At 42.0% G+C, this 115,343-nt stretch carries 84 protein-coding genes, 2 tRNA genes and 2 pseudogenes (1 of these 88 running past the window's edge); 55 read left to right on the top strand and 33 right to left on the bottom strand.

Annotated elements, in window-relative coordinates; genetic code table 11:
- The first annotated feature begins 76 nt into the window (after positions 1 to 76).
- Both gabT and Q0895_RS02340 read left to right on the top strand, forming a co-directional pair.
- Entirely contained in the window at positions 77 to 1,339 is a 1,263-nt protein-coding gene (gabT, locus tag Q0895_RS02345; RefSeq protein ID WP_058369700.1) for a 4-aminobutyrate--2-oxoglutarate transaminase, read from the top strand.
- Positions 1,340 to 1,687: 348 nt separating this feature from the next.
- The gene (locus tag Q0895_RS02340) at positions 1,688 to 3,130 is read left to right on the top strand and encodes an APC family permease (protein ID WP_299185202.1); all 1,443 of its coding nucleotides are present in this window, start codon (positions 1,688 to 1,690) and stop codon (positions 3,128 to 3,130) included.
- A 79-nt stretch (positions 3,131 to 3,209) separates the two neighbouring features.
- Here the strand turns inward: Q0895_RS02340 and Q0895_RS02335 are convergent, their stop codons facing one another.
- From Q0895_RS02335 to Q0895_RS02310, 6 genes are all read right to left on the bottom strand, one after another.
- The gene (locus tag Q0895_RS02335) at positions 3,210 to 4,583 is read right to left on the bottom strand and encodes an NAD-dependent succinate-semialdehyde dehydrogenase (protein WP_299185200.1); all 1,374 of its coding nucleotides are present in this window, start codon (positions 4,581 to 4,583) and stop codon (positions 3,210 to 3,212) included.
- A gap of 168 nt (positions 4,584 to 4,751) precedes the next feature.
- Complete coding sequence (aguA, locus tag Q0895_RS02330) at positions 4,752 to 5,855, bottom strand: agmatine deiminase (protein ID WP_299185198.1); 1,104 nt, start codon at positions 5,853 to 5,855, stop codon at positions 4,752 to 4,754.
- A gap of 83 nt (positions 5,856 to 5,938) precedes the next feature.
- Positions 5,939 to 6,811: an N-carbamoylputrescine amidase gene (gene aguB, locus Q0895_RS02325; protein ID WP_299185349.1), complete on the bottom strand. Its 873-nt coding sequence runs from the start codon at positions 6,809 to 6,811 to the stop codon at positions 5,939 to 5,941.
- Positions 6,812 to 6,940: 129 nt separating this feature from the next.
- Positions 6,941 to 8,434: a Na+/H+ antiporter NhaC family protein gene (locus tag Q0895_RS02320; RefSeq protein ID WP_299185196.1), complete on the bottom strand. Its 1,494-nt coding sequence runs from the start codon at positions 8,432 to 8,434 to the stop codon at positions 6,941 to 6,943.
- 190 nt (positions 8,435 to 8,624) lie between these two features.
- Entirely contained in the window at positions 8,625 to 9,995 is a 1,371-nt protein-coding gene (locus Q0895_RS02315; RefSeq protein WP_299185194.1) for an FAD-binding oxidoreductase, read from the bottom strand.
- Position 9,996: 1 nt separating this feature from the next.
- Positions 9,997 to 11,340 (bottom strand): glutamine synthetase family protein, encoded by a 1,344-nt coding sequence (locus Q0895_RS02310; RefSeq protein ID WP_299185193.1) that lies wholly within the window; start codon positions 11,338 to 11,340, stop codon positions 9,997 to 9,999.
- Between the two features lie 482 nt (positions 11,341 to 11,822).
- On the opposite strand from Q0895_RS02310, the gene Q0895_RS02305 reads away from it, so the two are divergent.
- Complete coding sequence (locus Q0895_RS02305; RefSeq protein WP_299185192.1) at positions 11,823 to 12,563, top strand: gamma-glutamyl-gamma-aminobutyrate hydrolase family protein; 741 nt, start codon at positions 11,823 to 11,825, stop codon at positions 12,561 to 12,563.
- Positions 12,538 to 13,194, top strand: a complete 657-nt coding sequence (locus Q0895_RS02300; protein WP_299185191.1) for a cupin domain-containing protein — start codon at positions 12,538 to 12,540, stop codon at positions 13,192 to 13,194. Before Q0895_RS02305 ends, Q0895_RS02300 begins: the two co-directional genes overlap by 26 nt.
- Before the next feature lie 60 nt (positions 13,195 to 13,254).
- Here the strand turns inward: Q0895_RS02300 and Q0895_RS02295 are convergent, their stop codons facing one another.
- The 7 genes from Q0895_RS02295 to carA all read right to left on the bottom strand — a co-directional run bounded on the left by Q0895_RS02295 (position 13,255) and on the right by carA (position 23,746).
- Positions 13,255 to 14,631: a glycosyltransferase gene (locus Q0895_RS02295; protein ID WP_299185189.1), complete on the bottom strand. Its 1,377-nt coding sequence runs from the start codon at positions 14,629 to 14,631 to the stop codon at positions 13,255 to 13,257.
- A 139-nt stretch (positions 14,632 to 14,770) separates the two neighbouring features.
- Positions 14,771 to 15,643 (bottom strand): TIGR03915 family putative DNA repair protein, encoded by an 873-nt coding sequence (locus Q0895_RS02290; RefSeq protein ID WP_299185187.1) that lies wholly within the window; start codon positions 15,641 to 15,643, stop codon positions 14,771 to 14,773.
- 11 nt (positions 15,644 to 15,654) lie between these two features.
- The gene (locus Q0895_RS02285; protein WP_299185186.1) at positions 15,655 to 16,923 is read right to left on the bottom strand and encodes a putative DNA modification/repair radical SAM protein; all 1,269 of its coding nucleotides are present in this window, start codon (positions 16,921 to 16,923) and stop codon (positions 15,655 to 15,657) included.
- A 194-nt stretch (positions 16,924 to 17,117) separates the two neighbouring features.
- The gene (locus Q0895_RS02280; RefSeq protein WP_299185185.1) at positions 17,118 to 18,050 is read right to left on the bottom strand and encodes a hypothetical protein; all 933 of its coding nucleotides are present in this window, start codon (positions 18,048 to 18,050) and stop codon (positions 17,118 to 17,120) included.
- 302 nt (positions 18,051 to 18,352) lie between these two features.
- A complete protein-coding gene (greA, locus tag Q0895_RS02275; protein ID WP_299185184.1) occupies positions 18,353 to 18,829 on the bottom strand; it encodes a transcription elongation factor GreA in 477 nt (158 codons plus the stop codon).
- Between the two features lie 245 nt (positions 18,830 to 19,074).
- The gene (carB, locus tag Q0895_RS02270) at positions 19,075 to 22,338 is read right to left on the bottom strand and encodes a carbamoyl-phosphate synthase large subunit (RefSeq protein WP_299185182.1); all 3,264 of its coding nucleotides are present in this window, start codon (positions 22,336 to 22,338) and stop codon (positions 19,075 to 19,077) included.
- A 166-nt stretch (positions 22,339 to 22,504) separates the two neighbouring features.
- Positions 22,505 to 23,746, bottom strand: coding sequence for a glutamine-hydrolyzing carbamoyl-phosphate synthase small subunit (gene carA, locus Q0895_RS02265; protein ID WP_299185181.1), 1,242 nt, complete (start codon positions 23,744 to 23,746; stop codon positions 22,505 to 22,507).
- 496 nt (positions 23,747 to 24,242) lie between these two features.
- Here carA and Q0895_RS02260 point away from each other — a divergent pair, with 496 nt between their 5' ends.
- From Q0895_RS02260 to Q0895_RS02200, 13 genes and pseudogenes are all read left to right on the top strand, one after another.
- A complete protein-coding gene (locus tag Q0895_RS02260; RefSeq protein ID WP_299185179.1) occupies positions 24,243 to 24,779 on the top strand; it encodes a gamma carbonic anhydrase family protein in 537 nt (178 codons plus the stop codon).
- A 108-nt stretch (positions 24,780 to 24,887) separates the two neighbouring features.
- The gene (locus tag Q0895_RS02255; protein ID WP_299185177.1) at positions 24,888 to 25,595 is read left to right on the top strand and encodes an HAD family hydrolase; all 708 of its coding nucleotides are present in this window, start codon (positions 24,888 to 24,890) and stop codon (positions 25,593 to 25,595) included.
- Between the two features lie 178 nt (positions 25,596 to 25,773).
- Positions 25,774 to 26,869 (top strand): peptide chain release factor 2 gene (gene prfB / locus Q0895_RS02250; RefSeq protein ID WP_299185175.1). Its coding sequence is split into 2 segments (ribosomal slippage): positions 25,774 to 25,845 and positions 25,847 to 26,869, totalling 1,095 coding nucleotides; the frame shifts between segments, so codons are not numbered across the junction.
- A 108-nt stretch (positions 26,870 to 26,977) separates the two neighbouring features.
- The gene (locus Q0895_RS02245) at positions 26,978 to 27,262 is read left to right on the top strand and encodes a pyrimidine/purine nucleoside phosphorylase (RefSeq protein ID WP_299185174.1); all 285 of its coding nucleotides are present in this window, start codon (positions 26,978 to 26,980) and stop codon (positions 27,260 to 27,262) included.
- Between the two features lie 180 nt (positions 27,263 to 27,442).
- The gene (locus Q0895_RS02240; RefSeq protein WP_299185172.1) at positions 27,443 to 28,561 is read left to right on the top strand and encodes a DNA topoisomerase IB; all 1,119 of its coding nucleotides are present in this window, start codon (positions 27,443 to 27,445) and stop codon (positions 28,559 to 28,561) included.
- 218 nt (positions 28,562 to 28,779) lie between these two features.
- Positions 28,780 to 30,507: an AMP-binding protein gene (locus Q0895_RS02235; RefSeq protein ID WP_299185170.1), complete on the top strand. Its 1,728-nt coding sequence runs from the start codon at positions 28,780 to 28,782 to the stop codon at positions 30,505 to 30,507.
- A 107-nt stretch (positions 30,508 to 30,614) separates the two neighbouring features.
- Positions 30,615 to 31,406: an SDR family NAD(P)-dependent oxidoreductase gene (locus Q0895_RS02230; protein ID WP_299185169.1), complete on the top strand. Its 792-nt coding sequence runs from the start codon at positions 30,615 to 30,617 to the stop codon at positions 31,404 to 31,406.
- A gap of 631 nt (positions 31,407 to 32,037) precedes the next feature.
- Positions 32,038 to 34,011: an acyltransferase family protein gene (locus Q0895_RS02225; protein ID WP_299185167.1), complete on the top strand. Its 1,974-nt coding sequence runs from the start codon at positions 32,038 to 32,040 to the stop codon at positions 34,009 to 34,011.
- Positions 34,012 to 34,407: 396 nt separating this feature from the next.
- Positions 34,408 to 37,005 (top strand): ATP-dependent chaperone ClpB, encoded by a 2,598-nt coding sequence (clpB, locus tag Q0895_RS02220; protein ID WP_299185166.1) that lies wholly within the window; start codon positions 34,408 to 34,410, stop codon positions 37,003 to 37,005.
- A 140-nt stretch (positions 37,006 to 37,145) separates the two neighbouring features.
- Positions 37,146 to 38,384: a PQQ-dependent sugar dehydrogenase gene (locus tag Q0895_RS02215; RefSeq protein WP_299185164.1), complete on the top strand. Its 1,239-nt coding sequence runs from the start codon at positions 37,146 to 37,148 to the stop codon at positions 38,382 to 38,384.
- 281 nt (positions 38,385 to 38,665) lie between these two features.
- Positions 38,666 to 40,318: pseudogene (locus tag Q0895_RS02210) on the top strand (BCCT family transporter).
- Between the two features lie 157 nt (positions 40,319 to 40,475).
- Positions 40,476 to 42,104, top strand: a complete 1,629-nt coding sequence (locus Q0895_RS02205; protein WP_299185162.1) for a BCCT family transporter — start codon at positions 40,476 to 40,478, stop codon at positions 42,102 to 42,104.
- Positions 42,105 to 42,349: 245 nt separating this feature from the next.
- Positions 42,350 to 44,002, top strand: coding sequence for a BCCT family transporter (locus tag Q0895_RS02200; RefSeq protein ID WP_299185161.1), 1,653 nt, complete (start codon positions 42,350 to 42,352; stop codon positions 44,000 to 44,002).
- A gap of 105 nt (positions 44,003 to 44,107) precedes the next feature.
- On the opposite strand, the gene Q0895_RS02195 is transcribed toward Q0895_RS02200, so the two are convergent.
- The 8 genes from Q0895_RS02195 to dnaQ all read right to left on the bottom strand — a co-directional run bounded on the left by Q0895_RS02195 (position 44,108) and on the right by dnaQ (position 52,872).
- Positions 44,108 to 44,449, bottom strand: a complete 342-nt coding sequence (locus Q0895_RS02195; protein WP_299185159.1) for a hypothetical protein — start codon at positions 44,447 to 44,449, stop codon at positions 44,108 to 44,110.
- Between the two features lie 265 nt (positions 44,450 to 44,714).
- Positions 44,715 to 45,032, bottom strand: coding sequence for a DUF3144 domain-containing protein (locus Q0895_RS02190; RefSeq protein WP_299185347.1), 318 nt, complete (start codon positions 45,030 to 45,032; stop codon positions 44,715 to 44,717).
- A gap of 97 nt (positions 45,033 to 45,129) precedes the next feature.
- Positions 45,130 to 46,296 carry a methionine adenosyltransferase gene (gene metK, locus Q0895_RS02185; protein ID WP_058369724.1) on the bottom strand — a complete coding sequence of 389 codons (1,167 nt, stop codon included), beginning with the start codon at positions 46,294 to 46,296 and terminating at the stop codon, positions 45,130 to 45,132.
- Between the two features lie 252 nt (positions 46,297 to 46,548).
- The gene (gene nth, locus Q0895_RS02180; RefSeq protein ID WP_299185156.1) at positions 46,549 to 47,244 is read right to left on the bottom strand and encodes an endonuclease III; all 696 of its coding nucleotides are present in this window, start codon (positions 47,242 to 47,244) and stop codon (positions 46,549 to 46,551) included.
- A gap of 111 nt (positions 47,245 to 47,355) precedes the next feature.
- Positions 47,356 to 48,234 carry an RnfABCDGE type electron transport complex subunit B gene (locus Q0895_RS02175; RefSeq protein WP_299185155.1) on the bottom strand — a complete coding sequence of 293 codons (879 nt, stop codon included), beginning with the start codon at positions 48,232 to 48,234 and terminating at the stop codon, positions 47,356 to 47,358.
- Positions 48,235 to 48,376: 142 nt separating this feature from the next.
- Complete coding sequence (gene nudC, locus Q0895_RS02170; protein ID WP_299185153.1) at positions 48,377 to 49,372, bottom strand: NAD(+) diphosphatase; 996 nt, start codon at positions 49,370 to 49,372, stop codon at positions 48,377 to 48,379.
- 61 nt (positions 49,373 to 49,433) lie between these two features.
- Positions 49,434 to 51,113: a hypothetical protein gene (locus Q0895_RS02165; protein WP_299185151.1), complete on the bottom strand. Its 1,680-nt coding sequence runs from the start codon at positions 51,111 to 51,113 to the stop codon at positions 49,434 to 49,436.
- A gap of 130 nt (positions 51,114 to 51,243) precedes the next feature.
- On the bottom strand, positions 51,244 to 52,872 hold the full coding sequence (dnaQ, locus tag Q0895_RS02160) for a DNA polymerase III subunit epsilon (protein WP_299185149.1): 1,629 nt from the start codon (positions 52,870 to 52,872) through the stop codon (positions 51,244 to 51,246).
- Positions 52,873 to 53,200: 328 nt separating this feature from the next.
- Between dnaQ and Q0895_RS02155 the strand changes: the two genes are divergently transcribed.
- Both Q0895_RS02155 and Q0895_RS02150 read left to right on the top strand, forming a co-directional pair.
- Positions 53,201 to 53,764, top strand: a complete 564-nt coding sequence (locus tag Q0895_RS02155; protein ID WP_299185148.1) for a hypothetical protein — start codon at positions 53,201 to 53,203, stop codon at positions 53,762 to 53,764.
- 81 nt (positions 53,765 to 53,845) lie between these two features.
- The gene (locus Q0895_RS02150) at positions 53,846 to 54,151 is read left to right on the top strand and encodes a hypothetical protein (protein WP_299185147.1); all 306 of its coding nucleotides are present in this window, start codon (positions 53,846 to 53,848) and stop codon (positions 54,149 to 54,151) included.
- A gap of 127 nt (positions 54,152 to 54,278) precedes the next feature.
- Here Q0895_RS02150 and Q0895_RS02145 read toward each other — a convergent pair whose 3' ends face one another.
- The gene (locus tag Q0895_RS02145; protein WP_299185146.1) at positions 54,279 to 54,734 is read right to left on the bottom strand and encodes a YkvA family protein; all 456 of its coding nucleotides are present in this window, start codon (positions 54,732 to 54,734) and stop codon (positions 54,279 to 54,281) included.
- Between the two features lie 293 nt (positions 54,735 to 55,027).
- On the opposite strand from Q0895_RS02145, the gene Q0895_RS02140 reads away from it, so the two are divergent.
- A complete protein-coding gene (locus tag Q0895_RS02140; protein ID WP_299185345.1) occupies positions 55,028 to 56,263 on the top strand; it encodes an LD-carboxypeptidase in 1,236 nt (411 codons plus the stop codon).
- 577 nt (positions 56,264 to 56,840) lie between these two features.
- Positions 56,841 to 57,182, top strand: a complete 342-nt coding sequence (locus Q0895_RS02135; RefSeq protein WP_299185145.1) for a hypothetical protein — start codon at positions 56,841 to 56,843, stop codon at positions 57,180 to 57,182.
- Positions 57,183 to 57,631: 449 nt separating this feature from the next.
- Here Q0895_RS02135 and Q0895_RS02130 read toward each other — a convergent pair whose 3' ends face one another.
- The gene (locus Q0895_RS02130; protein ID WP_299185143.1) at positions 57,632 to 59,017 is read right to left on the bottom strand and encodes a hypothetical protein; all 1,386 of its coding nucleotides are present in this window, start codon (positions 59,015 to 59,017) and stop codon (positions 57,632 to 57,634) included.
- 535 nt (positions 59,018 to 59,552) lie between these two features.
- Here Q0895_RS02130 and Q0895_RS02125 point away from each other — a divergent pair.
- From Q0895_RS02125 to Q0895_RS13445, 12 genes and pseudogenes are all read left to right on the top strand, one after another.
- Positions 59,553 to 60,467 (top strand): inovirus-type Gp2 protein, encoded by a 915-nt coding sequence (locus Q0895_RS02125; RefSeq protein ID WP_299185142.1) that lies wholly within the window; start codon positions 59,553 to 59,555, stop codon positions 60,465 to 60,467.
- 118 nt (positions 60,468 to 60,585) lie between these two features.
- The gene (locus tag Q0895_RS02120; protein WP_299185141.1) at positions 60,586 to 60,867 is read left to right on the top strand and encodes a hypothetical protein; all 282 of its coding nucleotides are present in this window, start codon (positions 60,586 to 60,588) and stop codon (positions 60,865 to 60,867) included.
- Positions 60,868 to 60,923: 56 nt separating this feature from the next.
- Positions 60,924 to 61,916 carry a DUF932 domain-containing protein gene (locus Q0895_RS02115; protein ID WP_299185140.1) on the top strand — a complete coding sequence of 331 codons (993 nt, stop codon included), beginning with the start codon at positions 60,924 to 60,926 and terminating at the stop codon, positions 61,914 to 61,916.
- A 211-nt stretch (positions 61,917 to 62,127) separates the two neighbouring features.
- Positions 62,128 to 63,165: a lambda-exonuclease family protein gene (locus tag Q0895_RS02110; RefSeq protein WP_299185344.1), complete on the top strand. Its 1,038-nt coding sequence runs from the start codon at positions 62,128 to 62,130 to the stop codon at positions 63,163 to 63,165.
- Positions 63,166 to 63,289: 124 nt separating this feature from the next.
- Positions 63,290 to 64,207, top strand: coding sequence for a hydrolase or metal-binding protein (locus Q0895_RS02105; RefSeq protein WP_299185138.1), 918 nt, complete (start codon positions 63,290 to 63,292; stop codon positions 64,205 to 64,207).
- A gap of 159 nt (positions 64,208 to 64,366) precedes the next feature.
- A complete protein-coding gene (locus Q0895_RS02100) occupies positions 64,367 to 64,618 on the top strand; it encodes an AlpA family transcriptional regulator (RefSeq protein ID WP_299185136.1) in 252 nt (83 codons plus the stop codon).
- Positions 64,619 to 65,098: 480 nt separating this feature from the next.
- Positions 65,099 to 66,157, top strand: coding sequence for an ATP-binding protein (locus Q0895_RS02095; protein ID WP_299185135.1), 1,059 nt, complete (start codon positions 65,099 to 65,101; stop codon positions 66,155 to 66,157).
- A 44-nt stretch (positions 66,158 to 66,201) separates the two neighbouring features.
- Positions 66,202 to 67,494, top strand: a complete 1,293-nt coding sequence (locus Q0895_RS02090; RefSeq protein WP_299185133.1) for a hypothetical protein — start codon at positions 66,202 to 66,204, stop codon at positions 67,492 to 67,494.
- The gene (locus Q0895_RS02085) at positions 67,494 to 69,266 is read left to right on the top strand and encodes a hypothetical protein (protein WP_299185131.1); all 1,773 of its coding nucleotides are present in this window, start codon (positions 67,494 to 67,496) and stop codon (positions 69,264 to 69,266) included. The genes Q0895_RS02090 and Q0895_RS02085 overlap by 1 nt, the downstream gene beginning before the upstream one ends.
- A gap of 12 nt (positions 69,267 to 69,278) precedes the next feature.
- The gene (locus Q0895_RS02080; protein ID WP_299185130.1) at positions 69,279 to 69,923 is read left to right on the top strand and encodes an OmpA family protein; all 645 of its coding nucleotides are present in this window, start codon (positions 69,279 to 69,281) and stop codon (positions 69,921 to 69,923) included.
- A 271-nt stretch (positions 69,924 to 70,194) separates the two neighbouring features.
- On the top strand, positions 70,195 to 70,539 hold the full coding sequence (locus tag Q0895_RS02075) for a transposase (protein WP_299185128.1): 345 nt from the start codon (positions 70,195 to 70,197) through the stop codon (positions 70,537 to 70,539).
- 26 nt (positions 70,540 to 70,565) lie between these two features.
- A pseudogene (locus Q0895_RS13445) lies at positions 70,566 to 71,210 on the top strand (IS256 family transposase).
- 96 nt (positions 71,211 to 71,306) lie between these two features.
- Here the strand turns inward: Q0895_RS13445 and Q0895_RS02060 are convergent.
- Positions 71,307 to 72,188 carry an HNH endonuclease signature motif containing protein gene (locus Q0895_RS02060; RefSeq protein ID WP_299185126.1) on the bottom strand — a complete coding sequence of 294 codons (882 nt, stop codon included), beginning with the start codon at positions 72,186 to 72,188 and terminating at the stop codon, positions 71,307 to 71,309.
- A 286-nt stretch (positions 72,189 to 72,474) separates the two neighbouring features.
- Between Q0895_RS02060 and Q0895_RS02055 the strand changes: the two genes are divergently transcribed.
- The 5 genes from Q0895_RS02055 to Q0895_RS02035 are packed head-to-tail and all read left to right on the top strand — an operon-like array spanning position 72,475 to position 81,929.
- Entirely contained in the window at positions 72,475 to 73,080 is a 606-nt protein-coding gene (locus Q0895_RS02055) for a restriction endonuclease subunit S (protein WP_299185125.1), read from the top strand.
- A gap of 9 nt (positions 73,081 to 73,089) precedes the next feature.
- Positions 73,090 to 75,366 (top strand): class I SAM-dependent DNA methyltransferase, encoded by a 2,277-nt coding sequence (locus tag Q0895_RS02050; protein WP_299185124.1) that lies wholly within the window; start codon positions 73,090 to 73,092, stop codon positions 75,364 to 75,366.
- Positions 75,363 to 76,727, top strand: coding sequence for a restriction endonuclease subunit S (locus Q0895_RS02045; protein WP_299185123.1), 1,365 nt, complete (start codon positions 75,363 to 75,365; stop codon positions 76,725 to 76,727). Before Q0895_RS02050 ends, Q0895_RS02045 begins: the two co-directional genes overlap by 4 nt.
- 9 nt (positions 76,728 to 76,736) lie before the next feature.
- Entirely contained in the window at positions 76,737 to 79,793 is a 3,057-nt protein-coding gene (locus tag Q0895_RS02040) for a DEAD/DEAH box helicase family protein (protein ID WP_299185122.1), read from the top strand.
- Between the two features lie 36 nt (positions 79,794 to 79,829).
- Positions 79,830 to 81,929, top strand: coding sequence for a DUF262 domain-containing protein (locus tag Q0895_RS02035; protein WP_299185121.1), 2,100 nt, complete (start codon positions 79,830 to 79,832; stop codon positions 81,927 to 81,929).
- A gap of 141 nt (positions 81,930 to 82,070) precedes the next feature.
- Here the strand turns inward: Q0895_RS02035 and Q0895_RS02030 are convergent, their stop codons facing one another.
- The 5 genes from Q0895_RS02030 to Q0895_RS02010 form a co-directional block, all read right to left on the bottom strand.
- Entirely contained in the window at positions 82,071 to 83,435 is a 1,365-nt protein-coding gene (locus Q0895_RS02030) for an integrase arm-type DNA-binding domain-containing protein (RefSeq protein WP_299185119.1), read from the bottom strand.
- Positions 83,436 to 83,598: 163 nt separating this feature from the next.
- Positions 83,599 to 83,685, bottom strand: a tRNA-Leu gene (locus Q0895_RS02025).
- Between the two features lie 124 nt (positions 83,686 to 83,809).
- Positions 83,810 to 83,883 (bottom strand) — tRNA-Cys (locus Q0895_RS02020).
- A gap of 211 nt (positions 83,884 to 84,094) precedes the next feature.
- The gene (locus Q0895_RS02015) at positions 84,095 to 84,229 is read right to left on the bottom strand and encodes a putative transporter small subunit (RefSeq protein WP_218612946.1); all 135 of its coding nucleotides are present in this window, start codon (positions 84,227 to 84,229) and stop codon (positions 84,095 to 84,097) included.
- 99 nt (positions 84,230 to 84,328) lie between these two features.
- On the bottom strand, positions 84,329 to 86,002 hold the full coding sequence (locus tag Q0895_RS02010) for a sodium:solute symporter family protein (RefSeq protein WP_299185117.1): 1,674 nt from the start codon (positions 86,000 to 86,002) through the stop codon (positions 84,329 to 84,331).
- A gap of 1,017 nt (positions 86,003 to 87,019) precedes the next feature.
- Here Q0895_RS02010 and folD point away from each other — a divergent pair.
- Complete coding sequence (gene folD, locus Q0895_RS02005; protein ID WP_299185340.1) at positions 87,020 to 87,889, top strand: bifunctional methylenetetrahydrofolate dehydrogenase/methenyltetrahydrofolate cyclohydrolase FolD; 870 nt, start codon at positions 87,020 to 87,022, stop codon at positions 87,887 to 87,889.
- Between the two features lie 205 nt (positions 87,890 to 88,094).
- Here folD and corA read toward each other — a convergent pair whose 3' ends face one another.
- Positions 88,095 to 89,309, bottom strand: coding sequence for a magnesium/cobalt transporter CorA (corA, locus tag Q0895_RS02000; RefSeq protein ID WP_299185116.1), 1,215 nt, complete (start codon positions 89,307 to 89,309; stop codon positions 88,095 to 88,097).
- Between the two features lie 104 nt (positions 89,310 to 89,413).
- The gene (locus Q0895_RS01995) at positions 89,414 to 89,803 is read right to left on the bottom strand and encodes a DUF2237 domain-containing protein (protein WP_058368385.1); all 390 of its coding nucleotides are present in this window, start codon (positions 89,801 to 89,803) and stop codon (positions 89,414 to 89,416) included.
- A gap of 661 nt (positions 89,804 to 90,464) precedes the next feature.
- Between Q0895_RS01995 and Q0895_RS01990 the strand changes: the two genes are divergently transcribed.
- The 12 genes from Q0895_RS01990 to Q0895_RS01935 all read left to right on the top strand — a co-directional run bounded on the left by Q0895_RS01990 (position 90,465) and on the right by Q0895_RS01935 (position 106,411).
- Positions 90,465 to 91,790 (top strand): ATP phosphoribosyltransferase regulatory subunit, encoded by a 1,326-nt coding sequence (locus Q0895_RS01990; RefSeq protein ID WP_299185115.1) that lies wholly within the window; start codon positions 90,465 to 90,467, stop codon positions 91,788 to 91,790.
- 155 nt (positions 91,791 to 91,945) lie between these two features.
- Positions 91,946 to 93,235 carry an adenylosuccinate synthase gene (locus Q0895_RS01985; RefSeq protein ID WP_075103018.1) on the top strand — a complete coding sequence of 430 codons (1,290 nt, stop codon included), beginning with the start codon at positions 91,946 to 91,948 and terminating at the stop codon, positions 93,233 to 93,235.
- 342 nt (positions 93,236 to 93,577) lie between these two features.
- Entirely contained in the window at positions 93,578 to 94,009 is a 432-nt protein-coding gene (gene ndk, locus Q0895_RS01980; protein WP_299185113.1) for a nucleoside-diphosphate kinase, read from the top strand.
- A gap of 367 nt (positions 94,010 to 94,376) precedes the next feature.
- Positions 94,377 to 95,624, top strand: coding sequence for a 23S rRNA (adenine(2503)-C(2))-methyltransferase RlmN (gene rlmN / locus Q0895_RS01975; protein WP_299185111.1), 1,248 nt, complete (start codon positions 94,377 to 94,379; stop codon positions 95,622 to 95,624).
- A 228-nt stretch (positions 95,625 to 95,852) separates the two neighbouring features.
- The gene (gene pilW / locus Q0895_RS01970) at positions 95,853 to 96,824 is read left to right on the top strand and encodes a type IV pilus biogenesis/stability protein PilW (RefSeq protein ID WP_299185109.1); all 972 of its coding nucleotides are present in this window, start codon (positions 95,853 to 95,855) and stop codon (positions 96,822 to 96,824) included.
- Complete coding sequence (locus Q0895_RS01965; RefSeq protein WP_299185107.1) at positions 96,821 to 97,651, top strand: RodZ domain-containing protein; 831 nt, start codon at positions 96,821 to 96,823, stop codon at positions 97,649 to 97,651. The genes pilW and Q0895_RS01965 overlap by 4 nt, the downstream gene beginning before the upstream one ends.
- 101 nt (positions 97,652 to 97,752) lie before the next feature.
- Positions 97,753 to 98,868: a flavodoxin-dependent (E)-4-hydroxy-3-methylbut-2-enyl-diphosphate synthase gene (ispG, locus tag Q0895_RS01960; RefSeq protein WP_299185106.1), complete on the top strand. Its 1,116-nt coding sequence runs from the start codon at positions 97,753 to 97,755 to the stop codon at positions 98,866 to 98,868.
- 131 nt (positions 98,869 to 98,999) lie between these two features.
- Complete coding sequence (hisS, locus tag Q0895_RS01955; RefSeq protein ID WP_299185104.1) at positions 99,000 to 100,289, top strand: histidine--tRNA ligase; 1,290 nt, start codon at positions 99,000 to 99,002, stop codon at positions 100,287 to 100,289.
- Between the two features lie 93 nt (positions 100,290 to 100,382).
- Positions 100,383 to 101,204, top strand: coding sequence for a tetratricopeptide repeat protein (locus Q0895_RS01950; protein WP_299185102.1), 822 nt, complete (start codon positions 100,383 to 100,385; stop codon positions 101,202 to 101,204).
- Positions 101,205 to 101,322: 118 nt separating this feature from the next.
- Complete coding sequence (gene bamB, locus Q0895_RS01945) at positions 101,323 to 102,531, top strand: outer membrane protein assembly factor BamB (protein WP_299185101.1); 1,209 nt, start codon at positions 101,323 to 101,325, stop codon at positions 102,529 to 102,531.
- A 334-nt stretch (positions 102,532 to 102,865) separates the two neighbouring features.
- Complete coding sequence (gene der / locus Q0895_RS01940) at positions 102,866 to 104,296, top strand: ribosome biogenesis GTPase Der (protein WP_299185099.1); 1,431 nt, start codon at positions 102,866 to 102,868, stop codon at positions 104,294 to 104,296.
- A 168-nt stretch (positions 104,297 to 104,464) separates the two neighbouring features.
- Entirely contained in the window at positions 104,465 to 106,411 is a 1,947-nt protein-coding gene (locus Q0895_RS01935; RefSeq protein WP_299185098.1) for a HAMP domain-containing sensor histidine kinase, read from the top strand.
- Positions 106,412 to 106,605: 194 nt separating this feature from the next.
- On the opposite strand, the gene Q0895_RS01930 is transcribed toward Q0895_RS01935, so the two are convergent.
- Both Q0895_RS01930 and Q0895_RS01925 read right to left on the bottom strand, forming a co-directional pair.
- Positions 106,606 to 107,772 carry a D-alanyl-D-alanine carboxypeptidase family protein gene (locus Q0895_RS01930; RefSeq protein ID WP_299185096.1) on the bottom strand — a complete coding sequence of 389 codons (1,167 nt, stop codon included), beginning with the start codon at positions 107,770 to 107,772 and terminating at the stop codon, positions 106,606 to 106,608.
- Positions 107,773 to 108,228: 456 nt separating this feature from the next.
- Positions 108,229 to 108,675 carry a hypothetical protein gene (locus Q0895_RS01925; protein WP_299185094.1) on the bottom strand — a complete coding sequence of 149 codons (447 nt, stop codon included), beginning with the start codon at positions 108,673 to 108,675 and terminating at the stop codon, positions 108,229 to 108,231.
- Positions 108,676 to 109,359: 684 nt separating this feature from the next.
- Between Q0895_RS01925 and surE the strand changes: the two genes are divergently transcribed.
- The 4 genes from surE to Q0895_RS01905 form a co-directional block, all read left to right on the top strand.
- Complete coding sequence (surE, locus tag Q0895_RS01920; RefSeq protein WP_299185093.1) at positions 109,360 to 110,253, top strand: 5'/3'-nucleotidase SurE; 894 nt, start codon at positions 109,360 to 109,362, stop codon at positions 110,251 to 110,253.
- A gap of 209 nt (positions 110,254 to 110,462) precedes the next feature.
- Complete coding sequence (locus Q0895_RS01915; RefSeq protein WP_299185091.1) at positions 110,463 to 111,260, top strand: peptidoglycan DD-metalloendopeptidase family protein; 798 nt, start codon at positions 110,463 to 110,465, stop codon at positions 111,258 to 111,260.
- Between the two features lie 241 nt (positions 111,261 to 111,501).
- Positions 111,502 to 113,685 (top strand): ATP-dependent helicase, encoded by a 2,184-nt coding sequence (locus Q0895_RS01910; RefSeq protein ID WP_299185089.1) that lies wholly within the window; start codon positions 111,502 to 111,504, stop codon positions 113,683 to 113,685.
- Positions 113,686 to 113,854: 169 nt separating this feature from the next.
- A protein-coding gene (locus Q0895_RS01905) for a contractile injection system protein, VgrG/Pvc8 family (protein WP_299185087.1) crosses the window boundary here: on the top strand, positions 113,855 to 115,343 show its 5' end (the start). Its footprint extends 1,493 nt past the window's final position; only the first 1,489 of its 2,982 coding nucleotides appear in the window; the start codon lies at positions 113,855 to 113,857; its stop codon lies beyond the right edge, outside the window.

The raw sequence follows: 115,343 nt of genomic DNA, 5'->3' as shown, positions 1-115,343 counted from the left end.
ATTAGATAGATCGTTACTCAAGAACCGCCACTTAATAACTGGCACTTATGTTAAAAATAAAGAAAAGGACATTCCTATGACTACTACCAATCAATCATTGTTTGAGCGTCGTAAAGCTGTGTTGCCAAAAGGGCTTGGTATTGCGTTTCCTGTTTTTGCAGAAAAAGCAAAAAATTCTGAAGTTTGGGACGTTGAAGGTAATCGTTATATCGACTTTGTAGGCGGTATCTCAGTACTCAATACTGGTCACAGCCATCCAAAAATTACCCAGCGTGTCCATGAGCAACTAGACAAGTTTACGCATACAGCCGCGCAGATAATGAACTACGAGTGTTATGTTGATCTTGCCGAAAAGCTATGTGAGAAGGCGCCTATCAGCGGTGATAAAAAGGCCTTGTTTTTAACCACTGGTGCAGAAGCGGTCGAAAACTGCGTCAAGATTGCTCGTTCCAAAACAGGACGCCCAGGTATCATCTCTTTTGTCGGTGGCTGGCATGGCCGCACATCCATGTGTATGAGCTTGACGGGTAAAGTCCTACCATACAAAAAGAGCTTTGGCCCGATGCCAGGCCCTGTTTTTCATGCGTTATTTCCAGCAGAAGAGCTGAACGTCACCGAAGCACAAGCGCTGCATAGCCTTGAGATGATTTTCCAAGCGGATATCGATCCTAGCGAAGTGGCAGCGATGATTATCGAGCCAGTACAAGGCGAGGGCGGTTTTCACCAAGTGACGCCATCGTTTGCCAAAGCACTGCGCGAGATTTGTGATGAGCATGGCATTGTTCTTATCTTTGATGAAGTACAGTGCGGTTTTGCGCGCACGGGCACTTTATTCGCATGCGAGCAGCTAGGTGTCGAGCCTGACTTGATGACTAGCGCGAAGAGCTTAGCCGGTGGCTATCCTATCTCTGCTGTGATTGGCCGTGCCGATATCATGGATGCGCCTCAAGTAGGCGGCTTGGGCGGTACGTATTCTGGTAACCCGCTTGCTTGCGTGGCTGCTTTGGCAGTGATAGAGGTCATCGAAGAAGAAAATCTACTTGAGCGTAGTGTTGAGATTGGCGATAAAATCGCAAATTTCCTAAAAGACTTGAATCTAAGCAGTATCGGTCATATCCGCTATAAAGGCGCGATGCTAGCGTTTGAACTGATTGATAGTGATGGCAAGCCTGATACGGATGCAACAGCTAACCTAAAAGCAAAAGCTTTTGAACAAGGACTACTATTAGCGTCTTGTGGTATGCATGGTAACGCCATTCGTATCATGGTACCGCTAACTGTCGAAGATGAGGTACTACAAGAAGGTCTTGATATTATCAAAGGTATCTTAACCGCTTAATTACTATACAGTTTTAGCGACTTTGTGCTAAAACATATCGTAACGACTGTATCGTTTTTAACTAAATTTTTAGTTTGGTTAAAAGGTAAGGTATAGATATAAAAGCAGGGACGCTTTTGGAGTATTAATTCTGAATATAAGCTCTATAACGGCGTCTTGTAAATCAAGACGCCGTTGTTGTTTTTGTCAGTTTATATTTTAAGTTACAGTAATGAGAAGCCATTGCTTGCGCTAATACCAAACAAGTAATGTGAGTATTAGGGTCTAAGCGGTAGGTTTTAGATATCAAATCAAGCCAGCTTAACCGTAAAAGGTTGACACGGATGATACACGGACAAGGAGCAAGTTATGTCTGCAATGAAAAAATCGTTAGGGGTAGTCGATATTATCGCCTTAGCATTCGGTGCTATGGTAGGTTGGGGCTGGGTCGTTTTGGCTAGTGGCTGGGTCGTCTCAGCAGGGACGTGGGGCGCTATCACCGCGTTCTTAGTCGGTGGACTTGCGGTCGTTATGATCGGTGTGACCTATGCTGAGCTGACCTCGTCTATGCCGATTACAGGGGGTGAGCACACTTATACTCATCGCGCATTGGGGGTCAATGTCTCCTTTATATGCTCTTGGAGTATGCTCTTTGGTTATTTATCGGTTGTGGCTTTTGAAGCCGTTGCTCTACCTACCGTAGTAGAGTATTTGATACCGAATTATAATCAAGGGTATCTATGGAATGTAGCAGGTTGGGATGTCTATGCGACATGGGCAGGCGTCGGTATGGCAGGCTCTATCTTAGTGACTTGGCTGAACACTCGTGGTATGGAAGTCAGTGCTTGGTTTCAAAAAACCGCAGTGGCTGGTATTTTAATCGTTGGTGTTCTATTGTTTATAGGGGCACTGCTCTTTAATCCTGAAACGACAAACACTGAGTTGTCGCCTGCGTTCATTGGTGGTATTGGCGGTATTATGGCCGTTATCGTCATGGTTCCCTTTATGTTTGTGGGTTTTGATGTTATCCCGCAGGCAGCAGAAGAGATGAACTTAACCCGTCCAAATATCGGTAAATTTTTAATTGTCTCGTTAATTGTCGCGGTAGTTTGGTACATCGCTGTCATTTGGAGTGTAGGCGTGACGCTACCGTTGGCGCTAGCTGAAACCTCCTCTTTAGGTACTGCTGATGCAATGGAAACCGCATGGCAGGGTAAATGGGCAGGTGTCTTACTGGTCATCGGTGGTGTACTCGGTATCATGTCAAGCTGGAATGCCTTCTTAATTGGTGGTAGCCGTCTACTTTATGCGATGTCTAAAGCTCACATGTTGCCAGCTTTTTTAGGTAAATTACATCCTAAACATAAGACGCCGATTAATGCAATTTTACTTATCGGTGGCCTTGCGACGCTTGCGCCATTATTTGGTCGTAAAATGCTAGTGTGGATCGTCACAGCGGGTGGTTTTGGCGTCGTTATTGCTTATACTTTGGTAGCAGTATCATTTTTAGTATTGCGTTATCGCGAGCCTGATATGGTACGTCCGTTTAAGATTCCAGCAGGCAAAGTTGTTGGTATGATTACCATTATTCTCAGTCTTGGCTTGTTTGTATTATATCTACCCGGTATGCCATCGGCACTCTCTGGAATTGAATGGTCGATATTTCTTGGTTGGACCATATTGGGTATCATCTTCTTTGCTTATGAGTCGATGAAAAATCCAGGTAAAAGCAAAGTGGTCATGGCAGAGGAGCTAGAAGAGTTAAAGGTTGTCAATCAGCAATGGTTACAAGACAATCCTTACAAAAAATAAATTCGTTATAGTCCTAATCACAAAAAAGCCTAACATCAAATGTTAGGCTTTTTGTTTGTATAAAGAATGACTTTATTAATTACGATTTATCACGAATCAATTTGTAGTTCAAAAACTCAGTGATACCAAGGGTACCAAGCTCACGACCAAACCCTGAGCGTTTAACACCGCCAAATGGGGTATTGGCTTCAGAGCCAGACGGTGAATTAATCGTCACCATACCCACTTCTAACTCCTCAGCAATCTGTGCTGCTAAAGCTGAATCTTGGGTCTGGATTGAGGCGCCAAGACCAAACGGAACATCATTGGCAATTTTGATAGCATGAGCGATATCACGAGCCTTATAGATGACCGCGACAGGACCAAATAGCTCCTCGCGATAGACATCCATTGAATCATCAACGTCTGTCAGTACCGCCGGGGCGAACCACGCGCCAGGCTTGTCTTTAACCATGCCACCCTCAACAAGTACGGTTGCGCCCGCTTCAATAGCACTGTCTAACTGCGCTTGTAGATTCTCCGCTGCACTCTTCGATGACATCGGTCCAATAAAAGTCTTTTCATTGTGGGGATCCGCTAGGCTCATTCCACGTACCGCATCGGTAAAGCCTTTGACAAACTGATCGTATACGCTATCGACGATGATTAAGCGTTTGGCCGCATTACAAGCTTGTCCGGTGTTGCCAAAACGTCCTTCGATAGCGCCTTGAACGGCTTGCTCAATATCAGCATCTGCTGCAACAATAAAGGCATCAGAACCACCAAGCTCTAATACAACTTTTTTGAGCGCGCCGCCCGCTATTTTTGCAACCGCTTGTCCTGCGCGCTCAGAGCCTGTTAATGAGACACCTTGTACTCTACTGTCTTCGATAATAGTCGCAGCTTGCTCATTGGTAGCAAAGACATTGTTATACACGCCATCAGGCAGGCCTGCATCTTTTAAGATATCGACAATGACTTCTGCGGTATTGGGGCACTGAGGTGCATGCTTTAAAATAATGGTATTGCCTGCCATTACATTTGGCGCAACAAAACGTGCGACCTGATAATGTGGGTAGTTCCACGGCATAATGCCAAACAATGCACCAACTGGCAACTTCTCTACGGACGCTGAACCTTGGTCAACATCGATCGTATTTGGTGCCAATAGCTGCTCAGCATTGTCTGCATAGTAGCGATAAATCTCAGCAACTAAGCCAATCTCACCTTTGGCCTGCCCAACAGGTTTACCCATCTCGTTTGCAACGATACGGGCCAGCTCATCTTGACGATCAATATAAATGTCAGCGACTTTATTTAGTATCGCACTACGCTCGCTAAGAGATGTTTTTTGCCAATCTTGATAAGCGTTGTCTGCTTGCGCGATAGCGTGCTGAATATCTTGCTCAGTTGCTGTCGGGTAGGTGGCTTCAATTTCGCCAGTTGCAGGGTTGCTCACTTGATAGTCGCTCATAAATATTCCTTTGATTAAAATCCATTTTGGTTATCATTTAAACATTTTACGTTTATAGTATTTCTATAAAGTTTGTAAGTGTTTCTATAAATGGTAAAGCTTATTACAGTAAAATACTAAATCGTATGAATAGCTAACATCTCTAGCAAATTTACTGTCGTTTGAGTGTTATTGCTTAGTAGCGGGTTGCTGCTGGGTAATACAATGAATGTTACCGCCCCCAAAAACAATCTCTTTTGTCCTTACTCCCACTACTTGATGATGAGGGAAGACTTTTTCAAGCTGTGCAATGGCTAAACTGTCGTTGATATCATCATATTGCGGGACGATGATAGCCTCATTGCAGATTAAAAAGTTGGCATACGAGGCAATACAGACATCACCTGTATGACGCGCTTTAGCATCATCAGACTGTACTATGTCATAGTTCTTGGGCAAAGTAACTGGCTTTTGGGTACAGCAAAGCTTATGGACTTTCAAACGTCTGCCTTTAGCATCTGTCATGTTTGAGAGTTGTTCATAGGCTTTTTGAGTGGCCTCAAAAAACGGATGTTTAGGGTCATCGGTAAATAAGCAAACCACCTCACCAGGGCGTGCAAAACAAGCGATGTCGTCAATATGGCCTGTGGTTTCTTCAGGATCGATACCGTCATCAATCCATAGTACCTTTTGGGCATTAAGATAAGATTTTAGCTTGTCCTCAATTTGAGACTCGCTAAGATGCGGATTACGTCCAGGACTGAGCAGACACATACGTGTGGTTAATACCGTGCCTTCACCATCAACATGAAACGCGCCGCCTTCCATCACAAAGTTTTCGGTACGGTAGCGTTTAATGTCTAAATAATCACATAGACGCGCTGCTAACTTATCATCGTCATCCCAAGGTGCATAAAGGCCATCGTAGTCTCCGCCCCACGCATTAAACGTCCAATCACAGCCGCGTAGCTCACCTACATCATTGATTAAAAATGTCGGTACGATGTCCCGCGCCCACGCATCATTGCTCGGCATGGAGATGACGTCAATATCAGCTGGCAAACTATCACGGCAAGCTTGGTAGTCATCAGGGTTGACTAAAACTGCAACCTTACAATAGGGCTTAATAGCCATTGCTACCGCTTTGTAAGCTGCTTTGGCAGGGACCGCCTTTTGACGCCAGTTGTCTTCTCGATAAGGCCAGATCATCCACACTTTTTGTAAGGGCTCAAACTCGGCTGGCATATAAAAACCGTCGTCTATTGGAGTTGAGTCTTGAATGAGTTCAGACATATAAGTCACCTTGTTAGCAGTAATCTTTTAAGAAACAATTTTTGTATGACCTATCTCAGTCACAGTTTGACATTACGTGCAGCTTAGCCATGAGTAAGTAAAGTGCCATACATAGAAGGACGACGATCACGGAAAACGCCCCATTCTTGACGTTCACGAGCAAGTTTGTCTAAGTCAAAAGTGGCACTGAGGACTTCATTTTTATCTGCCGATGCTTCTTGGATTATCTCGCCTCGGCCATCAGTGATGAATGAGCCACCATAAAACGACATAACGCTATCAACGCCTTTTTGTGTGACGGTCTCAGAGCCAATACGATTAGACGCCACCACTGGCATTAGATTGGCTGCTGCATGTCCTTGCATACAGCGCTGCCAATGCCCCTTTGATTCGATATCTAGTGTTGGCTCATCACCAATAGCAGTTGGGTAAAATAATATTTCAGCACCCATCAATGCCATGCTACGCGCGCACTCAGGGAACCATTGATCCCAGCAAATTCCGACCCCAATTTTGGCGTACTTGGTTTGCCACACCTTAAAGCCAGTATCGCCTGGGGTAAAATAAAACTTTTCAGCATAAGGAATGCCATCTGGTATATGCGTCTTACGATAAGTGCCAAGTATCTCGCCATCGGCATCGATTATGGTGATACTATTAAAAAACGTATTGCCTGACTTTTCATAAAAGCTAATCGGTAAAACTACTTCTAGCTCTTTGGCCAATTTTTTGAAATGGGTAATGGCCGTATTCTCTGCAACGGAGGTAGCAAGTTTAAAATAATCGAAGTCATGAACTTGGCAGAAGTAGGGCGTTTCAAACAATTCTTGCAGTAAGATAATATTGGCTCCATCCTTTGCCGCTTTGGTAACCAAGTCGGTCGCAGTATCAATATTTTGTTGTTTATCCCAACCACAAGCCATTTGGGTGGTAGCTACGGTTACATTACGCATAATCTAATTCCTTTTATCTATTGACGAATAACTAAGGTCGGACAAAAAACCCTATTAAAGAGTCGCTAGTGGACAACTACCAGTCGGTAATTGCCCACAGTCTAACGGTTCGGTAATAACGCTACGCTAAATCTAAGCCATCATAAACCCTAAGCCTAAAAAAGTCATGACAGATAGTACAGCACCAAACAGTGCGTAAGGGAACTGTGTAAAAGCATGCTGCATGGGTGAACAGCCAGCGCCTTGCGCGGCTAATAGTGATGAATCACTAAAGAAACAAGCATGGCTACCAAACGAAGAGGCAGATAACAAGGCACCAATCATAAGTGGCGTACTAACCCCTAGCGCCATAGAGATTGGGAAGACAATCGGCATCGCTAAGACATATAGACCCCAGCTCGATGACGTTGCAAATGTTAAGAAGGCCATAACGGCAAAAATGACAGCAGGGAAGATGATAACGGTCATATACGGCGTGATAGATTCGATAACATACATAGTCATCCCAAGCTCATCATTGATTGCTTTTAGAAAAAAGCCACCAATCACAGTTGAGAGTGGATATAACATGACTTTAAAGCCTTTAAAGATCGCTTCAACTTGGGTCTCAAAACTCAAAATACCTTGCATCCAATATATCAGAACCGTCACAAAACACGTCAATAACGCGCCTCTTAATAAATCAATTTCAAAGTAGATGGTTGAGACGATCAATAAGATCATAGGAAAAGCAAAGTTTAAGATATTGGCTTTAAATGACAACTTGCGTTTGGCTTTGACGTTTGAGATTAATTGCTCTTCTACAAAGGCTTCAGGGACAGGGTTGCCAGCTTGGGCACGTTTCTCAGCCTTTTTCATTGGACCCCAGTTGCCAAATACACCAGTTGCAACTAAGAATACAATAAGCAGGGCAAACCAAGCATATGCCATATAAGGAATAGCACTGATATAAAGCCCTAAACCAGCGCCATCTCCTGCGACGTTATTTTCTTCTAACAAACCTGCAAAATATACAGCCCAAGTAGAAATAGGAACAATCACACACATGGGCGCCGCTGTAGAGTCAACGATATAAGCCAGTTTTTCACGTGATACGCCATAAGCATCTGTTAGTTTTTTGACAGAAGTTGATACGGCCAGACAGTTTAGATAGTCATCAATAAAAACCACAATACCCAAAGCAAAAGTAGCCAAAAGTGACTGCCGGCGCGACTTGATAATTTTTTGTAGCCATTCACTAAAACCATCGAGACAGCCACTGATCTCGAGCAGTTGAATAAGACCACCCATAAGACCACAGACCAAAACGATCCAGATAATCGTCTCATTACCCAAAACCATAGAGATATTGTCGGCAAAAGGTGAGACCAGATCGAAAGGATTGAGCATCACTAGACCAGCGACGCAGCCTGCTATCATCGATTCAAACGGACGTCTTGAGATAACCGCAGTGATGAGAACTAGTAGCGTTGGTAACAGTGATAATGCACCCCAAGATTCCGATGCATCTCGGGTGCTTGAAAGCCAAACAAAGGCAAGGTAGATGGCTATGCCCGCTACTACCGTTAAAAACACTCGTTTGTTATGAAACAGTCCTTCAACAGCATCATCGAACTTCATATTCATAGTTACACTCCTTGTAAAACCTCATTTTTTATAGAACATAATGTGCTCTATAACTCATCTTAATAGCAGTCATGAATTAACTGGCTATTGAGCCCATCACAACACTCCTTTGCTATGATGGTGTAATGTAACAACGATCCTCAGAAAAATTAAAAAACTAAACTATTATCTATCAATTTATTTTATTGGTCTACATGCCAGTACGATCTTTTAAGGCATACCACCATGAACCCATCATAGAATAAGGTACTCTTAATGCACGGCCGCCTGGGAAAGGTATCCATGGTATCTTAGTAAAAGTATCAAACTCTGCAGTCTTACCATTGATAGCATCGGCGAGTATCTGTCCAAATAGGTGCGAACCTGTCACGCCATGACCACTATAGCCGTGCGCGAAAAACACGCGATCATGTAACTTACCTAACTGCGGTACACGAGAAAAAGACAAGGCAAAGTTGCCACTCCACGCGTAGTCTATTTTGACATCGCGTAATTCTGGAAATATCTTGTTCATATTGGGTCTGATTTTGGCTGTAATGTCAGACGGGTCTTGACCACCATAGACTGTACCACCACCGAATAACATACGTTTGTCAGCAGAAAGACGGTAGTAATCAAGAATATAGCGCACATCTTCAACGCAGACATCGGTTGGAAGCAGTTGATCTGCCAAATCACCCAAAGGTTCGGTCGCGATGATTTGTGTTGATACTGGCATCACGCGGTCAGTCAGTTCTGGAATGACTTTATTTAAATAAGCATTGCCGCAAATAACAGCCTGCTTACAAGTAACTGTGCCAAATTCGGTAATGATTTTGATAGAGTCATCAGAGTATTCAATATCGACGACTAACGTATTTTCATAAATGATACCGCCGCCTTGTTCGACAGCAACCGCTTCACCGAGTGCTAGATTCAACGGATGAAAGTGCCCTCCTGAGTGGTCAATGACGCCGCCTACATAGGCATCTGTTTTTATGTGCTCTTGAATGCCAGACTTGTCTAACATTTCTCGATCATGCATGCCGTGGCTCTCCCACAGTGCATGTGTTTCTTGCAAGTCTCTTAGCTGTCCATTGTTTAGAGCTGCAAAGATGTTTTTCTCTTTTAAATCACAGTCAATGTTGTAGTCAGCGATAAAACGACGAATGATTTTGCCACCGCGAGTCACAAGCTTACCGACGAAGTCTGCGTTTTGTTGGCCATAAGATTTTTTGATCTTTTGTAGGCTGGCGTTGAGACCGTTGACGATCTGACCGCCGTTACGTCCTGACGCACCCCAGCCAATCTGAGCGCCTTCAAGAACGACGACTTCATGATCGGTCTCGATTAAATGTAGTGCGGCTGATAAACCACTATAACCACCGCCAACCACACAAATCTCTGTTTGAATGTCATCCTTTAGAGTCGGTCTGTCAGGCTTAGGATTACGGCTGGCAGCGTAATAGCTATCAGGATATTGCCCTTTGTCTGAATAATGCGGAATATTGCGTTTGTTATTGGACGGCTTATTTGGCTGAGTGTTTTGATCCATAGACGGTGTAGTATTGCTATTTGACATATTAGACATCCTGTAAATAGGTGAGGTATTCAAGGTTAGTAACTTGCTGAGCAAAGCGCTTGGCTTCTTGTTTTTTGACAGCGATCAACAGCTCAATCATCTCGCTTGGAAATAATGAGTCAATCAAATCACTACTTTCAAACTTACGAATGGCTGATAACCAATCCAAGGGCAAAGTTTTAAGCTCAGTATCGTCATAAGTAATACTGTTGATGGGTTCTGGGACTTCAAGCTTGTTTTCGATGCCATATAGCATGCCTGCTAGGACTGCACTACAGACCAAATATGGGTTGGCATCTGCACCAGATACACGATGCTCAATTCGGCGTGCTTTAGAATCGCCGCCTGGGATACGCACAGCTGCCGTACGGTTCTCGTACCCCCATGAGATGTTGTTTGGCGCAAGTGTACCTGGAGTGAACCTCCGATAAGAGTTGACATGCGGTGCAAATAATATGGTGCAATCTGACATGGTTTTTAACAGACCGGCTACCGCATGACGTAGCATATCTGATCCAGCTTCTGAGTCATCATCAAAGACATTATTGCCATCTTTATCAAGCAGACTACAGTGGACATGAAAGCCGTTGCCTGATTGTAAGCCAAAAGGCTTCGCCATAAATGTGGCGGTTAGTTTACGACGGGCAGCGACAGCTTTGACAACCTGTTTAAACAAGATAGCATCGTCTGCAGCTTTTAATGGATCATCGACGTGTAATAGATTAATTTCAAATTGCCCACAACCATTCTCAGCCAGCGCTGCATCAACTGGAATATCGAGTTTTTTACACTGAGCATATATTTCATCTAAGAAATCATCGAATTGTAATAAATCATTGATACTTAAAATCGAGGTTTTATTCAGGCGCAGCCCGCTCTTTGGGCGAATAGGTGGTTTTGGGGTTTCTCCTTCTGTGTAATCAAGCAGATAAAACTCAAGCTCAGTTGCCATGACTGGTGTCAAGCCCAGTGCCTTAAATTTTTTACTGATGTAGTCCAATACATGTCGAGCATCACCATAATATGGCTCGTTGTCTTCGGTATAGAGCCAAACAGGTAGTAATGAAGATGGTGCGTTGGTATTGATAAGTGGATAGGCAGCTCGTCCAGTTGGGCGGGCAATAGCATCGATGTCTCCATTTGATTGCGAGGATTCAATGACATCAGCGCCCCAAATGTCGACGCCTAAGATTGACAACGGCAAACGGATACTACCGTTCTGAGCTTTTTCCATTTGGTTAAAAGGGATACGCTTACCACGAAGCAAACCATTAATATCACCTGCAGCCACATAGACATATTCAGTGTTGTTTGCAGATTCGACCATTCCATTGGTTGTCGTCATGTCTCTAATTCCTATTCATTTTCAAGATTTTTTGGGGTGTTGCTATTAAGTCTTTAATAGCTGTCATGTATAACTTTTTTATAAAAGTCATAAAAGATTTCAAATAAAACAGTGACTACAAGTGATGCTATGGATAAAAATTGCTGACTTTCTATAAGTGCCTAATAGGCACGTTTTGTCAGTTTTTATCAATAATATTAATAACTTAACTTCTATCTATATCACTCTTCATCAATGTATTTAATGTATAGAATGTGTCTTTTGTTTTACTGATATCCTCCAATATATGATTGAAATTTATATATGTCAATTTTTATTTAAAACTATTCATAAGGAACTTATTATATTCATTATTATTCTTCAAGATTAATAATGAAGTTTATAGTTTACATTTTGCGAGAGAGTATGTTAAATTTTAATCCATTATAAGTTCATCCAATCTGGGTTTTTAGATTCAGATGTTACATTCAAGGAAGATTGTCATGCATACTTTTAGACCTGTTATCGCTATTGTTTCTTGTTACAAGATGGTTGATGGTCAGCCGTCACAGTCGGTTTATCAAAAATATATCGATGCTGTGAATTTTTATGGCGGCAATCCTATATTGCTACCAAACACAGCTGCTGAGAGTGCAAACTTCGATGGATTATTAGAAATTTTTGATGGTATTTTATTGACGGGTAGCTACAGTAACGTTGCGCCAACCCGTTATGGCGCAACGCATCTTGAAGAAAAACAAGATTTGGGTCGTGATGATCTGAGCTTTAAGTTACTGGCTCATGCAGATAAGACAGGTACGCCTTTATTAGCGGTATGCCGTGGTCTACAAGAGATGAATGTTCATTTTGAGGGTACGCTACATCCGGACTGGCGCGAAGTGGAAGGGTTTTATGAGCAGCATCTAGAAGACAGTACGGCGCCTCTTGAGGTGCAGTATCAGCCTGTACACGATGTTTTAATTCAACCAGAAGGAAGGTTGGCGGAGTTTGGTAAAGAATGGCATGTCAACTCCTTGCACAAACAAGCCATCGATAAAGTGGGAGAGCGCTTATTTGTGGAAGCTTTAGCACCTGATGGTTTAGTAGAAGCAATAAGCTTAGTACAACATCCTTTTATGATTGGTGTACAATGGCATCCTGAGTTAAATTATGCGCAAGATAACTTGTCCAAATTTTTGTTCACGGAATTTATTCAACATGCCAGCAAAAAACTCTCTAGATAATGTTTCAGATAAAACCAACTTAGATGATACAGTCGTCTCCGAAAAACCTCAGACAGCCAGTGAAGCGGATGAACGACCAGAAGAAGATATTGGTAAAAAAATCAATCAACTGCGCCTTGCTAAAGGTTATTCACAGCGTAAACTTGCAAGGCTTGCAGGACTGACCAATACCTCGATCAGCGCCATTGAGCGCAATAAGGTGAGTCCAGCCGTCAATACACTAAAAGCGATCTTATCAGTGCTAGGCTCTGATTTGACGACTTTTTTTAGTGACGAGTGGAAAGAACCTAAAGCAAGAGTAGTAGTGACTCCCAAAGACTTGATTGAGCTTAGTGAACCGAATAGCAGAGTGTCGCTTAAACAGGTATATAACTGCAGCACAACAAAAAATTTGGGTTTTTTGATTGAGACTTATCAGCCCAACAGCTCAACAGAAGAAAAAATCGCTCATGAAGGAGAAGAGATTGGTACGGTCATCGAAGGCAAGATTCTTATTCGCATCGAGGAGACCACGTACTTGCTAAATAAAGGAGACAGTTATGTGATTGATACCATGAAGCCGCATACCTTTATTAATCCTAGTGATACGGTGACTCATATAGTAAGTGCGCATACGCCAACGACTTATTAGGCAAAACGATTAAATAAGGCCGCTGCCATACTAAGATATGACGCTATTCGTTCTTAGCTGTTATTTGTAATGGTTATTGTCTGTTTTACTTTTATCTGTTTTACTTTTATTAGTAGCGCCAGCTTTATCACTACTAGTCTGTTCTTTATTCGCCGTAAAGTCGTCCATCGCTTTTGGCGACTTTTTTAATAGATCAATTTTTGTATTTGTTAACCTTTTATCATTAGCATCGATAAAAGGGGGACTGGCAGCCTTTAAATGCTTTTTGGATCTTTGTAAAGAGTGAGCATCTAATAACGCTTTTTGTTCTTTTTGCAATGCTTCATACAAGCCTTGATAAACTTCAATAGTCTCTTTGATCATCTGACGCATGGTAAATTTATCTGTCATTTCAGGACGAGTGACACTTTCCAACTGACTTTTAACGACTTTGCATAGAGCTTGAGCGTTGTATTTTTTGACCAATCCTTGCGGGTACAACGGTTGCAAAATCTCACTAAAAGCCGCCTGATCCCAACCGACCACTGGTGTACCTAGATGAATCGCCTGTAGCGCATTGATACCGATAGATTCAGGCTGATTAGCAAGCGCCATAACGATATTGGCCGCTGACAGCCACTCGCGCATGTCGTTACGTTTACGACCGACATAAGTGATACGTTCGGCCAAACCTAGCGTGTTAGTACGTTGACGAAAGTCTTCATGCGCCACGTCACCATCTCTATGGTCTTCATCCATAATAATAACGTGGATATTAGGAAATTGTTCTTGTAGGTTTCCCAAAATGTCAATCAGCCATTCTTGTCCATATTCATTACCGATAATAGTGGGGAAAACCAGCCATTTTTTATGCTCAAGCTCAGGATATTCTGCAAAAGTACGGCGCAACCAGTATACAGACGGATTATGCCGATATGGATAACGGCGCGTATCAACGCCGCGGTAGATACGCTTGATGGATTTTGGGTCGATTTCTTCGCGCTGTAGTCCTTTTCTCAAATAATTTGTCACACTATCCGATACGGTGATAATAGTATCGACATCCAGTAGTGCTTGTGAATATTTATTAATTGAATAAAAACCATACATGGTTGAGACTAGCTTTGGCCGATGCTTTACGCGTGCCCGGCGCAAGGCCAAATGCAATATCCAAGCAGGCGTACGTGAATGCACATGAATAATATCAGGATTGTATTGTTCGATAAGATGACGTAAGGGAGCAACTTGTAGTATCGATAACCATGACTTTTTATACATATGCAGCTGATGGTATATATTGCCATCTCGCTCTAAACGTTTGACCAAATCGTTATCATCATCAGCACTAGAGACAATAATAGAGGTATGTCCGTTTTTGGCCAAAGCGCGTCCAAGATGAAAAATACCACGTTCGGATTCATCATGCTTTAAGGACGACAGTAAGCGCATAACTTTCATAATAGCGTGAGCCACCAGTTAGGATATCAAGCTGCTATTGTCAGTTAAAAATACTGAAAACTCAACCATGAAGACCGATTAGAGGTTACAAATCGTCTTATTAGCGCGGGTTTTTACAGTCATAAGAATTAATAAATGGCTAACGACGCTTTTGCAGGTGTTCAGCATTGGGCAATATTTGCTTCTCGCTTAAGTATTTCCAATAGCGCTGCGGTAAATACTGTTTGTGCAAACGAGGGTTTTTGCGCTCTTTAATATTGACATTGGTAAAGTAGCCTTGCCAAAATTTTTGATAGCGCAGTTCATCCTCACTATGTATGCTGGCAGGGTTGCGTAAGACAGCATCATCAAGCTCAGTGATGGTTTGCAATTCGGCAGGATGCGACGGTGTGCTTTGGCTTTTATCATAATAGATGCCATAACCGCGCGCTAAGTCGTATATCGCCCAGTGCTGATCCTGATAACGCTGCCGAAAGTGCTCCCCAATTAGCGGCAAGACGTTAAAATCAGGCTCAACGCGTGCAAAATAGATGTCACTGGTTGTATGCTCAAAACGCACAAAGGCTTCCATACGGTGTTTTTCACGGTCAACAGATTTGACCGTCTGCACCAGCTCCAGTACATGCAAGTTGCCTAAGTCCTGCATAATATGGCGGCTAGGGTAGTCAATAGCGTACTTGACGATCCAAAACAACGTCGTGCCGATATGGTCTTTTTCGGATAAAAATCCCCAAAGTAAATTGCGCATGCCAGAGCGCCCCAATAGTTGGTTTAATTTTACCAATACACGTTCAGCATTTTCTTCATTAGACACAACGCTGGTTGCTTGAGCAATCAATGAAGGCACATAACAATCTTGAGCGATTAATTGTAATGCTTCGTCGTTTTGTAGCTTATTGGCATAAACATAAAACACCGCGCTCAGCCAACCTTCAAAACTTGGCTCATAAAGCACAATACTGGGTGTCAATTGACCAACAGAGTACGCGGTGTTTGGGGCCAGCTCTAGCATATACGCTCCTTTTAAAACAGTGCCAGTTGCCCACTGCGTTGATCCTTGTACTTAGTCTGCGTCTGCGCCAGTACATATTGACGAAAGTTGTCACGTGTTAAATGCGCAAGATGCTCGTTTTTACCTGTAGTAGCAATAAAGTATTTGGCACGATTGACCGCAGCGCCCATTTTTTTGAGATGGTAAAGCGTCAACTGATTAAACTTACGCGCTTTGACTATTTTTTTTGCCGTCTTAGTACCAATACCTGGAATGCGTACAATCATCTCGTAGCTTGCTGTTTGAATATTGACAGGGAAATGCTCGCGATGACGGATAGCCCAAGCGAGTTTTGGATCACAGTCTAAATCCAAAAATGGCGACTCAGGCTCAACGATTTCGTGTGCGCCAAAACCATAAAAACGCATTAGCCAATCGGCTTGATACAGACGGTTTTCACGCACCATCGGCACAGGCGTGCCTATCGCTGGCAAGCGGTTATCAGAGAGCATCGGCACGTACCCTGAGTAGTAAACGCGCTTGAGATCATAAGTCTGATAAAAATGGCTCGATAACTGAATCACTTGCAGATCGGTCTCGTTACTAGCGCCAACTATCATTTGACTGGTCTGGCCCGCTGGGGTGAATTTGGGCGCTTTTTTATGGGTCTTTCGGCTCTCTCTGATTGTGATGATTTCTTCTTTTACCGTTTCCATCGGTGCTTTTAGCTCGTCGTGCGATTTTTCTGGTGCGAGCAAAGCCAGCCCCGATTTGGTTGGAATCTCGATATTGACGCTCAAGCGATCTGCATAGAGTCCTGCTTCTAACAATAGCTCTTTTGAAGCGCCGGGGATAGTTTTGAGATGGATATAACCATTAAAGCGCTCACGAGTACGCAATATCTTGGCGACCTCGACCAAGCGCTCCATCGTGTAATCGCCACTTTTAAAGATACCTGAACTGAGAAACAGCCCTTCGATATAATTACGGCGATAAAACTGCATAGTGAGATCGACCACTTCCTCAACCGTGAATGCCGCACGCGGGGTGTCGTTGCTTTTACGTGAGGTGCAGTACGCGCAGTCATAGATACAGTGATTGGTCAGTAAGATTTTAAGCAAACTCACGCAGCGACCGTCTTCGGTATAGCTGTGACAGATGCCTGTCGCAGAAGCGTCACCGAGTCCGCCACCTTGATTTTTACGCGTGCCACTCGATGATGAGCAAGAAACATCATACTTAGCGGCGTCGGCTAAGATGTTCAATTTACCTTGTAATCGATCGTAATTGATGGTTGCCATAAGTTATAGTGCCCATTCATTAGTAGAGTACTATTTTATCAAAATTAACGCTAAGTCATTGGATTTATAGAAGAATTAGGGATATAACACGACAGGTAGTGTCGTATAAAAAAAGGCCTTATTGACTATTAAAATAGCAGACAAGACCTTTTATCAAGTTTAACGGTTTTCAAGTTTTAAATTCCGCTACATTTTTATTGAACTTTAGCGCGTATGATCACAGTCTGTGGCGCATTTGCATCAAGATTGGCCAAGTTCCACTTAAGACCAGAATAGTTCTCTTGGATAACAACGGTATTACCAACTTGCTGAATGGTTTGATAGCTGTCACCGTCAGTAGTCGCAAGCGTGGGTAGAGGGCTATTTAGTGATACTAGCTGTACATTATTTGGCAGTGAAACCATGGCATTGATATCATTAACAGGCTGCGCGGTGATATTGTTATAAGTGGTGTGGTATTCAATGACATCGCCTGGCGCGACATGATTGGCTGGTACGGCCACTTCACGGCCGTTTTTATTTTTTAATATCTTCATGACTTTAGTCTGAGCATTGACAATGCCAGGGGTACTAAACGTTGGGGTCAACTGTAAATTATCTAAAGTCGTCGTTAACAATTGATTGCTAGCAGGTTGACCGATAACGATCTGGTCATTAGCTGACTGACTGATAGTTGTCTGAGCTATAACAGGCATCTCATTATTATGAGTGACAGGTAGCACTTGGGCCACTGTATTTACAGGAGTCGTCAAGACACCTGCTTGAGTTACTTGCTTGGTCACTGGTATGGTATTGACTGGAAGTGTCGTGATAGTTGTACTGCCTTGAGTAGTGCCATGATGAATAGTATAACGCGGGATCGTAGAGATTTTAGTGGTCGAAAATGGCACGCCATCTTGCATAGTAATACCATGCGGCGTCGCAGTAATAGTAGCTGTTTTACCGTCAGTATAATGCTCAACTACGGTAGTAGTGCCATTGTTAGGATGGCTAATAGCCACCTCGGGTGCAGCGTTCGCAGTAGAAGTAGTGAGCACAAAGCCAGTCAAGATGCTAACAAGAGTAGTGCTGATATATATCGGTTTGATGTTGTTACGTCTGTTTGTGGCGACAAGGCTAGTCGTCATAATGTGAGTCCTTTCAATGAATAATAAGTAAAACTAATATAAATGACAAAGATATAAAAACCCTTGTAAGCTGACGATATAGAGTATGTCAGCTCACAAGGGCAAGGGGCAAAAAACAACCGACAATATAATTGCCTAGCTGTCAATTTTTACAAGTCATACTAAAGTAAGTCTTAACAATTATGCACTCAAAAAGTTCTAATAATAAAGAACAATTGTGTAATCGACAAACGATAAGCAGTCATCAAAAACTATTATAACCAATAACTAAAAACCAATATCTGACGTAACTAGCGTTAGCACTAGTTATAAATGACTTCCATCACTTCATATTCAACCACACCTTTTGGTGTTTCAATACGTGCCTCATCGCCTTCAAACTTACCGATCAAGCCACGAGCAATCGGTGAGTTGACAGAGATTTTACCCGCTTTAAAATCAGCTTCGTCATCGCCGACGATCTTATAACGCTTCTCTTCTTCAGTGTCCATATTTTCGATGACAACAGTGACACCAAACACCACACGACCATCTTTTGGCAAGGTCGACGGATCGATGACCTGTGCTGCGCCAAGCTTGGCTTCGATATCGCGAATACGTGCTTCACAAAATCCTTGCTGCTCGCGTGCGGCATGGTACTCAGCATTTTCCTTCAAGTCGCCGTGCTCGCGAGCTTCAGCGATAGAAGCAGTAATACGTGGACGGTCGACACTTTTTAGCTGTTTTAATTCGGCTTCTAAAGCAGCATGTCCTTGTGGAGTCATAGGGTAACGTTGCATGTTTTTTTCCTTAAACCAATAACATCACACCACCTCATAATGAGATGGTGTCGGTGTTATCGCAATAAATGTGAAATATAAAAAAGGTGATGTTTGCGCTGTTTAATCTTAAAACGTTAATGATCTAACAATTGATATAGCATCTTACAGTAAGCTTACGTGATAAAAAGCATAGTCGCAGTTAAGCCACTATGCTTTTTAAAAGTTATACTATTAAGGTTACGAATATAGTTAATCTACTGAATTTATTCAGTCGCGTCAACTACCTTTGCTTGCTCATGCAAATCTTGTAACTTATACACGTCAAATGGCAAGTCAATGGCATAAGATTTACAAACAGCATCTGCTGCACCTAAGGTTGTGACATAAAATACTTTACCTTGTAGCGCACTGCGACGGATGGAGAACGAATCCTCTTGCGCCTGCTTGCCTTCGGTTGTGTTAATAATAAGGTCAATTTTGCCGTTTTTCAAGGCATCGACGATATGCGGACGGCCTTCGGTGACCTTATTAATTTTCTTACATTCAATACCCGCATCGCTCAGTACTTTTTGGGTACCAGTAGTAGCAACGATATCAAATCCAAAGTCTGACAATTGGCGCGCGATAGGAGCGATTTGTGCCTTGTCGCTATCACGGACTGAGATAAAGACAGTCTTGGTTTCACCCGCCGTTGGTAAACCTGGCAGGCGCTCGTTACTACCGATAATAGCCTTATAAAACGCTTCGCCAAAGGTTTTGCCCACGCCCATAACTTCACCAGTCGACTTCATTTCAGGACTCAAGATTGGGTCAACACCAGGGAATTTGGCAAATGGGAATACCGCTTCTTTTACTGCGTAGAATGCAGGGACAATCTCTTTAGTAAAGCCTTGATCCTTAAGCGAAGTGCCAGCCATACAGCGCGCTGCCACTTGTGCTAATGACGTACCAATGCATTTAGAGACAAACGGCACGGTACGAGCGGCACGTGGGTTGACCTCAAGGATATAAACGGTGTCGCCTTTTACCGCGAACTGTACGTTCATCAGGCCGACCACGCCAAGCTCTTTTGCCATCGCCACCGTTTGCGCACGCATTTGATCGCAAAGCTCATTTGATAATGAGTAAGGCGGTAATGAACATGCCGAGTCGCCAGAGTGCACGCCTGCTTGTTCGATATGCTGCATGATACCGCCAATCACGACGTCATTACCATCACAAACACAGTCGACATCGACTTCGATAGCATCATCCAAAAAGCGATCTAATAGGACTGGCGCTTCATTTGATGCTCGTACGGCAGTGCGTAAGTAGTGTCTTAGCTCGTCTTCGTTATAGACGATTTCCATCGCGCGGCCGCCCAAGACGTATGATGGACGAACGACTAACGGATAGCCGACGTCTTTGGCTTTGACCAAACCATCTTCTAAACTGGTTGCTAGAGCATTTGATGGTTGCACCAAATTTAACTGTTGAATCATATGCTGGAAGCGTTCACGATCTTCAGCGCGGTCAATTGCATCAGGACTGGTACCGATGATTTTTACGCCAGCAGACTCTAATGCGCGCGCCAGTTTCAATGGCGTCTGCCCACCAAACTGTACGATGACGCCGTCTGGGTTTTCGATACGCACGATCTCAAGCACATCTTCTAGTGTGATGGGCTCAAAGTAGAGGCGGTCTGAGGTGTCATAGTCGGTTGAGACCGTTTCTGGGTTACAGTTGACCATGATGGTTTCATAGCCGTCTTCGCGCATGGCAAGCGCTGCGTGTACACAGCAATAGTCAAACTCAATGCCTTGACCGATACGGTTAGGACCACCGCCGATCACCATGATTTTTTTCTTATCAGTTGGGTTGGCTTCGCATTCACTATCGTAGGTTGAGTACATGTAGGCGGTGCTGGTGGCAAATTCAGCCGCACAGGTATCGACGCGCTTGTAAACCGGATAAACGTTTAAATCCCAACGTTTTTTGCGTAATTGCTTTTGTGATATGCCAAGTAGTTTGGCTAAACGCAGGTCTGATAAGCCTTTACGCTTAAAGCTACGCATGTTTTGTTCAGTTAAGCCGCCAAAGCCTAAGGTTTTAACTTGTGCTTCAGTTTTGACGATATCTTCGATTTGTACCAAAAACCATGGGTCAATTTTGGTGTAGTTAAAGACGTCATCGACACTCATACCCACTCGAAACGCATCAGCAAGATAATAAATACGTTCAGGCGTTGGGATGGTTAGACGATTGACAATCTCAGAACGCGCTTTATCAGCAGGTACTGTTGCCAGATCGATTTGCTCGTCAAAACCGTCAGCGCCTGTTTCCATGCCGCGCAGGGCTTTTTGCATCGACTCTTGGAAGTTACGACCGATTGCCATGACTTCGCCGACCGACTTCATTTGTGTCGATAGGATGTTGTCCGCTTGTGGGAATTTTTCGAAGTTAAAGCGCGGAATCTTGGTGACAACATAGTCAAGCGCAGGCTCAAAGCTGGCTGGCGTTTTGCCGCCTGTGATGTCGTTTTGCAATTCATCTAGGGTATAACCAACGGCTAACTTTGCAGCGATTTTGGCAATCGGGAAACCTGTGGCTTTTGAGGCCAGTGCCGATGAGCGTGATACGCGTGGGTTCATCTCGATGACGACCATGCGGCCAGTATTTGGGTTGATACCGAACTGCACGTTTGAGCCACCAGTTTCGACGCCGATCTCACGTAGTACCGCAAGCGAGGCATTACGCATGATTTGGTATTCTTTATCGGTCAAGGTTTGAGCTGGGGCGACAGTGATTGAGTCGCCCGTGTGTACGCCCATAGGATCAAAGTTTTCAATGGCACAGATGATGATGCAGTTGTCGTTTTTGTCACGCACCACTTCCATCTCATACTCTTTCCAGCCAATTAATGACTCATCGATAAGCAATTGATGGTTGGGTGATAAATCAAAACCGCGCTCGCAGATTTCGATAAACTCATCGCGGTTATAGGCGATACCGCCGCCTGAGCCGCCCATAGTAAATGATGGACGGATGATACATGGGTAGCCCATCTTTTCTTGGGTAGCAAAGGCCTCTTCCATGGTTTCAGCAGTTTCAGCACGCGGACATTCAAGACCGATACGTTTCATAGCTTGGTCAAATAGTTCGCGGTCTTCTGCCATCTCGATAGCGTCTTTGGTGGCACCAATCAGCTCGCAGTTATATTTGGTCAACACGCCATGCTTGTCCAAGTCTAGCGCACAGTTAAGTGCGGTCTGGCCGCCCATTGTGGGCAAGATAGCGTCAGGACGCTCAGTGGCGATGATTTGCTCAACCGTCTGCCAAGTGATTGGCTCGATATAAGTTGCGTCAGCCATAACAGGGTCGGTCATGATGGTGGCAGGGTTTGAGTTGACCAAGATGACGCGGTAGCCTTCCTCGCGTAGTGCTTTACACGCCTGCGCGCCTGAGTAGTCAAACTCACACGCTTGACCGATGACGATAGGGCCTGCGCCAATGATAAGAATGCTTTTTATGTCGGTACGTTTTGGCATAGTTAGGGCTACCTTCGTTTAAATGATATTTTAGTGAATCTATACGTTTATAGGGTTTATCATGTTTTGTATGATAACGCTTTAGCCGCTATTGGTGATTCAAGCGTTATATTTATTGTTCGACAGTTGACTATCTACTGACGGTTAATGACTGTTTATCAAGACTTTAAGCTTTAGCCGTTTTAGCAGCTGCCATCATATCTGCAAATTTATCAAATAGTGGCGCAGCATCATGTGGACCAGGACTAGCTTCTGGGTGACCTTGAAAGCTAAAGACAGGCTTATTGGTCAGCTCAATCCCTTGGTTAGTGCCGTCAAATAGCGAGCGATGCGTTGATTCAACGTTGTCAGGCAGCGTGTCTTCATCAATCGCAAAACCATGGTTTTGGCTGGTAATCATAACCGTCCCAGCTGCTAAGTCCTGTACTGGATGGTTGGCACCGTGATGTCCAGTTTTCATCTTGATGGTGTTAGCACCGCTGGCAAGACCGATGAGCTGGTGACCTAGGCAAATACCAAAGGTTGGAATATCAGTCTCTTCAATGATGTGACGTACCGCGTCGATAGCGTAATCGCAAGCAGCAGGATCGCCAGGACCATTTGATAAGAAAATACCATCTGGGTTCATCGATAGCACGTCTTTGATCGGCGTTTGCGCTGGTACCACTGTCACATGACAGCCGCGGTCGACCAGCATACGCAAAATATTGGTTTTACTACCAAAGTCGTAGGCGACGACATTATATGTTGTGTCCACATGTGTACCTAACTGCTTAAAGAAGCCGCCTGTGCCGCTATCATGACTACCAGGCACATCACGGTTGAGTAAGGTGTCTGACAAATCCCAGCTGCCCGCTGTCCACTCAAACATCGTCGGCGTACAACATTCTTTGGCCAAGTCCATGCCTTCAATACCAGCAAATTCTTGCGCCAGTTTAATAGCTTGTTGTTCGTCATCAGTGCTAATCGTTGTGCCATTAGATGCGGTCATGATACAACCGTTTTGTGCGCCTTTATCACGTAATAAGCGGGTCAATTGGCGGGTATCAATGTCAGCGATGGCGACAGTGTCATGGGTTTGTAGATAATCGCTTAGTGATTGGGAGTTGCGAAAGTTGGATGTTGCCATGGTGGCATCACGAATGATCAGGCCATCTGCCCATACTTGGTGTCCATTACCAGACTCGACATCTTCAGCATTGGTACCAGTATTACCAATGTGCGGGTAGGTGAGAGTGACTAATTGACGTGCGTAGCTTGGGTCAGTCAGGATCTCTTGGTACCCTGTCATGGCTGTATTAAAGACCACTTCGCCGACACGATGACCAAGACTGCCGATACTGACACCGCGAAAAATCGTACCGTCTGCTAGTGCCAAAATTGCTTGTACTTCTGCCGATGAATTCAAGGGTTGCCTCCGCTATTATTTGTGAGTGCCATAATAATATGTTGGTTCAAATATTGGCTTATAGACGCTTTTTATACTGTTAAAACTGCCGTCAAAACCAGAATAAAAAAGGGCTAAAGTCAAAAATTTTCCACAAAAAAGCGAGAAGACATTATTGATGAAAACTACAAAACTCACTGGGTAGTGAATAGGTAACTTGCATCATGTCCGCTCGCTTAGGCACAGATTTTGCGCATTATATACAATATATGCCAATATAGCTAGCCGATTAGCGAGGTTAATAAGCACTTATCAAATAATAGTTGAACTGATCCCTCCAAAAATCAAAAATAACCTAAGCTTTAAGATATCTAACTGACTACTTAAAGTTGATATAACTATAAGCCTTCTATCAAAACGGCTGGATTTTACGACATAGCTTTGCCACAATGGACGGCACTTAATTATATCTACTAAACCATAAAGTCAACACGTACAATTAAAACAAGGATTCGTTATGATTTATCAGTATTTAGACAAAACCCCTGAGTTTGCTAGTCCATTCAACGGTTGGGTTGCAGATTCAGCACGTGTCATCGGTGACGTTTACTTAGGTCATCAAGCCAGTATTTGGTTTGGGGCGGTCATTCGCGGTGATAACGAGCGCATTCATATTGGCGATTATAGTAATGTGCAGGAGAATAGCGTTATCCATACCGATGAAGGTATTGAAGTCAAAATTGGCAATTATGTTACTATCGGTCATTTAGCTATGTTGCACGGCTGCGAAGTGGATGATAATAGTCTGATTGGCATCGGCGCTGTAGTGTTAAACAACGTCAAAATTGGCAAAAATTGCATCATTGGTGCAAAAGCTTTGGTCACTGAGGGCAAACAGATTCCAGATAACTCGTTAGTTATGGGCGCCCCAGCAAAAGTAGTGAAAACCCTGACTGATGATCAAGTAGCTATGCTAAAAGAATCTGCTATGCATTATGCAGCGCGTTGCCAGAAGTTTAAAACCGGTCTAAAAGAGATTGAACAGCCAGAATAGCCGCGCGTCATAACCTAACGTATCCATTTTACTTAGTATTGGCTATATCAACCAATTTAGCGATATCTAAACGTCCTAACCAACATCTACTTTCATGAGTTTTTTAATATGAGTACCAAAACTGACGACACCGTTCCTGTCGCACGCACCTTAGCGTTGTTCGACTTAGACCACACGTTGCTCGACGTCGATAGCGATTATTTATGGGGCGAATATATCGTCAAACATGATCTTGTCGATGAAGCCGAATATCGCACTGCCAACCAAAAGTTTTATCAAGACTATATCGAAGGTACGCTTGATGCGACAGAATATAATGAGTTTGTCGCGCAGTTTTTGAGTAGCTTGCCGATGGATAGACTGCACGAATTGCGCGAGGATTATATTAAAAGTGAAATCGAGCCTCATATCCGTCCAAAAGCGATGGAAGTGCTGTGTCAGCACATTGAGCAAGGTCATGATGTCGTGATTATTTCTGCAACCAATGACTTTGTGGTGTCTGCTATTGCCAAGCGATTTGGCATTACAGAGGCCAATGTGCTTGCCACACCGCTTGAAATCAAAGATGAGCGCTATACTGGCAAATTGACTGATAAGCCAAACTTCCAAGCAGGTAAGATTTATCATCTTGATAAATGGCTTGATAAGCAGCAAATAGCGGGTGTTAAGTTTGAAAAAACTTATGCGTACTCAGACTCCAAAAATGACATACCATTATTAGATTGGGCTGATGTGGCTATTTGCGTGTCACCTGATGATGCATTGCATGCACATGCGCTCGCTCATCGCTGGGCAGTAGAAGATTGGTCGATTTAGCTTTTCATTATTTAGCAACGTCATTGCAATGAGTAGTCTACAATATCGCTTTTAATAATTATTATTTTTGGCGTAGGCTGGGTTTTTAACCCAGCATTTTAAATTTGTAAAGTTCTGAAGCTGGGTTAAAAACCCAGCCTACAATAGACACTATTACTTAATAAACACAGGAAAACCTATGGAAATCAATCCGTATCAAGAACAAATCAAAGATCTATCTGAGCGAGGACAGGACCTTCGGAGGTATCTTTGACTTCGATGGCAAGCAAGAACGCTTAGAAGAAGTCAATTTAGAATTAGAAAACCCTGAGCTATGGAATGATCCAGAGCGTGCAACCAAGATAAATAAAGAAAAAAGCCAGCTTGATGGCATCATCGATGTTGTGGTGTCACTTGAGACTACCTTAGCAGATGCATCTGCTATGTTAGAGCTGGCGGTAGAGGCAGAAGACGAGTCATTACTTACTGATGTGCAAGCTGAGCTTAACGATGCGGAGAAGCGCATTGCAGAATTAGAGTTTCGCCGCATGTTTAGTGGCGAGATGGATCCGAATAACTGCTACTTAGATATTCAATCGGGTAGTGGCGGCACGGAAGCGCAGGATTGGGCGGAGATGCTACTGCGTATGTATACGCGCTGGGCGGAGTCGCATGGCTTTAAGGTCGATGTCATTGAAGTATCTTCTGGTAGCGTCGCTGGTATTAAATCGGCAACGATTGAGATCAAAGGCGATTATGCATTTGGCTGGCTACGTACCGAAATTGGCGTGCATCGCTTAGTCCGTAAGTCCCCATTTGATAGTAATAATGGTCGCCATACTTCATTTGCTGCCGTTTTTGTCTCGCCTGAAATTGATGATAATGTCGAGATTGATATCAACCCAGCAGACTTGCGTATCGATACTTATCGCTCATCGGGCGCGGGCGGTCAGCACGTCAACACCACGGACTCTGCGGTGCGTATTACTCATGAGCCAAGTGGAGTAGTAGTCACTTGTCAGAATGAGCGTAGCCAGCATGGTAATAAAGCCACCGCGATGAAAATGCTACGTGCCAAGCTTTATGAGCTTGAGATGCAAAAACGTATGGAAAAACAACAAGCGGTCGAAGATAATAAATCCGACGTCGGTTGGGGCAGTCAAATTCGCTCTTACGTGCTCGATGACTCGCGTATCAAAGACTTGCGTACTGGGGTTGAAACTTTTAACACCGGCGCGGTGCTTGATGGTGACCTCGATCAATTTATTGAAGCGAGTCTCAAAGCGGGATTGTAGGGGTGTTTTTAAGAATAAATTTTTACTCTTTTTGAAGTAGCCACAGCCTACAGTAGTCCATAAGGTTGATAGTTGGATAACAAAACAAAAATTACTTAAGGAAAAGTTATGCCAAGCGTTAATAATTATTTTGATGATAAAGTGACTTCTATTGCTTTTCAGACGGCGACCAAGCCAGCTACTGTCGGTGTCATGAGTGTGGGTGAATATGAGTTTGACACTAGCGAGTTTGAAACCATGAGCGTCGTTAGTGGGGCACTAACGGTCAAGCTACCTGAAAGTAACGAGTGGCAAACCTTCAATGCAGGCGAGCAGTTTACTGTTGAAGCCAATAAAAAGTTCAACGTCAAAGTTGACGTAGAAACGGCTTATTTATGTACGTATGGTAAATAGTGGTTTTTAAATTAGCATTAGAACAATAAACGCCAAGTGATTAACGCTTGGCGTTTTTTTTATGGGAGCCTGATAAGCTATATTTTACACAGCATTACACTTTATCTGTGGCAAGTAAACAGCAAAAATAGCGCCAGTTAATTATGCTAAACCCACCACTTTTAAGAGGCGTACTGTTTTATGGTAAAGGCAAGCGAGCAAGCGATTATAGAAGATACGCGTCACGATTATGAGCGTTTAGCACAGCGAGCCAATCTGCGTTATGTCAGCGATGATGAACCTGGGTTTACCCGTCGGCGTTGGGGGCGCGGATTTACTTATCGCGATGCGACTGGCAAGACTGTGAAAGACAAAGCCCTGCGCAAGCGGTTCAATGATTTGGTGATACCGCCGATGTGGACAGAGGTTTGGATATGCCAAGATGAAAAAGGCCATTTGCAGTCAACGGGACGCGATGACAAGGCACGTAAACAATACCTTTATCATCCAAAATGGAATCATATCCGTGATCAGGCTAAGTTTGATGCCATGATAGGCTTTGCCAAAGCACTACCAAACTTACGCGCACAAGTCGAAAAAGATTTGGAAGCTGAGCCATTATCCCGTGAGAATGTGCTGGCTGCTGTGGTCAAACTATTAGAGACAACTTTGATTCGTATTGGCAATAGCCGCTATGCTAAGCTTAATAAAAGCTATGGTCTGAGTACGCTGCGCAGTAAGCACGTGAGCGAAACAGACAACGGACTGGCGTTTAACTTTGTCGGTAAAAGTGCCAAAGAGCATCATATTGAGTTGCAGGACGAGCGTCTAATCGACATCGTACAGGCATGTAGTGAACTGCCTGGTTATCAGATTTTTAAGTATTTGGATGACAACGGTGATAAGCAAGTGGTCGATAGTGCAGATATCAATGACTATTTGCGCACGCATACTTGTAGTAATGAGTGTGAGAGCAAAATGTATAGCGCAAAGGACTTTCGTACATGGATGGCAAGCGTGCTGGCGGCAAGCTACCTCTATGATGAGCTGCAAACGTCAATAGGCAAAAAGATATTAACAAGTGCGCCTGAGAGCGACGAGCGCCAACAGCTCATTACGGATATGGTCAAAAATGTAGCAGATGAGCTGGGCAATACGCCTGCCGTGTGCCGAGCTTCCTACATTCATCCCATTATTATTGAGAAGTTTTTAGCGGGAGAGTTTTTTGCGTCTTATAAACAAGCACGTCTTGGACGCACCAAAGACTATCAACGCTGTGAAGAAAAAGCGTTGCTTGGATTTTTAAGCGCATTAGAATAAAAGTGTATCTATTAGAGGGTTTGCATTTAATTATAAAAATGATACGTTATGTATTGAAATAAATATATAAATACGTTACTAATAGATTGACTTAAATATTAGGATGCCAAACGGTTTATAGGATGTAACCGCTTTGCTTTTAAAACCAAACTACTAAAATCAACATTGACCAGTTTTTGTCAGTTGTTCTATATTTTCTACTGCTAAAGGATTAGCTTATGACTACCTCATCTTCAAATACCCATTCATCTCAAAACGCCGATTCAAACGCTTTAACAAGCTATGCTGATTATTATAATAATTTTGATATGGATGCGTTGTTAACAGAAATCTTTGGCGAGCATTTGGATGATCGTCTCAATGCTTATATGGCATGCTGTGGACGACATGTACGAGATGGTCGTGCTGATAACATTGCGCTGGTGCATGAAGACACTACAGGCAATGTGACACGCATGAGCTTTGGTGAATTAGATAAAGCCAGCGCGCAGGTAGCCAGTTTACTACAGTCTTATGGCGTAGAGGTTGGTGATCAAGTAGCGACCATGCTGCCGCGTACGCCTGAGTTATTAATTATTGTACTTGCGACTTGGCGACTAGGGGCGATATATCAGCCTCTATTTACCGCTTTTGGCTATGATTCAATCAAGTACCGGATGGACAAGGCCAATACTAAAGTCGTCTTTACCAATGCCGATAACCGTAGCAAGTTCGAAGACTTGGCTGAGCAGACCAAAATGGTCTTGGTTGGTAGTACCGCTGATAGTAAGGCTTGGGGTGATGATAATTATAACGAGATGATCGAAAAGGTGGCAGCGCAGGCCCAAAACCAACAGTCACAAACAGCGTCGCCAGTGTTGTTAGACACTGATGCGTCATTTTTGCAGATGTTTACTTCAGGAACCGTTGGCAAGTCAAAAGGTGTCAGTGTTCCATTAGCCGCGTTGCCAGCTTTTTATCTGTATATGCGCTATGCAATTGATCTGCGCGAGAGTGATAACTACTGGAATATGGCAGATCCAGGCTGGGCGTATGGTTTGTACTATGCAATTACCGGACCTCTACTATTAGGTATCACGACTCACTTCAATGAAGCGGGTTTTGACGCGACCAATACGCGCGACTTTATAGTGCGTCATAAGATTACTAACTTGGCTTCTTCACCAACGGCTTTTCGCATGATGAAATCCAGCGGTGTCTTTGAGGAAACTTCTGAAAACAACCCTTCAAAATTATCACTACGCTGTGCCAATTCAGCAGGCGAAACGTTAAATACTGAAGTAGTAAGCTGGATTGAGAGTTATCTAGGCTGCAAAGTCTGTGATCAGTATGGACAGACAGAGACTGGAATGACTTGCTGTGAGCACCATGCCTTAGAGCATGAATGCCCAGTCGGCTCAATGGGTATGGCACTGCCAGGACATACCCTCGTCGTATTGGATGATGACATGCAAGTATTGCCCGATGGCGAGCAAGGTCAGCTAGCAGTTGTGGTCAGTCAATCGCCAGCGTTTTATTTCCGTGGTTATAGCTGGAACGAAAAGCAGGCGTTCTTTGAGGATTATTATCTAACAGGCGATGTGGTTGAGCGTCATAGTGACGGTAGCTATTGGTTCTCAGGTCGTGACGATGACATCATTACGACGGCAGGTTATCGCGTCGGTCCAACGGATGTCGAAAACACTGTATTAGAACACGAGGCTGTTGCCGAATCAGCTGCCGTTGGTGTCCCTGATGAGGTGCGCGGACACAATATTAAGTCTTATGTGGTGCTAAAAGATGGCATCGAAGGCAGTGAAGAGATTGCCCAGCAAATTAAAGACTTGGTACGTAAGCGCTTATCAACCCACGCTTATCCACGTGAGATTGAATTTGTTGCAGCACTACCAAAGACGCCAAGCGGTAAGATTCAGCGCTTTTTATTGCGAAGTTTGACTGCTGAATAAGCTGCTAAATGAACAGACTTAGTTGTCAAAATTTTTAATAATATTAACTAAAAGCTTTCTAATATTTTAACTAAAAATACAAAATCTCAAATAAATAAGGAATAATCATGCAAATTCAACAACACAGCTTTTTGGTGACTGGTGGTGCATCAGGATTGGGCGAGTCCGTAGTTCGCGCTATCGTCGCTCAAGGCGGTAAAGCTGTCATCGCTGATTTGAATGAGTCGGTGGGACAAGCGCTGGTCGATGAGCTGGGCGAGAATGTACGTTTTGTACGCTGTGATGTTACCAGTGGTGAAGAGGTAAAAGCAGCTGTGGATATGGCTGAAAAAGAGTTTGGCGGTCTGCAGGGCTCTATCAACTGCGCAGGTATCGCTGTCGTACAAAAGCTACTTGATCGCGAAAACAATCCAGCGGACCTTGACGCTTTTAGCCGCGGGGTTAATATCAATCTTGTTGGCTCTTTTAATGTGGCGCGTTTGGTCGCAGCTTCTATTGCCAAGCGTATGGCGAATAACAGTGATACAGAAAGCGCTGCAGAAAAAAATGCTGATAATGGGGTTATTGTTAATACTGCTTCTATTGCAGCTTTTGATGGGCAAGTAGGCCAAGCAAGTTATGCGTCGTCCAAAGCGGGTGTGGTCGGTCTGACTTTACCACTCGCGCGCGAACTGGCACGTCACGGTATTCGCGTCATGACTATCGCGCCTGGAGTATTTGCGACGCCTATGATGGATACCATCCCTGAAAAAGCGCGTGAGCAGTTAGAAGCGGGCGTCCCTTATCCTAAACGTTTGGGTGCTCCTGATGAGTTTGCCAAACTGGTCCTACACATCATTGACAACGCCTACTTAAACGGGGAAGTCATCCGTTTAGATGGTGCTATTCGTATGGTTTAGGTTGTATTAATTGACGGTAATACACAGATAACTCTTTGATATAAAATTCTTATTTACAAAAACCTCATCAACCTTAGCATAGCGCTTTGCTATTTATCGTAGATTTGTGATTGGTCGATGTAGTAATATGTCTTTCCAATAAACAGCGAACAAGAGCAAGGCGCATGTCATTTCTCTATATTCTTTTCGATATAACTCGGCAAAAATCTGTCATATGTTTGAATTAGTTTAGCTACCATAGCTAATCTTGTTACCAATATAACAGCTTGTATAAATAACGCCGACTACATTAAAAACAATGATACATCATTATAAAGACCTTCTTATAATACAGCTGTAAATAAAATCCTTATGAATCAAGGATTTGTTTGCAATTCTGTGCATACCTTGCAGTTATTAACTCTTATTAAAAATTACTATCTACTATTTATCATTTTAAGGCGTCAAAAAAGCAGCCTTACATATACTTCTTCGATGATAAAAACAGCTATAGCGGTTATTGTCACGTTATTACACAACCGTATATCAACGTTATAATACCGTATATCTAAACTCCTTTATGTTACCTCTTTCTTTTTAATATTTCTGTGCTATTGTTTATAATCGCTTATATGAATATAGGGAGGAATCCGTGTTTGAAAAGTACACCCACCATGAGTATCGAAACGACATCCAAGGACTAAGGGCCATAGGTGCACTCATTATTATGGTGTTCCATATTTGGTTCAATAAGGTGTCAGGCGGGGTTGATGTATTTTTCGTCGTTTCCGGATTCTTAATGGCCTCAATTGTATTGAAAGGCTATTTTTTGAATGGCACGGTCAGCCCATTTCCTTTTTGGGGTGGCGTTATAAAGAGAGTCGCGCCATCAGCGTATATTGTACTTGCAGCGACACTCGTTGCCAGCTACTTTATCTCATCTCCAGTTCTTATATACACTGTACTACACGAGATCATCGCCAGTGCCTTGCACCTTGAAAACATCCAGTTAATTAGGCTTTCTGTCGATTATCTATCTACTGGTAGACCGCCAAGCCCGGTTCAGCAGTTTTGGGCATTGTCTATTCAAATGCAGTTTTATGTGGTTTTTCCACTGATTCTTATCCCTCTTGCCTATCTTGCGAAGAAAAGACAAACATCAGCGCCTCTGTTTTTAGGAATAATCGTTATTATATTGGCGTCCTTTGCCTACGCTACTATGCTAGTCAAAGACGATCCAGCAATGAGTTACTTCAATCCACTGTCTAGAATTTGGGAGTTTTTCTTTGGTTCACTCTCTTTTCTTTTAATCTCCAATGCCAAAAAAATAAAGTATAGACAGATTTTGGGCATTTTGGGTATTGCTCTGATCATTGGCGGTGCAATCTTCATACCCAGAGGCGCAAATTTTTCAGGCCCTGTATCCTTAATTCCTGTACTTGGTGCAGTCTTTATTATTATGTCAGGTGTCGGTGGTAAGGGCGTCGTAAACAACCTACTGTCAAATAAGTTCCTAGTGTTTTTAGGAGGGATATCCTTCACTATCTATCTATGGCATTGGCCCATCTTGATATTTTATAAAGAATACTTCGGTTATGAGTCTATCAGTCTCTTACAGGGACTAATGATAATGATCGTATCTACGATTTTGGCTTACTTTACCAGCAAAAAAATAGAATCTCCTTTTAGAAGGATACCAAGAGAAAAAGTATTGGTGAATTTTTCAATCGGAATTCTGTTTTTCTTACCTGTGGTGGTAGCGGCTTTCGCCTTTAGACACGAAGTCGTCTCTACTACTGAAAGTGCTAAGATAGAATTGGAGCAAAAATCTATTGAACCATTTACAGGCGATAAAATTTACTTAGAAGATGAAAGCTTCAAACCAGATCGCGAACGTCTGCTTACAATAAAGCAAAGAGTCCCAGCTGCCTATGCGGCGGGTTGTAATCAATCTATGGATGACGAGGAGGTGACTACTTGCGATTTTGGAGATTTGACGTCTGATCGTGAGATAGTACTAGCAGGAGGGTCTCATGCAGTGCAATGGATCACTGCACTAGACACCATCGGTAAAGATAATAACTTTAAAGTGATTAATATGACAAAGGCAGGTTGCCCGTTAGGAGTGGTAGAAAGCTCTAACGAGTCTTGCCATAAATGGAATGAAGAAGCAGTCAAAAAAATTATAGAGATAGCGCCTTATGCTGTTATCACTAACTCTACTAGAACGGTGGTAGACCAAAAGGAGTTTATCCCTCAATCTTATATCGATACTTGGAAAGTAATCTCTGATAACGAAATAGATGTGATTGGTATAAGAGACAATCCACGCTTTAGTTTTGACGTGCCAGACTGTTTACATAGAAGTAGAAATGTAGCAGATACAGACGCCTGCGTCATAGATCGGACAGATGCTTTATTGCCGACTGATCCTACTATAGAGTATCAAGACATTATTACAGGTATTGATATGTCAGATATGTTCTGTACCGCCGAAAAATGCCCAACTACTTTTTCTGGAAAAATAATGTATCGCGATGCAGAGCACATCAGTATAGAGTATGCACATTTTATAAAGGATAAATTTGAAGATAAACTAAAAGAAGCGTTATCTACGGTTAGTTAAGAACATTTAAAACTTCTAAGTTAATGCAAAAAGAGCCCAAAGCGTCGGTTTAACCAACGCTCTGGGCTTTTTTTGTTTTGATGACTTTTAAAGCAGCAGATTTTGCCATTTTTCCTTTCTTCTTATGACGTTTTACTTTTGAAGTATTCTCTTGAAATACCTACCAAGCACACCAAATAACATCTGTAATCAATACCAATACTGTGAGTAAGGTTTAGATAATAACTGGTATTTTTGCACTATTACCAATAAGTCATTAACTGATGTTGACACTATATATTTTTAGTTGAAATACAGGGCGGTATCCCGCATATATATAGCAGACAAACAGAGGGCTATCTTATAGGCCTGTTATAAAAACTGTTAAAAAAATATGAATTATAAAAGGATAACCATATGAGATTTGAGAAATTTACGCAAAAGCTGCAAGCCGCTATCCAAGAGGCTCAAAGCTTGGCATTAGGACGTGATAATACTGGCATTGATCCAGTGCATTTGCTTGCCGTTCTACTGCAGGATGAGTCCAATTTATCTATCTGTCAGCAAGCAGGGGCTTCTATTCCTGCACTAAAAAATGGCGTGGCAAAAGCATTAGATAATCAAGCCAAGATTAGCGAGCCGACAGGAGATGTAAACCTAAATCCAAACTCAGTCAAAATTCTAAATCTTGCAGATCGTCAAGCGCAAAAAGCTGGTGATGATTTTATTGCTACTGAATGGGTCATATTGGCACTGGCTGAACAAGGTGAGACCAAAAAGATATTTGAGAGTGCTGGCGTGACTGCTGATAAGTTAAAAGCAGTTATCGAGCAATTACGTGGTAATGATAAAGTAGACAATCAAAACGCTGAAGATCAGCGTGATGCGCTCAATAAGTATACGATAAATCTGACCGAGCGAGCAGAGCTTGGCAAGCTCGACCCCGTCATCGGCCGCGATGAAGAGATTCGCCGTACTATTCAGGTTCTCTCGCGCCGTACCAAAAACAACCCCGTGCTCATCGGTGAGCCAGGTGTCGGTAAGACTGCTATCGTTGAAGGCCTAGCGCAAAAAATCATTCAAAAAGATGTACCAGAAGGCTTGCGTAATAAAGAGGTGCTGTCTTTAGATCTGGGCGCATTGATAGCTGGAGCAAAATTCCGCGGTGAGTTTGAAGAACGTCTCAAAGGTGTGCTGAGTGATCTAGCCAAACAAGAAGGCAATGTCATCTTGTTTATTGATGAGCTGCATACCATGGTTGGTGCTGGTAAAACTGATGGCGCGATGGATGCAGGGAACATGCTAAAGCCTGCGTTAGCACGCGGTGAGCTGCATTGCGTTGGTGCCACTACTTTAGATGAGTATCGCCAATACATCGAAAAAGACGCGGCGCTTGAGCGTCGTTTCCAAAAAGTATTGGTTGATGAGCCGACCGTTGAAGATACCATTGCTATTTTGCGAGGTCTAAAGGAGCGTTATGAGCTGCACCATGGTGTCGATATTCAAGACAGCGCAATTATCGCAGCGGCGCGTATGAGTCATCGCTATATTACCGATCGTAAATTGCCAGATAAGGCCATTGATTTGATCGATGAGGCGGCAAGTCGCCTGCGTATGGAGATGGACAGTAAACCTGAAGCATTAGGTAAGCTCGATAGTCGTCTTATTCAGCTAAAAATGCAGCGCGAAGTGCTCAAAAACGAAGAGGATGCTGGCGCACGAGCAGAGCGTAAAGTACTTGATACGCAAATTGATGAGCTCGAAAAAGAATATGCTGATCTCAATGAAGTCTGGCAAGCAGAAAAAGCGCTGGTCAAAGGCAGTCAACAGCTCAAAGATGAGCTTGACAAAGCGCGGATTGCCTATGATAAGGCCAGCCGAGAAGGCGATTATGAGACCATGAGTAAACTGCAGTATGAGACCATTCCGCAGCTTGAGCGCCGTATTAATGAGTCTGATCTGGCTGAGCAAGAAGAGCAGATAGGTGAGCCTACAGGCGTAAAATTACTGCGTAATAAAGTCACTGATAATGAGATCGCTGAAGTGGTAGCAGCGGCGACTGGTATTCCTGTCAGTAAGATGATGCAAGGCGAGCGCGATAAAATGCTAGCGATGGAGGACAAACTCCATGAGCGCGTTATCGGTCAGGACGAAGCGGTCGAGTCAGTGGCTAATGCAGTACGTCGTAGCCGTGCAGGCTTGTCTGATCCCAACCGTCCTTCTGGTTCGTTTTTATTCCTAGGGCCAACAGGGGTTGGTAAGACTGAGCTGACTAAGTCTTTGGCAAACTTCTTATTCGATAGTGAAGATGCGATGGTGCGTATCGACATGAGTGAGTTTATGGAAAAGCACAGTGTCAGCCGCTTGGTAGGTGCGCCTCCTGGTTATGTCGGTTACGAAGAGGGTGGTACATTGACAGAAGCCGTACGCCGTAAGCCCTATAGCGTCGTTCTGTTCGATGAGGTAGAAAAAGCACATCCTGATGTGTTCAATATTTTATTACAAGTATTGGATGATGGGCGCTTGACTGATTCGCAAGGCCGCATTGTAGATTTTAAAAATACTGTCATCATTATGACCAGTAATTTGGGTTCACATAAAATCCAAGAGATGGTTGGTGAAGATTACCAAGACATCAAAGCGGCAGTGATGGATTCGGTTGGTGAGCATTTCCGTCCCGAGTTTGTAAACCGTATTGATGAAATCGTAGTGTTCCATGCGCTCGGACAAGAACAAATGGCTGGCATTGCTGATATCCAACTAGAGCGTTTGCGTCGCCGCTTACAAGATCGTGAGTTAGATATTACCTTATCTGATGAAGCGATGAGTCAGCTGGTCGCGGTGGGTTATGATCCAGTATATGGGGCACGTCCGCTAAAACGTGCAATCCAGCAAGAGATTGAAAACCCATTGTCATTAAAATTGCTGGCAGGTGACTTTGTCGCTGGTGACATTATCAAAGTCGACGTAGATGTGGATGATAAGCTGACCTTTGATAAGCTTAGAATGAGTTAATAACGCTAAAGTGTAGTACAAAATCAACCTCTTATTTGCAATAGCAGATAAGGGGTTTTTTTGTACAAAAACATAATTTGTACCTTGATAAGGTTTTCACTTGCTATATTAGATAAAAGCAGATTGATAGGGAGAGCATGATGATAACCACTACCAAGCACATAAAGATACCTTTAAGCATAGTAGCGTTACTATTTAGCGCCTCTGCTTGTTCTAACCCAACTACAGTAAATACCGATACAGCACCTACGCAAACAAAAGCGTCCGATAATGCTGTTAATGATGTCCAAAAAAGCACTATCAAACCTGAATTTACGACTAAAGAGTTTGCGACCTTTGATGAGCCATGGGCGATGACTGCGCTACCCAAAACAGCAAATGACCCCCTCAAATTACTCGTTACTCAAAAAACAGGCGAGCTCTTTATCGTTGATACTCAAACGGGTAATAAAACCCAAGTCAATGGTGTGCCAAGTGTGGCTTATGGCGGACAGGGTGGTCTTGGCGATATTATTTTAGCGCCTGATTTTGCAACGAATCAGATGGTATATATTAGTTATGTCGAAGCAGGAGACGGTTCCGACAACAATACTTTTGGTGCTAAGGTGATCAAAGCCAAACTTGTAGGGTTAGATACTGATGCGCCAAGTCTGCAGGCCATCACACCAATTTGGCAGCAGACTCCAAAAGTAAAAGGCCAAGGTCATTATAGTCATCGATTGCTATTTTCTCCTAATGGGCAGTACTTATACATCAGTTCAGGAGAGCGTCAGAAAAAAGACCCTGCACAAGACATGACCGTTAATTTGGGTAAAATAATTCGGTTAAACGCTGATGGATCTGTGCCCAAAGACAATCCATTTGCAGGTAATACTCGCAACATTGCTTCACAGTTTTGGACGATAGGTCATCGTAATGTGCTTGGTATGGCATTTGATGAGTCAGGCAGATTGTGGGCTAATGAGATGGGACCACGCGGTGGTGATGAATTTAATCTTATTAAAAAAGGCAACAACTATGGCTGGCCCGTGGTTTCTAATGGCCGTAACTATTCAGGCACTGATATTCCTGATCACGATACCCGTCCTGAGTTCGAGCCGCCTAAGATTACGTGGACACCCGTCATTTCACCCTCGTCCATCAGTATCTATACTGCTGGTAATCAAGATGATTTTCCAGAATGGCAAGGAGATGCCCTTATGAGTGGCTTATCATCTAAAGCTTTAATCGTGGTCGATATGAAAGAGACAGGGGAAGCGTCTGAGCGTTATCGCTATGATATGGGCGCCCGTATTCGTGATGTTTTAGCAGTCGATGGCGAAGTGTGGGTACTAGAAGATGGCGATAATGGTAGGTTGTTACAGCTCTTGCCAAAATAGAGATATTCACGCTTATTTTAACTATATGCTTTTACCATATAGTTGCTTTAACGATAACCAACTTTTGATGTAGCAAGGATTAAAATTGTTAGAAAATCGATAAGTTAAGAGCAAATATTAATGCTTAATGCTTACTATAATTACTGTCTTCAACTCTGTTACAAGCTGTTAATCTGAAGTATTGCAATCAGTTGCAAACTTGTAAGTACTTGAATTAGATTTGATAGTTATGAAATATCTTGTTATTGTTAGCCTCTTAAAAAATTAAGGCAAATTTACAGATGGACCATGTAAAGGTTGAGAGACTAGGACCGTTTCCGCGAGTGAGCAAACCTGTCTTTATTACGTCGAGCATTTTAATCGTTGGCTTTATTATCTTTGGCGTGCTATTTACTGAGACTGCTGGAGCACTTTTTAGTTTTTTACAAGGTTTTATTACCGACAAGTTTGGCTGGCTCTTTATTTTATTAATGAACGTAGCTTTAGCATTATGTGTTTATTTAGCCATGAGCCGTTATGGTGATATTCGTTTAGGTCTTCAAACAGAGGCACCGCAATATAGCCTATTTTCATGGATTGGCATGTTGTTTTCTGCTGGTGTCGGTATTGGACTGATTTATTGGGGTACGGCTGAGCCCTTATATCATTTCATGGCTCCACCTTTGGGTGAGCCAAGTAGTGTAGAGACTGCTAAACAAGCAATAAATCTTACCTTTTTACATTGGGGACTACATGCTTGGGCGCTATATGCGTTTGTCGCATTATCTCTTGCCTATTTCCATTATCGCCGTGGCCTCCCTCTATCAATTCGCTCAACGCTCTATCCACTACTAGGTAAAAAGATATTTGGCCGATGGGGACATGCTGTCGATATCTTAGCAGTATTTGGGACAATGTTCGGCGTTGTAACGTCTTTAGGTTTGGGCGTTATGCAAATAAACTCAGGACTTGAGAAGTTATTTGGTACGCCTAATAGTTTAACAGTACAAATTGCTTTAATTGCTTTTATAACGGTTTTGGCCGTTATTTCTGTGTTGATGGGCTTAGATAAAGGTATCAAGCGTCTTAGTGATATTAATATTGGGCTGACGGCTATCTTACTTGGCTTTATGGTCATTCTAGGGCCAACGTTATTTATCTTTGATAGTTTCCTTGAAAATGTCGGTAATTACTTATCAGTGTTTGTTCCACTCGGACTGTGGGGCGAGGCTTATGAAGGTCAAGAAAATTGGCAGTCTTCATGGACGATATTTTATTGGGCGTGATGGGTAAGTTGGGCGCCATTCGTCGGTATATTTATTGCACGTATTAGTCGCGGCCGTACCATTCGTGAGTTCGTGTTGGGGGTCATGTTAATACCAATAACGATCTTGTTTTTCTGGTTTACTACTTTTGGCGGCGTTGCTATTCATATGGAGTTGCTCGCTGCTATTGATCCCACTTTAGCTAGTCCAGGACTCGTTGAAGCGGTACAAGCAGATTTTGGTAGTGCAATTTTTAAACTGATTGAGTATTACCCATTAACCAAACCGATTACTTTTATCATTGTTATTATGATTATACTTTGGTTCGTGACATCCTCAGATTCGGCAAGCTTTGTTATTGATATGCTAACTGCAGGTGGCGATACCAATCCGCCAAAAATACAGCGTTTATTTTGGGCAAGTACCGAAGGGGTTATTGCTGCAGTTTTACTTGCAGCGGGTGGGCTAAGTGCTTTACAGGCAGCAGCTATCGTAGCGGGTCTACCATTTGCTTTGGTTGTATTTGTGATGATGTACGCACTTTTACGCGGCTTGAGTAGAGATCAATTGATACTGTACAGAGCTCAACAGTACTACATCACTGCAGAATCAGCAGATCATAATACGGCCAATGAGTTCGTTGATGAAGATTTATTAAAAGGTCCGCCCAAGATTGTCAAAGGCGACTAACTCGTATTAACTGTTAGCGTCTTTGTTGTTACAAGAATTGTCTTACATGGATAGCCCTCACATTTAGGGCTATTTTTATGTGATTATATTTATTTTTAGGTTTGATAGGTCACTTATATCCAAACATAGTGGCACAACTCTATTTTAGGAAGGTATTATGAGTGAACTCAAAATTGGTCGTTTAGGACCTTTTCCACGAGTCAATAAGCCTGTTTTTATTGCTTCGGCAGTTTTAATTGTAGGTTTTATTATATTTGGCGCTCTGTTTCACGAGCTAGCTGATACGGTATTTGCTGCAGCGCAGGGTTTTATTACTCGGCGATTTGGCTGGCTGTTCGTTATCTTGATGAACGTAGCAGTTGTTTTAAGTTTATATTTGATTTTTAGTAAGTATGGTGATATCCGCTTGGGTCATCAGACTGAAAGGCCGCAATATAGCCTGCCGTCTTGGATCGGTATGTTGTTCTCAGCAGGTATTGGTATCGGTATTATGTACTGGGGCACCGCAGAGCCTGTATATCACTTTATGGCACCACCTCTTGGCGAAGCTGAGACAGTAGAAGCGGCCAAACAAGCGATGAACATCTCGTTTTTGCATTACGGTATCCATGCTTGGGCCATTTATGCCATCGTGGCGTTATCCTTGGCATACTTTCACTTTCGCCGCGGTCTGCCACTCTCTATTCGCTCAAGTCTATATCCGTTATTGGGTAAAAGGATTTATGGCGGGTGGGGCCATGCTGTTGATACTTTAGCAGTATTTGGTACGATGTTTGGTGTCGTCACTACCTTGGGTTTTGGGGTATTACAAATCAATTCAGGGCTTGAAGGTTTGTTTGGTCTACCAAATTCGGTACCCGTACAAATTATGCTGATTGCTTTTATTACTATGCTCGCCTGTGGTTCTTTATTAATGGGACTGGATAAAGGCATTAAGCGTCTTAGTGATACCAATATTGTTTTGACCTTTGTACTGCTAGCGTTTGCTTTTATCATGGGCCCAACTCAATACATCATGGACAGCTTAGTTGAAAACGTAGGTAACTATGTACAAAATATCGTTCAGCTAGGCTTTTGGAGTGAAGCTTATAGTAAGGGTGATTGGCAGTCATCATGGACCATTTTCTATTGGGCTTGGTGGATTAGCTGGTCACCATTTGTTGGTGTGTTTATCGCTCGTATTAGCCGTGGTCGTACCATTCGTGAATTCTTATTAGGCGTATTATTTATTCCTATGGTTATACTGTTTTTCTGGTTCACAACCTTTGGCGGTGTGGCTGTAAATATGGAGCTAATTGGCAATCCTGGGTTCATTGAAGTGGTACAAAATGACTACGGTAATGCTATTTTTAAATTGATGGAGTTTTATCCATTTACGCAAGCCACAACGATGTTAATCATCATTATGATTGTCTTATGGTTTGTTACTTCATCAGACTCAGCCAGTTTTGTGATCGATATGCTAACTGCAGGTGGTGAGACCAATCCGCCTAAGATCCAACGTCTGTTTTGGGCGATAACTCAAGGTTTTGTCGCTGCTATTTTGCTGGCAGCGGGCGGCTTAGGCGCTCTACAAGCGGCTGCTATCGTGGCAGGATTTCCGTTTGCCGTTGTCGTCTTTGTCATGCTATACGCTATGATACGAGGGTTCAATCGTGACGAGCTTATATTGTACCGTGCAGAGCAGCGGTTTATCACTGAAGAGTCAGTTGAGCACAATACAGCGAACGAATTCGTTGATGAAGAGCTATTGGACGGACCGCCTGAGATTGCTAAAGGTGACTAAGTCATAGTATCAACTGAATGTCTCTAAACAAGACCCCAATCTATTCGTAGATTGGGGTCTTGTTAGTTAATATAGTCAAAAAAGCATTTAATAGAGTAAGACTACCTTCAAACTGTAATTGTCAATAAATAGAATCTTGGCGTTTATGACTTATTTCTCACTTTACAGTCAGTCGTAACGATGTTGTGTTTGATAAATGGTTAATATCTTGATAGGGTGACGCTCTTTTAAGTTTGGAAAAATCTATGGATCACGTCAAGGTTGGTCGATTGGGCCCTTTTCCAAGGGTAAGTAAACCTGTATTTCTGTCTTCAGCGATTTTAATTGTCGCATTTATCATCTTTGGTGCCTTTTTTAATGAGCTGGCAAGCGTAGTGTTTGGGCAAGCAAAAGCGTTTATTTCAATGCGTTTTGGCTGGTTCTTTATTTTGGTAGTCAACTTAGCCGTGGTCATGAGTATTTATTTAATATTCAGCCGATACGGTGACATCAGGCTTGGTCATCAGATGGAAAAGCCAGAATACAAACTCATATCTTGGATTGGTATGTTGTTTTCAGCTGGTATCGGTATTGGTTTACTCTATTGGGGTACAGCTGAGCCGTTGTACCACTTTATGGCGCCGCCACTTGGTGAAGGAGAGACGGTCGCATCTGCTAAGCTTGCGATGAACATCTCGTTTTTACATTATGGTATCCACGTGTGGGCGATTTATGGCATGGTGGCTTTAGCATTGGCTTACTTTCACTATCGCCGCGGTCTGCCACTGGCAATTCGATCAACGCTCTATCCGTTATTAGGTCAAAGAATTTACGGGCGTTGGGGTCATACTGTCGATACTTTAGCTGTATTTGGCACGATGTTTGGGGTTGTCACAACCCTAGGTCTAGGCGTGTTACAGATAAACTCTGGTCTTGAGAGTCTATTTGGTATTCCTAATAACATCACAGTACAGATTGTCTTGATTGCGGTTATTACAGCGCTTGCTGGGCTGTCTTTATTGATGGGACTGGATAAAGGTATTAAGCGTTTAAGTGATATTAATATCTTTTTGACTATCGTGTTATTAAGCTTTGTGATTATCTTAGGTCCAACGCAGTTTATATTTAATAGTTTTGTAGAGAATATCGGTAATTATCTGCATCAAGTTATTCCGCTAGCTTTATGGACAGAGTCTTATGAAGGTCAGGAAAACTGGCAATCTTCATGGACGATTTTTTATTGGGCATGGTGGATTAGCTGGTCACCGTTCGTTGGCGTATTTGTCGCTCGTATCTCTCGTGGTCGCACTATTCGTGAGTTTATATTAGGGGTATTATTAATTCCGGTTACCATATTGTTCTTATGGTTTACAGCCTTTGGTGGTTCGGCAGTACATATGGAGCTGACTGCTGCAATCAGCCCTGATATTGTCAGTCCTGGACTGGTGGAGGCAGTAAGAGCGGATACCGGTAGTGCTATCTTTAAATTAATGGAAACCTATCCCTTTACTCAAGCAGCAACTGCCTTGATTATCATAATGATCGTACTATGGTTTGTGACCTCGTCCGACTCTGCCAGTTTTGTCATCGATATGTTGACGTCAGGTGGTGATACCAATCCACCCAAGATCCAGCGTCTGTTTTGGGCAGGGACTGAAGGCGTTATCGCAGCGATATTGCTAGCAGCGGGAGGACTTGGGGCATTACAGGCCGCAGCTATTGTGTCAGGATTCCCATTTGCTATTGTCATGCTGGTAATGATGTATGCACTACTTCGCGGCTTGAGCCGAGATCGTCTGGTTTTATATCGCAATCAGCAGTGGTTTGTCACTGAAGAATCAGCAGAACACAACTCAGCGAATGAGTTTCGTGATGAACATTTGCTAAAAGGTCCTCCTAAAATTACCAAGTCTGATTAGTAAGATCGCATAAATAACATTCATAAAAAGACCCCCAGCTTATATATAAGCTGGGGTCTTTTATTATTAAGATATTTAATATTTGTGGTAAGCGCTATTAAAGTGTTAGATACATTTGCCTGGTACATAACCTATCGCTGCAGTTGTGCCACACGCTGAGCAGGCGTTGCCCGCTGTGCGATAACTGATGGTCGAGCCAACTTTCGTGGTTACGCAAACAGGGTCGTATTGCATAGTACACATGTTTTGCTCTGGGTTGTGAGGCGGGCACTTAGTAAACAAATCATCGCTAGGTGCTTGTTGATTAGTAGCAGGTGTACGGATCGGAGTGGTGATAGGCTCGGTGCCACTTGGTATATTGCTACAGCCTGCTAGTGTCATCGCTACAGATACTGTCAGTAGCGACAAGCATGAGCGCCAAGATATCAAAAAATTATTATTAAACATAATATATCCTTATTTATGAAAATCATAATCTATGAAGGTTGTAATTGATGAAATCCACAACGTCCTGTTGTAGTAGATAAGCTAATAATTGGCGTATAGCATCTGCTTTATCTGTTTTCATAAGTTAATAACGTCTTAAGCTTGAGAGGCTTATTTTTTAGTATTGATCTCATTGTAGTCAGTCACTTACTAAAAAGATAGCCAATAAAAAACCCCAGTCTATAAATAGGCTGGGGTTTTGTTTAAATATCAAATAATAAAGTAGTTACTTAGATGACTTATCATCTTGGTTAAGCTGTACATATTTGTCAAAGTTTTGCGCATAATCGGTCAAATTATCACTTAGCATCTGACGGTACTGCTTAACGTAAAACTCTACGATGTCGTCTTTTTCTTTTGCAAAGTCATCACCTTTCACAAAGCCAATAGAGGCGACCGAAGCGCTATAACGCGCTGCTGCATAAAGTAATGAAGCACCGACTTGCCCTGAATGAGCTTCAGGACCCAATTGTCTATTTGCAACCCCGATAATAGCATCGGCACGCTGATAAAACGCCTGCATTTCAGGGGTGATTTCAGTCATCGCTTCAGCATTGTCATTTAAATTTTGGTTTTGAGCGTTGTTATCAATATTGTCTTGAGACATAAGCAACTCCTATTGAGTGTCTGTAAATATGGGTTTATAAACCTGCATCTGCTTTTAGTAATTCAGCTTTGTCTGTTTTTTCCCAAGTAAAAGCAGTATCAGAGCCGACGCGACCAAAATGACCGAAAGTTGCTGTGCGTTGATACATAGGCTGGAGTAGGTTTAGCATTTGGGTAATGCCATAAGGGCGCAGGTCAAAATGTGTACGAATCAGACGAATGATTTCATCAGAGCTGATTTTACTCGTACCAAAAGTATTAACTGATATAGAAGTAGGTTCAGCAACTCCAATCGCGTAGCTGACTTGTACTTCACAGCGCTCGGCCAAACCTGCTGCGACGATATTTTTGGCGACATAACGTACTGCATAAGCGGCACTGCGATCGACTTTTGAAGGGTCTTTACCACTGAAGGCACCGCCACCGTGGCGAGCCATACCGCCGTAGGTATCGACGATGATTTTACGTCCGGTTAAGCCTGCATCACCGACAGGTCCGCCAATAACGAACTTGCCAGTTGGGTTGATGTGGTAGCGAGTACCAGCATGCAACAGGTCGGCTGGCAGTACTTGTTTGATGATAGATTCCATGACTGCTTCTTGCAGATCTTTTTGCGAAATACTTGGATCATGCTGAGTAGACAATACCACAGCATCAATTGCAGTCGGACGATTGCCATCATATTTTAAGGTAACTTGTGCTTTTGCATCTGGACGTAACCAAGGCAGGTCACCAGCACGGCGTAGCTCAGACTGACGCTCCATAAGACGATGTGCAAACTCGATAGGAGCAGGCATTAACACATCGGTTTCATTACTAGCATAACCAAACATTAAGCCTTGATCACCAGCGCCTTGCTCTTCTGGGCTGTTACGATCGACACCTTGAGCGATTTCAGGTGATTGCTTGCCAAGCATGTTGATCACTGCGCAAGTCTCACCATCAAAACCAAGATCTGAGTGATGATAACCAATACCATTGACCGTATCACGTACAATACGCTCCAAATCAATGTTGGCGGTAGTGGTCACTTCGCCTGCTAGTATCACTGCACCAGTTTTGACCAGCGTCTCGCATGCTACGCGAGCTTGGATGTCTTCACGTAAGATGGCGTCAAGGATAGCGTCTGAGATTTGGTCGGCCATTTTATCAGGATGGCCTTCGCTTACAGATTCAGATGTAAATAAGTTGTATTCACGCATAGTTAGATCGCTTAATTGCAAGGACTGTCATTACTAAATCAGTCATAATTAAATGTTAACGGAAAATAAGAGGCAAAAGTGAATCAAAAAATTAGCACATTTTACCGTGAATCGAGTGAAAACTCTAGTGTAGCTATTGTTGCTATCAATCGTAAAAATCATCAAGTTGGCTAAATTTCTGCTAATAGTTATCTGTATCGTTTTTCTTTGAGTTGGGTTATCTCTATTAGACAATACTAGCTATAAAGAATTTCAAATCTCTACAAACGTAGCTTTGTCCTTAAACATACATTCTTCATAAACCGGACAGGCTCCGCATTTAGGGGTACGCGCTTGACAGGTATAGCGCCCATGCAAGATGAGGTAGTGATGAGCGTCAACCAATAGGTCTTCTGGAATACGCTCGACCAGCTTTTTCTCTACTATTAAGACGTTCTTACCAGTAGCCAGCCCCGTGCGATTGCTAACACGGAAAATATGCGTATCGACTGCCATAGTTGGTTGTCCAAAGGCAGTATTCAAGACCACGTTAGCGGTTTTGCGCCCCACACCAGCGAGCGACTCTAAGTCTTTACGGTTATCAGGTACGGTGCTGTCAAACTTCACTATTAAATCGCGACAGGTTTTGATCACATTTTTGGCTTTGGCATTGTATAAGCCAATATTTTTGATATAAGATTTTAGGCCTTCTTCACCCAATGCCAATATAGCCTCAGGAGTATTGGCGACAGGGTATAGCTGCTGGGTTGCAATATTGACACTCACATCAGTCGCTTGTGCAGAGAGTATGACTGCGATAAGTAGCTCAAAATTATTACTGTAGTTTAATTCGGTAATGGGATCGTCAATAGTAGCAGCCAACTTCTCAAAGAACGGTCGTACGTTACGATTGGGCAATCGTCTCGATGGCGGTGTGTCTGCAGTTTTGTGTTTGACAGTTTTGCTCATAGGATATAGACAATATTTTTATAGCTGTTGATGTTAATAGTGGTTAAGGTCGATACTAAATTAGATCAAATAAGATAACAGGATACGGACAAATTATCCCTAATACTAACACTATAACTGAGATAGTTGATCTTGCAACGTAGCCAACTCGGCGCTTTTCTCTGGGTTGGGACGGACGCTTAACTGTTTTTCTAGCTTTTTGATTTTACTGCGTAGTTTGGCGGCAGCAATAGTATTCTTTGCTTGCTGCTCATTGATATCAATAGTTTGGGCACTGGCGTTATTTAGCTTGGCTTCTACCATACTGACGACAGGCCTACTATTATTACTATCGGTCAGTTGCTCAGTTACGCGTCTAAGATGCGTGTGATAACGCTGGCGTAGCTCGTTTTGCTCTTGCATACGTTCTGCTGCTGACAGTTCACGCTCAATAGGAACGAGGTCAATGCAGTCAACAGGGCAGGGTGCAATGCATAGCTCACAACCGGTGCACAAATCTGTAAAAATCGTATGCATATGTTTGCCAGTACCAACGATGGCATCGACTGGACAGGCTGGGATGCATTTTGTGCAACCGATACAATCATCTTCACGAATAACGGCCCGTACTTCATGCGGACGCTCGGTTGTAGGATCTATTGGCCACTTTGATGGTACAGCAACCAGATGTCCGTGCTCACTATTTGAGGTTTGACTCTGTGAAAAGACAGTATCCAAAGTAGCGTGATCTGCGTCTAAAATAAGGGCAATCGCATCACTAACAGGTTGACCACCAGGCACACATTTATTATGTGGCTCACCATTTACAACGATAGCGGTAGCATAAGGTAGACACCCATCAGGATGATCGCAAAGACCGCACTGCGTCTGGGGTAGACACGAATCAACATACGCAATTTGCTGTTGTGTGTCAGCTGGGAGCGTCTCTAAAGTTAACGTATCAAATAGTATGGGCAAGTTTGTTAGACGGGTATGAATATCACTGGGCATTTAATCAAAGGCCTTAAAACTGGCATAAAGAATGGGTGAGAGCTACTATACTATTGGTAGCTACTAGTATAGATAATCTATCATAAAAGAGTATTGTTCATAATGGCATGCTACTGATTACACGCTAATATATTCTATAAAGCTAAAGTATTATGCCTTGTTCGTGAGCAATTTGTGCAATTAAATCGTAAGCAATACTGCCTTTAAAAGGTATCTTTGGTAAGTTTGAGATATCAAAGAAGTCGGCGTGCGAAAGCTCATCTTCTTGTATGACTATCTCACCGCTTGTATAAGACGCTCGAAATCCTAGCATTAAGTTTGAGGGAAATGGCCATGGTTGGCTACTGACATAGTGGATGTCAGTCAAGCGAATACCTACTTCTTCTAACACCTCTCGCATTACGGCATGCTCTAGACTTTCACCTACTTCTACAAAGCCTGCAATCAAGCCATATTGAAGCTGCGTGCTTGGTCGACCATAGCGGTGATGGTGTGCCAAGAGTATCTGCATCTCACCGGTTTGTGGGTTTGGACGGGTGATGGCTGTGATGACACAAGGTTGTACTCGTGGATACTGGCGTAAGCGGCAGACTGGACAGACCATCGCACGCTCGCCAAATTTGGCTACCGTAACCGAAGCGCTGCAGCGACTACAAAACTGAGTATCTGCTTGCCAGCGCAGCAATTGAATCGCTTGGCTCAGCTGCGTCGAGAGAGCAACTGGTAGCTGGGTGATAAGCTGCCTATAAGTAATGAAGTTTATCTCTTCAGTACGGGCTAATGGCGTCTGCAATACGGTTGACTTATGAGAGTCTTTAGTTAAGTTGGGAATAGCAATGCCGTGAGTTTGCGCATAATCATAAGTAATGGCAATGGTAGCAGGTACATCATCGCCATCAATAGGCTCAGGGCTTGTATCCAATGCTAGCGACCCATTAGTCTCCCAATTGCTTGCTGCTAAGCTTGCCAATAATTCGACACGGCCAACCTGATAGAGCTCATTTGCTGACTCTGCTGCTTGGTCTTTTTTGACAATATCACTGTTAATAGCCAAAACAGAAACTTGCACAGGCCGCCAGCCTTTTGCAGTATAGCGGCACAGTACAGTCTCGTTATCAATCACAAAGGCGGTGGTCATAAATAGCTATCCAAAGCAGCGAGAGGGTTACCTAAAAGTTGCCTATGTTTATCTGCAATAGTTAAGCGGCAAGTAACTGGCTTAAGCTATCCTGGGCAACATCGAGCGATTTTTTGCTCACAGGATGGTTGTTTTCAAAACCATCTAAGCGATAGTCTACTGCCATGAGTACATCAGCTATATGAGCAAGTGTACGATCATCTATACTTTGACCATTTTCAAGACGTTTTTGCATATTGGTAGACAATTGGCTAAGCATATTTGCGGGTGTAGGCAATTGTAAGAAGCGTATTGCGCCCGCGACTTGATGTATCAAATCAGGTATGTTTTCAATGTTTAGCAGGTCACGGTTGTCATCCATTAAATAGTCGTTAATTGCTTGCTCTGTGCTTGATAGAGCTGTACGGCTCTCTTGTACCAAAGTATCATAGGCCGTATCTATTTGGTGTAATGAGATATGCTGACTATGCGTTGCCAAATGAATAGCACCTGGAGTATGTATTTTTGCCATCGCGTTCGAAGCATTCTCTGCATGCATCAGTGCTAATAATAGAGAGTCAAACTCATCAGGTGTTGGCGCCTGCCATTTTGCTACAGATGAAGCTACATTTTTGAGTGAAGTTGCCGCATCAGCTAAGCATAATAACTGCAATATTGAGCTTAGCTCTATCAGATCGGCAGCGATTGAGCTTACTTGTACCGCTGCAGGACTAAGTGTATCACCGCGGGCATAATTATCAACTTTTTCTTTAACAGTGCTGATTTGGTTTTGAATAATGTCATTTAGTGTGTCAGTAATGGCACGGTTTGGTCCAAATAAGAAGCGCTGCATCTGCTTGAGCTGTGATGAGTCAAGCTGATTGTTTATGTACTGAGCGCATAGCTTTTGCGCTTGTTGATTATCACGCTGGCAAGCAAAACTTACTAAGTCCGCAAAACGGGAGTCCATTATTGGTAAATAGCTATAAAACTGCTGCTCTAAGTAGATAAGTGTATGTTTTTGACTAGCACTTAACGGTAAGATGTCTTTTATATCTGTGACGGCAGCACTTGCCGCCTGCCAAAATAAACTGTCAGTGTGGGCGGCAATCACTGCACAAGCAGCACTCATGGCATCAAGTTTTTGCTGGGCACCCGCTGTTAGTGGCGCATGTTTGGCAAGGACTACATTTAGACCACTACGATAAGCATTGGTGAGTAAATCACTATCAAGATTTAGCTCACTTAAAGGCTTAAAGTTCTGTTTAGGGTTGGCAATAATGACGCTGCTGCTACCAAATTCAGAAAAATAATTGGCATCGATCGTATCTTGCTGACTATGAGCATAAAGTTTGTTGATAATTGGTAATAGTAGGGTTGGTTCAACTGTTTCGGTCAATAGTACAAACTCGACATAACGATCAAGTGTCATGATCGCCTCTGATAAGTCCATAATCAAAGCGGTGTCACTGTTATTATTGTTGTCATAAAGCTGTTGTAGACCTTGTGCGATGGCTGTACTTAGTAGCTGTCCGCCAGTCAATGCAATCAACTTAAAAATACAAGACAGTTGTGTTAATACGCTAATAGAGTCTAATAATAAAGAGACTTGTTCTTGATCATCGTTAAATTCACTAAGATGATTTTCAGCATCTCTTAGAATGACTGTAATCTCATTATGCAGCAGATGTAGAGAAGGCAAGTTAAAGTTAGTGATACTAAGGGCAGGGGTGGTCAACATTGTTTGCTCAGACTGGCTCATAGTTTTTTTCCATAAAGTGTTAATAGAGTCGACTCTAGCAGTAGTTATTAATAAAAGCAGGCCCTTTAGTATGTCAATAGACATCTGACTGGCTTAGCCCAACTAATTATGTTATGCGCAGTAACGCGCTCTACCACTGCGATAGCCTAGCGTTTAATTCAGGATAATCTTCTGCTAAACCTGCAAACCAGTTTTGATTGGCATGGTTATCTACAGTTGACTCTAGCAATAAAGATGCCAAATTCGCAAAATTAGCATGAGCGGTGTTGCCACCCTCCGTTTGAGTATCTTCTTCAATCGCTAGCGTTACCTGTCCACCCGTCATTGCCAAATAAACTTCAGCTAAGATCTCCGAATCTAACAAAGCGCCGTGAAAAGTACGATCCTGCTTACCGACGTTTAATCGGCGTACCAAAGCATCCAATGTGTTTTTTTGTCCAGGATACTGCTGCTTTGCCATTAACAAAGAGTCAGTGACTTGTACACGCTCGGCGAAGTCTGTCAGACCAACTTTACTAAACTCCATGCTCAAAAAGTTCATATCAAACGTGGCGTTGTGAGCGATGATTTCTGCGCCATCCATAAAGTCGTATAACGCCTTAGCAACCTGATCGAAAGTTGGCTTATCTGCCAAAAAAGCTTCGGAGATACCGTGAATACGAATGACTTCCTCATCCATACCGCGCTGCGGATTGATATAAACATGTAGCTTTTCGCCCGTAAACTTACGACCGACTATTTCGACAATGCCGACCTCAATCACGCGGTCGCCTTTGAGAGGATCAAGTCCTGTCGTCTCTGTATCCATGACAAGCTGACGATTGGGCTCGTGTCGATGGATAGGCTTTGGCAGTAGCGGACGAAAATTGGGGTTAGCACGACCAGTATCACCATCGAATTTTGGCAAGTCTACTGACATGATGGTTGTATCGCTGTTTATATTTGTCTCATCTGATGTCATGGTATCGATACTCACTGGCTGCGTAGCATTGTCTGGTTGTTGCTTGACTGATACAGGCTTTAAAACATTATTATCTGGTATTTCATCTAAAGGGTTTTCGTACGACTCTTCATCTAAATCCTCATCCATCATATTAAAGCCTAACGGATCATTATTTAACCAGTCATTAGCGCTTGTTTTAGCTTTTTTTTTAGCGGTATCATCGTTAGTAGGTTCAAAGTTATCTATAGAACGCGCTGTAGATGAGTGCTCGCTACTAGAAGTGACGCCCAGATTGGCTAGCTCATCCGCTTTTTCATTGCCAGCGTGCCCAGCATGACCTTTAACCCAGTGCCAATCAACATTACGTGCTTGACAAAGCTTATCCAACTGTTGCCACAAGTCTTGATTGGCTACAGGCTTTTTGCCTGCCGTCTTCCATCCGCGCTTTTTCCAACCTTCAATCCACTGGGTAATGCCGTTTTTGACGTAGCTGGAGTCGGTCCAAATTTCAAGCTTTAGATTTTGAGGACTGTGTTCTAAAGCTTTTATCGCACCCATCAGCTCCATACGATTATTGGTGGTTTCTTTATCGCCACCGTACAAGTCTTGCGTATGTCCATCACTAAAAATAAGGTGCGCGCCCCAGCCACCGGCGCCTGGATTGCCCTTACAAGCGCCATCTGTATAGGCAACAGTGGTATTCGCTTTTACTGCCAGCGGATTGGTCTCATTTTGCTGACTCGTGGTCGACGCATTTGCAGATGCGCTGACAGAAGTAGCAAAAGGTGATGATGATAGAGCATGGTTGTCTGACATAATGACCTAAAAGCTTAACGGACAATCAACTCACGATAAATAGAGCAATTCAGGGCTATATAAGACCCTCACTACAGAGGCGACTTAATAGTGCCCTATATTGATACTATCGTAGATTGATTGTAATTTGATTGAATGACTGCGCTCAATTATACCAAATACATGACCTATATGTGCCATCGCTCACCATAAAACTGTAAAACTAAATATCAAAACAGAAAGGGCAGTATTTTCTGTTAAAATGAGTTAGATAAGGACATGACATCGCTTGTTAGCTTAAGCGGATTTGCATATACCTCAGTCTTTTTTAACGTAGGATAATATTATCATGTTCAATTGCTCAAACGTTATATGCCATAAGTTTACGACGCTTGCCATCAGTGCTATGACCGTTAGTGCATTGTTACTGTCAGGTTGTAACGATACCAGTACGACTACAGAAACAGAGATAGCGAAGACTAAGACAGATCTATCTGTATTTGAAGGCTGCTATACCGTCAGCAATGACGAGCCTGCCCAAATCAAAGTGAGTCAGCAACAAGGCAAGTGGGTTATGCAAATGAAGGAGCCTGCAACTGCCGAACGGGTGTGGGATAATGCTGAACCTTTAGAAGTTATGGATAATAGCGAGATACCCAAATTTTTCTCCATTGATCCTGACAATGTTGATGCAGTCATCGGTCGTCCCGATAGAGTGCTGGTCATGGCACATGTCAAACCTGTCTATGCCAATATCGACCCTTTGCTTGATAGTGAGTATTTGTCTTACATTTATAAAGGGGCCAATACGATTTATCAGGTAGATTGTGATGAAGTTAATACAGATATTTTGGCCAATCCCCATGCCAATATTGTCATCGATAATGTTGGGCCAAGCACTAAAAGCCTTTAATAGCAGACAGTCTTTAATGAAAGATATAGCATAGTCGGACCAAAATATCTTGCCAGTGATTAAGCAATAGAGTTAGATAATATGAATTTTTTGAGTTATGTCGTCTTAGGTGGTTTGTCTTATGCCGCTGGTTGGGCGATACGTATATATGTACTTGGTAAACAACCTAAGCCTGCGCAGCCCTATAGTTTAAAGCATCCTGTCATCTTAGGATATCTAGGCGCGTTTTTTATTATTATGCTCGTTGTTTCGTGGCTGATTGGACGCTATCTACTCGGCCACGTTACCATTGATTTACCCTTTATTATCATTAATAGTCTCGTTGCTACTTTTGTTTGTTCTTTCGGTCTCAACCCAGAAAACGCCAATTATGACGTGCCTGATTAACTGTTAGTTGTCACTCACTAATGATGGTTTATGAGTTTTAAGCTTAATGCGCACAACAACACGGTCAGTGATGCACTCATTGACCGTGTTTTTATGATTAAGGTTACCATTAATTATATTCTAATAATTAGGGTTTTTTCTTAGCTTTGGCATTTTTGTCTTTATTTTCAGACGCTTTATTTTCGGACTTTGCACCATCTTTAGACGTTGAATCTTTAGACGTTGATTGCTCGTTTTTCCAAGTTTTATATTTGTTTAAGTCTTTTTCTATCATTCTTAAGCAAAACCCTATGACCAAAGCATCATCAACTTGACCAATAAAAGGTATAAAATCTGGAATAATATCAATAGGGTTTAAGACGTATAACAACCCAACCGCTGCTGCTGAGACAGTTTTATAAGGTATATTGCGATAATTACCTTGATAATAATCTTTTACCAAGCTCATAAGTAGCATCAAATCTTTAGCATAACGCTCAAGACCGCGATCATTGTCGACTTGATTCTTTATTCTATCTTCTTTACTTAAGATGAGTTTAATATTGTCTAAAAGCGACTTATTATCTTTTTCTTTACCAGCCATACTAGGCTCCTCTCATTATTGGTGGATGATTCATTACTATTTACTATAACAAGAGTAATGGTAAGTACCAAACATGGTTGTTTAATGATTTGTTGCAGTTGTAATAGGCAATGGTTATAGGGTTATGCAATCCTTGTCGCTATTAAAGCTGCCAAACTGCGATATTTATATAAAGTTAATGTTAAAAACGTTGATAATTAAGCCATTGTTCTAAAACCATTATTTTAAAATAAGTTTTGAGGTAACAGTTCAGTATGCGTACAGAAAATCCGACTCTTTTAAAACAAACTGATATGACCACTGCGGCTGATAAGGAGCTTAGTCGCCGCCAATTTTTATGTCGCTTAGGGGTGAGTACAGGTGCTGGTCTACTTGCAACTCAAGGTATCGCTCAAGGCTTAACGATTAAAGCTGCAGACAAAACGAGCGATAAAAATGACAGCATGCAGCTGACCAAAGATGACTTGCCAATGGTGCTGACAGACAGTAATCAGTCAATAGCGTCCAAATCGCACTGCATAGTACCTACTATTGAGACGCGTCTATTTGCCAGCTCCAACGTGGGCGGTAGTCATGAACGTAACCAATTGGCATTAGAGCGCTTGGCTTGCGCAGGTTTTGATGTACACAATCCTGCTATCACCAGACGACAATATTTGCGCTTTGCAGGAACGGACACGCAGCGAGCCACTGATCTACAAAATATTGCGACTGGCGCGATTGCTGCACCCAAACTGCTTATGGGTGTACGCGGTGGCTATGGCGCAATGCGTCTGCTGCCGATGATTGACTGGCAAACGCTGGGGCGCATTATGAGAGAGCAAGGCACAATACTGACAGGCTTTAGTGATGTCACCGCTATTCAGTGTGCACTGCTGGCGAAAGGGCAAATGAGCTCGCTTGCAGGTCCCATGCTCTATAGCGAGTTTGGCAAAACGTCTCCTGATGAGATCAGTTGTCGGCAGTTTGTAGAAGCGCTGACGAATCCTAATCTGAACATTAGTGTTCAAAATGCAGATTTGACCAGCAAGCAATTACCAGCGATTCTGGCGACTGATAAGACTCAATCACTCACGGGAACGATTTGGGGTGGTAATCTGAGCGTGGTATCAGCGCTGGCAGGTAGCGAGTACTTGCCGCGTATTGATGGTGGCATTGTATTTTTGGAAGACGTAGGCGAACAGGCTTATCGTATCGAGCGCATGCTCTATGATTTGTATTTAGCAGGGGTGTTCCAGAATCAGCAAGCAATCGTATTTGGCTCATTGTCTGGCACAGGTGAAGATAGCTACGATAAACGTTACGATGTGGCGATGGTCATACGTCAGTTGCATAAGCTGACTGGACTACCTATCTATAGTGGCATGAGCTTTGGGCATATCAGTAAAAAACATAGCTTTCCACTCGGCGCGACTTGTCAGATTACGCCAGCGACAAATAAAACTGACGGCTATACATTGAATTTTACGGATTATCCAACTATCGAGGCAAATAAGATTAATGTCGAAGGGTTATGGCAAGTTATATAGTGTGATCGGGTGGACTTTGATCAATAGATTAACATTTGCTTTACAGAAAGCATTACTTATATCTGTCAAGATTAATCATCAATTACTCTCTTATTACAAGGAATTATGATGATGTCAAACGCCAAAAAAACAAATCTTTCAGCTCCTTCTATTCATTACAACACCACTTGTAGCTGTGAAAAATGCGGATGTACCAGTCCATCAACTTGCAAAAAATGCAACATGTGCGAAAAATGCTGCCAGTGTAATTAAGCTCAATGAGCAATAGGTGGCTAAGATAGCACATTTGATTGTTACTAAAATTAATAAGCGCTCAACAAGCTTATGCAACTGCCTTAACTCCAATGAGTCAGGCGGTTTATTTTTTCTACTTAACGAAGATAACTATATAAGATGCAAAATAAGGGACAAGATCATTTAGGGCATGTAAAAACATAATAAGCATACCTAGTGGTTTTGTTAAACGATTAATCAAAACAAACAAAAATGATTGGTTAATAATAACAGTTAATATTTAAATGACATAGAAGATAGTACTTACCTTGAATTGATGGGTATTATAATAAGGAAAATTAAAATGAAAAATTCAGTATTGAATAGAACCTTTCAAAATAAGCTATGGGTGGCAGTATTAGTAAGTCTTATCGGACTGAGTGCTTGTAGTAATGAAGTAGATGAAAAGGCCGATACTAATCATACAGAGTCTAGTGAAATGACGCCAGTGCAGACAGATAGCGACACTGAAACTAATGTTAGTACTTCCACAGATGAAACAGACAGTACAGATGATGACGCAGGGGGTACAGCCTACTATTCTGGTGTAGACAGCGTGGAAAATGAGCAAAAGGCTGAAGATACAGCCACTGTGAACGAAAATAACTCGAACTTAGATAAGACAGCAGCGGAAGGATTACAGTAATATAGCTTTGTCTAGTATGTAATAAAGATAATAAGAGCGTGTTGTGTCTGATGGTTATACAAAGATATTAGCAAATAAGCAACTGTTTATTATCTTTATCGAAAGTAGACGCGACCGCTAGCTATTTATCGCATCGATTTACTGTATATTTATACATAATAATGTACATCAGATGTACGGATTAGATAGAGCAGGACAGTATAGAACGCCAGATACAGCAAAGCCCCTGATATCAGGGGCTTTAGTTATTCTATAAGATAGTATAGAACTATGTAATGGTACCCGGAGCCGGAACAGTATAACGTAAGTAAGTTATTGATTTTAAAATAAATAAATTACTTATGATAATCCTGGTGTACATATGGGTGTACATTAAGTGACAAGTTCAAACTTTAATAACATTTCACGATTATATCAAATCGGGTAGCTTTACATACTACAGCTACCTACTATTTATTAGATATTTCTTTGTATTTATCTTTAATCAACTGACTTACAACTTTTGAGGAAGAAGTAGTTCCTTCTGCTTTCTTAATAGAGTCCAGTAGATCTTGGTCTTTTTTATAAATCTTTATTTCGCTTAGATCTTCGTTCTTACTGCTTGCTGAAAACTTCGCCCAAGCATCTTTCATATTCTCTATAACTTTAGCTCTATATGATATTACTGGTATCGAATTAAAATCGATCGTATGATCATTCATATCTATGTTGTTAGTAATAGCATCATATGTGTAATCTACATTTGATAAAACGTCAAGACTAGCTAAGATTAAATTGTACTTGTCTTCCAAAGAGACGGGTATGAATATCTTCTGAAGCACAAGATAGTCTCTCTTGTCTGAGCATAGATAGTTATAAGCCCATTCAATTTGAACGCTGTCATCACCCTTAAGCCACTTTATCTCCCTGTCAGTACGATTTTTAAAATAGTGGGACTTAACTGTTTCAATTTTGCCTATCAACTGATGCTCGTTTAGATACACATCGTTTGCATAATTTGGAAAGTTGATATGGGTGTCGTTGAAATGATTGACCTCATATTTCAAGTAATTTGAAATGTAACAAACTAGCTCCTTACCTCCAACCAAAGCTTTATTATGTAAAGTATCACGGACTAGATAAGCGATGTGCAGAGCACTACGGAGATCTTCTCTTATCCATCCTAGCAAACTATCTGGTAGTTGATTATTATTTTTAAAACACATTAACTCGGTTAAGTACTGAATTGGGTATTGCTTAGATTTGAATATATTTACTAATTGTGATTTAAAAGCCAGCTCACTAATCTCAATATTAGCAGATGAATTCTGCTCATACATATTATGCGCAAATACCAAGCTCTTGCACTCATCATGATTCAAACGTTCAATCACTTTGAAAAAAGTGTCTAACTCTTCTCTATTACGTTTTTGGTAATGAATATTAGAGTCAGCATTAAACTTAAGTTGTTTAGCTAAGTGGTATATATTAGCCTCATTTACCACCTCATAAATGGGTTCAAAAATTGACTGGTCATCACTCTTGATGAAATTTGCATTACTGGAGTTCGCAGTAAGCAATTTTGCATCTGAATTTTCATTTTGTATAAGTGAAGTATTTTCTTCATAAATAGATGATTCGTAACTCTCACTATTAGTATATGTGTCATTGTCATTGTCATTGTCATTGTCATTGTCATTGTCATTGTCATTGTCATCGTCGAAGTCGTCATCGTCGAAGTCGTCATCGTCGAAGTCGTCATCGTCGAAGTCGTCATCGTCGAAGTCGTCATCATCAAAGTCGTCATCATCAAAGTCGTCATCATCAAAGTCGTCATCATCAAAGTCATCTTGCATATAAAAACCCCTATAAAAAAGCTCATAAAAAGTGGTATAAAAGTCCATATTAGTAGAAAAAAACTATGTTTTAACTACATACGAACTCCCTAATATAGGGGTGTGAGCAGTCTTACCCCCTTTTTTTAGCTTAAAATAAACTATATTCAGTCTTTCATCTTCTCGTCTTAACTATACATCGAGTTTAACCCTCGTTCTAGCAGTAAATTTAGACAGCCTCATTCCTAACATCACTACTTCGTTTAAGGGTTATCTACGTTGGCTTGTTCAGGCTATCAGACCACTAAACAAAAACACTATACGACACATTTTTTAATCCTATCCGCTAACTCCATCTCGACACAAACCTGAACCCTAGCGACAATTTACCATAAAGCTTAAATGGCAACTCCTAAGCACACGACGAAAAAAAGAACGACGCCCTCATTCTTAGTGGGTTATTTATATTATTAATAGATACTAATAATTATGAGTAATTTAATACGGACTTCATTGATGGTTATGTACACCAAACTAAAATCAATGGAGCACACTCATGTCACATTCACTCATTAACCAGTCACAACTCATCAGTAATATTGATAGACTTGTCAGAGACGTCATTTTTAGTCCTATCAATTTTGATGATATTAAAAATCGTTTGAACGCTTTATATTTGCCCTTCATGCAAATTCTAAATGCTGATTTATTTTACTCACAAACCATCAACTCATTTGTCTATAGTACCGATGCTATTGTTGGTGATTCATACCCATCCGATGTTATTTGGGACCACGGCAAAACACAGCAGTTCATTAATACCATAGCTTGCTATAAACATAACATTGAGACCGAGGATAACGCTTGGCGATATCAAGAGACTCAGAATAGGAAAAACCTTGAAAGCTATGTTAGAAACTTGCTGAACCACTACTCAAGGTTATTGTTCATTCGAGTGGACTTGATGTATCTGAAAGAAACCAGTCATATGGTGACGATCGAAGATTTCAATCTTCACATGATTAAGCTCAGAGAATTTATAGGAAATAAAAAGACATGCTTTGAGCATTTGCAAGGCAATGCATGGGCATTAGAGCATGGGCATGAGAATGGCGGTCTACATTGCCACCTACTGCTTATCTATGATGGTTCAGAACGACAAAACGATTGGTATTTGGCTGAAGAGGTAGGTAAAAGATGGCAAGAGATCACCAGTGGTATTGGCGCTTACTATAACTATCATTACACTGAGAATAAGCAGGGATTCGAGAAAAATGGCAAATTGGGTATCGGTATGATCCACCGAGATAACTTTCAGCAGTTAGAAAATGCGGTCTGTACAGCCTTGTACTTAACCAAACCTGACAAGGTGGGTCAGCACTTAAAAGTATGGCTTCCTAGCATGCGTACCTTCGGTCATGGCATCTACCGTACAAAGAGGCGTCGTGGATTACCACCCATAACAAACTAATTTCAAATACATACTACATTCATGAGATCGAGCATTAGCGTCTTAATGCTCATCCTTCTTCACTGATCAAAGGCCTGCACGTAGCAGGCCTTTTTTATGCGCGCAATAAGGAGCCCTTATGAAACCACTATGTCCACGCTGTCAGTCGTCCGCTGTTTATGTGATGACTAATAGTAATAACCAGCAGCTTGTGGATGAGCCGTTATCACCCGCTGCACTGATCGGTCTTGGTGTCAGTCTATGCAAATCATTCAAAGTCCATCCTGTGATCGGTGTGGTTGCAGGTACTGCGATCGCAGCCGTCATCGAGCTTGCAGAGCCTCATAGCGCTTTACCGTTGCTGATCAATAAGCAGCATCGCTGTGATGACTGTACGCATGTTTTCTCAACCATCAACTAATAAATCATCGCATTACTTAATGCTTATAAACAATCAAACCTAAAAGGAAATGAATCATGGCACATTTAATCGAAAATATGGCTTATGTTGGCGATACCCCTTGGCACGGTCTCGGCAGTCAGCTACCAAAGAATCAGCCTATTGAAGTCTGGGCTCGTGAGGCTGGTATGGATTGGCGTATTGAATCCTCAGACGTCAGCTACATGGCAAGCAATGAGAAAGGCCAAAGCCTGATCATGCCCTTCGACAGCAATAAGGTCCTGTACCGTAGCGATAACCTAGAACCGTTATCGGTGGTCAGTCAACGCTATCAAGAAGTACAGCCCCGTGAGATTCTAGAGTTCTATCGTGATCTTACTGAGCAGTCTGACTTTGAGCTTGAGACCGCAGGGGTGCTAAAAGGTGGTCGCAAGATGTGGGCCCTTGCCCGTACAGGTCAGTCTATGACCCTAAAGGGCGGTGATGTCAGTAACGGCTATCTACTCTTAGCAACTGCTTGTGACGGCACGCTTGCGACTACAGCACAATTTACCAATATCCGTGTGGTGTGTAATAACACGCTAGCCATTAGCCTCGCTGACGGCTCAGGTGGCGTGGTAAAAGTACCGCATAGCACCTCCTTTGATGCGGACAAGGTTAAGCAGCAATTAGGCGTTTCTGTTCAGCAGTGGAATGAGCACATGTATGAGATGAAGCAGTTAACCCAGCGCCGTGTAACCCAAGCAGAAGCCGCCAATTACCTGAACCGTGTTTTCAATGATCAAGACAACGACATCATTCTGTTTAACAGCGCTAAGAAAGAAAAAGATGCGGTGCCTAATGCCCGTGCCATGAATCAGGTGATGAACATGTTTAACGGTCAAGGTCGCGGTGCAGATTTGGATTCAGCGCGTGATACCGCTTATGGGCTGCTGTCGGCAATGACAGAGTTTGTTGACCATGAGCGCCGAGCGATGTCTAACGATCATAGGCTTGATTCCGCATGGTTCGGTGCAGGCGCTAAGCTGAAAGATAAAAGCTTAGAGGCAGCCTTTGCACTGATTGCCTAAAGACGCTTAGTACACGCAACGATTAAACCACGCTTTCGAGCGTGGTTTTTTTATGCCGTTTGTTTCTCATTAATCAGTAAACAACTAAAAACCAATAACCAATTTAACGAAGGAATTTACCATGAACATGATCGCATTAAATACCAACACTCAGCCAAGACAGGCTAAGCGTGCCATCGCTAAGATAAAAGCTAAGCACAGCATCGAAGATATGCCAACGCTTAAGGTTCAGAATAAAACCGTTAAACCTTCCGCTAGTCAAACAACCACTGCTAAGCGTTTGGTTAATACCAAAGACTTAAGCCGTGAGGACTGGCTACAAGTACGCAAGCAAGGCATTGGCAGCTCTGATGCTGCTGCCGCTTGTGGTATCCATCCGTACCTATCCATGCTTGAGCTATGGATGATTAAGACCGGACGCATGAGCTCAGACATTGATGCCAGTAATAATAACGGTATTGAAGGGTATTCGCCGCTATATTGGGGCAATACCTTGGAGCCGATGGTGGCTAAATATTATCAAGAACATACCGGCAATAAAGTCAGGCGCGTAAACGCCATCTTGCAGCACCCTGATCCTGACAAAGCCTTTATGCTCGCCAATTTAGACTACGCAATCACGGGTAGTGACGAGGTACAAATCTTAGAGTGTAAAACTGCAGGGGAACATGGGGCGAAATTATGGAAACATGGCGTACCGTTATATGTCACTTGCCAAGTACAACACCAACTGGCGGTCACAGGTAAACAGGCAGCTCATATTTGCGTGCTGCTTTGTGGACATGAGGCTAAGATATATAAGGTTAAGCGTGATGAGCGTTTGATTGCATCCATCATGGAGCATGAACGTCTGTTCTGGCAGTACGTGCAAACAGACACGCCGCCAACCCCTGATCATTCTGAATCCGCAGCTCGAGCATTAAAGCAGCTGTATCCAACGCCTAAGCCGTCAAGCAAGGTTGATCTACGAGATGACGATGGTGCCAATAAGTTGTTTGAGCAGTTGCTGAGCTACCGTGAATATATGCAAGAGCTAGGGCAGCGCCATGATCAGGTCAAGCATCAGCTGCAAAGCTTAATTCAAGATAATGAAGTAGCAGTGTTTGAAAAAGGGGCTATCTCGTGGAAACGATCCAAGGACAGCGTAAGCTTAGATACCAAGGCGGTGATCAAAGCCCATCCTGAGCTACTCACTCAGTTCAGTAAAACCCGTCAAGGCAGTCGCCGCTTTGTCGTCTTAACCGACTAAGCGCGCATCCAATCGATCAACACCTTAAAAAAATACCGAAAGTAAGCGCATAAACGCCCACCTATCACAGGTGGCCTTTTTATGTCGCTTTATTCATTTTATTAAACCTATAAGGAATACCATCATGATTAAGGGTCTCACGATAACCCCGCCTGTACTTGGTCGTATCAGCATTGGACGTGTCATTGTAAAAGACGGCAAGCGTCTGCCTGCTAAGGATGACCAATTCACTATTACCAGCCAAGTGCAAAATAAAGAAGGATGGATCAATCATCCACTAGACGAAAAACTACGTGCAAATAATGACGGTAAGCTCAGACAAATACCCGTGCGTATGCTGTTTAATGATCCGACACTAAATCTGCGAGCTGAGTACACACTGTTTGATCGGCAAACGGGCAGACCGCTATGTGTGGGTGACGGTGAGCAGTGTCAGCGCCGAACCAATAATGGCGTGGAAACACTACCATGCCCATCACCTGATCGTTGTCCACTAGCACAAGGCGGGGTTTGTAAGCCCTACGGTCGTCTGTATGTCAATCTATCTGAGGACGATGAGCTTGGCACCTTTATCTTTCGCACCACAGGCTTTAATAGTATTAGAACGCTTGCAGCACGGCTCAGCTACTTTGCTGCGGTATCAGGCAATAAGCTGTCGTGCTTGCCCCTGCAACTAACGCTAAGAGGTAAGAGTACGACGCAAAGCTATCGCACGCCGATTTACTTTGTTGATTTAACGCTACGTGATGGGGTAACGCTTAAAGATGCGGTATCTAACGCGCAAGCTATTGATACGGAGCTTAGCGAACATGGCTTTGATCAAGCAGCGCTAGAGGCAGCAGCAAAGCTTGGCTATGTGAATTCATCCTTTGAAATTGATAACGATGAGGCATTTGCAGTCGTGGAAGAGTTTTATCCCGTGGAGACAGGCGATTCTGGTCAACATCAAGGTGAGCATGAGCACTTGAACCATGGCTTAGCCAATCATGACCTGACCAGCATTGAGCAGGGATTACGGCAAAGCGTGACAGCGGTTAGTTAATCCAGCGTACCAAGCATAAAAAAGAGCTGTTACATGCAGCTCTTTTTTTATTACCTAAACCCATGCTAACTGTCGGACGGCATGGGATGTAGTAAAAAATTATAGGACTCGGTAAGTATATGAGAGGAGATGCTCTCATTTACTTATAAGGAGCAAATCATGGAAAATTTGAATACAACACAACCAGTAATAGAGCAATGTAATCATATTCCACAACTATTGAGTATTAAGGATGTCAGCCATTATACTGGTCTTAGTCGCTCTACGATTTACGAGATGATCAATGAAAACTCTGATCGCTATGATTCTACATTCCCTAAAAAGGTACAGCTCACCCAAGTGAGAGTAGTGTGGGTAGCGAGTGAGATTGCAGAGTGGATTAATACTAAGATTGCCGAGCGCTCACTTTAATATTATCGAGCCGCCTTAACTCTAAGAGGGTAAGGCGGTTTATTTTTTTGTGAATTTAGAAATTTTTAGCTCGTTTACATAACATAGCTTGCATAAATAAATGCTAGATTCTACCAATTATCGTTGGTAGGAAAAAACAAAATTTTATTTTCATAAGAAGTGTGTTGCTTATTTGTTGCATAAGGGTTACTAGTACACTACTATAGTAAGTGCTAAATAAAAAGAGTACAGCTTTTATGGCGTGCTACTGGGATGAATTTTATTGAGCCTCTGGAGTGACGAAGTCACACAGTAAGCAAAGAAAATTTATACCAGTAGCACTGTACTTATTTTATGGCGGATCGACTATATCCATAAGTTAGTCGACTTTATTAATGGTTTAGGCTTAGTTTTTTTAAATAAAACTTTATACACCGATTAGTAACAGATTTGTGACGGCTCTTCAACATTGGCTATAAGTAATAGATATTAAGGAAATTAATGCAAAACTCTAATACAGCAAAAATAAACGAAGAGATGAATCAAGGTATTAGATCTTCAAACATATTTAAAACTCCTGCCTTTGCTGACAAAAGGAACACAAAAACCGATGATAGAGATGAAAATGCTATCGTTTATAAAGCTCAAATATCTAGATATCATTTAGATACTGATGTCATTCTAACAACTCATACACGTAACGAGCTTGAAGAGAGTCTGGCAAAATTAAAATTTCATAAAGTTATCTATGAGGACTGGGGTTTTAGTGAAGTTGATAAAGTTGGTCGCAGTAGTATTTTAAATTTTTATGGAAAGCCTGGAACTGGTAAAACCTTAACTGCTGAAGCGTTCGCAGGTCGACTGGATTTACCTATCATCAAAGTGGGTATAGCTGAAATAGAAAGCAAGCTAATGGGAGAAACGTCGAAGAACATACAAAAGGTTTTTCAAGACGCTTATGATCAAAATGCAGTTTTATTTTTTGATGAAGCAGACACTTTGCTAGGTAAACGTTTGTCCTCCGTTACTCAGGGTGTAGACAACGAAATTAACGCCATGCGCTCAACCATGCTTATTGAGCTAGAGAAGTTTGACGGTGTTGTTATCTTTGCGACAAATTTTGCTAAAAACTACGATGAGGCTTTTCGCTCACGTATCACTTATCACGTTGAATTTATACTTCCTGACTTAGACACTCGCAAAAAGCTTTGGTCAAGAATGTTAGTGGAAAAAATTCCATTGGCTGATGAGAGAGATAGTCTAATTAATCAGTGTGCAGAACTATCAGAAGATTTTTCAGGACGTGAAATTAGAACTTGTATGCGCTTAGCCTTACCAAAAGCGTTAATGCAATCGGATGTGTCAATTGAAAAGGCGGTGTTAAGTTTAGATCATCTGATATCAGCTATCGAAAACGTAAGAAAATCCCAAATGGAAGTTGGTAGCAGTACAGATACTAGTAATAAACGCAAATTCGCTGCTAAAGAAGCTCTGATCGCAAAAAAACTATTGGGTACAACAGATAAATCGTTAGATAAAGAAGAACTGCTCGAACAATAAGATAATGATTATTAGATAATATATTATACATTTAGGGGACGAAAATGGGTTGGTTAAGTAATGCGTGTTCGCGGGTAGCCAGTGCAGTTAGTAGCGCTGTTTCTTACGCTTCAGAAAAGGTCAGTCAAGGTCTATCTTGGGCAAGAGAAAAAGCCGCAAAGGCTTGTGATTGGATAGCTGAAAAAGGCGAGGGTTTTATTGATAAGGTCAAAGATGTCTATAAAAAAGTGAAGCCTTTTTTAGAGAAAGTAAAACCGTGGCTTGAAAAGACAGCACTACTTGCGCCTTTTCCTTGGCTAAAAACAGGGTTAATGGTCACTGCTAAAGCAATTGATGCATTATTAGCGTTAGAAAACAGTCCAATATTACATGCATTAGAAAAAGCGGTGAGAAAGACTATTAAGTTGGCGCAACTTATTAAAGAAAGATATCTAACACCAGAAGAAGTAGAAGAAGCTAAAGAAAACCGTGATGCCTTTATGCAAGCTGAGCAACAGTATGAGTCACAATTAAGTGAAGAGCAGCAAAAAGCATTACAACTAAATGAAATGTTGAATAATTATGGAATTTTAAAAGTAGAGTTAAGAGACGTTCTAGAGATGGGCGTTGTGGACTTTCAGCATTATTTGAGACTGAGAGCTACACAAAAGCTATTAGATATGACAGAGCAAAAAATCATCGCAGTTGAAAGTATTGATGACATCACCAGTGATGACATTTATTTGATTAAAACAGCAGAAAGTCTTCTTTCTACTGCTCAGCTTTCTGATGATGAGGCTATTAGGTTAGACAGCATCATTCAAGAGCGTTTTGGTAAGTCTCTAATACCGTTCGTCTTTGAAGAGTTAATGGTAGTTTGGGTTGAGAAACAGCAGTCTTTAGAGCAAGAATGGACTGAATTGAGCAAGAAGCTATCTAAAGACAGAGTGTTGAAAACTCGTTTAGATGTTGCAAAGCGTACTTCAGAGTTAACAGAAGAAGAAACTGCGATTTATAACGAGTTGCTGACCAAAATGGGTGGAGAGCAAACCAAGCTTACTCGTTTAGATGGTGAGCGTCGATCAATGAAAAGCTATGTTTATGCTGCAGAAGGCTTTATGCAGATTCTAGAAAAAGATGATGTAACTTTGGAAGCTGAAGACAAGGATTACCTCCTAGAGGATAGTGAGGAGATTGCTAGCATTATTATGCGTGTGGCACAGAATAACGTTGCTTGGGAATCTTTGACCGATGATGAACAAAGTCTCATTACAGACTACGCCAATATTTTTGAGGCAGAAGGTAAAGCGCGTGCAGATAAACTAAAACAAGAAATTGAAGTGGGAGTAGCAGCTTAATGAGAATAGCAGAGATTGGTGCGTTCTTAAATCCATTTGGCGAAACGCTGTCTACTATATTTGTAGTGAGTCTGATTATTTTGACCATAGCTACTGTTGTATGGTTATTAGGTTCAGCTAAAGAAGCTAACTGGGAAGCCAACTGGCATGGTGGTGATTTAGATGATGAGACCAATAATTTAGCAGGCGAACATGGTTCTGTGCATGAATTAAGCGAAGCCGTTGCTACAAAAGCTGAAAAAGTGGCTGAAATTATGCCTAGTATGCTACTTATTGTAGGGCTGTTAGGTACCTTTTTGGGGCTAGGTATTGCGCTTAATAAAGCATCGACTGTACTTGCAATGGCAGATACAGCTGGAATGGATTCGGCCATGACTCAGTTAATGGGTCTAATGGACGGCTTAGGTGCTAAATTCAAAACCTCTACCTGGGGTATTCTTTGTTTCATTATCCTGAACTTACTATTCAATATATTTGGATTCCAAGAAAAACGACTTGTATGGGCAGTTAAAAAGGTTCGCCAAGAAGCTCAAGCGAAAGAAGTGGTCTTGAATAGTAAAGAATTAGAACGACATCAATTAATGATTGAGACATTAAAAAGTATTGATAATAATGCGCAGCAACACAGTCAGCTACTTGTAGACAGCATTATGTCATTACAAAAAGAAAGTGCTAAAGAGTTAAGTAATAACTTCTTAATATTCGGACAAATCAGAAATGATATCAACAATAATAAGCGTGATCTGGTTGATAGCTTAAATAAGGCACAGGAGCATAGTCTATCCAGGTATGAGGCACTGTTTGGTCAAGTGCAGAGCAGTCTTGATAATAATAATAAGATAGCTACAAAAAACGCTAAAGATAATATTACCGAACTACAGAAAATTGCCAGCTACAACAAAGCCACTCAAAAATCTATGCAAGACTTTGTTGAAAAAACAGTTGATAGCATGGCATCAATTGGAAGCTCTGCAGATAAAATGGCTGTAGCAGCGACGGCTGTCGGTAGCTCTGCAGAAGGTCTTAATGACGTGGTTGAAAACTTGCGTAACGAGCTTGAAGGTGTTATGTCAATGATCAAACAAGATCTGTCAGAAACTATCAGTAACATGGGTAATAGTTTTGAAGAAAACATGTCAACTATGTCCGAGAGTATGGGACAAGCGACTTTAGGTATATCGAAAGCTGTTGATGAGTTATCTACAAGCGTTGATGAAACCATGAAAGAGGTGACTAAGGTAATTGGTGATTCAATGGATTTACAGCGTAAGTCTGCTAATGAGTTCACCGTTACTAGTGACGCTTTAAATGGTCAGATATTTGAAATGACTGACTTAGTTAAGCAGTTATCCGGTGACATAACCAGTGGACTAAAAGCAGTTTCTGAGAGTGGACGTCGTATGAAGTCGCTTGATTCACGTTATGAAAAGTATTCAGAATTGATTGAAAGAGTTACTGAGACGAATCAGAAGCTACTGAATGATAATCAGCAAATTACAAGCTATTTACCACAGGTTATTGACGCTATACCGAATCTTAGTAGTGGTATCAATCATACCTTATCAGAATCTGTAAAAATACAACGTGACTCGACTGATATTTTTGATCAACTATCAGGCGATATCAAAAATGCGCTAACAGTTATATCTCAAAGTGCAGATAGATTAGAATTATTAAATTCGCGCTATGAGAATTATTCTATATTGGTAGACAGCATCACCCAGAGTAATCAAAAGCTACTTGCTAAAATTGATAACAAAGCTATAGCATAAGGGTGTACTTAAATGCAAAAAAAACCAAGTGAATGGATATCTATTGCAGATTTAATGTCAGGCGTCATGGCAGTAGTTATGCTACTGCTTGTCATCTCTGTACTACAAAACACATATGCGGAAATGAAGCATAAGCAAGAAATGGAAAGTAGCCAACAAAATGAACATCAGAAAATAGCAACTTTATTAGAAGATATTCAATCTTCAGTTACCGAACAAGGTGCAGGAGATTTAATTGATTTTAATTTAGAGCAAAGTAAAATTACGCTTAAAGATAATGTTTTTGCTAGAGGCAGTGCTTGCATTACCCCAGAGGCAAAAATAGCATTTAGCAATATAGAAGATAAAATCACAAGTTTTTTGCAACAGTCCTCAAACGCTAGAATATTTGTAGAAGGTCATACAGATAATATTCCCGTGTCACAGCCTGTGACAGATTACCGACGTTTTTGTACCGTATACGATGATAACTATACGTTATCAGCAGCCAGAGCTAGAGAGGCTCGTAAACTTCTAGTCGGGCAGTTAGATACTTCTATAGCAAAACGTATTATCGTGGCTGGTTATGGAGACTCTCAGCCTATCAACGGTATAGCTCCTGAGGATGATGCTAATAGACGTGTTGAAGTAAGGCTAGCGCTGTATGACGAATTGTAAGAAAGCTAACTAAGCTTTGATTAATTTGGTTAGTTATAAGCATAGCGGTAATTATCGTTTTGGAGGAAGTCTGTCCAGAAATTCGTGTAATTGTTGTTTAGATTGAACGCTTGCTAGGTTGTTATATAGACCACCTTGAATGTCGTTTGATCAGATCGGAACACTTTACGCTTATTCAGTGTTGTTCGAATGACACTGTTGAGAGACTCAATAGCGAGCCTTTCCCAAACTTTGTGTCACTGCTTATAATCCACTAACCGGAGAATAAGCAATGACGACTCAATCTGACCTTAAAAAACTAGCTGAACAAATGGCCAGTAGCATGAAAAGCTTTGATGACATCAAAGACTTCCAGAAGCAGCTCATACAATCCTTTATCGACACTGCCTTAGAGGCTGAGATGGAAGATCATCTCGGCTATCCTAAGCATGAGAAAGCCGATAAACCTAATAAGCGCAATGGGCACACTAAAAAGACCGTCCGCAGTGACACAAGCGATCTTGAGATATCTACCCCAATAGACCGCAATAGCAGCTTTGAGCCTGTGCTGGTCAGTAAGCATCAAACCCGTATTTCAGGTCTCGATGATAAAATCATATCGTCACTACAGGCATAGCCTTCCGTCTTGCGCTTCGGGCAAGTGTGCCCCACACACTTGCTTATCCTCGCTCATACGCCAAGGGTCAAATCACCACCGAGATTGTAGAGAGCATTAAAGAGCTCTACGATGTCGACATCTCAAGCAGCTTGGTTGCAAGAGTCACCGATAACATATTAGAGGACATCACCGCTTGGCAGAATTGTCCGCTGAGCAGTGTCTATCCTATCATCTATTTGGACTGCATCGTCGTGAAGATACGTTAAGACAAGCAGATCATCAACAAGGCTATCTATCTGGCTTTAGGCGTCAACCTTGAAGTCAGAAAAGAGCTGCTTGGTATGTAGCTCTCAGAGAATGAAGGCGCTAAGTTCTGGCTGGGTGTTCTTACCGAGCTTCAAAACCGCGGGGTACAAGATATCCTCATTGCCTGTGTTGACGGCTTAAAGGGCTTCCCTGATGCTATCAATACCGTTTACCCCAACGCTCAGGTTCAGCTGTGTATCGTGCATATGGTGCGTTACTCCATGAAGTTTGTGCCATGGACGGATAAGAAAGCCGTAGCGGCTGATTTAAAGGATATCTACGACGCTGATACGCTGGAGATAGCAGAGGCCAATCTTGAGCACTTTGATGAGGTGTGGGGCAAGGATTACCCGCACGTGGTCAAGTCTTGGCGTGGCTCATAAATATCGCAACCGTCGTCAGCGCTATGATCTTAGAATGAAGCTGTTTGCTGGTATCATTGATTTCGAGCTTAACCTATGACTTTTGCAAGAGGTCTATTAGCTATCTATATGAAAAATCTTATTATTGTGATGTTTCATATACTTTTGTGATTGAATAGAAAAATTGCTTAGCTTCTTAGGTATTTGATTACAGTCAAAAAATTCTTCAATATCATTTCTGGCGAACAATATATTCCCTTCGCTAGTAAATGTGATTAGCCCTTTATCAAAAAGAGCGTCAACATGACTTGCGAGCAGCAAGCCATTATGAGGATCTAGACGTTCAGTACCAACAGAATCTGACCAAGGCTTTATATGACTTGCTCGAAGCAGCTCTGGTATAGAAGTGCCCGTAAGCTGACAGCGTCTATCATGCATATTTAACAGACGTTTTCTAAATTCTGATTGTCCAACTCTTTGGCGGACAGTACCGAGTTTTTCTGTAGCTCGATTTTCTATAGACAATGAAGTGACATCAGCTGATTCAATTTCAAAAATGAAATCAGACTTTTTGATTAGATAGTCAGCAAAATCAGAAGATATATTAGCCAGGTAGCAGCCCTGATTGCCATTACCATTGTTAAGACTAATAGGTGAGTATTTAACAGGTAACATATGCCTGAACTCATATAGATCTTCCTTAAGACGAAATGGATGATTTATCCGTTCAAAATCTACATCGATTTTCCAACCAGATTGATCCCAGATCTCTGAAAATCCTACGGGCTTAGGAGCAGTATAGGCTTCTGAAGTAGCATATCCTATTGCCTTTACTTCAGTCTCAGCGAACGAGAAAACAATATCACCGGGCTTTACTTTTTTCATATTGTTATAAGACCAGTGAGATTCCCCATTACTTTTAGTTTTGGGCGACCATAGGTAACCATCGCCTAATTCATCTTTGTGAGTCTGACTATGATTTATGAAGAAATATTGCATAATTAATCCTTTTTAGTTGTACAGTAATGAGTATATAGCGTTAAGAGCAATATAAATATTATACTATAAAATTCGTACAGTAAACTAAAAATAGCATTGACTAATAATTTTCTTATAGGCATAATAAAAGCCGTACAGAGATGGACTATAAGTCGTTTACTGTACGGCTATCGAAAAGGTAAGTTTGGACACTGAGTCTTTTCGATATTAATTCCCAAACATATATAAGGAAACTAATATGCTTTATTATATCTTATCCTCCCACTCAGTAATAGGGTGGTGAGCCATGACAACGATTCTAAAACGTCTAGCCGATATTTATACTGGCTTTACCCTACGTGAGTCAGTAAGCTACTTGGCTAATGGCGATACCAAGCTTTTACAAAGTAAAGATTTGCCAAAAGACAGCTTCACTATTAATGCTACAGCATTGACACGCATTGACTGGAAGTACGACTCACAGCCGCAGTATCTAAAACATGGTTCAGTCGTTCTTCTCGCTCGAGGTGAGCCAAAAGCGTATGTTTATCATGGCACAGAAGAGGATCAGGTTATTGTCGGTCACATTTTTATTGTGATCAATTTAACAACCGATGATATCGATCCTGAATATCTGACGTGGTATATCAATAAATCGAGTATAGCAAAGCGGCATTTTGAGACCAATTCGACAGGTAGTACGTTGAATATGACCAGCATATCTACTGTCAGAGATCTGCCTATTGTTATACCAACCATACAAGAGCAGCAGCAAATACTACAAAGGCAAGAGCAGTCTAAAGTTGAAGCAGAAGTGTTTAAGTCACTATTAAAATTGCGCCAAGACTATAACCATGCTTTTGATGAACAAATTTTAGCGGACGTTCAAAGCCGACCAGCCAATCAAATTTAAGGAAAAATCATGACAGATATTCAAACAACATCAGAGCCAACTAAAGATTTAGATAAGAAAATGAGTGGTCAGCACTCAACGCTTACTCAAGTCATCTGGAACGTCGCCAACTCCCTACGTGGTACTTATCGTCCGCCGCAGTATCGTCGTGTGATGCTACCGCTGATCGTGCTTGCACGTTTTGATGCGATCTTAAGTCCTTATACCGATAAGATGAAAGCGTTTTATGAAGCCAACGAAGCAAAGCCTGATGATAAGCGTACCAAAGGTGTATTTTTCGATGCCGCGATGAGCGATCATCTAGGTCTTAATCGCAAACATCCTTTATATAACGTTAGTGGTTATAACCTAACTAAGCTACTAGCAGACTCAGAGCATATCAGTGCCAACTTGCTCAGCTATATTCAAGGATTCTCCCCCAAAGCCCGTGATATTTTTGAAAAGTTTGAGTTTGAAAATGAGATTCATAAGCTCGATGATAAAAACAAACTGTTTCAAGTGATCGAAAGCTTTGTCACCGATATTCAAAAATCAGGTATCGATTTATCGCCAGCTGGTATTAGCAATCTACAAATGGGCTATGTGTTCGAAGATTTGGTGCGCCGTTTTAATGAGCAAGCCAACGAAGAGGCAGGTGATCACTTTACCCCGCGTGAAGTGATTGAGCTGATGGTAAATATCATCTTTGAAGAAGATCAAAACGAGCTAATCAAAGCGGGTGTCTATCGTAGCATTTATGATCCAACAGCTGGGACAGGCGGTATGCTGTCAGAAGCTGAAAAGTACCTAAAAAGCTATAATGACAAAATCAATATAGCGCTATACGGTCAAGAGTATAACGCTGAGTCCTATGCTATTTGTTGTTCTGATTTGCTGATTAAAGATGAGCCTATCGATAACATTATCTATGGTGACACGCTAGGTATCAAAAACAGCAAAAATAAATCTTCAGGCTTTGTACCGCATGATGGGCATGAAGGCAAGAAGTTCCACTATATGTTTGCCAATCCGCCTTATGGCGTAGATTGGAAAACACAAAAAGACTTTATTGAAGATGAGGCTAATCTAGGCGCAAATGGACGATTTGAAGCAGGACTACCGCGTATTAACGATGGCTCATTGTTGTTTCTACAACATATGATCTCAAAGATGCATGACGCACCTGAAGATGGCGGCGATGGATCTCGTATCGCTGTAGTCTTTAACGGCTCGCCTTTATTTACAGGTGACGCGGGTAGTGGTGAGAGTAATATCCGTCGCTGGATCATCGAAAACGATTGGTTAGAGGCCATCATCGCGCTACCTGATCAGATGTTCTATAACACTGGTATTTATACTTATATCTGGATCGTCTCCAATAAAAAGCCTGCTAACAAGCAAGGTAAGGTTCAACTGATTGATGCCACAGACCACTACCAAAAAATGCGTAAGAGCTTAGGTAATAAACGCCATGAGCTGGGTGATAAGCACATCAAAGAGTTAACCAAGCTGTATGCTAACTATAAAGATGAAGCGACAAGCCAGCTGGTCAAAGACAAAAACGGTGATGCTAAGGTGTGTAGCAAGATCTTTAATAACCAAGACTTTGGCTATATCAAGATGACCGTTGAGCGTCCCCTACGTCTAAACTTCCAAGTCAGTCGTGAGCGTATAGACCGTCTGGATAATGAGGCAGGCTTCATAAACCTAGCAAAAAGTCGCAAGCTAAAAGATCCTAAACAAATTGCGGCTGAGGAAAAAGCAGGAAACGCGCAGCAGCAGGCGATCAAAGATGCATTAGCAAAGATGGATGGTGATAAGTTATACAAAGATCGTGATGCATTTTTGAAGGTGCTAAATCCTATTCTCAAAGACTTAAATTTTAAAATTGGGGCACCTCTCAAGAAATCTATTCTGCAAGCGCTATCTGAAAAAGATCCAAGCGCTGAAATATGCACTGATAGCAAAGGCAATCCAGAGCCTGATTCAGACCTACGCGATACTGAGGTCGTACCACTGCCTGATAATATTGCATTGCCATTGCCTATCCACTATGACAATGAAACGGGGCTAGGTGAGCTACTTGAACTGATTAAGCCGCATTGTGAGCAGTACATGGCGGATGAAGTTTTGCCACATGTCGATGATGCGTGGGTGGACTATACCCGTACGCGTGTCGGCTATGAGATCCCGATCAATCGTCATTTTTATGTCTATGAGCCGCCGCGTGCGCTTGAGGACATCAAGTCTGATATCGTTGAGCTTGAGCAGACCATCATCGGTATGTTAGGAGGGCTATCAGCATGAGTGAGCTAAGACGCTACCATGATTATAAAGACAGTGGCGTCCCGTGGCTGGGTGAAATTCCCAGCCATTGGGAGGCTAAACGTATGCGGTTTTTTGTTAACACTAATCCTTTAAAATCTGAATTAGGTATACAAGAAGGCTTGTTGGTCTCATTTGTACCTATGGAATCAGTAGCAGTTGATGGCGGTTTGACGTTAACAACTGATAAAGAGATAAGCGATGTATATAAAGGTTATACGTATTTTCGGAACGATGATGTAGTAATGGCAAAAATTACACCTTGCTTTGAAAATGGTAAGGCCTCCATTTGTAACAACCTGACTAACGATATCGGTTTTGGTACAACAGAGCTACACGTATTAAGGCCTAAAGAAGAAACTTCTTCAAGGTTTTTGTTCTATCTAATACGCTCAGATGTATTTATGAAAATAGGTGAATCAGAGATGTATGGGGCAGGTGGTCAAAAGCGAGTACCAGAAAGTTTTATCAAAAATTTTGTTGCACCATTACCTGATATCGATGAACAACAAGCCATCGTAAACTTTTTAGATGACAAGCTTGACCATATCGATACCTTGATTAGAAAACAGCAACAGCTAATCGAAAAACTTGCTGAGCAGCGCAGCGCGGTCATTACTCATGCGGTGACTAAAGGACTTGATCCAAATGTACCAATGAAAGATAGCGGTGTTGAGTGGTTAGGTGAGATTCCTGAGCATTGGGAACTAACTTATAACAAATACCTTTTCAATTTTTCTAGGGGATTAACTATAACGAAAGCTGATCTAATAGATGAAGGTATTCCGTGTGTTAACTATGGTGAAGTGCATTCTAAATACGGATTTGAGGTAGATCCAAATATCCATCCTTTAAAGTGCGTACCGGAAAGTTATGCCGAAAATTTTAAGTATGCTGTACTAAAAGAAGGCGATTTTGTTTTTGCAGATACATCCGAAGATTATAAAGGTTCAGGAAATTTTACGCATTTAAATAGTAAAACCTTAACTATGGCTGGCTATCATACTGTGGTAATGAAGCAAAAGCATGATCACAATCATCGTTATCTAGCTTATATGTTTGATTCAAAGGTATTTAGAACACAAATTATAAATCGGGTAAGTGGTGTGAAAGTTTTTAGCGTTACACAAGGGATTTTAAAACGCATACCTGCTTGGTTGCCACCTCTTACCGAGCAAAATAATATAGTCATTTATTTAGATGAGCAAGTTAATAGAATGGATCGATCTAGCGAAGCGGCTAAAGATATTATCGGCAAGCTTCAAGAATACCGTGCCGCCTTAATTACCCAAGCGGTAACAGGCAAAATCGATGTACGTCATCTTAACAAACAAGCCAGCTAAGGATCAGTTATGCATACCGAAATAAGTTTTGAAGACGCCATCGAAGACAGCTTAGTTGAGCAAGGTGGCTATATCAAAGGGGAGGCGACTGAATATGATAAGGCATCAGCGCTATTCCCAGCAGATGTGATCGACTTTATCAAAGCCTCACAGCCTGCTTTATATCAGCGCATCGAGCACGGGCAAAAAGGTAATACCGATAATTATATATTGACGTATCTACAGAACGCCTTAGATGTCAGTGGCTCACTGAACGTCTTGCGTCATGGCTTTAACTGCTATGGCAAGATCATTAAGATGGCGTACTTTGCGCCCAATACCAGTATCAATGCCAATACTGAGCAGCGCTATCGAGATAATATCTTAAAGATGACCCGTCAGGTGCATACTGAGTATAACGAGATACCAGATCTGGTGTTATCACTAAACGGTATTCCCATAATTACTATTGAGCTAAAAAATAAACTATCGGCGACAGGCTGGAACGTCGACGATGGTATTAATCAGTATAAGCTTGAGCGCAATCCGCACGGCAAGCTATTTGCCTTTAAGACGCGAACGCTGGTGCACTTCGCTGTAGATACCGATCAAGTCTATATGACCACGCGCTTGCAAGGTGAGGATACTTTCTTTTTACCCTTTAATCGTGGTCACAATGGCGGTGCTGGCAATCCGCCTATAGCTGGCAAAGTACGCACGTCTTATCTTTGGGAAGATATATTAACCAAAGATAGCCTCATGGATATCATCGGGCGCTTTATTCATCTCGAAGTGAGTGAAAAGAAAATCAAAACTGACTCAGGCAATCGCTACAAAACCACTGAGACGATGATATTCCCGCGCTTTCATCAGCTGGACTGTGTCCGTAAGCTGACGCACCACAGCCGTGAGCATGGCGCAGGGCATAACTATCTGATTCAGCATTCGGCAGGCTCAGGCAAGTCTAACTCTATTGCATGGCTTGCCCATCATCTTTCATCGATGCATAACGATGACGATCATAAAGTATTTAACTCGATCATCGTGGTCACTGATCGTGTCGTTTTAGACAAACAGTTACAAGACACCATTACCCAGTTTGAACACAAAGACGGTGTGGTTAAGAAAATTGATGAAAACTCGCATCAACTGGCACAAGCGATTGCCAGTGACACTCAGGTCATTATCACCACGATTCAAAAATTCCCGCATGTCATGAAGTCGATCCAAAAACAGCGTGAGGATGGCAGTCATCTGGATCTGTCTACCAAGGACAAGCGCTTTGCCATTATCGTTGATGAAGCGCATAGCTCGCAAACAGGTGAGACCGCATCAGAGCTACGCAAGGTGCTGAATCAAGATGGCATTGAATCGGCTATCGCTGCGGAATTTTTATTAGATGAAGCGCAAGGAGAAGATGAGCTAAGTCCGGATGTTAAGGCGGCGCTATATCGGGAGACGCACAAACGCCAGCGCCAACCGAATCTAAGCTTTTTTGCCTTTACCGCTACCCCAAAATGGAAGACCTTGGCACTATTTGATGAACCAGGAGCAAATGGCAAATCGCCCTTCCATAGCTATACCATGAAGCAGGCCATCGAAGAGGGTTTTATCCATGATGTATTAGCAAATTACACTACTTACAAGCATTATTTTAAGCTGCTACAAATAGCCAAAGAAGACAAAGAGCTGGCTAAAAATAAAACCAAACAGGAGCTGCTACGGTTCGTCAATTTGCATCCTAGTGTGATCAGTCAAAAGGTAGAAATCATCGTTGAGCATTTTTATGCGGTGACCCGTCATAAAATTGGCGGACACGCCAAAGCGATGGTGGTGACAGAATCAAGAGAAAGCGCCGTGCGCTATAAGATTGCTTTTGATGAGTACATAAAAGAAAAAGGCTATACCGATATCAAATCATTGGTTGCGTTCTCAGGTAAGTTATCCTTTCCAGACAAGCCGGAGAAGGTATATACCGAAGTCACTATGAATAATGGTATCAAAGAAAAAGAGCTACCTGAGAAGTTCGATACGGATGAGTATCAAGTACTGCTCGTGGCTGATAAATATCAGACAGGCTTTGATCAACCGCTACTGCATACGATGTTTGTAGATAAAAAGCTATCGGGCGTACAAGCGGTACAGACGCTATCGCGCCTAAACCGTACTGCTAACGGTAAAGATGACGTGTTCGTGCTGGACTTTGTCAATACTGATGCTGACATAAAAAAGGCATTTAAACCTTATTATGATGTGACGGCTTTAGGGGACATACCTGACGATACGAAACTTACTGAGCTTGCGCACACACTTAACGAGTGGGGCATATACTTCGCTCAAGATATAACACAGTTTTCTGAAATATGGTTCAAAGGTAAGCACAAGCTATCCAAAAAAGATCACCAACAGCTCAACAGTATTATGGATGTAGCTGTCGAACGATACAATGCTATCTCACATCAGGACGATATAGAACAAAAATTAGAGAAACAAAGACTGTTTAAATCGCAAGTACAAAGCTATCTTAATCTATATCAGCTCGTCTCTCAGATCATGCCTTATGCGGACACTATTCATGAACAGCGTTATGCCTATCTACGAATGCTGCTTAGATCATTACCCAAAGGTAGCAAGGATACGCGGATCGATATATCAAAAGACGTCACGCTACAGTTTTATCGCTTAGAAAAAGTCGGTGAGGGTAGTATCAAGCTAAATGATAGTGATGCTAAAGACTTAAAAGGTTCTACTGATGTAGGCACAGGACAGACTAAAGCCACTGATCACGTATCTAAGATGATAACTGAGCTTAATGACGCTTTTGGTACAGATTTTACGCCTGCTGATCAGATGTTCTTTGATCAAATTGTGGAGGAAGCGCTAAGCGATGAAGCTATCGTTCAATCAATGAATAGTAATAAGTTAGACAGCTTTACTGAGTATTTATCGGGCAGATTGATCGATTTATTTTTAAAGCGCATCGATAGCCACGGCGATATATGTAATACCGTCATGATGAATGAAGAGATTAAATCCAAGGTTGCTAAGCGGCTTGCTAAGCAGCTATTTGAGCAGAAAGATCGCTAGCCTAAACACAATATTGAATAAGGTATATGTACTGTCATGAAAGCAACCGAAGCCAAACTCCTTGATTTTTTAAAGAAGTCACCACAATTTATCATTCCTATATATCAACGTACCTACTCCTGGACTGAGCAGCAATGCCGTCAGTTATGGGATGACATCATGCGAGCAGGCAACAATGATGCCGTTGGCGCTCATTTTATTGGCTCTGTTGTTTACATTGAAAAGGGACTGTATCAAGTTTCTAGCCAATCACCTCTACTAGTCATTGATGGTCAGCAGCGACTAACTACGGCTATGCTTCTTTTAGAAGCTTTATCTCGGCATCTTGGGGATTCTGAACCCGTTGAAGGATTCTCAGCTAAAAAATTGCGCAACTATTATTTGCTAAATCCACTAGAAGATGGTGAGCGTGGTTATAAGCTGATTTTGACCCAAACAGATAAAGATAGTTTTTTATCACTAGTCACACAAAAATCACTTCCACAGGACTTCTCATTACGGATTAAAGAAAACTTCGATTTCTTTGATACACAGATAGCAAAACTAAATGGTAACCTAGAGCAGCTTTGTCGTGGTTTATCTAAGGTAATCATTGTTGATATAGCTCTAAGTCGAGACCAAGACAATCCACAGCTGATTTTTGAAAGCATGAACTCTACTGGTAAAGCGCTGAGCCAAGCCGATTTAATTCGCAATTTTGTGTTGATGGGATTGGAGCCAGATCATCAAGCTGATCTGTATTATGATCATTGGCGACCTATGGAGGTCGAGTTTGGACAGGAGAGCTATGGCGATTACTTTGATAGCTTTATGCGTCACTATTTAACGGTAAAAACAGGCGATATACCTAGACTTGATGGTGTATATGAAGCTTTCAAGCACCATGCTCAAAGGCTTGAAGCAAAAGGGTCAAATGTAGATCAACTGGTTGCCGACATTCACTCTTTTGCTAAGTACTTCTGTGCAATGGCATTGGGAAAAGAAACTGATAAACAACTAGCAGTGGCATTTAAAGATTTGTGCGAGCTAAAAGTTGATGTGGCTTATCCTTTCTTACTTGAGCTTTATCATGACTATAGTTTAGGACAGCTTAGCAAAGATGACTTCTTTGATGCAGTCCGCTTAATCGAATCGTATGTCTTTCGTCGTGCGGTATGTGCAATCCCTACGAACTCATTGAATAAAACCTTTGCAACTTTTCATAAAGCGCTTGATAAAGATCGTTATTTAGAGAGCATCAAAGCTCACTTGATCGGATTACGTTCTTATAAAAGATTCCCAAATGACGATGAGTTTAAACGTGAACTGATTATTCGTGACTTATATAATTTTCGTAGTCGTAGTTATTGGCTACGTCGTTTTGAGAATTTTGAGCGCAAAGAGCTTGTTTTAGTAGATGAATATACTATAGAGCATATCATGCCTCAGAATGAAAGGCTTTCAAAGCAGTGGCAAGAAGAGCTCGGCGCTGACTGGCAACAAGTGCATGCGACTTATTTGCATACGCTTGGCAACTTAACGCTAACTGGTTATAACTCTGAATACAGTGACCGCCCATTTATTGAAAAACGTGATATGACAGGTGGTTTTAAGAACAGTCCACTTATACTCAACGAAGATCTAAGAAGCTGTAGCTCATGGAATGAAAACACAATTAGTACGAGAGCTAGAAAACTTGCCAATCGCGCTATTGCAGTATGGGTGGCACCTCATTTATCAGAGAGTATATTACAGGCTTATAATGATATGCCTCCACTGCATGAAGGCTACACATTGGCTGATCACACCCATCTAGCTAAAGACGCACCAATGCATGATCTCTTTCAGCAGCTCCGTAAAGAAGTAATGGCTCTTGATCCTAGTGTTACTGAAGATATATTAAAGCTATACGTAGCATTTAAAGCAGAAACCAATTTTGTTGATGTAGTACCATTAAAAAGCAAATTGAGATTATCTATTAATTTACGTTTTCATGAGCTAAATGATCCTAAAGGCATAGCTAGAGATGTAAGTAATCTCGGTCGTTGGGGAAATGGTGATGTTGAGATTGGGCTTAGTGATATTTCTGATCTGCCCTATGTGATGGGCCTTATTAGACAAGGCCTAGAAAAGCAGATGGGTGAAAGCGTTTATTAATAGTATCGTAATAATACAAGTAATCGTTTAAATACTTAAATATCTATCACTGACCATTCTAAATGAAAAAAAGCCTTTTAATTAATAATATATGTTTCAATACTTTTAAACATCAATATCTTAAATGAATTTTAATATGAGCTATTGAGCATTGAGTTTCAATAGCTCAAGTACCTTATCTTCGCCAAGCTGATCAATCAATGCTTGCAGCTGCGCGGTAGAGTCAGCTTTGGTTTGCGCATCGGCTCTAAACTTAGCGGTATCTCTGCCTTCTCGCAATGCGTCTAAATAGTCAGCCCAGTTTTGCATCATCTCACTACGATCATCTATATACTCAAACCGTCCATAAGCAGTGCCATTAGGGTCTTTGGTTGTATGACCCAATGCCATCTCTACAAGCACGAGAGGATACTTTAATTGCTCTTGTAGGATGGTCTTTGCCGTGGCTCTGAAGCCATGAGCACAATGTATGTCTTTATAACCTAAGTCCTTTAATCGCTTATTTGCTGTCGCATCAGAGATGATCTGATGTTTTTTTGCCGTCTCACTGTAGAAGACAAATTTAGTATGACCGTTGATCTTTTGCTGCTCACGCAAAATAGCCACCGCTTGACGAGGTAGAGGCACGACCATGTCCTTGACCATGTTTACCTTGCCTTGTCCTTTGAGCGGCTTTAATGTCCACCTGCCAGCATCTAGATCGATATCAGTCCAGCGCATACGGCGTAGATCACCATTACGCACGAACAGTAACGCCAATAGCCTAAGAGAGTTGATAGTGTTTGGATCACCTTCTATAGTCTCGATATCACGTAGCAGCTTAGCTAGTGCTTTAGGCTTAGTGATCGCAGGACGATGACCATAGCTCGACTTAGCCAGTTGGCTTTTAATTAAAGCGGCTGGATTGCTACTACAGAAGCCGCGAGCTCCCGCATAGACAAATACATCACTAGCTATACCCGCGCAGCGTTCAGCCTTATCTGTGGGCTTGCCAGCTTTGTTTAATGACTTAGCTTGGATGTCTAAAAGCACTTCGAGCATTCTAGGTGAGCCAATTTCACTAATAGGTTCATTACCAATATAGGAACATATAAGCTCTAAACGTCCTTTTTTACGAATCAACGTATTACCTTTTTGAGTCTGCTCTAGTCCTTCAAAATACTTCCAAGCAAAATGATTAAAAGAGTTTTTAGTTTTACTAATAATACTATTCTTTAACTCTTCACGATGATCTTTGGGATCAATATTACGACTTAGTAGCTCTTCATAGTCACGCCAGATTTCACAGGCACGTAAAAACGATACGTTTGGATAAACACCAAGCGATATACGTTTATTTTTTGAATGAGTAGGAGACAGGTAGCGATAAACCCAAGACTTAGTGCCGTTAGGTCTGACCATGAGATACAGCATGGGATAGTTTTTGACAGAGACGAGATATTCTTTGTCACTAGCTTTATGGCTGCTAATACTACGATCAGAGCTAATAGGTTTGCGTGCTTCCATGACTGATACCCCAATGTACATTTAAAAACCAGTGTACATAGTAGTGTACATCAGATGCATGGATTGGGATAGATATAGCAGGACAGTATAAGACGTCAGATACAACAAAGCCCCTGATATCAGGGGCTTTAGCTGTTCTATAAGATAGTATAGGACTATGTAATGGTACCCGGAGCCGGACTTGAACCGGCACGCTCGTTAGAGCGAGGGATTTTAAATCCCTTGTGTCTACCAATTTCACCACCCGGGCAAAACTTGTTTTATCTAAAATGTAAGCTAGCTGATAGACCATCTAGTTACTAGATAAGTGGTCGCTATTATAAGCTGTTGTGCTAATAATGCAAGCCTAAATTAACGTAAAGTTAATAAATAATTGGAGGCTGGAGTCGGAATCGAACCGGCGTTAACGGAGTTGCAGTCCGCTGCATGACCACTCTGCCATCCAGCCAATCAAGGTGGACTATATTAGCAAAAATAATTTAAATTACAAGTCATTTTTTAGCTAAAAATAGGTTATTTACTAATGTAAGTCAATTTAATCATTATTTAAAGATATTTGAGCGGTTATTGCCTTATCAATAAATGCTCAGTTGATGATAAGACATGAACGCTGCAAAACCTTCTATGAGCTTTGCAGCTAAATTTGTCCAATAATCTGTCTATAAGATGTCTTTGTTATTGCGTTTGGCTTTTTTGACGTCACGATAAGTTGCAGTACAAATCAAAACAAGTACACCAAGTGTAATCGCAGGCCAAATTAAAATATATAAGCCATAAATAAAGACGTTGTCCATGATATCTCCTTATAGTATTTATAAATATGGTATCTAAGAGCAATCAACGGTCAGCTATCTACTGACCATCGTTGCCTAACCATCATTACCTAAGATGATCTATACTTTCGCATTTGATGCTTTTGATACTTTAGCTTTTTTATCATAATTACCAACACGCTCTTTGATCAGCTCAAAATCAAAACGTTCATTACCCATCAAGCTGACGACTACACAGACGATGGTACTAGCACCATAAGCCGTTAGTGAGGCGAGTAAGACCATATACTGACGTAAGAAGCCAGTAGCGAAGATGAGCATCAATACCAGCGTAATGGCTGCCGCTAACATACCAATTTTGCGTCCTAAGAAGCCAAATACCATTAGTCCAATCACGACTGCGGCGCCAACACTTGCTAATACTTCAAAGAATAAAGCCGTGTAACCAGTGATCGGCAAAAGCTCAAAGCGAGCTATGCAGAAAAACAGCAAACCGATAATGACAGCGGAGGTAAAGGCGGTATTGGTCACGCGACTCCAAAACACACTAGCGATCACAGGGAAGACAATCGCGCCCCATAAGGCCCCTACGAATACCAGCATTACTAAAATATCTAGTTTGAAGCTAGCAAAGATTAGACCGACTACGGTAGCAATAATCATCGTACTACGACCAACTAACATCATGGTCTTAGGTTTGACTTTACCTCTAGCGATGTTTTTACCGTATACATCTGCCATCATAATGGTCGATAATGCCGACAAATCCGAATCAGCAGTCGATGACAATGAGCCAATGACTAAGATAAAGAATAGAGCGATAAATACAGGATGCAAATAAGTACTGACCATTTGCGGGATCAAGTTGTTCATATTGCCATCAAGAGGTTCGATACCAATGGTTAAGGCCATCAAACCAATCATACCAAGACCGATGACGATACCTGCATAGCCAACTGTGGCAGTAACGAATGTGGCTTTAATCTTAGTTTTATCAATCGCAAATAAGCGCTGCGTAATGGTTTGGTTACCAATAGCATAAGCCAATACAGCAACGAAATAAGGCGCGCCTTGTTGGAAAAAGGCTTCAGACGAAAAGAAATTCTGCTGCTCAAGCGTTAAATTGGATAGACCGCTGACCATAACTTCGGGGCCACCCATCGCAAATAATACTGCTGGGATAATAACGATACCAATGGCCATAAGCGCGACTAATTGAGCAAAATCAGTAAAGACAGAGGCACGAAACCCTGAAGTTAGAGTATAGCTCAGTACCCCGACACCTGCGATCATCACACCTGTTTGGAACGATAACGGTGATAATACGGACACCAACGCCCCAGCTGCAGTGAAATTGACCATCAAGCTAATTAAGCTGCCCATAAGGTTAGATATGGCTAAAATTAATTGGCTTGATGAGCCATGGCGGGCGTGAATAAGCTCACCTAACGTATGACCATCGGGCGCAAGCTCACGAAAGCGCATACCAAAAGGGTAAATAAATAAAATCATCAGCGCACCCCAAAAGCCATAATGTATCGGCCCTGATACGCCATATTTATAGCCAGAAGTGGCTGCGGCATAAAATGATGCTGCCCAAATCCAGGTGGCAGTCATACTGGCTGCACCCATACCAAAGCCGACACCATGACCTGCGACCATAAAGCCTGACGTCGTCTCTTTGTCCTTTTTAATTAACAATGATAATAAGTACGTGCCGCCATAAAACGCTAACAATAATAAAATAATAGTCAGCGATGAAAATTGGAACAATGACTCAGTTTTCAAATTCATACCTCGCGATTGTTTTAGATAAAAAAAGTTGGTACTACGATTTATAGTCCCAACTAATTATGAATTTAGTAATCAGACTGATACTGCTATTGCCACACAAATCTGTTGTTTCGTTAACAGTCAGTCAGCAAAACATGCGATGAAGAAGCTATATACCAAGAACCAAACGTCAAACAATATGGGACACAATAAACAGTAGCCCCCATAATGACTGGCGTCTAATAATGGAGTTACCATCACGCTCATACAGTCGCATGTCATAGTAGATGTTACGGATAAGTACTTGTTAATACAGTACTAACGAACACGAAATAATAACCAATACTTCGTATCAGACATAGACAGCTAAAGTTGGCACTCATTTTTTATGCAAAATATCTTCTTAGTAACATTTAAACTTTGAACATATTAATGATGTGAGAGCCATTTAACCGCTATAAGCAAGTTGGCTAAATACAAAACTAGCCAATAGCATGTGAAAAACGTGTGAATAGCGACTGACGCTGTATAAGTCTAAAACAGACGCTCTATACTATTCACAAATAAAACTTACAAATAAAACGACATCCATGTTAAATATAAGTAACATTTACGTGCCATAAGAGTAACACTAATAAGCGTCAAATCTCAAGTTTATAGGCAATCTTATGATTCAACGACTAGTGACTGCTAAGTTTTGGTCGTAAGTGATAATTTTATCTACGTTAATATTTCTTATAAGAGTTATCAGAGAATTTACAACAGCTGAGAAGCAATACTGATTGATGACTGGGATTTTGGTCGCAAAATAGGTACAATACCTTGCTTAGTACAGTGTCTGCTTTTTAAGAGGTTTATCAGCACAATTGCTACCTCAATTGTCCTGATGATGTGCAAAATGCGGGATATATACGCTCATAGTAAGCTACTGCTCACCTATGTTTACTGAGCAAAATAATGGCCGACACTGTTTCCCTCTTATTTATTGCTTTATTTATTGGAGTTACCATGTCAAATGCCTCGTCAACTAAGACGACAATGACGTCAGATAATCAATCTGCCACATTATTAGACGGCAAAGCACTTGCTAAGCAAATAGAGCAAGAGTTGCGTACACGCGTTGATACTCTCAAAGAGAAGACTGGTCGTACGCCAAGTTTGGCAACGATATTGATTGGTGATGATCCTGCCTCTGCCACTTATGTGCGTATGAAAGGTAATGCCTGTAAGCGTGTCGGTATGGATTCAATTCGGGTTGAGATGCCAAGTACGACGACCACAGAGCAGCTCAAAGCCAAGATAGATGAACTTAATAACAATCCAGATGTCCATGGTATATTGCTACAGCATCCCGTTCCTGATCATGTTGATGAGCGTGCATGCTTTGAGCAGATTGATTTGGCAAAAGACGTCGATGGGGTCACTTGTCTTGGGTTTGGTCGTATGGCGATGCAGCAATCTGCTTATGGTTCATGTACGCCGCAAGGCATCATGCATTTATTGGATCATTATAATATCGAGCTTGCAGGTTTGGAGGCAGTGGTTGTGGGGCGTAGTGCCATCTTGGGTAAACCAATGGCGATGATGCTATTAAATGCTAACTGTACAGTAACCATGTGCCATTCAAAAACACAGGATTTGGCTGCGCATATTAAGCGTGCTGATATTGTCGTTGGAGCCGTAGGTGTACCTGAGCTGATCAAAGCAGAGTGGATCAAAAAAGGGGCGGTGGTCGTCGATGCAGGTTTCCATCCAACCGATAATGGCGGTGTCGGTGATATTGAATTACAAGGTATTGAGCATATCGCTAGTGCTTATACGCCCGTTCCAGGTGGCGTGGGTCCAATGACTATCAACACACTGATTCGTCAAACGGTGGATGCGGCTGAAAAGTCAGCGGGTTTATAAACAAGTCCAATGCGCTAGAAAATTTAGAAAGTATAAAAGAAAATTTAGAAAGTATAAAAGAAAATTTAGAAAGTATAAAAGAAAATTTAGAAAATATAAAAAAAGGCTAACATGGTTAGCCCTTTTTTATGTCTAAAATGTTTGAGCCTACCATAGCCTGCCATCTAAGTATTTGTAGGTACTTATAGGTAATTGGCAAGCCAGACTATAGCCACTTTAATCTTTTAAAATTGTAGTATAGATAACTACATAAGGCGATGATAAATCCCATGATCACAAGGTATGAGTACTTCCAATGTAACTCAGGCATGAAGTCAAAGTTCATCCCATAAATACCAGCGATGGCAGTCGGTACGGCTAAGATACCCGCCCAAGCAGCAAGCTTACGTACTACTTCGTTTTGTCCCATATTCACCATCGCCATATAAGTGTTCATCACCACACTTAGCATCTCATTCAAACCATTAATAGCGTCTAAAGAGTGGAGTAGATGGTCATTGACATCACGAAAGTAAGGTTTTGCTGCTTGCGAAAACCCAGAGACCAACTCGCTTTTTTTATGGTTGATAAAAAAGCTACAGATGTCTTGTACGGGCAAGATAATTGCTCGCATATTTACCAGTTGCGACTTGAGCTCGTATAGGTTTTTTAATGTGCTTTTGTTAAACTCATAACTAAAGACATAGCGCTCTTGCTCACGTAAATAGCTACCTAGGCGATCAGTGACTGGCATATAGTTATCGACAATAAAATCGAGAATAGCATGTAGTACAAATATGGGTCCCATGCGTAGCTTTTCAGGGCGACGGTTGCAGTGCTCACGTACGGGTGCATAGGAGTTGGAGGGTCCATTACGAATCGTAATCAGATAGTTTTTACCCATAAATATGGCAGTAGTACCATAGCGAATAATATTGTCTTCTAATTTGGCTGTACGTAGCACCACAAATACCATGTCATTATCATAGTTTTCGACTTTGGCGCGCTGATGATCGGCAAACGCATCTTCGATCGCAAGCTCATGTAAGTCAAAGGCATTTTGGACTTTAATCATGGTCTCTAAACTGGGATCATACAGTCCAAGCCAGATAAATTGACCACTGTTGCTAAGGGCGCGACTGACGTCATTGAGCGCCACTTGGCTCAGTTGCTCGCCTGTCTTGCGCGAATAAGCATAGCAGTTGACCACTTCGTCATCGCTAGACAAATCGATGTCTTCATAACGCTCAGAGTCAGGATCATACACCGTCATCGTCTCGATGGTATCTTCGGCCGTGGCATCCACATCTCCGTAGATATAGCTGTCATAACTATCTAGATAGGGATGACTGTCGCTGATATCAGAATAGATGCGACTAATATTAGAGTCAGGTGTAATGCGGGTATTTGTCTTGATTGATAGATCGTCATTGCGGTCCATACACCCTCCCTTGTTGCTTTTATAAAATCTAAATGGCTACTTTCTGTTCAAAATGGCCCAAATGAATTCAGCCTAGAAAAGCCCAACGATAAACCATGTCGTTGTTATATCGCATAGCGTTTTAAAGTTTCAATATCGACCAGTGTCAGTAAACTCTCATGGCAACCTTCTAGTTTCAATTTTGGTGCAATATCGAAATCTAATGCTTCAACCCAGCGTAGCGCACAGATACACCAATAGTCACCAGGTTTTAGACCTGGAAAATTGTATTCTGGTAAAGGCGTAATCAAATCATTACCGCGACTCGATGAAAAGTTAAGAAATTCACTGGTCATCTTGGCACAAACGGTATGCTGGCCGACATCATGATTGCCAGTATGACAAAAACCATTACGATAGTAGCCAGTAATTGGATCAAAGCAGCAGCTGGCAAGAGCAGTACCTAGCACATTGGTCTGATTAATAGCAGGGTTAGGGTGGTAGTCAGATGACATAAGGTCTCCGAAATTAAGTGGTTAGATAGAATGGGGGTTAATAAGTTTATATCGTAGTTTGTATGTTGTTAATCGTGGTTTTTGTAGGTAAACGAACTGGAATAAATTTGCTGTAATATCTGCAGTTTTAGCAAGCAAAAAATTATACCAGCTGTACGTGGCTACTAATGTATCGACTTTATTTCGAGACAATTATAGCCTGTCTACTAATAGCCTAAAACATAAGCTAGTGTAACATGGGTCTATTAAAAAGATGTGAACCAAATCATTCATCACGATTTAATAGATGATAAAAGCGATCATAAACGATAGTTTTGGCTAATAATAAATCGCAATAATGCAATAATGTATTTATGACTAGATAGAACGTATTGATATGAATTGTGACTAGGCGAACCCCAGTTGCTATGCTAAACTAAAACATAAAGTGCGCTGATCATTTACTATAATTAGTGCATAAAGATACTCGTCTTATCATCCTAACTTATACTTATTACTCACCCTTTTGCGGTTACCTAGTTTGTTTATAAATAATTGGGTCAATGGTGTTGCGTGTTGAAAATGTGTCAAAAACATACAGTAGCCATCGTTGATGTAATCATAAACAAAACCTTACTATGCCGCGTTTTTTGGTAAGCAATACGCCAAACAAGGATTTATTGTGTCTGTCAGTTCTTATTCAGCTGTACCCGTCCAATCACGTTCTAAAACCAATCCCACCTCTCAGCATGCTGATGATAGTAGTGTACCCAATCATCTGCCACATTTAAGCAATTTTCATCTCAGTAATTTTACCGCAGAAGTTGCCAATAGCTGGCTGCTACCTGATGGTGTGGTTGATGTATTGTTTGAAGATGCGCAAAAGCAAGAAGTGCTGCGACATCAGCTAACTCAGCAGCTGATCACTCACGGCTATCAGCTGGTTAACCCGCCGATGATTGAGTTTACAGAGTCATTATTAAGTGATGCATCAGAAGATCTTAAACGTCAAACCTTTAAAATCATTGATCAGCTTACAGGTCGTTTGATGGGTGTGCGTGCGGATATTACGCCGCAGATTTTGCGTATCGATGCCCATCATGGCGGGACAGGTGTTGCGCGTTATTGCTATGCAGGTGATGTCATTCACACCTTACCCTCAGGACTGTTTGGATCGCGTACGCCATTGCAGTTAGGTGCTGAGATATTTGGTTGTGCATCGCTTAGTGCAGATTTTGAACTGATAGATGTCTTATTTACGATGGTCAATGACCTAAATATGAGTGCAGCTTTGCATATTGATTTGGGTCATGTGGCGATATTTAAACGGTTGGCTTTATTGGTTGAGTTATCAGACAGTGATACCAAGCAATTGATGCATTTATACGCCAATAAAAACCTACCAGAGTTAAAGCGCGTCTGCCAAACATTACCTATGGGTAGTGATTTTTATGCTCTAGCACGCTTTGGTCATGATATGACGCAGCTATTGTCTAAGCTATCAGATACCGCTCAACAAGATACCGAAATTGTTACGGCAGTCGATGAGTTACAGCGCTTAAAAACGCATCTGCAGGAGCAATGGAATTGTGATGTCAGTATCGATGTCACGGAGCTGTCAGGCTATCACTATCACACCGGTATTGTGTTTAATGGTTATATCAATAGTGAGACCCAGCCGTTGGTACGTGGCGGACGTTTCGATGGGATGCAAAGTGGTGGTCACTTAACAGATAACCAGCCACGTGAAGCCACGGGCTTTAGTATGGACGTCAGCCGCTTATTGGCACATGTCGGATTGGCTGCTCCAATGGTAGTGGTGGTTGATTATGATGCAATCAACAATATGGATAGCGAACAAAAACAGACGCTACGCCAGCAAGTAGATAGCTTACGCCAGCAAGGTTACCGAGTCACTGTACCACTAGATATGCATGACTGTCCTCAAGACGTCACGCATCGATTAAGCATCGTTGACAACCAGTGGCAATTAACCGCTGTTAAATAAAGCTGTTTTGTCAAACAACCGTATCAAAAGATGGGTTTATCAAAAGACAGTATTGTCAAAAAGCATTATTTTTCGTTTAGTTTTAAATTGTTATCGTATGGCTGTTTGATAATGAACAGGCCATGCACCTTAATACATCATTGTAAGGATTAATCATGGGTAAGAATGTCGTAGTTTTAGGTAGCCAGTGGGGCGATGAAGGTAAGGGTAAAATCGTTGATTTACTTACCGAAAAGGCCTCAGCAGTAGCACGTTTCCAAGGTGGCCACAATGCTGGTCATACGTTAGTTGTCGATGGCAAAACCACTGTCTTGCATCTTATTCCATCAGGTATCTTACGTGAAGGTGTTACTTGTTTTATTGGCAATGGCGTCGTGCTAGCGCCTGATGCTTTGTTAAAAGAGATGAAAGCGCTTGAAGACAACAACGTACCAGTACGCGAGCGCCTACGTATCTCACCTAATTGCCCACTTATCATGCCTTATCATGTAGCCCTCGATCAAGCTCGTGAAGCCAAACGCGGTACAGGTAAAATCGGTACCACAGGTCGCGGTATCGGTCCTGCGTACGAAGACAAAGTTGCGCGCCGTGCTATTAAGCTTGCTGACTTATTCCGTGATGATTTAGAAGAAAAGCTACGTAACCTTATCGAATATCATAATTTCCAATTGACTCAATACTACAAAGTTGACGCCATCGATTTTGATGAGACGTTTAAGCTGTGCCAAGAGTGGAAAGAAGAGATTAAGGGTATGGTAACTGATGTCACTGAAGACCTTAATCAGTTGCGTCTGGCTGACAAAAACTTAATGTTTGAGGGTGCGCAAGGTACGCTACTTGATATCGATCACGGTACGTATCCGTTTGTGACCAGCTCAAGCGTCACGGCAGGCGGTGTATCGACTGGTACTGGCATCGGTCCATTATATTTAGACTATGTGCTTGGTATTACTAAAGCTTATACCACACGCGTTGGTAGCGGTCCGTTCCCAACAGAATTGTTTGATGATGTTGGTGCTCACTTAGCCAAAGTCGGCCATGAGTTTGGCGCGACCACTGGCCGCGCGCGTCGCTGTGGCTGGTTCGATGCCGAGGCATTACGCCGTGCTGTTGTACTGAACTCTATGTCAGGTATCTGCTTGACTAAGCTTGACGTATTAGATGGTTTAGAAGAGTTGCTAATCGGTGTGGGTTACGAATTACCAGAGACTGAATGTGCAGGCGCGCATGATGCCGAGTTTTATGAGTCAGTAACGCCTAAGTACGAAACGATGCAAGGTTGGAGTGAGTCTACCGTTGGTATTACCAACTATGATGACTTGCCAGAAAATGCTAAAAAATACATCAAGCGTATCGAAGCACTGATTGGCTGTCCTGTTGATATTATCTCAACGGGTCCTGACCGCGAAGAGACCATCGTATTACGTGATCCGTATGATGCGTAGATAAATAGAACAAACTATTGAATGACGAAACCCTAATGTCCAGCTTAGAACTAACATTAGGGTTTTTTATAAAGATTAATAATATTGGTAGATATACAATATATAGTATGTACCTCTTACTTTTAGTGAATGCAAAATTTACGTTTAAGTAAGCTGGTATCAGAATTACCCCTATCATTTATAGCGTCAATCATTATAATAGGCAGCAATCATGTGTTGGCGCTTATGTTTTCATATTGGTAAAACATGAGTCATTTGAATCAGTCCAAGTCAACATTGTGGTCAAAGTTTAAATCATATTTTTAATTCTTATTTAACTTACCCTTTATTAGGAGATTTTTTATGGCTAACGAACGTACTTTATCTATCATCAAACCTGACGCTGTCGCTGGCAACCACATCGGCGCTATCTATGACCGTTTTGAACAAGCTGGTCTAAAAATCGTTGCAGCCAAAATGCTACAACTTGATGATGAAAAGGCAGGCGGTTTTTACGCTGAGCACGCTGAGCGTCCATTTTACAATGACCTAAAGTCATTCATGATGTCAGGTCCAGTATTGGTATCAGTATTAGAAGGCGAAAATGCTATCGCTAAGCATCGCGAAATCATGGGTGCAACCAATCCAAAAGAAGCAGAAAAAGGCACTATCCGTGCTGATTTTGCTAGCAGCATCGATGAAAACGCGGTTCATGGTTCAGATTCAGCTGAATCAGCTAAGCGTGAAATCAGCTACTTTTTCAATGATGATGAAGTTTGTGCACGTACGCGCTAATAACAACGATTATTGATATCAGCTTATGATGTTGATTATCAGTAGTTGGTTTTGCAAGGACGGCTTATACTCTATTGAGTATAAGCCGTTTCCACTATTATTGAAAAATTTTATATTTTATTGATTATCTTTTTTTTGACAAACCATTATTAAGCTTATTGGTTGTTTTTGTTGAAATTTATTACTATGTCCCTCATTATCGGTTTTCAATCATTTAATTAGCGTTATCAACCCCTTATCAGCACTTTATCGATATGGAAATTATCTGCATTCTATATATGATAAGTTTTGCGCTCATAACGGATTGCTCAATGCAGCATTTAATTGTATTACTACGCTCATGGCTTATGCCAAAAGGTTACCTATTATGTCAACGATTCAAACACCCACTCAGCACATACCCAACAAGCGCACTGATAGCATTAAGCTGGTAGATGAAGCGCAGGCAAAAACCAACCTATTAGGTATGACACAAGCACAGCTCGCTGATTACTTTAAGAGCATCGGCGAAAAGCCATTTCGGGCGACGCAAGTGATTAAGTGGATATATCAGCATGGAGTGACCGACTTTGAGCAGATGACCAATCTAAGCAAGTCGTTACGCGATAAGCTGTCTATGCATGCATGTGTGACCCCGCCAAAAGTCATTCATCGTCAATACAGTGATGATGGCACGCGTAAATGGGTGTTTGAGGTGACGGGTGGCTCATTGGTTGAGACGGTGCTAATACCAGCAGATGACAGTAAGTCGAACGGCCGCAAAACTCTATGTATCTCATCACAAGTCGGCTGTGCACTGGATTGTAGCTTTTGCAGCACAGGTAAACAGGGCTTTGAGCGTGATTTGAGCGTCGCTGAGATTATCGGGCAGTTGTGGGTCGCCAACGCTTCTTATATGGCGGACGAAAACGACAGCTTAGAGAACGTCGATCATAGCTTATGGGAAAACAACGTGACCAACGTTGTCATGATGGGCATGGGTGAACCATTATTAAACTATAAGCCAGTGGTCAGCTCTATGGAGCTCATGCTTAGCGATCATGCTTATGGTCTATCGAAACGCCGAGTCACTTTATCGACGTCAGGTGTGGTACCCAAGATGTATCAGTTAGCAAAAGATATTGATGTAGCCTTAGCTATCTCACTGCACGCACCCAACGACGAATTACGTAATGAGCTGGTGCCAATTAATAAAAAATATCCGTTAAGCGAGCTGATCGCTGCGGCAAAAAATTACGTCTATGACGTTAATCCGCGCCACAAAAAACACGTCACGATTGAATATGTCATGTTAGATGGCGTCAATGACAGCAATGAACACGCCAAACAGTTGGTTGCATTACTTGATGGTCTCCCAAGTAAAATAAACCTGATACCGTTCAACCCGTTCCCGCATGCGCCTTATGATAAATCAAGTAACAACCGTATTCATGCGTTTAGCAATATTTTGAGCGAAGCTGGCTTTGTTTGTACCATTCGCCAAACACGCGGTGATGATATTGACGCAGCATGTGGTCAATTAGTCGGACAAGTCGCTGATCGAACCAGACGGTCAGCAGCATGGCAACAAAGCATTAAAGATCGCGATGCTAAGGGTAACGCTACTGTCCAATAAATTACAGTGAACGGCAAACAATGGCTCAGTCTAAGATAAAAAACAAATAGGATAAAAAACGAATGGGTTTACGTTCCTATTGGTTTTATTAAGTAATATTTATAACAATAAAAATGCAGTCATAGTAACTAAATTGTACTTAAGGGGACCAAATCCATTAAACTAATGGCTCATTGGAACTCTAGTATTAAACTCACAGTACTAAAACTCAGTTTTATGATGGCGGCTATGATGATGTTTGAATATTTTTGTCAATTTAAGACTCAGCGTAAAACTTCTTTAATAATGAATGAGCCCTCAGTAGCGAGTGCTTATCAAAAAACAAACTATACGATGTCTGGTAGTTCAAAGTCCGGTAGCCCAAAAAAAGGGCTGATGGCTAGTGTAATCGTTGCCTTATTACTAGCAGGTTGCCAAAGTACACCAACAGATGGCTTAACTGGAAGTACGCGTTATCAAACGTCTACCCAGCCAAGCGATATTCGTAATCTTGACAAGCAAGAGATCGCGCGCGTACGTACGTCGCTTGCCGCACAATACATTCGCAAAAATGAGCTTGATACCGCTCAGCGTCAACTCGAAAAAGCTTTTGCTGCTGATAGCCGATACGCGCCAGCCTATGATATGATGGGCGTTTTGTTGCAACAAGAGGGCAGCCGCCTCAATCTTGAAAAGGCCGATCAATACTTTAAAAAATCCATCTCGCTTGACAAAAATTTTAATCAAGTGCGTAATAACTATGGTGTCTATTTATCACAGATGAAGCGTTATAAAGAGGCGGCAGAGCAGTTTGAGATTGCAGGTGCAGCACTTGGTTACGAAGGACGTATTGGTGCACTTGAGAACCTAGGGCGCACTTACCTACAGTTGAATAATCATCCAGCGGCGGCCAAAGCATTTTTACGGGCTTTAGATGGTAATCGTAATAGCTTGATCGCTCATATTGAGCTGGTTGATTTGTTGCTTGAGCAGCAGCGTGTACAGCAAGCACAACGGCTTTATGATGAGACTTTATTGCTTGTACAAGGCCAAGGGATTAGTCCTAGATTGCTTCTGCAAGGTATTAAGCTTGCCGCCGTTCAAAATGATAGAACCACGCGTCAACGATTAGCACAACAGCTATTATCTGCTTATCCATTAAGCGATGAAGCAAAACAACTTAAGACTTGGCTTAATAACCCAGAGGCATCATGGAAATGAACAACCCATCATCAAATCATCAGTCTAACGCTCAGGGATCATTTGGTGCCACGCTGCAGCAAGCCCGTAAAAGTAAACAGATCAGTTTAAAAGAAGCTGCCAGTGAGTTATTCATCTTGGAGCGTCATTTACAAGCGCTAGAAGAAGAGGATTTTGCCGCTTTACCGCAAGTTACTTTTGCACGTGGTTTTGTCATTAATTATGCAAAATTTTTGCAGTTAGATCCCACAAAAATCGCGACAAGCTTCGATGCAGCGTATCCAGATGAGATGAGAGCGCAGTCAGTGAGTAATATTGATACGCCGCTACGTCCGATGGGAACACTACAACGTGATAGTCGTAGTCGCATCCGCTTTAACCCGTTGTTGATTCTTGCCATTATAGGTCTTATTGTGTTGGCGGTATTTTTATTCCGTATGGTAACCAATGCCAGTCAAGATAATGCTGCATCTACAACAGTCGTTGAAGACTTATCAGCGTCAGAACAAGCGCAAGGGGCAGCAGTTAGTACTCAGTATGATAGTACTGGTTTAGATGGTGTGGGCGCATCTGGTTCAGCACTCAATTTGGATAGTAGTAGTGATATCAGTGCTGTCACATTGGACGTTGAGATCACAGACGCTACTAACGTAGATATTACTGATGCGTCTGGTAACAGTCTGATGTCAGGCAGCCAAACCAGTGGTAACTATAAACTGCTTGGTAAGCCGCCATTTAACATCCAGATTGATAATATCGATAATGTAAAACTATTACTTAATCAAGACTCGGTTGCGTTAAATGAGTATGCAACCGATAAACAAGCAAGCTTTGCCTTAGCGCCATAATGATCTGTCCATTACAGGTTTAATGATCTGTCATGACGATATTATTATCGCTTTAAGACTGCTTATATTTTTTATCTTTTGTTCTGATTAAAGGATTCTTTATGTCCACGTCATCGCCTATTACTCGCCGTCCTACCAAAAAGATCTATGTCGGTGATGTCGCGATTGGCGGCGATGCACCGATTAGTGTGCAAAGCATGACCAATACAGATACTTGTGATATAGCCGCAACAGTCGCTCAAATTGAACGCTGCGTTGATGCTGGTGCTGACTTCATGCGCGTCTCGACTCCGACGATGGAGACAGTTGAAGCGTTTGGTAAGATTCGTAAACAGGTGAGTGTACCTTTGGTTGCTGATGTGCATTTTGATCATAAGATTGCACTGGCAGTTGCTGAAGCGGGAGCAGACTGTTTGCGTATTAATCCGGGCAACATCGGTAGCGATGCCAAAGTTCGTGAAGTCGTGGCCTGTGCCAAACATCATAATATTCCAATTCGTATTGGGGTGAACGCAGGCTCTTTAGAAAAGGACATTCAGCGTAAATACACTGAGCCAACGGGCGAGGCGATGCTCGAGTCTGCTATGCGTCATATCGATATACTGGAGCGTCTAAACTTCGATCAATATAAAGTGTCTGTCAAAGCGAGCAACGTGTTTTTGACTTTGGATGCGTATCGTTTAATATCGGCACAGATTGATAATCCGCTACATCTAGGGGTCACTGAAGCTGGGGTATATCGTACTGGCGCTGTCAAATCTGCGATTGCGCTTGGTGGTTTATTATTAGATGGTATCGGTGATACCATTCGTATCTCTTTGGCAGCAGAACCAGAAGAAGAAATCAAAATCGGTTTTGATATCTTGAAATCACTCAATATTCGTTCTAATGGTGTAAACTTTATCGCCTGCCCAAGTTGCTCTCGTCAAGAGTTTGATGTGATTAAGGTGATGACTGCACTAGAAGCTCGTTTAGAAGATGTGCGTGAGCCTATGAATCTATCAGTGATCGGTTGTAAGGTGAACGGTCCAGGAGAGGCAAAAGAAGCTGATGTTGGTATCGTAGGCGCAGCTCCCAAATCACTGGTATATCGCATGGGTGAAAAAAGCCATCTTATCGATACCAATAATTTGGTTGATGAGATTGAAAATATGGTACGTGCTCATGCAAGCGAGCTGGAAAAATCACGTGAAAATGAAATTATTAGAGTTAAATAGATGACGCCAAAACTATTCATCGTCCATTGTGAGTCTGTGAGTAGTAAACCATCAGTAAGCATCTAAGTGCCAGTAGTAACGATAATAACAATATAGACAGTCGTTATAATATTTGAGGATATGACCGAATCATGATCAAAGCTATTAAAGGGTTTAATGATATTCTGCCAGAACAGGCAGCGAAGTGGCTACAGCTAGAAGCTGTATTGGCAGATGTATTGGCTCGTTACGGTTACGAAAATATCCGTCTGCCAATCGTTGAGCAGACTGATTTGTTTGCTCGTGCTATTGGCGGTGCGACTGATATCGTTGAAAAAGAGATGTATAGCTTCGCTGATAAGTCTGAACCACCAACGCCTCTGACCTTGCGTCCTGAGGGTACAGCGGGAGCTGTACGTGCAGTGCTTGAACATAATTTGCTACGCGGTGACACGCCAAAGCTTTGGTATATCGGCCCTATGTTCCGTTATGAGCGCCCGCAAAAAGGACGCTACCGTCAGTTTCATCAGATAGGGGTAGAGAGCTTTGGTAGCGCGTTGCCAGATGCTGATGCTGAGCTGATTGCGATGACCCACCTGATGTGGCAGGAGCTGGGTCTCAAAGATGAGATGCGTTTGCAATTAAACAGCTTGGGCGAAATCGATGAGCGCCGTGCTTATCGAGATGCTCTAGTTGCCTACTTAACGGACAAGCAAGATCAGCTTGACGAAGACAGTAAGCGCCGCTTGACTACCAATCCGCTACGGATTTTGGATAGTAAAGAGCCAAGCACCCAAGCACTGCTTACTGATGCACCTAAGCTTGCTGATTTCTTGGGGACAGAAAGTCAGGTCCATTTTGAACAAGTTCAAGCGTATCTAACGACGCTTGGTATAGATTATGAAATCAATCCGCACTTGGTTCGCGGTCTCGATTATTATAATAAAACGGTTTTTGAATGGGTTACTGATAAGCTTGGTAGTCAAGCAACTGTCTGTGCTGGTGGGCGTTATGATGGTCTGATTGGACAGCTAAAGTCTGTAGGTGCACGCAACGACAAACCAGTTAAGTCTGAACCTGCTGTTGGTTTTGCGATGGGTCTTGAGCGCTTATTACTGCTAATTGAAGCAGTAGCTCCTATGCCAGAAATGTCAGTCTGTGATGTCTTTGTGGTTGCGCAGCCAGAAGTCTATGGTTTTGGTATCAATTATGCGCAAAAGTTACGTTATAGCCGTCCAGATTTGCGGGTTAAGATGGCAAGTGCAACCAGTATGAAAGCACAAATGAAAAAAGCGGATAAGTCTGGTGCAGCCTTGACGGTTATTATTGCACAGCAAGAGCTTGACGATAATACAATCAGTATTAAAAACATGCAGACTGGCGAACAGCAATCAGTTGCACAAGACTGGCTAGCAAGCACAAAGAATTTCACGCGTCTGTAATTACGTCAGTGGTAGCGTCTGGTAGAATGACCAGCGCTCACTTGCCGCTCAGCAATTAGATTTTAGCAACTAGATTTTATCAGGTAAACAAACATGGTTCAAAATACCCAGTCGCCAAATACAGACAACTCTATGCAAGCGCTCAAGCAGTATGGTAGCTATATCTTAACAGCTATTTTATTGGCCTTAGCCGGTTATTTTGGCTGGACATACTGGCAAGAGAATCACGCACGGGTAGATACCGTAGCCGCTGATCAATATGCTGATATCCAAAGACTTAATGAAGAAGTAAGTCTGGCAGCACAGAACCCAGATCTAGAGGCTGAAGCATCCACGGCACTTGCTGCTAGTCGTGCCCAGCTAAATAAAGACATTGATGCATTAGTCAGTACGCATGGTAAGTCGGTTTACGCCTGGCAAGCTTTAATGATCAAAGCTCGCCAACAAGTCGATAGCGATGATTTCGCGGGTGCAACTGAGACCTTAAAAAAGGCATTGGCAATAGATTTAGGAGATGCAGGTTTAAATGCGATTACGCGTTTGCGCTACGCTGAAACATTGTTGTCAGCAGGGGACATAGATGCAGCACTAGCAGAAGCTAATAACGATATGCCAAGCTCATTTGAGGCCAGCCAACAAGAGCTGCTAGGTGATATCTATTTGGCAAAAGATGACGAAGATGCTGCTATTAAAGCTTATACTAACGCTTGGAGTCTGATTGGTAAACGTCAAGAGACTAGAGCAGTACTGGCACTAAAGATGGAGAGTCTAGGGCTTATGCCTGAACCAATCGATGAGCCTGCTAGCCTGATTCAAACAGCTACCGTACCTGAGCCAGTAGCAGCTGAAAACGCCAGTGCGGCTATTCAAAATGGCGTTAACAATAGTAACGTTTCTGACCAAGCAGCGCAGTAAATCGGCATTATAATCAATAATAATGTATATTGCAGACAAGGATGGTGCTATCTATTTATAGCTTTTCAGATAATAGCCCGTTTATCGATAGTTAATTTATTCGTAATGAGAGCAGACAATGACCCTATCTATTCGCTTCAGCAAAACAATAAAAAGTAAGACCATGAAGTCGACTGTCATGAACGTAGCGGCTGTGGCGCTGATGACGACCGCTGTCGTTGGTTGTAATCGTGGTATTAAGCCAGTAGTACACGATCCCGTCGAGCTGGTACAAATTGCCCAACCTATTAGTGTGCTGCAGCCGGTATTTAGCGTTGATGTTGGTAATAAAAAGGCAAGTAAGAAAGATCCTCTCGCCTTACAAGTTGGCTACAGTAATACCCAAACTGTCGTCGCCTCACGTGGAGGTGAGTTGACAGGTTTTGATAACGCAGGTCAGCGTTTATGGTCCATAGACGTCGGTGAGCAAATCACTGGTGGCGTAACGATAGATTCATTAAGTCAGACCGCTATTGTGAGTACACGCAGTGGTTTGGTAATGGCTTTTGATAGCACAACTGGTGCTAAGCGTTGGCAAAAGCAGCTGTCAGGTTCAGTGCTGACGCCTGCGCTGGTTAGCAACAATCGAGTCGTTTTGTCTGCTAACGATGGTTTTTTACATGGCTTGTCTTTACAGACCGGTCAGTCGATTTGGCAGTTTGCGACTCAAGTGCCAGCTATTAGCGTGCGCGGTAGTGCAGCACCAGCATTGTTAGATGACAAAACTGCATTACTTGCTACTGCTGATGGTCGTCTTCATGCTATTACGATCGATAATGGCTTGCCGCAGTGGTCAAGACGTGTTGGTGTCGGTGCTGGCAGTAGTGAAGTTGAGCGTATGAGTGATGTCGATGGTATGCCTGTTGTCGATAATAATCAGCTATACGCGATCAGTTACAGCGGTCAGTTGTTAGGGATTGATTTAGCGTCGCGCCAAGTCATGTTCGTAAACGATCTGGCCAGCTTAAAATCACTTGCTGTAAACAATCAACAAGTCATTGCTACCAGCTTAGAAGGTAAAGTTGTCGCTTACGATCGTAATAATGGTAATATGTTATGGGAGAGCGAAGAGCTTGCTTATCGCGATTTGACAAATCCTGTCATGATTGGCAATTATATTGCTGTCGGTGATCTTGAAGGAGTCGTGCATCTGTTTAATCCTGCAAACGGTGATATCGTGAGCCGGGTGCAGACTAAGGGCGCATTGACTAACCTACAAGTGCAAGGCAGTCGGTTGATGACGCAAAGTACTTCTGGACAAGTAGCTATCTGGCAATTAGCACGCTAAGTAGCAAGTGATAACGCTATCTTGACTTACTTTTACATTGTTAGTGTGCTTTATTGAGCAATCGTTGTTAATAAAGATATTATGCTATAACGCTTAAACGCTGCTTTGTCAGCGTTTAATGCCTTGTATAGACAGTGCGTTTCACGTACTCTATGCGCCTTTATGATAAGTGCCATGATTTACAGTTGATGGGATGTTTTTTACTATTAGTCCATCATCTACCCCACTAAAAGACTATTATCTTTTATAATAGGTTCTTCGTCTTCATCATTCATTTAAGTTTGCGGTCATATGACACCTATTTGTTGTTATTGACCATTATTGAGAGTAACGCATGAGTATCAAGCCCGTGGTCGCGCTAATTGGTCGCCCCAATGTAGGTAAATCTACTTTATTTAATCAATTTACCAAAAGTCGCCAGGCTTTGGTTGCTGATCTATCCGGTTTGACTCGTGACCGTCAATATGGTGATGCTACCTATGAAGGCAAATCGTTTATCGTGGTAGATACTGGCGGTATCGGTGAAGCCGATGATGGCAGGGGAGACATTGATGACTATATGTCTGAGCAGTCGCATACTGCAATTCATGAAGCTGACATCATCGTATTTGTGGTTGATGCACGGGCTGGTATGATTGGGGCTGATGCAGAAATCGGTAAGTTTTTGCACACCCTAGGCAAGCCAGTATATGTTGTCGCCAACAAAGTTGATGGGACGCATGATTCTGCACCTGCAGAGTTTTATGCACTAGGATTGGGTGAGCCTTATCCAATGGCTGCCAGTCATGGTCGCGGTGTCGGTAATTTACTAGAAGTCATCACAGCTGATATGCCAGAAGATGTCGATACAGGAGAGCCGGACGGGCTTAAACTGGCTATCATTGGGCGTCCAAACGTAGGTAAGTCAACTCTTGTTAATCGTCTATTGGGTGAAGACCGAGTCGTTGTATTTGATATGCCTGGTACGACGCGTGATAGTATCTATATCCCTTATAAGCGTGATGGCAAAAACTACGTATTGATTGATACTGCTGGTGTACGTCGCCGTGGCCGTATCGATGAAAAAGTAGAAAAATTCTCTGTTATCAAAACCTTGCAAGCGATAGAAGACTCTAACGTCACCGTCATTGTAATCGATGCGCAAGAAGGCATCGTTGATCAAGATCTTCACATGATTGGTTATGCCCTCGATGCAGGTCGAGCATTAGTTGTTGCGATTAATAAATGGGATGGGCTAACTCATGAGCAAAAAGACTATATCAAGATTGAGATGGAGCGTCGTTTTAACTTTATACCCTATGTAAAAGTGCATCTGATATCTGCGTTGCATGGTACTGGCGTCGGTAATCTGTATCCTTCTATTTTACGCGCCTACCAGTCTTCGATGTTTGAGGTATCTACCAACCGCTTAACGCAAATATTGCAAGACGCAGTCATCGCAAACCCGCCGCCAACTGTTGGTGGTCGCCGTATTAAACTGCGTTACGCCCACATTGGTGGTCACAATCCGCCAGTCATTGTCGTCCATGGTAATCAAACAGGGTCATTGCCTAAAAGCTACCAGCGTTATCTTGAAAATCAGTTTCGCCAAGTATTTAAGCTCGAAGGTACGCCGCTAAACGTAGTCTTTAAGCTCAATGAAAACCCTTACGCCAATAAGAGCAACACGCCAACTAAAGCCAAAGCTCAGCAACTGCTACAGCGTCAACGTAATCGTAAGCAAAAGTACTCAAAAAGTCACAGAAAAACAGATAAAAAACGATAATTGAAACCTCTAAAGACTTCTGCAATAGAGGTCTTTAGGTCAGTTGCCTGAAAATTTACTGATAGAGTTTATTGGTTTTTTTATATTATTACCATTTATCGTAAAATAAACAAGCCATACACTTATGAGGTATTATAAGTCAAAGCCATCATAAATTGATTGATTGACATGAGTATAAGTTCTTCTAAAAACATACCCACGATTATTCGTAGTTCTGTATTACAAGCTATCGTTGTGGCCGTTTTTGCAGGCTTCTTATTGTCTTTTGTTTATACATTCGTCTATAACTATCAACAAAAACGTCTACACGTTCAGCAGTTGGGTGAAATGCTTGCAAATAGTGCATCAACTCCCGATGGCGCAAACTTAGTTGCTCGGCAAGTCAGTATATTGCTGGACAATGACCCATTCTTACAAAGTATTTTATTCTATTCAACTGATCAACCTATTGATTCATTGAGTCAAGGCAATATCGATAGTGTGAGTAATAATTGGTATAGCGCTTGGTTTGCCGATACGGTCAGCTTTAATTATCCAGTCACCAGTCGTTATCTTACAGGTAGTAGTATCCAACGCGCCAATTCCTCTCAGCGTCTCACTAACGCATCGCCTATCAATGTGAAAGATACGTCAATATCAACCACTCCGTTAGCTGCGCGTAATACGTTGGTCGGTTATATTAATATTACGTTAGACATGACGCAGCTACGTTGGTATTGGGTTCGGGTTAACCTATTGTCATGGCTTGCAACTACCATTTTAGGGGTTGTCATTATTTGGTATATTCTGCGCAAACTTAATTGGCCAACCAAAGATATTATCGAGCTTGCGAAAGTGTGTGAGATAGCAGCGAACAACCCTGAGCTTAAGCAGCTACCTACTATTCAACAGCGCTTCGAATTCGAAGAGCTTATACGTATAAAAAAATCTTTTATTATTCTATTTGAACGCCTAAGAGTAGCGCAGCAGGATTATCTCGATCTTGCAGACTTTGAGCGCCAACTTCACAATAAAGACTTGTCCCTTGATATGCAGCGCTCAAACTTTCAAAACATGATTACTCATGAGCTAAAAACTTCTCTTAATGCCATTACGGGTGGTTTGCAACTTTTAGATAATCAATATCTTAATGATGAACAAAAAGACACATTGGCTATTATTCATAAAGGCAGTCATCACTTAGAGCTCACTCTCGAGCAGATTATTCAGTTAAATAGAATAGAAAAAGGCCAACTGGTGGTAAGTTTAAGTGAATTTAATCCGCTAAAAGTGATCGCTAATCTGATAGAGAGGTTTGAGCCTGCTGCCAGACAAAAGAATCTAGAGCTTATTAGTCGTCTTCATCATGCTGAGTATACTTTAGAAGGTGATATAAGTAAGATTCAGCAAATTTTGACCACATTGATAGATAATGCAATAAAGTTTACTCATACAGGCCAGGTTATTATCGACTCTCAACTGACGCATTTTAATGAAAGTATTCGCTGGCAAGTTAAAGTTATTGATACAGGTATTGGCATTAGCACAAGTTATCTAGAAGATATATTTACTCCGTTTTTTCAAGTTGATTCGTCAGATACTCGTGAGAATGAAGGAGTGGGAATAGGGTTGTCGGTAGTCAAACAAATTGGTCAGCTTTTAGGCGCAGCAATTGAAGTAGAAAGTGAGCTTGGTGTAGGGAGTAAGTTCACCGTTACGATACCACTGCGCCATAAGAGACATACACAGCATGAAGATCTCTTAAAGGGGATTAACATAGTGTACTATCATCATGATGAAGTAAGCTCGATGGTAGATATGCTAAGAAGACTTGGTGCTAATGTCAACTCACAGCGTAATGGACAATCGATGATGGATTATATTTCAAAAGCGAAAGTAAACGTCATCATGTTTGCAGAAGAGGTGCTACCTGAACAAGTTGCTCAATTAACTAAATATATTCGCAAGCGAGAAACCACTCGTCGCGCATTGTTGGTTTATTGGTATCCGCTACATAAAGAGCGGTATGTAGAGAGCTTTGAATACGATCTAAAAGCTGCGGGTGTAGACTACTGCCACAGTACGGTGCAAGACCCTAAGCTATTGACTGTGTTATTGAAGAAGTGGCTGACATAACTTGATATCATAAAAATTCTAATGAGCAGGCTTCAGTCGTTATTAGGTGTAGAGGTTATTAGGTGTAGAGCGTCAAGTCAACATTACGACGCACGCTTTTGGCTGTATATAGAACAAAAAAGACGCTAATCATTAGCGTCTTTTTTATTTATCAGCCTACTTAAGACAATGGAGCCGCTACTATTTTAATAAGCTTAGAATAGGTTCTGCGCCCAGCGTACCACATGCTGCCACATCCGGCTCATAAAGCCTGATTGTTCGAGGTCAGTGGTGGCTACAATAGGTACTGAAGCTACTGCCTTACCATCAATAACTGCTAGCATTTTGCCAATCTTTTGTCCTTTTTTGATAGGAGCTTCTATACTTTCAGGGATATCGACGACTGTAGTAATCTTATTTTTTTGTGTTTTAGTGGTTAAGACCTGTAGGGTATCGCCTGTTGCCAGCTCTACCTCGTCTGCCTCACCAAACCATACTGGCAGCTTACTGACAAACTGATTGGACGGTGCTTTTGTCACTGTGGTGAAATGGCCGAAGCCCCAGTTAAGAAGCTCTCGCGACTGATCTGCACGTGCTTGTGGACTTTCGGTTCCCATAATCACAGATATGAGACGCATATCATCACGATTACTAGAAGCAACTAAGCAGTAGCCTGCTGCATTAGTATGTCCTGTTTTTAGACCATCTACTGTAGGGTCTGTAGCCAGTAGCGCGTTACGATTGCCTTGAGTGATACCATTATAGGTAAACTCTTTTTCAGCATAGATGTCATAGTATTCACCACTATTTTTTATAATAGCGCGAGCAAGCTTTGCCAAATCAAGTGCTGAAGCTTGGTGACCTTCATCAGGCATGCCTGTTGCATTCACAAAATGCGTATTATCCATGCCAAGCTTTTCGGCTTGCTCATTCATCAATATTGCAAATGAGCTTTCGCTACCTGCAATATGTTCAGCCATCGCTTTTGAGGCATCGTTACCTGATTGAATGATGATACCGCGTAGCATATCGATGACACTAGCAGTTTTATTTACTGGCACATACATACAAGATTGGCTACTACTACCGCGACACCATGCATTTTTGCTCATTAGCACTTGTTCATCTTCGGTCAAGTCGCCTGAGCTTAGACGTTGCTCGATGATGTAGCTGGTCATCATTTTGGTTAATGAGGCGGGAGGAAGAGGTTGGTTGGCATTTTTTTGCGCTATTATCTCACCCGTATTATAGTCCATCAATACGTAGGCGGTATTGTCCATCTCTGGAGGTTGAATAGCAGCATTAGCAATGACTGCACTCAAAGATAAGCTGACACCAACGACTAGCTGTACCAGCTGTTGTTTTACACGCTTTACTGTCATAGATTGTTACACCACATCATGAAACCCAATGTATCTATCGCCAGCCATACTTATAAAAGTATTTAAAGATGACGATTGACATAAAATTAAGGCCTTATCTTAGCAAAATGCTAACCAATGGGGAAACAATAAATACGATAAAAATGACATTGGCAACATAGAGGAGGGGAACCTAAAAAACAGCGTGTGGCAGGAGCCGTTAAGTCCATACTATAGGGTTTATCTTTTGTATAGATAATAGGTTTATTAAGGGATAGTAAGTAGTAGCTTAACGCAAAAAGCTTGCCCCTCTCACGATTAATTTTTAAAGTGAAAGGAGCAAACTTGGTTTATACAAATTATTATGCAAGGCGTATTAGCGACTGACTAACACTTTTATACTTATATAATTAAGCGCTTAGTCAGAATATTTTGCGCGCAGTTAGCAGTTAGCAGTTAGCAGTTAGCAGTTAGCAGTTAGTATTGTGCATTTGCTAAGTCTTCGCATAGGGCTTTATTGTCTTGTTTGGAGAACCCAAGCGTCCAGCTACGAATACTTTGCAAAATTTGACGATAATCTTGTTGCGTTGATAAATATTGTATAGCAGCCTTTGGATCCTCTAAAGACGGCATAAGCTCATGCAATTGTATATTATAAGATTTATAAAAACGTTGTCTTTGTCTTTTGTTTAACATCGGTGGACAAATTTCAGATAGTACTTGCATGACCGCAATTTCATGTTTAGTAATACTAACGCCAGACATATCCAGAGGAATGGTAGATACATTATCACTAGCTGCATTGGATGTTTGAGCTAACATTGAAGCAGAGGCTATTAACCCAATAATGCCAATCTTTGAAGCTGATTTTGTAACTATTCTTGTCGTTGTAGAAATTATAGATAATATCGATTGATTCTTCATTCGGTATCACACTCGCTTTACGTTATTTAATGGTGTTATGGTAATGGGAAAAAAAATAAAAGTCACATAAAATATTGACTTATGTGTAGATATATTGTGACCTAAGGCCGATTGATAGCAACATATCAGTAGCATCTGTCCCTAAGTTACATAAGCCTTAATAGATAACACTCTATTGTTGTTCGTTGTTGCCTATTGTAACGAAAAAATAGGCTAAAAAGCGACCAACTGTTGTTGATATATATGTTCGCAAAATCAAATTATGAAAGACTAAATGCATGGACAATTTTTTGCGAGTGTAGACTCAACTGTTTGATTATACTTGATTTTAAGGCAGTAAGTGAGAGGTTTGTTTATGACTATGCTCGGTTAAGGTATAATCTTTTTCCACGCCGTACAGTAACTCGATACATATAGGCTTAATTACTACAATTACTGTGATGCTGATAAGTCTATTTTAGACCATGATATGTCACTACAAGTTTTTCATTTTTCACCTTCTATATCTTTATTTATCGGTTAAGCGGTGTTACACAAAAGTCGTCTTTTAAATTAAAGTATTGATTTATGCTACTTGTTTTTAATCGCTAATATCTATGAGATAGCTGGTTATAAAACGTTAGTAATCGGTGATGATATTTAAGTCTGTCGCCAAAAAATAAGATATAACTATATTGAGCTGCCATGAAGTTTTTAATCAGTAATGATGATGGAATACACGCGCCAGGATTGTTGGCGTTATACCAAGCCCTTTGCCAAATCGGAGAAGTCATAGTCGTTGCACCCAATGAAGAGCAGAGCGGTAGTGCCAGCTCGCTTCATATCTCTCAGCCTTTGTATCCTCATGTCTTGCCATCAGGGTTTATTGCAGTTAATGGCTCACCTGCAGACTGTGTCTACCTTGCGCTACATGAGCTTTATGCTGATACTCAGTTTGATTGCGTCATCACAGGTATTAATTCAGGCGCAAACTTAGGGCAAGACGTTTTGTTTTCGGGTACTTTTGGTGCCGCGTTGACCGCTCAGCTCTTTGGCGTCCCAGCGATTGCAACTTCATTGGTGGGTCATAGGATTAAAGGTGACGGACAGGATCAAACCAGCCACTATCAAATGGCAGCAAACGAGATCGTCAAGATATTGACCAAAACGCCTGTATTAGAGGAGCTCAAGCGTTTGCCTTATCATGTGCTTAATATTAATATTCCAAACGTAGATACGGCTGAGGATATTATGGGACGCAAAATCACGCGTTTGGGACATAGTCTAATAGAGAAGCCTGTATATCATATGGTCGACCCACGTGGCCGTGATGCTTATTGGTTGTGTTTAAAAAAATGCCAGAATCTGCCGTCCAAAGAGTATGTGGACGCTTCTATTAATACGTCTATTGACCGCTCTGTGAATGACTTTGTCAGTGATAATCCTAAGCTTGAAGGTCAACCAAGAGCAGACAGTAATGACACAAGTGTTTATACAGATGATCAGGCAGTAGCAGCAGGTTATATTAGCTTATCACCCGTACGCTTGCATCATACTCCAGCGTCTACGCTTAATAAGTTTTCGGCTTTAGCCTTATAATTTATGATTATAATTAAGGTTTGCTGAAACAGAGGCTACTTTTAGCTGCTTTTATAAATAGAGTCGTATCCTATAAATAGAGTCTTATTATGAGTATAATAGCGGCGGTATAACTCTATAAACGGTAAAGATAACAACACGATAAACGTGAGCACTATACTGTAAGTACTATAAAGAACGTGAGCACTATGAAGAATAGGAAACCTTGTATGAAAAATCTTATTTCTGGGTCGCAGTTAGCGACTGCTGCCTTAGTCGGAACGCTGGCGGTTGCGATGACAGGCTGCGCTACTAAGCCGACCTATCAAAATTCTGCACGACCAGCTCCTAAAATTATTACCAATAGTCAAGGTGTCCCTAACTATCATCTTGTAAAACGTGGCGATACGGTTAGCCAGATTGCTGCACGTTATCGCTTAAATTATCGTCAAATCGGAGCGCTGAACGGCCTTGATAGTAAATATACTATCTATAGTGGTCAATGGCTTAAGCTTTGGCATGGTGAACAAAGCGCGCCTGCAAGTCCTGCACGTAATAACAACTACAATGTTGCCACTACGCCTACGACACCGCCATCGCAATACACTCCGCCGCCTACGACTGGCTCGGCACCTGTTTATGAAGTGACTGCCAATTCGACCGCTGGCTACGAGTATCCTAGCCGTAATCAAGTCCTTCGTAATTTTGATGCTGCATCTGGCAACATGGGTATGTGGTTTGCCGGTAGAGAAGGTGATCCAGTACTTGCCAGTCAAAGTGGAACGGTACTATACGCGGGCGATGGGCTAACCGAGTATGGCAATCTTATTATGATTCGTCATAGCGGTGACTACATTACCGCTTATGCGCATAATAGCCAACTACTGGTTAGAGAAGGCGAAGCAGTACAGCGTGGTCAACGTATTGCCAGTATGGGTAGTAGTGGCCAGACCAATCAAGTAGCACTACAGTTTCAAGTACGCCTAAATGGTAATCCTATTGATCCGCGTGCCGTTTTGGGACGTTAAGGCATTATTCAACTAAACTGCTGGTTAACCTAGGTATTATTTAGCCTAAGTTAGAGAGCAGCGACTTAAGAGCTACCGTATACTTATAACCTGTCACTACTTTTCATATCGTTGCAAAGCCTTATGAAAAGTGGTGATAGGTTTTTTTATAGATTGTCGAAATAATTTAGAGATAAATTGTTAATCAAGCTTGTTTTTTGTCTAGACAGCTTTTGACTGAAATTTAAGGCCATATTTTATAATGACTACTACGATTTTTGACACGCAAAGCTATAAGTATCCGCAGAATTTTGAGGAGATAAAACCCAAGCTTACGCGTCTGCAAAAAGCGATTAAAAAGCTTGAGGCAAATCTAATAGATGCTAATAACGATGCAAGTATTGAGCTGCTAAATCAAAGATTGAGTAGTGATTTGGGGTCAAAAGTGGACTATGCCAGTGAGCTAAATCCAAACCAACTGCTTGCAGCCACTACTATTGAAGGGAAGGTGTTGGTCATCGCTGGTGCTGGCTCTGGTAAAACCAAAACGTTAACCTACCGCACAAGCTATCTGCTAGAAAATGGCGTGAACCCTAAAAGTATCTTGCTACTAACCTTTACCCGCAAAGCGGCGAATGAAATAAAAAGTCGCGCCAAAGTCTTATTAACTGATACGTTATCAGACGATGACTTGGCAGAAGACAGACTACCGACCAGCAAAGCACTAAACGATATCACTAGCGGCACCTTTCATTCATTTTGCAACATGCTGTTGCGTCAGTATTCAGGGCTGCTCGGCATCAATCCACGATTTACTATCTTGGATACAGGTGATAGTGAAGACGCTATCGATTTAATTTATAAAGAAAAAAAATATCCTGCGCAAACCAAAAGCCAAGCCTTTCCGCGTAAAAAGACCTTACAAAATATCATCTCCACTTCTAGAAATAGACGCATCCATATCCGCGACTTAATCGAAAGCAATTATCCTGATATCGCTGTACATATTCATATTATTGAGCAGTTAGCCATTGATTTCCATGAGTATAAGCGCGCCAATCATCTCTACGATTTTGATGACATTATTAGCCAAGTCGTACGCCATTTAAAGACTAATAATACCTTTCGCCAAATGCTACAAAGTCAATATCGCTACATCATGGTTGATGAATATCAAGATACCAATATCCCGCAAAAGCAGCTGATAGATTTGATTTGTGAGCCTGAATCGGTGTCACTGATGGTCGTTGGCGATGACAATCAGAGTATTTATGCGTTTCGCGGCGCAAACTATGAAAATATTCTACTTTTTGGTGAGACTTATCCTAAAGCCAAGCTTATCAAGCTTGAGCAAAACTACCGCAGTACGCCTGCTGTTTTAAATTATATCAATGCACTGTCTGCACAAATCACGCTAGGCTATCAAAAGCAGCTTTATTCGAATGCGAGCATAACAGGTGACAAGCCAGTATTTAGTCGTTTGAGTGATGAAACCCGCGAGGCCAAATACATCGCTGATAAAATCATGGCGCTAAAACCAGACCATGATTACAACGATTTTGCGGTACTGTGCCGCACCTCTTTTCAATCTAACTATATACAGCTTGAATTTATGGAGCGTCACATTCCATTCATCGTGGTAGGCGGGATTAAGTTTATTGAAAGACGGCATGTCAAAGATGTCCTAGCATTTGTCAAAATCCTCTATAATCCAAATGACACCATTGCTTGGCACCGTATCTTAACCTTATTTAAAGGCGTAGGGGCAGTCACTGCAACGCGTTTGACTCAAGCGATTAATGCCGATAATAATTCATTTGAACCATTGCTCACGGCAAAGTTTGCTAAAAAAAGCGAGCAGCTTAAACCTTTATACAATACTCTTACTAAGGCGAATCAAGCAGAGTCGGTTGAGACCGTCATTGAGTATATTCTGGATTTTTATATTCCTGTTTTAAAGCTAATTGAAGAAAACTGGCGTGAGCGTAGTGAAGATTTTCGAGTGCTTAAAAACTTAGCAGCAGAACATAGTAGCCTTGATAATTTTTTAGAAAACTTAGCACTCGATCCGCCCAATGATTCAGTAGCGACGACCAGTCAGCCAGAAGAGGATAAAGATAAAGTGACGATTTCGACCATTCATAGTGCTAAAGGGCTTGAATGGCCAGTGGTCTTTGTCAATTCATTGGTCGATGGTATTACTCCGCATCACCGCTCGTTAGATGATTTTGAAGAGCTAGAAGAGGAGCGCAAATTATTTTATGTGGCCTGTAGTCGTGCCAAGATTGGCCTGTTCCTAACTGCGCCAAACTATTTTTCTAGTTATTCAGGTTACTTTGACAAGCCGTCACGTTTTATTGCTGAATTGTCTACAAATGAGGTTGAGGTTAGGCGCTCTAGGAAACTGTTGGAAACTTTGGCAAGTGATGATCCAGTATGGTGGTGAAAATCAGGGTAGTTTTGAATTATTCATTTTTACAAGAAGGATATTATCAAGTCACTAATACTTGACAATGTTTCAATAAACCCTATACTTTTCTCATTAGATATTTTATTAACTTTTGTCGATAAAATATCAGTTTTGCTCTTACTGTAGCAATGATGAGACTTCATTTATGCCTTCACAAACTGCTCGTCTGCACCAACTCAACGTCAGCGGCGACATTTTAGCGACTACCTCACTTTATCCGAACGCCTTTTTTTGGACAAGTAGCCTTAATCAAAGCTTGTTTAGTCATATACTGGTGTTCAGTTATGATTTCTTAGATGCCAATTCGTGTTTATCCTTAATCAGCAAACCTATTTGTTTAACTACGTTATCTACAGCTCGAGAGCCTACTTGTCGTTGTGGACTCATCAATGCCATCAGCTATCAGCATTCCGATGGTGCCATGCATTTTTACACCCTTGACATCATCACGCCTGACTGGCAACTCACCCAGTCTATCCATACTCGCAGCTTTACCCACCAATCCACCTTCGATATTATCTCCGCCATTCTTAGCGATTATAACTTTGATTGGCAAGTCTCAGAGCAACTATTGTCCTCAGAGCAACTGACCGCACCGCTTAGTATTCGCACCCAATCTGATGTGAGTGACTATGATTTTATTACCGGCTTGCTTGCCGATATTGGGGTCACCACATATTGGGTAGATGGTGACTCAGTGGACAAGCTTGGCTATTGGTCTTTAGTCAGTGCGCTAGATGAGAATAAGTTATCACCACTTGACTATCACTACGAGAAGTCATCAGTACAGTCAGGTCAAGACAGCGTCGATACGCTACAGATGAGTGCCAAGCAATTAGGCAGCCGTACAGTGATGGTACGCGCAGATGGTCTCGCCGCTGATACTATCTATGAAGGCGTGGCAGATGACGACTCGCCCTTAGCGTTTGATGACACCGCGGTGCTACTTGGGGCGCCCTCTCGAGTGCACAGCGATGCGTCTGCTACCCGCTTAGCTGAGCAATGGTTACGCGCCAATGGTTGCCATAGAGAATACTATACCGCCACTGGTGCCATGCGCGGCCTATATATCGGTAGCCAAGTTAGCATCAACAGCCTACCTTCTATTGGTCGTTTATCTACATACTGTACCAGCATGACCATCGTCGGTATCGAACCTAACAGTGATAGCGTCTCCTACCACAATCAAACGCTGATAAAAGACTGGCTTATGCGCAGCGTCCAGCGAGCAACGCAAACAGCACTTAGTGCCATACCCGAGCATGGCTACGACATCGCCCGAGACACTGGTATCTGGGTAACCGCCACGCTACTAGACTCCGCTATTCCTTACTGTCCTTATCCAAGCTTGCAGTCCTTTGTCAGTAGCACCTATACCGGTGTCACCCAAGCCCGTACTGGTGATCAAACTACCTCAGCGACCCCAAGCTACGCTTCACAAGTGACCGATGACGGTCTGCAGCGCACCATCACCACTCCGGTATCTGCTGGTATCAGTCCCCATGATGATGGGGTAACCCCGCCGCTTAGATCCCTACAACTGTCCTCAGGTACGACTCACGGTTGGCAGTTTACCCCAAGGCTAGGACAATCAGTGCTACTTAACCACTGGTACGGGGATAAAGACAGTCCGC

Source organism: uncultured Psychrobacter sp., assembly GCF_947495825.1.
GTDB lineage: Bacteria > Pseudomonadota > Gammaproteobacteria > Pseudomonadales > Moraxellaceae > Psychrobacter.
Note: the sequence above shows the minus strand (reverse complement) of the source record. Positions and strands in the feature narration are given on the sequence as shown.

Coding starts and splice junctions, on each gene's coding strand:
- folD (WP_299185340.1), top strand. CDS start 87,020: ATGACGTCAGATAATCAATCTGCCACATTATTAGACGGCAAAGCACTT.
- Q0895_RS02235 (WP_299185170.1), top strand. CDS start 28,780: ATGACTACCTCATCTTCAAATACCCATTCATCTCAAAACGCCGATTCA.
- Q0895_RS01915 (WP_299185091.1), top strand. CDS start 110,463: ATGAAAAATCTTATTTCTGGGTCGCAGTTAGCGACTGCTGCCTTAGTC.
- der (WP_299185099.1), top strand. CDS start 102,866: ATGAGTATCAAGCCCGTGGTCGCGCTAATTGGTCGCCCCAATGTAGGT.
- hisS (WP_299185104.1), top strand. CDS start 99,000: ATGATCAAAGCTATTAAAGGGTTTAATGATATTCTGCCAGAACAGGCA.
- Q0895_RS02145 (WP_299185146.1), bottom strand. CDS start 54,734: ATGGCTGGTAAAGAAAAAGATAATAAGTCGCTTTTAGACAATATTAAA.
- Q0895_RS02190 (WP_299185347.1), bottom strand. CDS start 45,032: ATGACTGAAATCACCCCTGAAATGCAGGCGTTTTATCAGCGTGCCGAT.
- Q0895_RS01925 (WP_299185094.1), bottom strand. CDS start 108,675: ATGAAGAATCAATCGATATTATCTATAATTTCTACAACGACAAGAATA.
- Q0895_RS02255 (WP_299185177.1), top strand. CDS start 24,888: ATGAGTACCAAAACTGACGACACCGTTCCTGTCGCACGCACCTTAGCG.
- bamB (WP_299185101.1), top strand. CDS start 101,323: ATGACCCTATCTATTCGCTTCAGCAAAACAATAAAAAGTAAGACCATG.
- Q0895_RS02310 (WP_299185193.1), bottom strand. CDS start 11,340: ATGACGACAACCAATGGAATGGTCGAATCTGCAAACAACACTGAATAT.
- metK (WP_058369724.1), bottom strand. CDS start 46,296: ATGCGTGAATACAACTTATTTACATCTGAATCTGTAAGCGAAGGCCAT.
- Q0895_RS02315 (WP_299185194.1), bottom strand. CDS start 9,995: ATGTCAAATAGCAATACTACACCGTCTATGGATCAAAACACTCAGCCA.
- Q0895_RS02045 (WP_299185123.1), top strand. CDS start 75,363: ATGAGTGAGCTAAGACGCTACCATGATTATAAAGACAGTGGCGTCCCG.
- Q0895_RS02165 (WP_299185151.1), bottom strand. CDS start 51,113: ATGAGCCAGTCTGAGCAAACAATGTTGACCACCCCTGCCCTTAGTATC.
- Q0895_RS01965 (WP_299185107.1), top strand. CDS start 96,821: ATGAACAACCCATCATCAAATCATCAGTCTAACGCTCAGGGATCATTT.
- Q0895_RS02305 (WP_299185192.1), top strand. CDS start 11,823: ATGCATACTTTTAGACCTGTTATCGCTATTGTTTCTTGTTACAAGATG.
- Q0895_RS02105 (WP_299185138.1), top strand. CDS start 63,290: ATGATTAAGGGTCTCACGATAACCCCGCCTGTACTTGGTCGTATCAGC.
- Q0895_RS02155 (WP_299185148.1), top strand. CDS start 53,201: ATGTTCAATTGCTCAAACGTTATATGCCATAAGTTTACGACGCTTGCC.
- Q0895_RS02240 (WP_299185172.1), top strand. CDS start 27,443: ATGGTAAAGGCAAGCGAGCAAGCGATTATAGAAGATACGCGTCACGAT.
- Q0895_RS02075 (WP_299185128.1), top strand. CDS start 70,195: ATGACGACTCAATCTGACCTTAAAAAACTAGCTGAACAAATGGCCAGT.
- Q0895_RS02280 (WP_299185185.1), bottom strand. CDS start 18,050: ATGACGACTAGCCTTGTCGCCACAAACAGACGTAACAACATCAAACCG.
- Q0895_RS02125 (WP_299185142.1), top strand. CDS start 59,553: ATGTCACATTCACTCATTAACCAGTCACAACTCATCAGTAATATTGAT.
- Q0895_RS02090 (WP_299185133.1), top strand. CDS start 66,202: ATGGGTTGGTTAAGTAATGCGTGTTCGCGGGTAGCCAGTGCAGTTAGT.
- Q0895_RS02140 (WP_299185345.1), top strand. CDS start 55,028: ATGACCACTGCGGCTGATAAGGAGCTTAGTCGCCGCCAATTTTTATGT.
- Q0895_RS02215 (WP_299185164.1), top strand. CDS start 37,146: ATGATAACCACTACCAAGCACATAAAGATACCTTTAAGCATAGTAGCG.
- Q0895_RS02285 (WP_299185186.1), bottom strand. CDS start 16,923: ATGGCAACCATCAATTACGATCGATTACAAGGTAAATTGAACATCTTA.
- Q0895_RS02050 (WP_299185124.1), top strand. CDS start 73,090: ATGACAGATATTCAAACAACATCAGAGCCAACTAAAGATTTAGATAAG.
- Q0895_RS02080 (WP_299185130.1), top strand. CDS start 69,279: ATGCAAAAAAAACCAAGTGAATGGATATCTATTGCAGATTTAATGTCA.
- Q0895_RS02230 (WP_299185169.1), top strand. CDS start 30,615: ATGCAAATTCAACAACACAGCTTTTTGGTGACTGGTGGTGCATCAGGA.
- Q0895_RS02150 (WP_299185147.1), top strand. CDS start 53,846: ATGAATTTTTTGAGTTATGTCGTCTTAGGTGGTTTGTCTTATGCCGCT.
- Q0895_RS02030 (WP_299185119.1), bottom strand. CDS start 83,435: ATGGAAGCACGCAAACCTATTAGCTCTGATCGTAGTATTAGCAGCCAT.
- clpB (WP_299185166.1), top strand. CDS start 34,408: ATGAGATTTGAGAAATTTACGCAAAAGCTGCAAGCCGCTATCCAAGAG.
- Q0895_RS01950 (WP_299185102.1), top strand. CDS start 100,383: ATGGTTCAAAATACCCAGTCGCCAAATACAGACAACTCTATGCAAGCG.
- Q0895_RS02015 (WP_218612946.1), bottom strand. CDS start 84,229: ATGGACAACGTCTTTATTTATGGCTTATATATTTTAATTTGGCCTGCG.
- Q0895_RS01930 (WP_299185096.1), bottom strand. CDS start 107,772: ATGACAGTAAAGCGTGTAAAACAACAGCTGGTACAGCTAGTCGTTGGT.
- Q0895_RS01995 (WP_058368385.1), bottom strand. CDS start 89,803: ATGTCATCTGACTACCACCCTAACCCTGCTATTAATCAGACCAATGTG.
- Q0895_RS02245 (WP_299185174.1), top strand. CDS start 26,978: ATGCCAAGCGTTAATAATTATTTTGATGATAAAGTGACTTCTATTGCT.
- carB (WP_299185182.1), bottom strand. CDS start 22,338: ATGCCAAAACGTACCGACATAAAAAGCATTCTTATCATTGGCGCAGGC.
- ispG (WP_299185106.1), top strand. CDS start 97,753: ATGTCCACGTCATCGCCTATTACTCGCCGTCCTACCAAAAAGATCTAT.
- Q0895_RS02135 (WP_299185145.1), top strand. CDS start 56,841: ATGAAAAATTCAGTATTGAATAGAACCTTTCAAAATAAGCTATGGGTG.
- Q0895_RS02260 (WP_299185179.1), top strand. CDS start 24,243: ATGATTTATCAGTATTTAGACAAAACCCCTGAGTTTGCTAGTCCATTC.
- corA (WP_299185116.1), bottom strand. CDS start 89,309: ATGGACCGCAATGACGATCTATCAATCAAGACAAATACCCGCATTACA.
- nth (WP_299185156.1), bottom strand. CDS start 47,244: ATGAGCAAAACTGTCAAACACAAAACTGCAGACACACCGCCATCGAGA.
- Q0895_RS02100 (WP_299185136.1), top strand. CDS start 64,367: ATGGAAAATTTGAATACAACACAACCAGTAATAGAGCAATGTAATCAT.
- Q0895_RS02115 (WP_299185140.1), top strand. CDS start 60,924: ATGGCACATTTAATCGAAAATATGGCTTATGTTGGCGATACCCCTTGG.
- dnaQ (WP_299185149.1), bottom strand. CDS start 52,872: ATGTCAGACAACCATGCTCTATCATCATCACCTTTTGCTACTTCTGTC.
- Q0895_RS01935 (WP_299185098.1), top strand. CDS start 104,465: ATGAGTATAAGTTCTTCTAAAAACATACCCACGATTATTCGTAGTTCT.
- Q0895_RS02320 (WP_299185196.1), bottom strand. CDS start 8,434: ATGAATATGAAGTTCGATGATGCTGTTGAAGGACTGTTTCATAACAAA.
- Q0895_RS02335 (WP_299185200.1), bottom strand. CDS start 4,583: ATGAGCGACTATCAAGTGAGCAACCCTGCAACTGGCGAAATTGAAGCC.
- aguA (WP_299185198.1), bottom strand. CDS start 5,855: ATGTCTGAACTCATTCAAGACTCAACTCCAATAGACGACGGTTTTTAT.
- Q0895_RS01985 (WP_075103018.1), top strand. CDS start 91,946: ATGGGTAAGAATGTCGTAGTTTTAGGTAGCCAGTGGGGCGATGAAGGT.
- Q0895_RS02130 (WP_299185143.1), bottom strand. CDS start 59,017: ATGCAAGATGACTTTGATGATGACGACTTTGATGATGACGACTTTGAT.
- Q0895_RS02290 (WP_299185187.1), bottom strand. CDS start 15,643: ATGCTAGAGCTGGCCCCAAACACCGCGTACTCTGTTGGTCAATTGACA.
- Q0895_RS02095 (WP_299185135.1), top strand. CDS start 65,099: ATGCAAAACTCTAATACAGCAAAAATAAACGAAGAGATGAATCAAGGT.
- Q0895_RS02340 (WP_299185202.1), top strand. CDS start 1,688: ATGTCTGCAATGAAAAAATCGTTAGGGGTAGTCGATATTATCGCCTTA.
- Q0895_RS02040 (WP_299185122.1), top strand. CDS start 76,737: ATGCATACCGAAATAAGTTTTGAAGACGCCATCGAAGACAGCTTAGTT.
- ndk (WP_299185113.1), top strand. CDS start 93,578: ATGGCTAACGAACGTACTTTATCTATCATCAAACCTGACGCTGTCGCT.
- rlmN (WP_299185111.1), top strand. CDS start 94,377: ATGTCAACGATTCAAACACCCACTCAGCACATACCCAACAAGCGCACT.
- nudC (WP_299185153.1), bottom strand. CDS start 49,372: ATGACCACCGCCTTTGTGATTGATAACGAGACTGTACTGTGCCGCTAT.
- pilW (WP_299185109.1), top strand. CDS start 95,853: ATGATGATGTTTGAATATTTTTGTCAATTTAAGACTCAGCGTAAAACT.
- Q0895_RS02060 (WP_299185126.1), bottom strand. CDS start 72,188: ATGCAATATTTCTTCATAAATCATAGTCAGACTCACAAAGATGAATTA.
- Q0895_RS02205 (WP_299185162.1), top strand. CDS start 40,476: ATGAGTGAACTCAAAATTGGTCGTTTAGGACCTTTTCCACGAGTCAAT.
- surE (WP_299185093.1), top strand. CDS start 109,360: ATGAAGTTTTTAATCAGTAATGATGATGGAATACACGCGCCAGGATTG.
- Q0895_RS02055 (WP_299185125.1), top strand. CDS start 72,475: ATGACAACGATTCTAAAACGTCTAGCCGATATTTATACTGGCTTTACC.
- Q0895_RS01910 (WP_299185089.1), top strand. CDS start 111,502: ATGACTACTACGATTTTTGACACGCAAAGCTATAAGTATCCGCAGAAT.
- Q0895_RS02035 (WP_299185121.1), top strand. CDS start 79,830: ATGAAAGCAACCGAAGCCAAACTCCTTGATTTTTTAAAGAAGTCACCA.
- Q0895_RS02295 (WP_299185189.1), bottom strand. CDS start 14,631: ATGAAAGTTATGCGCTTACTGTCGTCCTTAAAGCATGATGAATCCGAA.
- Q0895_RS02110 (WP_299185344.1), top strand. CDS start 62,128: ATGCCAACGCTTAAGGTTCAGAATAAAACCGTTAAACCTTCCGCTAGT.
- Q0895_RS02200 (WP_299185161.1), top strand. CDS start 42,350: ATGGATCACGTCAAGGTTGGTCGATTGGGCCCTTTTCCAAGGGTAAGT.
- Q0895_RS02085 (WP_299185131.1), top strand. CDS start 67,494: ATGAGAATAGCAGAGATTGGTGCGTTCTTAAATCCATTTGGCGAAACG.
- Q0895_RS02300 (WP_299185191.1), top strand. CDS start 12,538: ATGCCAGCAAAAAACTCTCTAGATAATGTTTCAGATAAAACCAACTTA.
- Q0895_RS02195 (WP_299185159.1), bottom strand. CDS start 44,449: ATGTTTAATAATAATTTTTTGATATCTTGGCGCTCATGCTTGTCGCTA.
- Q0895_RS02010 (WP_299185117.1), bottom strand. CDS start 86,002: ATGAATTTGAAAACTGAGTCATTGTTCCAATTTTCATCGCTGACTATT.
- Q0895_RS02175 (WP_299185155.1), bottom strand. CDS start 48,234: ATGCCCAGTGATATTCATACCCGTCTAACAAACTTGCCCATACTATTT.
- gabT (WP_058369700.1), top strand. CDS start 77: ATGACTACTACCAATCAATCATTGTTTGAGCGTCGTAAAGCTGTGTTG.
- greA (WP_299185184.1), bottom strand. CDS start 18,829: ATGCAACGTTACCCTATGACTCCACAAGGACATGCTGCTTTAGAAGCC.
- Q0895_RS02120 (WP_299185141.1), top strand. CDS start 60,586: ATGAAACCACTATGTCCACGCTGTCAGTCGTCCGCTGTTTATGTGATG.